The sequence below is a fragment of the Erwinia magellanica genome (assembly GCF_039023495.1).
Classification (GTDB): Bacteria; Pseudomonadota; Gammaproteobacteria; order Enterobacterales; family Enterobacteriaceae; genus Erwinia.
In genome coordinates this window covers 1089662-1205004 of sequence record NZ_JBCHVC010000001.1, presented here as the reverse complement: position 1 = coordinate 1205004, position 115343 = coordinate 1089662, and the positions used below count along the sequence as shown (strand labels likewise).

94 protein-coding genes and 1 pseudogene (2 of these 95 running past the window's edge) are annotated in these 115343 nt (G+C 52.8%); 48 read left to right on the top strand and 47 right to left on the bottom strand.

Going from position 1 to position 115343, the window contains the following annotated elements:
* On the top strand, window positions 1-1165 hold the 3' portion of the coding sequence (gene hglS, locus AAH450_RS05485) for a 2-oxoadipate dioxygenase/decarboxylase HglS (protein ID WP_342909278.1). 185 nt of this gene lie to the left of the window's left edge; the window shows 1165 of its 1350 coding nt (coding positions 186-1350); its start codon lies off the left edge, out of view; its stop codon occupies window positions 1163-1165.
* A gap of 30 nt (window positions 1166-1195) precedes the next feature.
* Here the strand turns inward: hglS and AAH450_RS05480 are convergent, their stop codons facing one another.
* Window positions 1196-1630, bottom strand: coding sequence for a DoxX family protein (locus AAH450_RS05480; protein WP_342909277.1), 435 nt, complete (start codon window positions 1628-1630; stop codon window positions 1196-1198).
* A 190-nt stretch (window positions 1631-1820) separates the two neighbouring features.
* Between AAH450_RS05480 and AAH450_RS05475 the strand changes: the two genes are divergently transcribed.
* Together AAH450_RS05475 and AAH450_RS05470 are read left to right on the top strand one after the other, a co-directional pair.
* Complete coding sequence (locus AAH450_RS05475) at window positions 1821-3353, top strand: carboxylesterase/lipase family protein (RefSeq protein ID WP_342909579.1); 1533 nt, start codon at window positions 1821-1823, stop codon at window positions 3351-3353.
* A 217-nt stretch (window positions 3354-3570) separates the two neighbouring features.
* Complete coding sequence (locus tag AAH450_RS05470) at window positions 3571-5232, top strand: methyl-accepting chemotaxis protein (protein WP_342909276.1); 1662 nt, start codon at window positions 3571-3573, stop codon at window positions 5230-5232.
* Here the strand turns inward: AAH450_RS05470 and AAH450_RS05465 are convergent.
* The gene (locus AAH450_RS05465; protein WP_342909275.1) at window positions 5229-6080 is read right to left on the bottom strand and encodes a LysR substrate-binding domain-containing protein; all 852 of its coding nucleotides are present in this window, start codon (window positions 6078-6080) and stop codon (window positions 5229-5231) included. The two genes, AAH450_RS05470 and AAH450_RS05465, sit on opposite strands and share 4 nt — an antisense overlap.
* A gap of 116 nt (window positions 6081-6196) precedes the next feature.
* Between AAH450_RS05465 and AAH450_RS05460 the strand changes: the two genes are divergently transcribed.
* A complete protein-coding gene (locus AAH450_RS05460) occupies window positions 6197-7366 on the top strand; it encodes a methionine aminotransferase (RefSeq protein ID WP_342909274.1) in 1170 nt (389 codons plus the stop codon).
* A 21-nt stretch (window positions 7367-7387) separates the two neighbouring features.
* Window positions 7388-8167, top strand: coding sequence for a transporter substrate-binding domain-containing protein (locus AAH450_RS05455; protein ID WP_342909273.1), 780 nt, complete (start codon window positions 7388-7390; stop codon window positions 8165-8167).
* Window positions 8168-8241: 74 nt separating this feature from the next.
* Here AAH450_RS05455 and pepT read toward each other — a convergent pair whose 3' ends face one another.
* Window positions 8242-9474, bottom strand: a complete 1233-nt coding sequence (gene pepT / locus AAH450_RS05450) for a peptidase T (protein WP_342909272.1) — start codon at window positions 9472-9474, stop codon at window positions 8242-8244.
* A gap of 200 nt (window positions 9475-9674) precedes the next feature.
* Between pepT and AAH450_RS05445 the strand changes: the two genes are divergently transcribed.
* Window positions 9675-10103 carry an OsmC family protein gene (locus AAH450_RS05445; RefSeq protein WP_342909271.1) on the top strand — a complete coding sequence of 143 codons (429 nt, stop codon included), beginning with the start codon at window positions 9675-9677 and terminating at the stop codon, window positions 10101-10103.
* A 217-nt stretch (window positions 10104-10320) separates the two neighbouring features.
* Window positions 10321-11919, top strand: coding sequence for an ABC transporter substrate-binding protein (locus tag AAH450_RS05440; RefSeq protein ID WP_463322698.1), 1599 nt, complete (start codon window positions 10321-10323; stop codon window positions 11917-11919).
* Window positions 11920-11946: 27 nt separating this feature from the next.
* Here AAH450_RS05440 and AAH450_RS05435 read toward each other — a convergent pair whose 3' ends face one another.
* Window positions 11947-12870, bottom strand: a complete 924-nt coding sequence (locus AAH450_RS05435) for a LysR family transcriptional regulator (RefSeq protein WP_342909269.1) — start codon at window positions 12868-12870, stop codon at window positions 11947-11949.
* A gap of 152 nt (window positions 12871-13022) precedes the next feature.
* Between AAH450_RS05435 and AAH450_RS05430 the strand changes: the two genes are divergently transcribed.
* Both AAH450_RS05430 and AAH450_RS05425 read left to right on the top strand, forming a co-directional pair.
* Window positions 13023-14450 (top strand): M20 family metallopeptidase, encoded by a 1428-nt coding sequence (locus AAH450_RS05430; RefSeq protein WP_342909268.1) that lies wholly within the window; start codon window positions 13023-13025, stop codon window positions 14448-14450.
* Window positions 14447-15724 (top strand): MFS transporter, encoded by a 1278-nt coding sequence (locus AAH450_RS05425; protein WP_342909267.1) that lies wholly within the window; start codon window positions 14447-14449, stop codon window positions 15722-15724. The genes AAH450_RS05430 and AAH450_RS05425 overlap by 4 nt, the downstream gene beginning before the upstream one ends.
* A gap of 112 nt (window positions 15725-15836) precedes the next feature.
* On the opposite strand, the gene AAH450_RS05420 is transcribed toward AAH450_RS05425, so the two are convergent.
* Window positions 15837-16880, bottom strand: coding sequence for an acyltransferase family protein (locus AAH450_RS05420; RefSeq protein WP_342909266.1), 1044 nt, complete (start codon window positions 16878-16880; stop codon window positions 15837-15839).
* A gap of 579 nt (window positions 16881-17459) precedes the next feature.
* Window positions 17460-18899, bottom strand: a complete 1440-nt coding sequence (gene aldA / locus AAH450_RS05415; RefSeq protein WP_342909265.1) for an aldehyde dehydrogenase — start codon at window positions 18897-18899, stop codon at window positions 17460-17462.
* A gap of 350 nt (window positions 18900-19249) precedes the next feature.
* Here aldA and rhaT point away from each other — a divergent pair, with 350 nt between their 5' ends.
* A complete protein-coding gene (gene rhaT / locus AAH450_RS05410) occupies window positions 19250-20284 on the top strand; it encodes an L-rhamnose/proton symporter RhaT (protein WP_342909264.1) in 1035 nt (344 codons plus the stop codon).
* Between the two features lie 136 nt (window positions 20285-20420).
* On the opposite strand, the gene rhaR is transcribed toward rhaT, so the two are convergent.
* Together rhaR and rhaS are read right to left on the bottom strand one after the other, a co-directional pair.
* Window positions 20421-21296 (bottom strand): HTH-type transcriptional activator RhaR, encoded by an 876-nt coding sequence (gene rhaR, locus AAH450_RS05405; protein ID WP_342909263.1) that lies wholly within the window; start codon window positions 21294-21296, stop codon window positions 20421-20423.
* A gap of 8 nt (window positions 21297-21304) precedes the next feature.
* On the bottom strand, window positions 21305-22132 hold the full coding sequence (gene rhaS / locus AAH450_RS05400; RefSeq protein WP_342909262.1) for an HTH-type transcriptional activator RhaS: 828 nt from the start codon (window positions 22130-22132) through the stop codon (window positions 21305-21307).
* Between the two features lie 299 nt (window positions 22133-22431).
* On the opposite strand from rhaS, the gene rhaB reads away from it, so the two are divergent.
* The 4 genes from rhaB to rhaM are packed head-to-tail and all read left to right on the top strand — an operon-like array spanning window position 22432 to window position 26313.
* On the top strand, window positions 22432-23904 hold the full coding sequence (rhaB, locus tag AAH450_RS05395; RefSeq protein WP_342909261.1) for a rhamnulokinase: 1473 nt from the start codon (window positions 22432-22434) through the stop codon (window positions 23902-23904).
* Window positions 23901-25157: an L-rhamnose isomerase gene (locus AAH450_RS05390; protein WP_342909260.1), complete on the top strand. Its 1257-nt coding sequence runs from the start codon at window positions 23901-23903 to the stop codon at window positions 25155-25157. Before rhaB ends, AAH450_RS05390 begins: the two co-directional genes overlap by 4 nt.
* Before the next feature lie 9 nt (window positions 25158-25166).
* Window positions 25167-26009: a rhamnulose-1-phosphate aldolase gene (gene rhaD / locus AAH450_RS05385; RefSeq protein ID WP_342909259.1), complete on the top strand. Its 843-nt coding sequence runs from the start codon at window positions 25167-25169 to the stop codon at window positions 26007-26009.
* Window positions 25999-26313, top strand: coding sequence for an L-rhamnose mutarotase (rhaM, locus tag AAH450_RS05380; protein ID WP_342909258.1), 315 nt, complete (start codon window positions 25999-26001; stop codon window positions 26311-26313). Before rhaD ends, rhaM begins: the two co-directional genes overlap by 11 nt.
* A gap of 169 nt (window positions 26314-26482) precedes the next feature.
* On the opposite strand, the gene AAH450_RS05375 is transcribed toward rhaM, so the two are convergent.
* Window positions 26483-27670, bottom strand: a complete 1188-nt coding sequence (locus AAH450_RS05375) for a sugar transporter (RefSeq protein WP_342909257.1) — start codon at window positions 27668-27670, stop codon at window positions 26483-26485.
* Window positions 27671-28551: 881 nt separating this feature from the next.
* Here AAH450_RS05375 and AAH450_RS05370 point away from each other — a divergent pair.
* The 3 genes from AAH450_RS05370 (at window position 28552) to AAH450_RS05360 (ending at window position 30750) form a co-directional block, all read left to right on the top strand.
* Window positions 28552-29418: an NAD(P)-dependent oxidoreductase gene (locus AAH450_RS05370; protein ID WP_342909256.1), complete on the top strand. Its 867-nt coding sequence runs from the start codon at window positions 28552-28554 to the stop codon at window positions 29416-29418.
* A gap of 51 nt (window positions 29419-29469) precedes the next feature.
* Complete coding sequence (locus AAH450_RS05365; protein WP_342909255.1) at window positions 29470-30084, top strand: glutathione S-transferase family protein; 615 nt, start codon at window positions 29470-29472, stop codon at window positions 30082-30084.
* A 183-nt stretch (window positions 30085-30267) separates the two neighbouring features.
* On the top strand, window positions 30268-30750 hold the full coding sequence (locus tag AAH450_RS05360; RefSeq protein WP_318790187.1) for an RrF2 family transcriptional regulator: 483 nt from the start codon (window positions 30268-30270) through the stop codon (window positions 30748-30750).
* A 182-nt stretch (window positions 30751-30932) separates the two neighbouring features.
* Here the strand turns inward: AAH450_RS05360 and AAH450_RS05355 are convergent, their stop codons facing one another.
* Both AAH450_RS05355 and AAH450_RS05350 read right to left on the bottom strand, forming a co-directional pair.
* A complete protein-coding gene (locus AAH450_RS05355) occupies window positions 30933-34094 on the bottom strand; it encodes an efflux RND transporter permease subunit (RefSeq protein WP_342909254.1) in 3162 nt (1053 codons plus the stop codon).
* A gap of 20 nt (window positions 34095-34114) precedes the next feature.
* Complete coding sequence (locus AAH450_RS05350) at window positions 34115-35278, bottom strand: efflux RND transporter periplasmic adaptor subunit (RefSeq protein WP_342909253.1); 1164 nt, start codon at window positions 35276-35278, stop codon at window positions 34115-34117.
* A 352-nt stretch (window positions 35279-35630) separates the two neighbouring features.
* Between AAH450_RS05350 and AAH450_RS05345 the strand changes: the two genes are divergently transcribed.
* From AAH450_RS05345 to AAH450_RS05320, 6 genes are all read left to right on the top strand, one after another.
* The gene (locus AAH450_RS05345; RefSeq protein WP_342909252.1) at window positions 35631-35975 is read left to right on the top strand and encodes a helix-turn-helix domain-containing protein; all 345 of its coding nucleotides are present in this window, start codon (window positions 35631-35633) and stop codon (window positions 35973-35975) included.
* Between the two features lie 130 nt (window positions 35976-36105).
* Window positions 36106-37125 (top strand): AI-2E family transporter, encoded by a 1020-nt coding sequence (locus AAH450_RS05340; protein ID WP_342909251.1) that lies wholly within the window; start codon window positions 36106-36108, stop codon window positions 37123-37125.
* Window positions 37126-37432: 307 nt separating this feature from the next.
* Window positions 37433-38386, top strand: coding sequence for an AEC family transporter (locus AAH450_RS05335; protein ID WP_342909250.1), 954 nt, complete (start codon window positions 37433-37435; stop codon window positions 38384-38386).
* Between the two features lie 140 nt (window positions 38387-38526).
* Window positions 38527-39447, top strand: coding sequence for a sugar ABC transporter substrate-binding protein (locus AAH450_RS05330; RefSeq protein ID WP_342909249.1), 921 nt, complete (start codon window positions 38527-38529; stop codon window positions 39445-39447).
* A 33-nt stretch (window positions 39448-39480) separates the two neighbouring features.
* On the top strand, window positions 39481-39933 hold the full coding sequence (locus tag AAH450_RS05325) for a ribonuclease domain-containing protein (protein WP_342909248.1): 453 nt from the start codon (window positions 39481-39483) through the stop codon (window positions 39931-39933).
* Between the two features lies 1 nt (window position 39934).
* Entirely contained in the window at window positions 39935-40204 is a 270-nt protein-coding gene (locus AAH450_RS05320; protein ID WP_342909247.1) for a barstar family protein, read from the top strand.
* 2 nt (window positions 40205-40206) lie between these two features.
* Here the strand turns inward: AAH450_RS05320 and AAH450_RS05315 are convergent, their stop codons facing one another.
* The 12 genes from AAH450_RS05315 to AAH450_RS05260 form a co-directional block, all read right to left on the bottom strand.
* Complete coding sequence (locus AAH450_RS05315) at window positions 40207-41055, bottom strand: VOC family protein (protein ID WP_342909246.1); 849 nt, start codon at window positions 41053-41055, stop codon at window positions 40207-40209.
* Window positions 41056-41070: 15 nt separating this feature from the next.
* Window positions 41071-42213, bottom strand: coding sequence for an amidohydrolase (locus tag AAH450_RS05310; RefSeq protein ID WP_342909245.1), 1143 nt, complete (start codon window positions 42211-42213; stop codon window positions 41071-41073).
* Between the two features lie 2 nt (window positions 42214-42215).
* Window positions 42216-43322, bottom strand: a complete 1107-nt coding sequence (locus AAH450_RS05305; RefSeq protein WP_342909244.1) for an alkylhydroperoxidase domain protein — start codon at window positions 43320-43322, stop codon at window positions 42216-42218.
* A gap of 1 nt (window position 43323) precedes the next feature.
* Window positions 43324-44343, bottom strand: a complete 1020-nt coding sequence (locus AAH450_RS05300) for a putative FMN-dependent luciferase-like monooxygenase (protein ID WP_342909243.1) — start codon at window positions 44341-44343, stop codon at window positions 43324-43326.
* Window positions 44340-45962 carry an ABC transporter ATP-binding protein gene (locus AAH450_RS05295; protein ID WP_342909242.1) on the bottom strand — a complete coding sequence of 541 codons (1623 nt, stop codon included), beginning with the start codon at window positions 45960-45962 and terminating at the stop codon, window positions 44340-44342. The genes AAH450_RS05300 and AAH450_RS05295 overlap by 4 nt, the downstream gene beginning before the upstream one ends.
* On the bottom strand, window positions 45959-46810 hold the full coding sequence (locus AAH450_RS05290) for an ABC transporter permease (RefSeq protein ID WP_342909241.1): 852 nt from the start codon (window positions 46808-46810) through the stop codon (window positions 45959-45961). The genes AAH450_RS05295 and AAH450_RS05290 overlap by 4 nt, the downstream gene beginning before the upstream one ends.
* Window positions 46807-47751 (bottom strand): ABC transporter permease, encoded by a 945-nt coding sequence (locus AAH450_RS05285; protein WP_342909240.1) that lies wholly within the window; start codon window positions 47749-47751, stop codon window positions 46807-46809. The genes AAH450_RS05290 and AAH450_RS05285 overlap by 4 nt, the downstream gene beginning before the upstream one ends.
* Before the next feature lie 10 nt (window positions 47752-47761).
* Complete coding sequence (locus tag AAH450_RS05280; protein ID WP_342909239.1) at window positions 47762-49402, bottom strand: TIGR04028 family ABC transporter substrate-binding protein; 1641 nt, start codon at window positions 49400-49402, stop codon at window positions 47762-47764.
* A gap of 267 nt (window positions 49403-49669) precedes the next feature.
* Window positions 49670-50617 carry a sulfonate ABC transporter substrate-binding protein gene (locus AAH450_RS05275; RefSeq protein WP_342909238.1) on the bottom strand — a complete coding sequence of 316 codons (948 nt, stop codon included), beginning with the start codon at window positions 50615-50617 and terminating at the stop codon, window positions 49670-49672.
* A gap of 261 nt (window positions 50618-50878) precedes the next feature.
* On the bottom strand, window positions 50879-53272 hold the full coding sequence (locus AAH450_RS05270; RefSeq protein WP_342909237.1) for a virulence factor SrfC family protein: 2394 nt from the start codon (window positions 53270-53272) through the stop codon (window positions 50879-50881).
* Complete coding sequence (locus AAH450_RS05265) at window positions 53269-56253, bottom strand: virulence factor SrfB (RefSeq protein WP_342909578.1); 2985 nt, start codon at window positions 56251-56253, stop codon at window positions 53269-53271. Before AAH450_RS05265 ends, AAH450_RS05270 begins: the two co-directional genes overlap by 4 nt.
* A 2-nt stretch (window positions 56254-56255) precedes the next feature.
* The gene (locus tag AAH450_RS05260) at window positions 56256-57716 is read right to left on the bottom strand and encodes an SrfA family protein (protein ID WP_342909236.1); all 1461 of its coding nucleotides are present in this window, start codon (window positions 57714-57716) and stop codon (window positions 56256-56258) included.
* Between the two features lie 580 nt (window positions 57717-58296).
* Between AAH450_RS05260 and AAH450_RS05255 the strand changes: the two genes are divergently transcribed.
* Both AAH450_RS05255 and ahr read left to right on the top strand, forming a co-directional pair.
* The gene (locus AAH450_RS05255) at window positions 58297-59616 is read left to right on the top strand and encodes a methyl-accepting chemotaxis protein (RefSeq protein WP_342909235.1); all 1320 of its coding nucleotides are present in this window, start codon (window positions 58297-58299) and stop codon (window positions 59614-59616) included.
* A 200-nt stretch (window positions 59617-59816) separates the two neighbouring features.
* The gene (ahr, locus tag AAH450_RS05250; RefSeq protein WP_342909234.1) at window positions 59817-60833 is read left to right on the top strand and encodes an NADPH-dependent aldehyde reductase Ahr; all 1017 of its coding nucleotides are present in this window, start codon (window positions 59817-59819) and stop codon (window positions 60831-60833) included.
* A gap of 268 nt (window positions 60834-61101) precedes the next feature.
* Here ahr and AAH450_RS05245 read toward each other — a convergent pair whose 3' ends face one another.
* Window positions 61102-61761, bottom strand: coding sequence for a DUF2931 family protein (locus AAH450_RS05245; RefSeq protein ID WP_342909233.1), 660 nt, complete (start codon window positions 61759-61761; stop codon window positions 61102-61104).
* Complete coding sequence (locus AAH450_RS05240; RefSeq protein ID WP_342909232.1) at window positions 61752-63626, bottom strand: phospholipase effector Tle1 domain-containing protein; 1875 nt, start codon at window positions 63624-63626, stop codon at window positions 61752-61754. Before AAH450_RS05240 ends, AAH450_RS05245 begins: the two co-directional genes overlap by 10 nt.
* A 345-nt stretch (window positions 63627-63971) precedes the next feature.
* Here AAH450_RS05240 and AAH450_RS05235 point away from each other — a divergent pair, with 345 nt between their 5' ends.
* From AAH450_RS05235 to fhuE, 3 genes and pseudogenes are all read left to right on the top strand, one after another.
* On the top strand, window positions 63972-66299 hold the full coding sequence (locus AAH450_RS05235) for an FdhF/YdeP family oxidoreductase (RefSeq protein ID WP_342909231.1): 2328 nt from the start codon (window positions 63972-63974) through the stop codon (window positions 66297-66299).
* Between the two features lie 145 nt (window positions 66300-66444).
* On the top strand, window positions 66445-66729 hold the full coding sequence (locus AAH450_RS05230; RefSeq protein WP_342909230.1) for a VF530 family protein: 285 nt from the start codon (window positions 66445-66447) through the stop codon (window positions 66727-66729).
* A 255-nt stretch (window positions 66730-66984) separates the two neighbouring features.
* Window positions 66985-69221, top strand: a pseudogene (gene fhuE, locus AAH450_RS05225) (ferric-rhodotorulic acid/ferric-coprogen receptor FhuE).
* 71 nt (window positions 69222-69292) lie between these two features.
* On the opposite strand, the gene AAH450_RS05220 reads toward fhuE, so the two are convergent.
* A complete protein-coding gene (locus AAH450_RS05220; RefSeq protein WP_342909229.1) occupies window positions 69293-70693 on the bottom strand; it encodes a M24 family metallopeptidase in 1401 nt (466 codons plus the stop codon).
* Between the two features lie 175 nt (window positions 70694-70868).
* Window positions 70869-71621, bottom strand: coding sequence for a PadR family transcriptional regulator (locus AAH450_RS05215; protein WP_342909228.1), 753 nt, complete (start codon window positions 71619-71621; stop codon window positions 70869-70871).
* A gap of 292 nt (window positions 71622-71913) precedes the next feature.
* On the opposite strand from AAH450_RS05215, the gene AAH450_RS05210 reads away from it, so the two are divergent.
* From AAH450_RS05210 to AAH450_RS05200, 3 genes are all read left to right on the top strand, one after another.
* Window positions 71914-73416, top strand: coding sequence for an MDR family MFS transporter (locus AAH450_RS05210; protein ID WP_342909227.1), 1503 nt, complete (start codon window positions 71914-71916; stop codon window positions 73414-73416).
* Between the two features lie 218 nt (window positions 73417-73634).
* Window positions 73635-74210: a C40 family peptidase gene (locus AAH450_RS05205; protein ID WP_342909226.1), complete on the top strand. Its 576-nt coding sequence runs from the start codon at window positions 73635-73637 to the stop codon at window positions 74208-74210.
* Between the two features lie 51 nt (window positions 74211-74261).
* Complete coding sequence (locus AAH450_RS05200) at window positions 74262-75224, top strand: UV damage endonuclease UvsE (protein ID WP_342909225.1); 963 nt, start codon at window positions 74262-74264, stop codon at window positions 75222-75224.
* Window positions 75225-75302: 78 nt separating this feature from the next.
* Here the strand turns inward: AAH450_RS05200 and AAH450_RS05195 are convergent, their stop codons facing one another.
* The gene (locus AAH450_RS05195; protein WP_342909577.1) at window positions 75303-76244 is read right to left on the bottom strand and encodes a sugar phosphate isomerase/epimerase family protein; all 942 of its coding nucleotides are present in this window, start codon (window positions 76242-76244) and stop codon (window positions 75303-75305) included.
* A 546-nt stretch (window positions 76245-76790) separates the two neighbouring features.
* On the opposite strand from AAH450_RS05195, the gene AAH450_RS05190 reads away from it, so the two are divergent.
* Window positions 76791-77660, top strand: coding sequence for a helix-turn-helix transcriptional regulator (locus tag AAH450_RS05190; RefSeq protein ID WP_342909224.1), 870 nt, complete (start codon window positions 76791-76793; stop codon window positions 77658-77660).
* Window positions 77661-77792: 132 nt separating this feature from the next.
* On the opposite strand, the gene AAH450_RS05185 is transcribed toward AAH450_RS05190, so the two are convergent.
* A complete protein-coding gene (locus tag AAH450_RS05185) occupies window positions 77793-79001 on the bottom strand; it encodes a diguanylate phosphodiesterase (RefSeq protein ID WP_342909223.1) in 1209 nt (402 codons plus the stop codon).
* 243 nt (window positions 79002-79244) lie between these two features.
* Between AAH450_RS05185 and AAH450_RS05180 the strand changes: the two genes are divergently transcribed.
* Window positions 79245-79448 carry a hypothetical protein gene (locus AAH450_RS05180; RefSeq protein ID WP_342909222.1) on the top strand — a complete coding sequence of 68 codons (204 nt, stop codon included), beginning with the start codon at window positions 79245-79247 and terminating at the stop codon, window positions 79446-79448.
* A 115-nt stretch (window positions 79449-79563) separates the two neighbouring features.
* Here AAH450_RS05180 and AAH450_RS05175 read toward each other — a convergent pair whose 3' ends face one another.
* Both AAH450_RS05175 and ycgZ read right to left on the bottom strand, forming a co-directional pair.
* On the bottom strand, window positions 79564-79857 hold the full coding sequence (locus tag AAH450_RS05175; protein WP_342909221.1) for a hypothetical protein: 294 nt from the start codon (window positions 79855-79857) through the stop codon (window positions 79564-79566).
* A 185-nt stretch (window positions 79858-80042) separates the two neighbouring features.
* Window positions 80043-80288 carry a regulatory protein YcgZ gene (gene ycgZ / locus AAH450_RS05170; RefSeq protein ID WP_342909220.1) on the bottom strand — a complete coding sequence of 82 codons (246 nt, stop codon included), beginning with the start codon at window positions 80286-80288 and terminating at the stop codon, window positions 80043-80045.
* Window positions 80289-81186: 898 nt separating this feature from the next.
* Between ycgZ and AAH450_RS05165 the strand changes: the two genes are divergently transcribed.
* The 3 genes from AAH450_RS05165 to AAH450_RS05155 all read left to right on the top strand — a co-directional run bounded on the left by AAH450_RS05165 (window position 81187) and on the right by AAH450_RS05155 (window position 83550).
* On the top strand, window positions 81187-81402 hold the full coding sequence (locus AAH450_RS05165) for a helix-turn-helix domain-containing protein (protein ID WP_342909219.1): 216 nt from the start codon (window positions 81187-81189) through the stop codon (window positions 81400-81402).
* 433 nt (window positions 81403-81835) lie between these two features.
* Window positions 81836-82240: a GFA family protein gene (locus AAH450_RS05160; protein ID WP_342909218.1), complete on the top strand. Its 405-nt coding sequence runs from the start codon at window positions 81836-81838 to the stop codon at window positions 82238-82240.
* Between the two features lie 470 nt (window positions 82241-82710).
* Window positions 82711-83550 (top strand): arginase family protein, encoded by an 840-nt coding sequence (locus tag AAH450_RS05155; protein WP_342909217.1) that lies wholly within the window; start codon window positions 82711-82713, stop codon window positions 83548-83550.
* Between the two features lie 70 nt (window positions 83551-83620).
* Here the strand turns inward: AAH450_RS05155 and AAH450_RS05150 are convergent, their stop codons facing one another.
* From AAH450_RS05150 to AAH450_RS05120, 7 genes are all read right to left on the bottom strand, one after another.
* The gene (locus tag AAH450_RS05150; RefSeq protein ID WP_342909216.1) at window positions 83621-83938 is read right to left on the bottom strand and encodes a hypothetical protein; all 318 of its coding nucleotides are present in this window, start codon (window positions 83936-83938) and stop codon (window positions 83621-83623) included.
* A gap of 455 nt (window positions 83939-84393) precedes the next feature.
* Window positions 84394-86301 (bottom strand): Ig-like domain-containing protein, encoded by a 1908-nt coding sequence (locus AAH450_RS05145; protein WP_342909215.1) that lies wholly within the window; start codon window positions 86299-86301, stop codon window positions 84394-84396.
* Window positions 86302-86718: 417 nt separating this feature from the next.
* Window positions 86719-87495 carry an SDR family oxidoreductase gene (locus AAH450_RS05140; RefSeq protein ID WP_342909214.1) on the bottom strand — a complete coding sequence of 259 codons (777 nt, stop codon included), beginning with the start codon at window positions 87493-87495 and terminating at the stop codon, window positions 86719-86721.
* A 16-nt stretch (window positions 87496-87511) separates the two neighbouring features.
* Window positions 87512-88594, bottom strand: a complete 1083-nt coding sequence (locus AAH450_RS05135) for a M24 family metallopeptidase (protein ID WP_342909213.1) — start codon at window positions 88592-88594, stop codon at window positions 87512-87514.
* Window positions 88591-90243 (bottom strand): GMC family oxidoreductase, encoded by a 1653-nt coding sequence (locus tag AAH450_RS05130; protein WP_342909212.1) that lies wholly within the window; start codon window positions 90241-90243, stop codon window positions 88591-88593. The genes AAH450_RS05135 and AAH450_RS05130 overlap by 4 nt, the downstream gene beginning before the upstream one ends.
* Window positions 90244-90253: 10 nt before the next feature.
* On the bottom strand, window positions 90254-91579 hold the full coding sequence (locus AAH450_RS05125) for an MFS transporter (RefSeq protein WP_342909211.1): 1326 nt from the start codon (window positions 91577-91579) through the stop codon (window positions 90254-90256).
* 30 nt (window positions 91580-91609) lie between these two features.
* Window positions 91610-92464, bottom strand: a complete 855-nt coding sequence (locus AAH450_RS05120) for an MBL fold metallo-hydrolase (protein ID WP_342909210.1) — start codon at window positions 92462-92464, stop codon at window positions 91610-91612.
* 140 nt (window positions 92465-92604) lie between these two features.
* On the opposite strand from AAH450_RS05120, the gene AAH450_RS05115 reads away from it, so the two are divergent.
* A complete protein-coding gene (locus AAH450_RS05115) occupies window positions 92605-93792 on the top strand; it encodes an ROK family protein (protein WP_342909576.1) in 1188 nt (395 codons plus the stop codon).
* Window positions 93793-93842: 50 nt separating this feature from the next.
* On the opposite strand, the gene AAH450_RS05110 is transcribed toward AAH450_RS05115, so the two are convergent.
* The gene (locus AAH450_RS05110; protein WP_342909209.1) at window positions 93843-94646 is read right to left on the bottom strand and encodes an SDR family NAD(P)-dependent oxidoreductase; all 804 of its coding nucleotides are present in this window, start codon (window positions 94644-94646) and stop codon (window positions 93843-93845) included.
* 636 nt (window positions 94647-95282) lie between these two features.
* Here AAH450_RS05110 and AAH450_RS05105 point away from each other — a divergent pair.
* On the top strand, window positions 95283-95990 hold the full coding sequence (locus AAH450_RS05105; protein ID WP_342909208.1) for a phage antirepressor KilAC domain-containing protein: 708 nt from the start codon (window positions 95283-95285) through the stop codon (window positions 95988-95990).
* Between the two features lie 172 nt (window positions 95991-96162).
* On the opposite strand, the gene AAH450_RS05100 is transcribed toward AAH450_RS05105, so the two are convergent.
* The 3 genes from AAH450_RS05100 to AAH450_RS05090 all read right to left on the bottom strand — a co-directional run bounded on the left by AAH450_RS05100 (window position 96163) and on the right by AAH450_RS05090 (window position 98974).
* Window positions 96163-97179, bottom strand: a complete 1017-nt coding sequence (locus AAH450_RS05100) for an EthD domain-containing protein (protein WP_342909207.1) — start codon at window positions 97177-97179, stop codon at window positions 96163-96165.
* A gap of 173 nt (window positions 97180-97352) precedes the next feature.
* On the bottom strand, window positions 97353-98354 hold the full coding sequence (locus AAH450_RS05095) for a LacI family DNA-binding transcriptional regulator (protein WP_342909206.1): 1002 nt from the start codon (window positions 98352-98354) through the stop codon (window positions 97353-97355).
* Window positions 98355-98437: 83 nt separating this feature from the next.
* Window positions 98438-98974 (bottom strand): D-lyxose/D-mannose family sugar isomerase, encoded by a 537-nt coding sequence (locus tag AAH450_RS05090; RefSeq protein WP_342909205.1) that lies wholly within the window; start codon window positions 98972-98974, stop codon window positions 98438-98440.
* Window positions 98975-99193: 219 nt separating this feature from the next.
* Here AAH450_RS05090 and AAH450_RS05085 point away from each other — a divergent pair, with 219 nt between their 5' ends.
* The 7 genes from AAH450_RS05085 (at window position 99194) to AAH450_RS05055 (ending at window position 107733) form a co-directional block, all read left to right on the top strand.
* Window positions 99194-100228 carry an NAD(P)-dependent alcohol dehydrogenase gene (locus AAH450_RS05085; RefSeq protein ID WP_342909204.1) on the top strand — a complete coding sequence of 345 codons (1035 nt, stop codon included), beginning with the start codon at window positions 99194-99196 and terminating at the stop codon, window positions 100226-100228.
* Window positions 100229-100231: 3 nt separating this feature from the next.
* Window positions 100232-101749, top strand: coding sequence for a xylulokinase (gene xylB, locus AAH450_RS05080; RefSeq protein WP_342909203.1), 1518 nt, complete (start codon window positions 100232-100234; stop codon window positions 101747-101749).
* Window positions 101746-103251 (top strand): sugar ABC transporter ATP-binding protein, encoded by a 1506-nt coding sequence (locus tag AAH450_RS05075; RefSeq protein WP_342909202.1) that lies wholly within the window; start codon window positions 101746-101748, stop codon window positions 103249-103251. Before xylB ends, AAH450_RS05075 begins: the two co-directional genes overlap by 4 nt.
* Window positions 103252-103284: 33 nt before the next feature.
* Window positions 103285-104304: an ABC transporter permease gene (locus tag AAH450_RS05070; protein WP_463322710.1), complete on the top strand. Its 1020-nt coding sequence runs from the start codon at window positions 103285-103287 to the stop codon at window positions 104302-104304.
* Between the two features lie 37 nt (window positions 104305-104341).
* The gene (locus AAH450_RS05065) at window positions 104342-105349 is read left to right on the top strand and encodes a substrate-binding domain-containing protein (protein ID WP_342909200.1); all 1008 of its coding nucleotides are present in this window, start codon (window positions 104342-104344) and stop codon (window positions 105347-105349) included.
* A gap of 347 nt (window positions 105350-105696) precedes the next feature.
* Entirely contained in the window at window positions 105697-106674 is a 978-nt protein-coding gene (locus tag AAH450_RS05060) for a DUF1852 domain-containing protein (protein ID WP_342909199.1), read from the top strand.
* A gap of 27 nt (window positions 106675-106701) precedes the next feature.
* Entirely contained in the window at window positions 106702-107733 is a 1032-nt protein-coding gene (locus tag AAH450_RS05055; protein WP_342909198.1) for a methionine synthase, read from the top strand.
* A 1529-nt stretch (window positions 107734-109262) separates the two neighbouring features.
* Here the strand turns inward: AAH450_RS05055 and AAH450_RS05050 are convergent.
* Complete coding sequence (locus AAH450_RS05050) at window positions 109263-109853, bottom strand: DUF1349 domain-containing protein (protein ID WP_342909197.1); 591 nt, start codon at window positions 109851-109853, stop codon at window positions 109263-109265.
* A gap of 74 nt (window positions 109854-109927) precedes the next feature.
* Window positions 109928-110617: an aspartate/glutamate racemase family protein gene (locus AAH450_RS05045; protein ID WP_342909196.1), complete on the bottom strand. Its 690-nt coding sequence runs from the start codon at window positions 110615-110617 to the stop codon at window positions 109928-109930.
* 36 nt (window positions 110618-110653) lie between these two features.
* Between AAH450_RS05045 and AAH450_RS05040 the strand changes: the two genes are divergently transcribed.
* Together AAH450_RS05040 and AAH450_RS05035 are read left to right on the top strand one after the other, a co-directional pair.
* Window positions 110654-110803 carry a hypothetical protein gene (locus tag AAH450_RS05040; protein ID WP_342909195.1) on the top strand — a complete coding sequence of 50 codons (150 nt, stop codon included), beginning with the start codon at window positions 110654-110656 and terminating at the stop codon, window positions 110801-110803.
* 312 nt (window positions 110804-111115) lie between these two features.
* A complete protein-coding gene (locus tag AAH450_RS05035; RefSeq protein WP_342909194.1) occupies window positions 111116-112402 on the top strand; it encodes a methyl-accepting chemotaxis protein in 1287 nt (428 codons plus the stop codon).
* A gap of 140 nt (window positions 112403-112542) precedes the next feature.
* On the opposite strand, the gene AAH450_RS05030 is transcribed toward AAH450_RS05035, so the two are convergent.
* Together AAH450_RS05030 and AAH450_RS05025 are read right to left on the bottom strand one after the other, a co-directional pair.
* Window positions 112543-113283 carry an NADPH-dependent oxidoreductase gene (locus AAH450_RS05030; RefSeq protein WP_342909193.1) on the bottom strand — a complete coding sequence of 247 codons (741 nt, stop codon included), beginning with the start codon at window positions 113281-113283 and terminating at the stop codon, window positions 112543-112545.
* Window positions 113284-113536: 253 nt separating this feature from the next.
* Window positions 113537-114142 (bottom strand): TetR/AcrR family transcriptional regulator, encoded by a 606-nt coding sequence (locus AAH450_RS05025; protein ID WP_342909192.1) that lies wholly within the window; start codon window positions 114140-114142, stop codon window positions 113537-113539.
* Between the two features lie 131 nt (window positions 114143-114273).
* On the opposite strand from AAH450_RS05025, the gene AAH450_RS05020 reads away from it, so the two are divergent.
* The gene (locus AAH450_RS05020; RefSeq protein WP_342909191.1) at window positions 114274-114645 is read left to right on the top strand and encodes a gamma-glutamylcyclotransferase family protein; all 372 of its coding nucleotides are present in this window, start codon (window positions 114274-114276) and stop codon (window positions 114643-114645) included.
* Between the two features lie 62 nt (window positions 114646-114707).
* Here AAH450_RS05020 and AAH450_RS05015 read toward each other — a convergent pair whose 3' ends face one another.
* Window positions 114708-115343 carry the 3' portion of a sugar phosphate isomerase/epimerase family protein gene (locus AAH450_RS05015; RefSeq protein ID WP_318791705.1) on the bottom strand. 363 nt of this gene lie beyond the right edge of the window, so the window shows 636 of its 999 coding nt (coding positions 364-999); its start codon lies beyond the right edge, outside the window — the gene reads right to left on this strand; its stop codon occupies window positions 114708-114710.

The following is a 115343-nucleotide window of genomic DNA, read 5'->3' as shown; positions in this document are numbered from 1 at the left end:
CCGGCTCGACGTCGAGCGCCACGGCGCTATTCGGGTGGGGACAGCAGCAGAGCTGGCAATGCTGAGACGGGTGTTTGCCATTATGGGCATGTATCCGGTGGGCTATTACGATCTCTCTCAGGCTGGTGTACCGGTTCACTCAACGGCATTTCGTCCGCTGGATGATGACGCGCTTAACGCCAATCCTTTCCGGCTGTTTACCTCGTTGCTGCGACTGGAGCTGATTGACGATCCGGCGCTGCGCCAGCAGGCGGCAGAGATTCTGGCGGCGCGCGATATCTTTACCCCGCGCTGTCGGGAGCTGGTCAGCCTCTGTGAACAGCAGGGCGGTCTTGACGCCCGGCAGGCAGAAAGCTTTATCCGGGAAGCGCTGGAAACCTTTCGCTGGCATCAGCAGACCACCGTGGATAGCAAAACTTATCAGGCGCTGCTGGCGCAACACAGACTGATAGCGGACGTGGTGTGCTTCCCCGGCTGTCACATCAACCACCTGACGCCGCGCACGCTGGATATCGATCGGGTTCAGGCGTTGATGCCTGAAGCGGGGATCACCCCCAAAGTGATTATTGAAGGGCCGCCGCGCCGCCTCGTGCCCATTTTGCTGCGGCAGACCAGCTTTAAAGCGCTGGATGAACCCGTCAGGTTCCAGGATGGTCCGGGCACGCATACGGCGCGCTTTGGTGAAATTGAGCAGCGTGGCATTGCGCTGACTGCTAAAGGACGTGCGCTCTACGATCGGCTTCTGGCACAGAGTGAAACCGGCGCGGATAATCTCACGCATCAGCAGCTTCTGAAGGCCACTTTTCAGGATTTCCCGGACGATGCTGACTTGTTACGCAAGCAGCAGCTGGCCTGGTTCACTTACCGGCTGACTGAAAAGGGCCGCACAGATCCTGAACGGCTCAGGCAGTCGCAGTCGGTTGAAGCCTTGCTGGCCGAAGGATTGATTGAAGCGACCCCGATGATATACGAAGATTTCCTGCCGGTCAGCGCCGCAGGTATTTTCCAGTCCAATCTTGGCAATGATGCCAGGCCGCGCAGCCAGGGGCAAAGCAGTCAGGCAGAGTTTGAAAAGGCGTTAGGGGCAAAAATCCAGGATGAAATCGCCTTATATGCACAGCGGCAGGCTGCAAGCCTGGCCCGTTGCGGCGTAAGCGTGCCGTAATTTAAGGGGCACAGGCTGTGCCCCTTAATTTTATTGCAGGCGGGGATTGCGGATTAAGGCATATTTTCCCGCCCCGCAAAACATAATTGCCAGCGCACCAAACAGATAAAGTGCTTCTCCCTCCAGTGCCCAGGCTCCCACGTTTGTGCGGTCCCAAAATACGCCGGTTTTGACCAGTAACGTAGCCACCACCAGGTTTACAGCAATCACAAAAGCCGCAGGGCGGGTAAGCAGACCAATAATGATCATCAGCGGGGCGATAACTTCCCCGATATAAGCCCCATAAGCTACAAAGCCCGGTATACCGTGCGCTTTCAACAGCGTGGCAATCCAGCCTGTGCCATGCATAACTTTAAACTCACCGTGAAACAGCAGCAAAATGCCAAAGGTCAGCCGCAGCAGCAGCTTACCCAGGTCCGGATGGTCAGTGAGGCGTGAAAAACCACTATTCAGGGCCGCAAACATGATCAAATCCTTAATAATAAATGGGTAACAAATAGCCGGCAAAAACTGACCGACCCGCCGGGGAGAAGAGAAATTTTCTCGCCAGCGCCTCTTTTCGCTGGCGATCAGCATAATCCGCAAATGGCCTGAATGATTGGACTTTCATCTCACTGCTGCAAATAATGATCGGCAGATACTTCAGGATGAAATGATGAAACACGTTCGTTTGTTAAGGACTGCTACTGCCGAAGGCGCTCTTCGCGGAAGTCTCGAAGAGGGTGTTTTTGTCTTCCGGGGCGTTCCTTATGCCGCGCCGCCCATTGGGAAATTACGCTGGCAACCGCCGAAACCGGTCAGGCCCTGGGAGGGAGAGCGTGATGCCACCGTCTGGGGAAGCGCAAGCTGGCAGAACCGTGACTATTGTATTGCGATAGGCGGCGGCGATCCCGGCGCATTCAGCGAGGATTGCCTCTATCTGAATGTCTGGACGCCCGATCTGGAACCCGCCCGCCCGATGCCGGTGATGGTTTGGATACACGGCGGTGGGTTTACCCTGGGGGCGGGCAGTCTGACACCCTATGTGGGTTTACCGCTGGCTTCGCGCGGCGTGGTGGTGGTCACCCTCAACTACCGTCTGGGACATCTGGGTTTCTTTGCTCATCCGGCACTGGATAAAGAGTATCGTGAGGGTGAGATCGTCAATAATTTTGCCCTGCTTGATCAGATAGCAGCCCTGCAATGGGTTCAGCGTAACATTGCCAACTTTGGCGGCGACAGCAGCAACGTCACCATTATGGGTGAGTCATCCGGCGCTCGCAGCGTGTTGTCCCTGTTTTCCTCTCCGCTGGCGGCCGGGCTTTTCCATAAAGGAATTGCGCAAAGCGCCTATACGCTGCCGGATATCCCCCGCGAGAAAGCGTCAGAGAAGGGCGTGCGGCTGGCCAGACATTTCAATCTGCACAACGCGACGGCAGAACAGCTCCGCGCGTTGCCAGCAGACGCCTTCTGGTCGCTTGATGCCTCCCTCTCTAACGGGCCGGTCGCTATCTCCGGCGACTGCGTACTGCCTGAGCCTGTGCTCAGCGTCTTTACCGGGGCGAAACAGCTCCGGCTCCCACTGCTCATCGGTAGCAACAGTGACGAAGCCAGCGTTCTGAGCTACTTCGGTGTGGATCCGGCGACAGTTATTGAGCAGGTCAGGAAAACGCAGCGAGTGGGATTCCGGCTGAAAATGATCCGTCTGCTCTATGATGGCGTTTACGACGATGCCGAGCTGGGCCGCCAGGTGGCCCGCGATATGACTTTTACAACAATGGGTTACATTGCAGCGCTGGCGCAGTACCGCAACGGTATGCCCGCCTGGCGCTATTACTTTGACTATGTTTCAGAGAATGCCCGAGACCTCTACGCAAATGGCACCTGGCATGGCAATGAGATCCCTTATGTACTGGACACGCTTGCTGCGCTGAATGCGGAGAACAATGCACGACCCTTCACGGAAAATGACCGTCGCTTTGCCAGAGTGGTCAGCGAATATTGGTTGAATTTCGCCCGCCACGCGAGTGAGTTTTCTCACGACCTGGAAGGGGAAGTCAGCTGGCCTGCGTGGCGGCCGTGGCAAGATAAGGTGATGCGGTTTGGCGAAAAGGGCCAGGCGGTGGTGAAGCTGGAAAAACGCTTTATGCGGCGACGTACGCAGCTGTTTCGTCTGCTAATGAAGGGAATGGTGCGCTTAAAAGAGTAATTGCTTAACAAAATAATTTCGCTGGTAAAAGAGATAGGGGCAGCGGGCCGCTGAAATCAGTAACGTAAGCAAGGAGTTAAGTACAATTTTCAGGTTGATAAGGTTTTGAATAGCAACCAATAACTACTCAGGGTTTATCACTTCGTGCCGATAACTCCGGATAAGCGCCCGATCCAAAAGGCGATGTTATCCGGTCCAATACCGTTACGGAGTAGTTATGAACTTGTTAAGAAATTTTACCATCCGCAGCGTGATGCTCTGGATCCTCGGGCTGTTTTGCCTGATGTGGTCCGCCGTAGGCATGTACAGCGTCTATTCCCTGAATGCCCTCGGCAAAGGCAATGAGGTCGATCGTGAACTGGTTAATCAGATGACCACCCTGAGTAAAGGGAACGATCAATATTTCCGCTTTATCACCCGCCTGACCCGCGCGGTGGAATCACGACAGGCTGGCAGCGCCTCGGCGGCGGCAGATATGGCTTCGGTGCAGAAAGCGCTTGATAACATGGCGAAGCTGCTCGACGACTTTAAAGCGCAGGCCCCAGGCCCGATGGACGCCAGCTATTCTGGCGACGTTATTGCCAGCTGGCAGAAACTGCTCGATCAGGGCGTACTGCCACAAATGCAGCTGGCCCAGCAGGGCAACATGGATAATTTCCGTCGCCATGCCACCACCGTAACGCCGCCGCTGAGCCGGGAATTTGGCTCCTCAGTTGACAAATTTAATCTGGCAGCGGGCGCAAAACTGGATGCCACCCGCGTCACCGTCGACCATCTCACCGATATGACTAAAATCGTCATCGTGGTGGCGGTGATTATTGGCCTGCTTATCCTGCTGTTTACCGACCGGTATCTGGTCAAAATGCTGGTGCGGCCGCTGGACAGCATGCGCGAACAGTTCCGCCTGATTGCGGAAGGCGACCTCAGCCATCCGTTGCAGGATATCGGCCGTAACTGCGTGGGTAAACTGGTTCCCCTGTTAAGCGCCATGCAGGACAGCCTGCGGGAAGCCGTAAGCGCCATTCGCAGCGGTACTGACAACATCTATCGCGGCGCGGCTGAAATCTCCTCAGGCAATAACGATCTGGCATCACGTACCGAAGAGCAGGCTGCGGCACTGGAACAAACGGCCGCCAGCATGGAGCAGCTCACCGCCACCGTGAAATTCAATGCCGATAATGCCCGTCAGGCCAGCGAGCTGGCGCAGTCCGCTTCCCTGACCGCCAGTAAAGGCGGCAAGCTGGTGGGCGATGTGGTCACCACGATGCAGGGGATTGCCGGCAGCTCGAACAAGATTGCCGAGATCACCAGCGTGATTAACAGCATTGCCTTCCAGACCAATATTCTGGCGCTGAACGCCGCGGTTGAAGCCGCACGGGCTGGCGAACAGGGTCGTGGGTTTGCGGTGGTAGCCAGCGAAGTGCGTAACCTTGCGCAGCGTAGCGCCGGTGCAGCGAAAGAGATTGAAACGCTGATAGCGGACTCCGTTACGCGCGCCAGCAACGGCTCGCGGCTGGTGGGCGAAGCGGGCAGCACGATGGATGAGATCCTGAAAGCGGTAGGCGAAGTGACGGAAATCATGAAACAGATCGCTTCCGCCTCTGAAGAGCAGAGCAAAGGGATCTCTCAGGTTGGCACCGCCATTACCGAAATGGATAGCGTGACGCAGCAGAACGCCTCGCTGGTAGAGCAGGTCTCCGCTGCGGCAAGTTCGCTTGAGCGCCAGACCGAAGAGCTGACGCTCTCCGTATCGAAGTTCCGCCTCTCGCCAACGGCCACGGCCACGCCAAAAGCGCCAGCGCGGTCACTACCCACGGCCGCCCGTCCGCCGATGGCTAAGCCTGCCGCCGCCTCTGCGGACGAGTGGGTTTCTTTCTAAGCGGGCTGACAGAGCCACGCCACCAAAGCAGCAAGCTGCGGTGGCGCTTCTTCAGGCGGGCGCTGGATCAGGCTGTAAACCGCGCCCGTTTTCACCGTCTCCTTAAAAGGGGCGATCAGCCGCTTCATAGCCAGATCCGCCTCAATCAGCGTTACATCCGCTACCGTCACGCCAAATCCCTGAATGGCGGCACTGATCGCTAAATCCATGGTATCAAAATGCTGGTTACGCTTCATGGTCACCTCTGCCTGCTGCTGCGCCAGCCAGAGCTGCCAGTCGCGACCATCCGCCGTAGGATGCAAAAAGGTAAACCCTGATAACTCCGCTGCCGTGATCAGTTTTCCATCCTGTGAAGTGGGCGCCATCACCGGCGTTAACGCTTCATCAAACAGATGCCGGCTACCGGATGGGGCGCTGCCGTATAAAATGGCCACGTCATGATTATCCAGCTGGCTGCTGTGGTCGACGGTGGTAGTGAGCGAAACGTGCAGATCGGGCTGAGCCTGTTCCAGCGCAACCAGCCTGGGCACCAGCCAGCGCATGGCGCAGGTGGGCGCCTTCAGGCGGATCGCCCCGTGCGTTTTGCTGGCCTGTTCGGCTGCCTGCATCATCTGTTCAAAAGCGGTTTTCATCGCCGGTAACAGCGCTGCGCCCTGGGCAGTCAGCGTGAGTCCTCTGGCATGACGATCGAAAAGTGCAAACCCCAGCCAGCTCTCCAGCGAGGCGATTTTACGGCTCACCGCGCCCTGAGTGATACAAAGCTCTCCCGCTGCACGGGTCAGGTTCAGGTGACGGGCAGTAACAATAAAGGCATGAATGGCATTAAGAGGAAGCGTACGCCGTGACATTGTTACCCTCTGAGCTATGTTTAAAAGTCATGGCTATTATGACAACAATTCGCTTGTCGGCTCAAGGTCGCTCACGTTGAATAGGCTAATCGCGCACCATTCTCACCGGAGAGAGCATGCCCATTAAATCCAGCGTACAACAACGCTCAAAATTACCGGACGTTGGCACCACCATCTTCTCTGTTATCGGGCAGCTGTCTGCTCAGCATAATGCCATCAACCTGTCGCAGGGAGCACCTAATTTTCCCTGTGATGCAGCGCTGATCAACGGCGTAACCCAGGCGATGGAGCAGGGCCACAACCAGTATGCCCCGATGACCGGTTTGGCCGCGCTGAAGGAAGTGCTCGCCAGCAAGGTAGAGACTCTTTATGGCCAGCACTACGATGCGGCAAGCGAAGTGCTGATTACCGGTAGCGCAAGCCAGGGCATCTATGCGGCGATTGGCGGCCTGGTTCATCCGGGAGATGAAGTGATCTTTTTTGAACCCGCCTTCGACAGCTATGCGCCGGTGGTGCGTCTGCAAGGTGGCGTGCCGGTGGGGCTGAAGCTTGCGGTACCCGACTTCGGCATCAACTGGGATGAAGTGCGGGCCGCAGTCACCTCCCGCACGCGCATGATCATTATTAACACACCCCATAACCCCAGCGCCCAGGTTCTCTCACGTGCCGATCTGGACGAGCTGGCAGCGATAACCCGCAATACCAATATCGTCGTGCTCTCCGACGAGGTCTATGAACATATCCTGTTTGACGGGCGGCAGCATCAGGGGATGGCGACCCATGCCGAGCTGGCGCAGCGCAGCGTTATCATCTCCTCCTTTGGCAAAACCTTCCACGTCACCGGCTGGCGAGTGGGCTACTGCCTGGCACCGGCTGAACTGATGGATGAGCTGGTTAAGGTACATCAGTTCATGATGTATTCTGCCGACACGCCGATGCAGGTCGCTTTTGCAGACTATCTGCGCAAGCCTGCAAATTATCTGGGCCTGGGGGAATTCTATCAGCGCAAGCGCGACAAGCTGGCGGAACTGCTGAAAGAGTCCCCGTTCCGCCTGCTGCCTTCAGCCGGATCGTTCTTTATGTTAGCCAGTTATGCAGATTTCAGTGACGAATCAGACAGCGAAATGGTAAAACGTCTGATTGTTGATCACGGTGTAGCAACTATCCCGCTTTCGGCGTTCTACACGGATGGAACCGACAATAAATTGATCCGTCTCTCTTTCGCAAAAGACGAAGCCACACTTGCGGCGGGCGCACGGGCGCTTTGCCAGGTGAAAGCTCGCTAAAATACTCCTGAGGGGAAGTTGATGAAGAAACTGAATGCACTGTTTGTGGCGGTTGGGCTGTTCTCATCCATGTCGGTAATGGCGCAGGAAACGCTGCGTTACGGACTGGAGTCTCAGTATCCACCTTTTGAAAGCCGCAATGCGTCAGGCGATCTGGAAGGTTTTGATATCGAACTGGGGAAAGCGATCTGCCAGGTGGGCAATTTTAAATGCAGTTGGGTAGAGAGCAGCTTTGATGCGCTGATCCCGGCGCTTGCTGCCAGGAAATTTGATGCCATTAACTCGGCGATGAACATCACCGAAGCGCGCATGAAAAGCATTGGCTTCACCAAGCCAGTCTATCGCATTCCAAGCCAGCTGATTGGCAAAACCGGTTCCGGCTTGCAGCCAACAATTGCATCTCTTAAGGGCAAAAACATCGGCGTGCTTCAGGGTTCCGTTCAGGAAACCTTTGCCAAAAAGCACTGGGAACCTCAGGGCGTGACGGTGACGCCTTACCAGGATCAGAATCAGGTCTATAACGACATGGTCGCAGGGCGTCTTGACGGTACGCTGGTCATGTCGGCAGCGGGCCAGTCCGGCTTCCTGGCGAAACCACAGGGTAAAGGGTTTTCCTTCGCGGGTGACCCGGTGGAAGATACCCAGGTACTGGGTGTAGGGATCGGTTTTGGTCTGCGTAAAGATGACACGAAGCTGAAAGAGGCGCTGGATGCCGCTATCACCCAAGTGCAGGCAGACGGCACCGTAACTAAGCTGGCAGCTAAATTCTTCCCTGGCATTGATGTTGCGGTGAAAGAGTAACAGGGTAAATCCCGGCGTGCAGAGAGGCCGGGCGTTAAAAAATGGGCGAATTTATTCGCCCATTTTTATTGCTTTTACTTCGCTGCCAGCAGGCAGAGCTTTTCCGCAACCAGGTAGGACTTCACAAACGAGGGGATCGGCAGGAATTCAAATTTCGAATGGAAGTTATGCGCACCAGTGAAGAAGTTTGGCGTCAGCAGGCCTTTCGCCGAGAGCGCGGCCCCGTCGGTTCCGCCACGCATCGGTGTGACTTTGGGCGTAATATCCAGCTCTTGCAGCGCCGCAAAAATCAGGTCAATTGCCCGCCGATCTTCACCAATCGCATTACTGATATTGCTGTAGATATCTGTGATGGTGAACTCAACCTTGCCCGTAGGATACTGCTCGCGGATTTTGGCAGCCACATCGGCAATTTTCTGCTTACGCTGCGCAAAAGAAGCCAGATCGAAATCGCGAATGGAAGCTTTCAGCCGTGCCTCGTTGGCGTTAGCGGTCATCTCATTAAACCAGACATACCCTTCGCGTCCTTCCGTATGCTCTGGGGTTTCCATGCGGTCAAAGTGGCTGACAAAATCGAATGCCATTAATAGCGGGTTAACCAGCACCCCTTTTCCCGACATCGGGTGGGCAGTGACGCCGGTCAGACGAATATCGGCTGAAGCTCCGTTAAAATTCTCATACACCACTTCGCCCAGCTCACAGCAGTCGATGGTGTAGGCAAAATCCACATCAAAGCGCGTTTTCAGATCCAGCGCTTTGGCGCCGCGCAGCCCAATCTCCTCATCCGGCACGAAAGCGACCACAATATCGCCGTGGGGCGTGTCATGGCTCAGGTTTTCCATCAGCGTCATCACGACGGTGACCGCCGCCTTGTTATCTGCTCCCAGCACGCTGGTGCCATCGCTGAAGATAATCTCCTGCCCGTGGTAGGCATTGATTTCAGGATGCTCTGCGGTACGCAGCCAGATATCTTCCTGCTGATTCAGGCAGAGATCCTGGCCTTCAAAACGCAAAGTTTGTGGATGGATATGGGGAGAGAGTCCAACGTCCACGGTATCGATATGGGTGATAAAACCGATGCGCGGTGCGGAAGGGCGATTGCCCGGTTTAACCGCAGTGACGGTGGCGAACTCATCAATCACCACATCCTGTAACCCCATTTCGCGCAGCTCTTCTGCCAGCATTTTCGCCATGGCGTGCTGCTCTGGCGTGCTCGGCAACACCTGAGAGGCGGCATCGCTCTGGCTGGTGACGGCAAGGTAGCGGTAAAAACGTCTGCTGAGCTGGCTGGCCAGTTCCTGGTTCATCCTGTCTTCCTGTGTCTGAGGGAAAGCGTACTGAATTATCATAATTATCAGAGTGGCGGAGCCAGGTCAAAGAGGGAAGTGTGATGACGTGCGGTGGCACAGGCAGTGGTCAGGGAGTAACCAGTCGGACGCCTCTCACCAGCGAACTGCTGAGAAGTCACTATACTGAATGTTCAAGATAAACAAACAGGAGGACAGTCATGACCATTCATAAGAAAGGGCAGGCGCATTGGGAAGGCGATATCAAGCAGGGTAAAGGCACAATCAGCACCGAAAGCGGCGCGCTGAAAGAGCAGCCCTACGGATTTAATACCCGTTTTGAAGGCAAACCAGGCACTAACCCGGAAGAGTTGATTGGCGCAGCTCACTCAGCCTGTTTTTCAATGGCGCTCTCTCTGATGTTAGGCAATGCAGGCTTTGTGCCTGAAAGCATCGATACCGTGGCCGATGTGTCGCTGGACAAAGCGGGTGAAGGTTTCAAAATCACCAAAATCGCTCTGCAAAGCGAAATCAAGCTGCCTGGCATCGACAGCAGCAAATTTGATGAAATCATCAATCAGGCCAAAGCTGGCTGCCCGGTCTCTCAGCTGATGAACGCTGAAATTACGCTGGACTATAAACTGAACTAATCTTCAGCTGGCGTATAAATATTTCCCTGCCGCCCGGCGGGGAAATCTCTCTGTTATTCCTCCCTGAAATGCGTCTGCTATTTTCCCTCCCATTAAACAACCCGCTGAAATATAACCAAAAGTTATGAATAAAAAAACAGCATAACGCTGGTTCTCGCTGCCGTTAGCGATTAGATTGTTGGAACCAGGAAAAACAATCAGCAACACTCTAGCGAGGATGGAAATGAAAAAAACATTTTTAAGGACGGCTATTGCTGCGTTAACGCTGACGGTAGCGACAGGTGCCGCAGCGAAAACATTGGTGTTCTGTTCGGAAGGGTCGCCGGAAAATTTTAACCCCCAGCTCTACACCTCTGGTACCAGTGTGGATGCCAGCGCTGTCCCTATTTATAACCGTCTGGTGGACTTCAAAGTGGGGACGACCGAACTGGTTCCCAGCCTTGCGGAAAGTTGGGAAATCAGTCCCGATGGCAAAACCTATACCTTCCATCTGCGTAAAGGGGTGAAGTTTCAGAGTAATAAGGCGTTTAAGCCCACGCGCGACTTTAATGCGGATGACGTCATTTTCTCCTTTATGCGGCAAAAAGATACCAAAAACCCTTACCACAACGTTTCCAATGGAACCTATGCCAATTTCGAAAGCCTGGAATTTGGCTCGCTGATCACCGATATCACTAAGGTTGACGAGAATACGGTACGCTTTACGCTGGCCCACGCTGAAGCACCGTTTCTCGCCGATTTAGGCTGGTACTTTGCTTCCATTCTCTCCGCTGAATATGCTGATGCCATGCTGAAAGCCGGTACGCCAGAGAAAGTTGATCAGGTTCCAATAGGTACAGGGCCTTTCGAACTGGCGCAGTATCAGAAAGACTCCCGTATTTTGTACAAGGCCTTCCCGCAATACTGGCAGGGAAAAGCGAAGCTGGACCGGCTGGTATTCTCCATTACGCCTGACGCTTCCGTGCGTTATGCCAAGCTGGAAAAGAATGAGTGTCAGGTCATGCCTTTCCCAAATCCTGCCGACTTGCCTCGTATGAAGGAAAATAAAGATCTGACGCTGATGCAGAAAGCGGGTCTGAATACCGGTTTCCTTGCCTTTAACACCCAGAAGCCGCCGCTGGATAACGTCAAGGTTCGCCAGGCGCTGACCATGGCTATCAACAAACCGGCAATTATCCAGGCTGTGTTTCAGGGCACCGGAACGGTAGCTAAAAACCTGCTGCCGCCTGGGGTCTGGAGCGCTGACAAGGATCTCAAAGATTATGATTACGACCCGGAAAAAGCGAAAACGTTGCTGAAAGAGGCGGGTCTGAAGCCGGGAACCGCTATCGATCTGTGGGCGATGCCGGTTCAGCGGCCCTATAATCCTAATGCGCGGCGTATGGCCGAAATGATTCAGGCGGACTGGGCCAAAGTGGGCATTAAAGCCAATATTGTCAGCTTCGAATGGGGTGAATACCTTAAGCGGGTGAAAAATGGCGAGCATCAGGCCGCCCTGATGGGCTGGACAACAGCCACAGGCGACCCTGATAACTTCTTTGGGCCTCTCTTCAGCTGCACCTCAGCCAATGGCGGCTCGAACTCATCGAAATGGTGCTACAAGCCATTCGATAATCTCATCACGCAGGCCCGTGCGGAGCAGGACCATAACAAACGCGTCGATATGTACCGCGAGGCTCAGCAAATCATGCACGATCAGGCGCCTGCGGTAATGATTGCGCATTCAACGATTTTCGAACCGGTGAGGAAAGAGGTCACAGGTTTTGAGATCGATCCGTTTGGTAAACACATCTTCTACCAGGTGGACATCAAGTAAGTTGCCGGCCCTCTTTCCCGGAGGGCCTCAAAATCCATACTCGCGGGAAAACCGTTGGTTTTCCTGCTGCAACTGCTCACTGACAAAGCTCAGGAACAGATTCAGTGCCGCCGAACGCTGGCGGCCATTCACCGTTTGTACCTGTAGCGTGCGTTGCGTAAGCTGATCAATGCCCATTGAGCGCAGCGTCAGCCCGTGCTCTCTGGCCTGATAGAGCACGGTGAACTGGCTACAAATGGTCACGGCCAGTGGATTTTGCTGCAAAAAGGTATAGAGCGTACTGAAGTTGTTGCAGGTAATGACCGGTTCAATAAAGGTCCCGCTCATCTGACAGGAAAGATCGAACAGCTGCCGCACGGTAGTGCCCTGGTCGGGCAGCGCAACAGGGAACGCCGACAGATCGCTTAGCGTAAATTCGCGCTCTGCCAGCGGATGCGTGTTGTGCATAACGATAAATACCGGCGCCGGAAAAGAAGCCACCACATCAACGCCCCGTTCCGGATGAAGGCTGAACTGGAAAGCGACGTCGCACTCTCCCTGCCGCAGGATCTCCGCCACCTCCAGTGCGCTGCATACTGTCAGCGTAAAGCTCACCGCGGGATTAAGCTGACGAAATTGTGAGAACAGGGTCGGTAACAGCCCAAAAGCCATGCCATCAGTACAGACAACCCGCAAAGCGGTTCGTCTGACCGCTTTTAATCCTTTGATCTCAGCCAGCGCGTGTTCCCTGTCCATAAGGGCACGGCGAACATGGTTTTCAAATATTTTCCCGGCATCGTTCAGCACCATTCCACGGGCGTGGCGATCGAATAAAGGCGCACCTATCTCATTCTCAAGACGCTGGATCTGGCGGCTGATAGCGGAGACAGCCACATAGAGCTGCTGGCTGGCGGCGCTTAATGAACCGGTGTTGGCTACCGCCAGAAAATAGCGGATTTCTGCGCTCTGCATAGGGTTGCCTCTTTCTGGTGCATGCTGCCTGGGTGTGCAATTTTGCTTTGCCCTGAAAGCAAGGCTTGTTTGATATTTTGATAATTGTGGCAAGGCGTGATTTTAGCTTAGATGGGTTGCATAACAAAACAGCAAACACTACGGGCAGGGTTATGACAGGACAACAGGCAGTGGCGCAGGCGACGGCATATTTTGACAGCGGGGAATTTAAACAGGTGCTGGCGCGGCGCGTGGCTATTCGCTCGGAAAGCCAGCGGGACGATCGCGACAACGAACTACAACGTTATTTTGCTGAAGAAATTTCTCCGGCAATGCGTGCAATGGGCTTCACTCTCACGGAGCTGGCTAACCCCAGGGCAGCGGCGCGTCCCTTTTTGCTGGCGACACGCATGGAAGATGCAGCGCTACCCACGCTGCTTTGTTATGGGCATGGCGATGTTGTCTTTGGCGATGATGAAAACTGGCGTGAAGGGCTGGATCCCTGGCAACTGAGCGAAGAGGGCGATCGCTGGTATGGGCGGGGAAGCGCCGATAACAAAGGACAACACTCGGTGAATATCGCCGCCCTGGAGCAGATTTTTGCCGTGCGCGGCGGGGCTTTGGGTTTCAACTGCAAATTCCTGTTTGAAATGGGCGAAGAGATCAGTTCGCCAGGGCTGGCGCAAATTTGTGAAGAGAACCGATCCCTGCTGAGCGCCGATATTTTTATCGCTTCTGATGGCCCGCGTCTGAATGCTGAACGTCCTACCCTGTTTTTAGGCTCTCGCGGCGCTGTTAACGTCAGGCTGAGCATTCATGCCCGCGATCGTGATTACCATTCCGGTAACTGGGGAGGATTACTGAGTAATCCGGGGACGCAGCTTGCCAGTGCGGTGGCCTGCCTGGTCAATCAGCACGGTCAGCTACAGGTGGCCGCCCTGAAGCCGCCAGCCATCTCTGCTCAGGTCCGTGAGATCCTCAGCGATATAAGTGTTGAGGAGAGCAGCGATGGGCCGCGAATTGATGCTGAATGGGGCGAAGCTGGCTTAACGCCAACGGAACGTTTATATGGCTGGAACACGCTGGAAGTGTTGTCGTTTTTAACCGGTAACCCTGAGCGCCCGATGAACGCTATTCCGGGCAAAGCCACGGCTGTCTGCCAACTGCGCTTCGTGGTGGAGACAGACTGGGAAAATATTGCGCAGCACCTGCGGGAGCATCTCGACAGCCACGGCTTTCAGCAGGTTGAAATTGAAGTTCTGCGCGGTTCGCCTGCTACACGACTCGACCCCTGCAATCCGTTGGTAAAATGGGCGCTTGCTACAATGGCGACCACCAGCGGTAAGAAACCCGCGCTGCTGCCCAATCTGGGCGGTTCGCTGCCCAACGATGTCTTTGCTCATATTCTCGGACTGCCCACTTTATGGATACCGCACTCCTATCCGGCCTGTGGTCAGCATGCTGTTGATGAGCACATGCTTAAATCTGTCGCCCGTGAAGGGCTACAGATGATGACGCAACTCTTCTGGGAGCTGGGTGAAAAAGGGGGCCAGCTCATCGCCAGCCATCAGCTTTACCAGCAGCAGAAGGAGCAGCAATGAGCACGTTAACTTCTGTACAAACGCCGGCGGCAGCTGCGCCAAATCTCTATAAAACGCTGTTTGCTACCTGCGTAGGCAATGCGCTTGAGTGGTTCGATATTGCCGTGTACGGCTTCTTTGCCACCTATATTGCACACGCTTTTTTCCCCACGCAGGATCCTGCTGTCTCCATGTTGCTGACCTTCGGCAGCTTTGGCGTTTCGTTTTTAATCAGGCCATTAGGGGCTGTCGTACTGGGTGATTATGCTGACCGCGCAGGCCGGAAAAAGGCACTGATGCTCTCAATCACGCTGATGATGGTGGGGGGATGCATGATTGTGGTGATGCCCTCCTATGGCACCATCGGACTGGTTGCTCCCGTACTGATCCTGCTGGCTCGTCTGATTCAGGGCTTTTCAGCGGGCGGTGAATTTGGCAGTTCCACCGCTTTTCTGGTCGAGCATTTCCCTCATCGTCGCGCCTTCATTGCCAGCTGGCAATTTGCAACGCAAGGGGCAAGTACGCTGCTGGCGTCGGCTTTTGGGCTGGGGCTGACACACTGGCTCAGTGAAACGCAAATTCAGGCGTGGGGATGGCGCATACCTTTTGCTTTTGGCCTGCTGATTGGCCCGGTTGGCCTCTATATCCGTCGCCATGTGCATGAGCCTGCCAGCTTTATCGCGCGGGAAAAATCGCACTCGCCGCTCAGACTGCTGGCTGGCAAGCAAAAAAGCCTGCTGCTGCTGGCGACAGGTCTGATGGTGATCTCCACCGGCATCAACTATATGCTGAATTATGTCCCTACCTATGCGACAAAAAGCCTGCATCTTTCGGGGACGGCGGCTTTCAGTGCGACATTACTGGCTGGCGTCATACTCACTGTGGTCACGCCATTGATGGGGTTGTGGGCGGAGAAAATAGGGCGCAGGCCGCTGATGTGGGCATCGCTGGGATTATTGATCCTGACTATCTATCCGGCATTCCTGCTGGTGGTAAACCATCCAACTTCCGGGATGCTGCTGCTGCTGGTAGGTTGGATGGCGCTGCTTAAATCGGTCTATTTTTCTACCGTGCCCTCAATGATGGCCGATCTGTTTCCGGTTGACACCCGCGCCAGCGGAATGGCTATCAGTTATAACGTAGCTGTGACTCTGTTTGGCGGATTCGCGCCGTTGATCTGTACGCTGTTAATTACCTCCACCGGTAGCAGTCTGGCCCCGAGTTACTATCTCATGGCATTAGCTCTGGTCAGCGGATGGGCATTATTTAAAAGTCAGTTCCGGTTGCAACACTGATTCTTGCAGAGTGATTGTCACGATCGGTTAATGTGACGGGTTCATTCAGTGAAGTCTCATCAATCCATTAAGCCCCTTCAGCGCGAGTAAAGGGGCTTTTTTTGTGTTTTTTTCAACCTGCTTTAACGCGCAGGAACATTGAAGCCCGTCGTTCTATCAGCCAGTAGATCAGGTAACCCACACTGAGCGAGGCCATAACTAACACCAGCAGCGCGACATAGAGTGTTATCTGGCCGTTTTCGCCAGGCAGCAGGTAATGCAATATTTTTTCCATCGCGCCCATTAACAGACGATGACATACAAAGATTGAATAAGAGGCTACTCCCACTGCGCTTAATACTTTGCTGACGGCAGAGTTACTGACATAACGGAAGCTGAAGAAGGTCAGAATAAAGAAGCTGAATGTCAAAACCATCAGCTGAGCGGTTCCGTGCATAAAGATCGTGGCTACGATCGTCAGGAAACTTATCACCAGTAAAGAATATCCGGTATGGTACCAGGGAGTGGAAAGCCGGGGCTGTAGCGCAAAGCAGAGAACGCCGCTGAGAAAATAAAGCATAACGGGATTGGTATAAAACTTGATCCAGAGATTATCACTCTGCACCGTGATACTTGCGGCGGCAAGCACAATGATACTGAGGAAGATAAATGTCAGCCCCGAGCGGCGGGCAAGAAGTAATCCTACGGAAAAAATCATATAAAACAGCATCTGATAGCAGAATATCCAGCCTGCGGAGATCACGGGCGTTAACGAATGAAGCTCTTTTATATAGACAGAGGGAATGAAAATAAGGGAGAGAAGATTATCTACAGGCTCCACTTTCGTCGAAGGGAACCAGGCTGGATAAATAACCCAAAACACGATCGTTATCAAAGTAAATAAATAATAGACGGGTAATATCTTCACCAGTCTGCCTTTAATAAAAGCCATGACTTTCCCTTCACCAAAGTCATTCCAGTGAAGGCTGGCGACCAGATAGCCACTGGTCATAAAAAAAAGGAAAACGCCCAGCTGGCCCAGCGAAGATGCGTAGCCGCCGAAAGCTGAAAATTTTACCGGACTTAATTGAGTGACAAAGCTTTCGGCATTACTGAGAACAATAAGCAGACAGGCGACAGCCTGCAACCATGTAGAGGCGAGTAAATTATTTTTCATGTAAATGACCCTGATGCTGTGTAGTAAACCCCTCACCGCCAGGCGGTGAGGGGGAGGGAGCATATCCATCTGATAATTTTTTATAAGAGTTTAATTATTGGGCCTGTTTAAGGCCTCTTTGTAATAAGGCTGCTGTGTGCGTCTTTCTTTCAACACATAAGCACAAGCGCGCTCTGTGTGAGGTAATACATTAACCCGGTTGATTCATTTATTTCCATATGTAAAATGCAACTTAAGAAAGATTCAGAATTTCCTGTACCTGTTGCTTTAATTAATTTTGGTTAAGGATGAAAAGTAATTAATGGCGCTAATAATTTACTTTTATGTGCCAGGCCATAATCCTATTATTATTCGCAAGTTAGTCTCTGAGCTGGTTTTTTTTCGCTGGGAATGATTAGTGATGAGTGCAAAGCTGGAAACTTTCACAACCGTAAATCAATATTGATAAGAAAGAGTGAACTATCGGCTTATTCCTGGAGTCCGGCATAAGAGGGCTGAATGTCTGCGGCATGGCGGTTAAGGGCCGTTACAGCCGGCAAAAAAAAGCCGGCTGCGTTTTGACTGGAAAGAGAACCTGAATTAGTGAGATTGCAAATAAGCCACATGGGTTTGCAAGTACTCTTCCAGCCCGTGACGCCCGTCAGCGCCTCCGATACCAGACTTGCGCCAGCCAGCATGGAAACCTTGCATAGCTTCAAAATTCTCCCGATTAACATAGGTTTCACCAAATTTAAGCTCTCTCAGCGCCTTCATGGTGGTGTTCAGATCGCGAGTGAAAAGTGATGAGGTAAGACCATATTCACTGTCATTCGCCAGGGCAATGGCTTCTTCAAGCGTGGTGAAGGGGATCACCGGCAGAACCGGACCAAAGGTTTCCTCCTGCACAATCGCCATATCCTGACTGACGTTGGTCAGCAGCGTTGGGGCAAAAAAGAATCCGCGCTCACCCAGTCGCTTACCGCCAGTCTCGATGCTGGCTCCCTGTTTAACCGCCAGCGCAACCTTCTGTTCCAGGCGAGCGAGGGCATCGGCGGAGATCAGGGGTCCCATATCAATGTCCGTTTTCATCGCCGGATCGCCACTGGTTACCTGCTCAAAGGCGGTTATCAGCCGGGCAACCACTTCCTGATAAACGTCCTGCTGGACATAGAGCCGCTCTGCGCAGTTACAGACCTGCCCGGTATTAATCATTCTCGAACTTACAATGGCTTTTACCGCCAGATCTAAATCAGCATCCTTCATCACTATGGCCGGCGCTTTGCCGCCCAACTCCAGAGAAACTTTAGTGATATGAGGCGCCGCAGCATTAAGAGTGGCAATACCAGCATTTACGCTTCCCGTCAGACTGACCAGACCGACTTTGGGATTAGCCGCCAGCGCCTGACCCACTTCGGGGCCGTAACCTGTTACCAGGTTAAAAACCCCTGGCGGTAAACCGATCTCATCAATAATTTCTGCGAAAATAATCGCATTATTCGGCGTTAATTCACTGGGTTTGATCACAATTGTATTGCCAGTAATTAATGCTGGTGCCGCTTTGCGGGCAATCAGGAAGAAAGGAAAGTTCCAGGGGAGAATACCGACGGTGACACCGATGGCTTTTTTAAACACCATAATGGTTTCGTTGACCCGATCGCTCTGAACGATCTCCCCCTCGTAACGCCGCGCCCATTCCGCCATGTAATCAAGATAATCCGCTGTGAACAGCACTTCGGTTTTTGCCAGCTGTTGGGTCTTGCCTCCTTCGGCAACGATTGTGGCGGTGATTTCCGCTTCACGCTGGCGAATGCCTTGCGAAATTTTTCGCAACCATACACCACGCTCTACGGCCGGTAACGCTTCCCATGCGGGCTGAGCCGCCTGTGCCGCATCCACAGCCCTGTCGGCATCTTCACGGCTCCCTTCCGGGATCTGAGAAAGTCTCTGTTCTGTGGCTGGATTGATCACATCAATCCAGCGGCCGCTGCGGTTTTCAACAAACTGACCATTGATATAAAAACGATGTTGTCGTGACGTCATAGTAGCTTCTCCGTAAAGAGTTTTTTAATGCTGGGTTAATAAAATGTTGCACTACAAAATAGTGCCGCAGCCGTGGCAAAATGTCCTTTCTGTGATTGCCAACGGATCGGGAGGAGATGGCAGAAATGAGAAGAACGCAGGGATTCGGGCCAGAAATGCGGGAAGGGATACGGCAGGAGGGGGCAGGACCCCCTTTTATCACAAATGGAAATTGTGATCGCGGTCAGTGTGAGGTGCATTATTTTGCCAGATTTGCTCCAGCCGGGGCAGCCAGCATAAGGTGCCACCTGTTCATTCCTTCGTAGACTGCCTCTACCGGGAACCTCACCCTCCTACGAAGGAATATAATAATGAGTCAGACAATCCTTTCAGGCATCCTGTGGCATCTGGTGGGCGCCGCCAGCGCCGCCTGCTTCTATGCTCCGTTTAAAAAAGTGCGAAACTGGTCATGGGAAACCATGTGGTCCGTGGGCGGTATCGCATCGTGGATCATCCTCCCCTGGGCGGTGAGTGCCGTGCTACTGCCAAATTTTTGGGGGTATTACAGCAGCTTTACGCTCTCTCAGCTGTTACCCGTGTTTCTCTTTGGCGCCATGTGGGGCATAGGGAACATCAACTACGGGCTGACCATGCGCTATCTGGGCATGTCGATGGGGATTGGTATCGCTATTGGCATCACCCTGGTGGTGGGAACGTTAATGACCCCGCTGCTACAGGGACGTTTTGTTGAACTGTTCAGTTCAGCGGGTGGCAGGTTAACGCTTCTCGGCGTCATGGTTGCGCTGGCAGGCGTAGCCATTGTTTCACGTGCAGGCTTGCTCAAAGAGCGTGCAATGGGCATTACCGCAGAAGAGTTCAATCTGAAAAAGGGATTAGTACTGGCGATAATGTGCGGCATCTTCTCGGCGGGAATGTCGTTCGCGATGAATGCTGCGAAGCCAATGCACGAGGCCGCCGCCGCGCTGGGTATTGATCCGCTCTATACGGCATTACCCAGCTATGTGGTAATTATGGGGGGCGGAGCGGTAATTAACCTGGGCTTCTGCTTTATCCGTCTGATGACCAAATCCTCCCTCTCTGTAAAAGCTGATTTCTCCGTTGCGAAGTCGCTGCTGGTCAGTAACGTGTTGCTCTCTGTGCTTGGGGGAACGATGTGGTACCTGCAATTTTTCTTCTACGCATGGGGGCATGCTCGTATTCCGGCACAGTACGACTTCATTAGCTGGATGCTGCATATGAGCTTCTATGTCTTGTGTGGCGGGCTGGTAGGGCTGGTATTAAAAGAGTGGAAAAACGTGGGCCGGCGGCCGGTCAGCGTTCTCTGTGGCGGCTGCTTTGTGATTATCATTGCGGCGAATATCGTTGGCATGGGCATGATGTCCTGACAAAAATATCCGTCAGGCTGAAAACGGCCAACAGAGAGGCACCACCCAAGGTGGTGCTTTTCAACGTTATGCGTCTCTCCCGGTTAAGAGCTTGCCTGCGGGTTCTGCGCCAGAGTTGTGTGAATGGGGTGGAACCTCACTCCCCGTCGCGCACAACCTGAAGTCTGCGTACGTTAACCGGTTCAAACTGTTGCCGGAAAGCACTGGGCGTCAAGCCTGTTTCCCTGGTAAAAACCACCGAGAAATAGTTACTGTCATCAAAGCCGCATCTGGCCGCAACTTCACTAATCAGAAGCTGGCTGCTGCGTAATAAGTATTTTGCCCGGCACAATTGCAGCTGGCGGATGTAATGGCCCGGCGTCATGCCGGTTTGCTGTCTGAAAAGCTGCTTCAGCGCCCGCTCAGACAACCGGTGCTGATGACAAAAGGCGCTCAGATCAAAACTCGTGGCAATCTGGCCCTGAATCGCTGACATCAAAAGATCCAGCTGCTCGCCTTCGGGAAGCTGATCCACGCTCTCCGGTGAATATCGGTGACGTTGTAACGTCAAAATGAGTTGAAGAAACAGCGTTTCGGTGAGCTGGCGAGAGAGTTGATCGTTTTTACGGCTCTCCAGCCTCAGCTGCTGAATTACGCCTCGCGCCAGCGCCATTCCCCTGGTGGTCAGCCGCCATTTGGTGTCCTGATTGTCAGGCAGAAAGAGCTTCCAGTTCAGACCCAGAGTGAATCGTTCGGGACAAAAAATAATGTTATCCAGGATCAGGTCATTAACGGATTCAAAGCTGTGGCAATCATCGGGGCGCAGATAGAAAAGATCGCCGCAGGTAATCAGCCAGGGTTTGTCATTCATGACATGGAGGCCGTTACCGCGCCAGACAATGACCAGCTCACTGAATTCATGAACATGCGGAGGAAAACAGAGTTGCGGCGCGCGGTCAGCCACCGCTATTGGCATCAATTCAGACGGGAAATAGTCGGCCTTCGCCAGGCGCAGGGGGACAGGTTCAGTCACGGTTCACCTCACAGGTCATTTTGCCTGATGGTACGCGGAGAGATACCAAATTCGCGCTTAAAGAGTGTAGAAAAGTGATTGCTGTCACCAAAACCGCACTGGAAAGCGATATCGGTTATGCGCATCTCGCTGTGTCGCAGCAGATGGCGGGCCTGAAGCAGCCGTAACCGGTTGAGGTAACGTTGCGGTGTGCTCCCGGTTTGCTGCTTCAACTGTCGGTGCAGCGTACGAAGCGAAAGTGAAAACCGCGCCGCCAGCACTTCCCAGTCAATTTCTTCATTAAAATGCTCTGAGAGCCAGTTAAGTAACCCTCGCATCCGCCCGTCCTGATCGTCTGCCGGCAGCTCGCTGCAACCACGGCGCAGCAGCACCAGCAGCTGCATAAAGCGCATCTCCTGTTCTGCCTGGCTTTCAAGGCAGGGGGGACAGGCAGGGAGTTGGATCTCATCAATCAGTTTTTTGGCCTGCGACAGCACTTTGCTGCCCACGCGCCAGTGAGAAGGGTAACCGCCTTCACGCTCCTGCGGCAGCAGATGCTGAAAACCGGTGACAAACCGAAAGGCCTCCGGCCCGCGATAGAGCACATTAGTCAGGATCAGTCCCTCAGTATTCTCATACATATGGCGGTCATGATCCCGGACAAAGCAGACGCAGCCGCCACAAAGCGGCCTTGGCTCACCGTTAAAGATATGAACGCCAGCTCCCTGTTCCACAATCACAATTTCATGAAAATCTTCATGATGATGTTCCGGAAACGCTCCCTGAGGTGCGCGAGGCTCAATGGCTATCGGCCGTCCGCCGCTGGGGAAAAAATCAACACTGTGTAAAACGGTCATGATCTGTCCTCATTGCCAGGTATCGACGGAGTCTACTGCCGGGTGAGGTGGGCGCACCTTGAATTTTCGACCCTATTTCGTGGCAATCAGGCTCATTTTTCAAGATGAGGCCAGAGGAATAGCAGAATTGCGCGGCATGTCACATCGGCGCCCGGCGAGAGCGATAACCGATTTTGTGAGCTGATTCACGTTCATCTTTGCCTTGTTGCCAGGGCTGAACGGCAGCTGGCAATTAGGGGAAGGTGTAGGATCCTCAGACTCTTAGACTATGGCTACCGAACTGACAGGAAGCCAATGCTATGAGCATGCGAAATTGTGTAGCCATCGACCTGGGAGCCTCCAGCGGCCGCGTAATGCTGGCACGTTTTAACAGTGAAACAGGCCATCTTCAGTTGGAAGAGATTGCCCGCTGCGTGAATCAATTAATCGCCGTGGAGGGCCGTCAGTGCTGGGATTTAGACGCACTGGAACACTTTATCCTCAGTTCGCTTAATAAGCTGGATCAGCAGGGTATTGTGCCGGACAGTATCGGGATTGATACGTGGGGCGTGGATTACGTACTGCTGGACAAGCAGGGGAAGCGGTTAGGTCTGCCCGTCTCCTATCGGGATGGCCGTACGCAGGGGATTATGCAGCAAGCCTGCGCGCAACTCTCGCGTGAATCCATTTATCAGCGCACGGGAATTCAGTTTCTGCCGTTTAATACGCTCTATCAGCTGCGCGCAATGACCAGCGCTGAACCTGAGTGGCTGGCTGAGGTCGGGCATGCGTTGCTGATCCCAGATTATTTCCATTATCGTCTGACCGGCAAACTGAACTGGGAATACACCAACGCCACCACCACCCAACTGCTGAATTTACGCAGCGGAGAGTGGGATGAAACGCTGCTGGCGTGGGCGGGCGCCAGGGCAAGCTGGTTTGGCCAACCTACGCAACCGGGACATCACGTGGGGGAATGGATATCCGCCAAAGGCGACCCGGTGCCGGTCATTGCCGTTGCCACCCATGATACGGCAAGTGCCGTGCTCGCCGCTCCGGTGGCCGGAACCAATGCAGCCTGGCTCAGCTCAGGAACCTGGTCACTGATGGGCTTCGAAAGTGCCGAACCCTTTGCTAACGACGCCGCGCTGGCAATGAATATCACCAATGAAGGCGGGGCTGAAGGGCGCTATCGCGTACTGAAAAATATCATGGGACTCTGGCTGCTCCAGCGGGTTTGCAAAGAACTCTCAATAGAAGATCTCTGTGGACTGGTTGAAGAAGCTGAAAAGCAGCCTGTCTGTCGCTCGTTGATCAACCCTAACGATGACCGTTTTATTAACCCGGTGAATATGGTGCGGGAAATTCAGGATGCCTGTGTCGGGCAGGGTATGCCTGCACCCGCCACGCCTGCTGCACTTGCCCGCTGCATATTTGACAGCCTTGCGCTCTTTTACCGTCAGGTCTTGCATGAGTTGCAGGATCTGCGGGGGGCAGCGTTTAGCTGGCTGCATATCGTCGGCGGCGGTTGCCAGAACCCTTTACTCAATCAACTTTGCGCTGATGCCTGCGGTATTCCGGTTATTGCCGGCCCGGTAGAGGCTTCCACGCTGGGTAATATTGGCAGTCAGTTGATAGCCAGCGGAGAGGTGCGGGATGTGGCGCACTTCAGGCAGCTGATTAAACAAAATTTCACTTTAAAAACCTATACCCCTCACGCCAGTGACGCGTATCGCCGCAGTTGGCCGCGCTTTCAGTCACTGACACACCAGGCTAAGGAGCTATGTATATGACCCGAGCAATCGAACAGGCATTTCAGCTGGCTAAGCAGCGCTTTGCTGATATCGGTATTGACGTCAACGCTGCAATGGCGCAGTTGGATAAGCTGCCCATTTCCATGCACTGCTGGCAGGGGGATGATGTTAAAGGGTTTGAGAACCCACAGGGCGCATTAACTGGCGGTATTCAGGCAACGGGCAATTACCCCGGAAAGGCGAGTACAGCCGCAGAACTGCGGGCCGATCTGGATCAGGCGATGGCGCTGATCCCTGGGCCGAAGCGCCTTAACCTTCACGCTATCTATCTGGAAAGCGACAGCCCCGTCGAGCGTACAGAGATCAAGCCTGCCCACTTCAGTCAGTGGGTCGAATGGGCCAAAAAGAATGGGCTGGGGCTGGATTTCAATCCTACCTGTTTCTCTCATCCACTGAGTGAGGACGGTTTTACCCTGGCGCATGCAGATGCGGAAGTCCGCCAGTTCTGGATTGAGCACTGTAAAGCGAGCCGCAAAATCTCCGCCTCGTTTGGTGAAGCCCTCGGCACCCCCTCAATCATGAATATCTGGGTTCCGGATGGCATGAAAGATCAGACCGTCGATCGTTTCGGCCCACGCCAGCGTCTGATGAATTCGCTGGATGAAATTATCAAAGAGAAACTCAACCCGGCCCACCATATTGATGCAGTAGAAAGCAAACTGTTTGGCATCGGTGCCGAGAGCTATACCGTAGGCTCTAATGAATTTTGTCTGGGCTATGCCAGCAGCCGCCAGACTGCACTGACCCTGGATGCAGGGCATTTCCATCCAACCGAAGTGATTTCAGACAAAATCTCCACGGCGATGCTTTACGTCCCGCGGCTGCTGCTGCATGTCAGTCGGCCGGTTCGCTGGGACAGCGATCACGTTGTGATTCTGGATGATGAGACGCAAGCCATCGCCAACGAAATCGTCCGTCAGAAGCTCTTTGACAAGGTGCACATTGGTCTGGACTTCTTTGATGCCTCCATCAACCGCATCGCGGCCTGGGTTATTGGCACCCGCAATGCGAAAAAAGCGCTGTTGCGTGCTCTGCTGGAACCGGTAGATCAGTTGAAAAAACTGGAGCTGGAAGGGGACTACACCAGCCGTCTGGCACTGCTTGAAGAGCAGAAATCTCTGCCGTGGCAGGCCGTCTGGGAAGCCTACTGCCTGCGTCACGATGTCCCGGCCGGAGCTGGCTGGTTAGACGCTGTCCGTCATTATGAACAACAAGTTCTCAGCAAACGTTAAGGACGTAACATGCAAAATATTCTGAATGCCTGGTTTGTACAGGGAATGGTCAAAGCGACCAGCGATATGTGGTTAAAAGGCTGGGATGAGCGCAATGGCGGCAATGTCAGCCTGCGTCTGCTGGATGAAGAGGTGCAACCCTTCGCACAAGACTTCTATTTTCAACCCCGTACGGTAGAGCTGACCCAACCCGCCCCGGCGCTCGCTAACTGCTGGTTCCTGGTGACAGGCTCAGGGAAATTTTTCCGTAACGTTCAGCTCGATCCTGCTGACAGTCTGGTGCTTCTGCGGGTCAGTGAGGATGGTCGGGCTTACAGCATTTACTGGGGCTTAACCAACGGCGGGCTGCCTACCTCTGAACTCGCCTCGCATTTTCAGTCTCACAGCGTGCGTATGCAGGTTACGCAGGGCGCCGACCGTGTGATTATGCACTGCCATGCGACCAATTTTATGTCCCTCAGCTATGTGGTTGATCTTGATTCAGCCTCCTTTACCCGCCTGCTGTGGGAAGGCAGCACAGAGTGTCTGGTCGTCTTCCCGGATGGCGTGGGGATTGTTCCCTGGATGGTGCCGGGCACCGACGGGATTGGCGAGAAAACCGCTGAACAGATGGCTTCGCACAGTCTGGTGATGTGGCCTTTCCACGGCATATTTGGTGCCGGGCCAACGCTGGATGAGACATTTGGTCTGATCGATACCGCTGAAAAGTCATCTGAGGTGGTGGTTAAAGTCCTGTCAATGGGCGGAATGAAGCAGAGCATCACTACTCAGGAGCTGATCGCCCTGGGTGAGCGCTTTGGTGTAAAACCGTGGCAGGCTGCACTGGAGGCAAGACATCCTCATGTTGCGTAAAGCTTTTGTTATGCAGGTTTATCCGGACAAACATCAGGAGTATCAGCAGCGGCACAATCCCATCTGGCCAGAACTGGCACAGACGCTGAAGGAGCACGGTGCGCACCATTATTCTATTTTTCTGGATGCGCCGCGTAACCTGCTGTTTGCCGTGGTTGAGATTGAGTCAGAAGAGCAATGGAATGCTGTGGCAAAAACGGAGGTCTGCCAGCGATGGTGGCAATCGATGAGCGCCCTGATGCCATCTAATCCCGATCACAGCCCGATCAGTGCTGAACTGCTCCCCGTTTTTTATCTGGAATAAAAATTCACAGGGGCTAATTGCTTAGCCCCTGTGCTGTTTTATCGAACACGATCTGTTATCTGTTTATCTGTTTATCTGTTTATCTGTTTATCTGTTTATCTGTTTATCTGTTTATCTGTTTATCTGCTATCTGCTATCTGCTATCTGCTATCTGCTATCTGCTATCTGCTTATCCATTAATCCGTAGCTGAGGATAACGACGCATGCTCCAGGCACACCAGGCAAGCGAGAGCAGGCCGATAGCCCCACCGGCATAACCTATATTCTGCATGCCCAGATGTATACTCACCTGATTACCCAGCAGCGCTCCGCCGCCAATACCCAGATTATAAATCCCCGAAAGCAGCGACATGGCTACGTCCGTAGCGTCTGGTGCCAGAGCCAGTACGCGAACCTGAACGGCCAGGCCGATAATCATCATCGACATGCCCCAGATAATACAGAGCGTAGAAATAGCCAGGGTCTGCGTAACGGCAACATACAAAGAGAGCATACAGATCGTAATTAATGCGATAGTTCCCAGCAAAAATGTTGCCGGGAATTTATTGCCTAACGTACTAAAGAGCACGCTACCCACAATTCCGGCAGCGCCAAATATCAGCAGCAGGAAGGTGGTGAAATTACCACCCATTGACGCGACACTCTGAATAAAGGGTTCAATATAGCTGTAGGCGGTATAATGTGCTGTTACCACCACCGCAATCAGTAAATAGAGCGAAACCAAAGCAGGGCGCTTGAATAACATCGGCACGCTTTTTAAAGAGCCGGTGTGTTCACTTGGCAACTTAGGCAGTAATTTCGCCAGGCAAAGCATGGTTATCAAAGCCACGCCGCCTATCACGCCAAAGGTTATTCTCCAGCCCAGATACTGACCAATCAGGCGCCCAATGGGTAAACCCAGCACCATGGCCAGGGCGGTGCCGGTGGCCAGCATGCTTAATGCCTGCGTTTTTTTACCGGCAGGAGCAACGCGAATGGCCAGGGAAGCGGTGATAGACCAGAAAATGGCATGAGAGAGCGCAATACCGATACGGGAGAGTACCAGGATATTGAAACTCCATGCAAAAGTTGACAGCACGTGGCTGCCCACAAACAGCGAGAAGATCGCAATCAGCAGGAACCGCCGCTCAACCTGACGCGTTAACAGCATCATTGGCAGAGAGAGCAGCGCCACAACCCAGGCATAAATAGTCAGCATCAGCCCAACCTGGGCAGTATGCATGGAAAAACTGGCCGCTATGTCTGACAGCAGACCTACCGGAGCGAATTCAGTAGTGTTAAAAATAAACGCAGCGATGGCTAACATGACAACGCGTAGCCATGCCGTTTTGCGTGAAACGGTATTAATTGATTGCATGGAAGTTAACGACTTGTTGGTAGAAAGTTAATTCCACCGCGGGCGGAATCCAGATTAAAGAGCGCATAGTGTGTTTTATTTAACGGAGAGAAGAAATCGAAAAAATGCTCTTTTTTGTAAATCAGACAAACTGAACATTTATCACCACTTCTTCCCCTTACTGACAGGTTATTTATGCTGAGATAAACCCATTTTTACAAGGTAACCTGCCGGCTGATGAGTATAGACAGATTTAATGAATGTTCCAGCCAATATAAAACTCAGCCGCTGGGAAGGTGAATGATTAAAGGCCGCCTTATGCCTGAAGTGCATGAGTCGCGCTTTTAAAACAGCCGCCAGAGAAGGTCGCCAGAAGTTGAGTGAGAAAATATTAAACAGAATGGGTTAACAGTCGGGTTGTATTGCCAACGATCTGTGGGTCATTACCGATCTGACGACCAGCAAAACTTCAGCATCCACTCTGTGGAAGGCGTGAAAATCAGAGCCACTTTATAACTTTCAGGGCTGGAACAGGGCAGAGCGATCTAAGCCTCCAGCAAAACCCGGACGGCCATCGCGCTTGCATTACTGTGTAACGAAGCGAGGTTAAGGCATCTTTTGGGGCTGGCAGGTCATCACACTCCTCTAAAGACAGCGGCGAAGGTTGCTGAATAGTCCCGAAGATGAAACATAAGCCAGACCACCGGCGCCAGCGTTCCCGCTGGACCAGTAAACCCGCAGAGCGAATCTCTCTTTGCCTTTGTGACGCAGTAATACCCCCTTACCAATTCATTGCAGATTTTTCACTGTAGCTAACTATTTCTTCGAAGATTGCGCTACCCTGGAAGGGTACAGGCTGCTGAAAAGTAGCCTCTCTTAGCTAACCATAAGGATGAGATGAGATGACTCAACGTCCCTCTGTTGCTGTATTGGGATTGGGCGCAATGGGCCATGCCTTTGCTGCTAATTTAGTTAAAAAAGGCTTTACGACTTCTGGCTGGAACCGCACCAAATCCCGCGGTGAAGATTTAATAAGCGCAGGTCTGAAGCTGGCCGACAGCCCTGAAGAAGCGGTGAAACAGGCCGATGTCGTGATAGCGATGCTGGCAGATGCTGAAACCACTGAAACGGTACTGGCTAACGCGCAAAGCGCTTTGAAGCAGGGCGCTATCGTGGTGCAGATGGGCACCATTGGTGTGGAAGCTACGGAGAAATTGATCGCCGCTTTTCAGCAGCAACGTCCGGACGTAGTGTTCCTTGATGCGCCGGTGTCAGGCACAAAAACACCCGCTGAAAATGCCCAGATTGTGATCCTCGCCAGTGGCGATCGTGAGCGTGCTGCTGATGCTGAAACTATCTTTGCGGCTATTTCAAAAGGAACAAAATGGCTGGGCGAAGCGGGTAAAGCTTCAAGGATGAAACTGGTGGTCAACGCCTGGCTGATCTCTATGGTTCAGGGCCTGTCAGAAAGCACCCAGATGGCAAAAGAATTTGGTTTCAGCCCTGACGATCTCTGGTCAGTCCTGGAGGGCGGGCCGCTGGCTGTTCCCTACGTGAAAGGTAAGCTGGAGATGATTAAAGAGGGAACATACGACCCACAAATGCATCTGACCTGGGCGTTAAAAGATGTCAATCTGGCGCTGGAGGCGGCTAAAAACAGCGAGCTTCCCGGTCTGAAGCTGATCTCTGATATCTGGCAACAAGCAGTTGAGGCCGGATATGGCGAAAAAGACCTCTCTGTAGTCTATCGTTACCTGAGCGAGAAGTGAGCTGAAACAAACATAGCCGGTCAGTGACCGGCCTTTCCCTCAGGAGGAACTATGCAAAAGCTCTATGGCGCGCCGGGCTTTGGCTCGGCCATTGTAGAAATCATGTTCGCTCTGGCTGGTGAATCTTATCAGTTGGTCAATGTTGAAGGTTTTGACCAGCCTGGCCCGTCACGAGACATACTGAAAAAAGTTAATCCCCTTTGTCAGGTTCCTACCCTGGTGAGAGAAGATGGCATCGTGCTGACAGAGAGCGCGGCAATTGCTTTAACCCTTCTCGATGAAAACCCGCAGCTCGCCCCTCTCTCTGGCACTCCGCAGCGGCAGGAGTTTTATCGACTGCTGATCTGGATGGTGGCCAATGTCTATGCAACCCTCACCTATGGTGACTACCCTGAGCGTTGGGTAAAGCAGGCGCCGGCAGAATTAACGCAGAGCACCGACCGCTATCGCGAATCGCTCTATCTCTGGCTGGAAACTCAGGCAGGAGAGGGGCCTTACTGGTTTGGCGAGCGGATCAGCCTGTTAGATGCTTATCTTCCGGTGATAGTGTGCTGGCGTCCCAGAGCGGCCTGGTTTCAACAACATACGCCAAAAATTGCCGCTATGGCGAATAACGTCCGCCAACGTGCGGAACTTACCCGCATCATCGCCGCCAACGACTTGTGACCATAATCCCATATTTTTCATAATGATAATGGGAATAGCAGTAATCGCTTAAGCCGATCCTTCTAAAAAGCAACAATATTTGTTATATTAATCGGGTACTCTTTTTATTAGTTGACTGATTTTTAATGCTTTTTAAGACCGCCGCTGAAACGGTGATGCACAGCTAAAAGCAAGGATCTGAACATGCTTGATATTCGTTTTCCTACAGCCTTACAAATGGTGCTCAGCGTAGCCCAGGCGGAGCGGGAAGGTAAACGCAGCACCAGCAAAATTCTGGCAATGGGCCTTGAGGCCAACCCCAGCTTCGTCCGCAAGATGATGGTGCCGCTGACCCGCGATGGCATTATTGTCTCCACGCTTGGCCGCACCGGCACTATTCGCCTGGGCCGTCCGGCTGAAGAGATCACATTGTGTGATATTTATCTTTCCGTACTGGAAGATAAGCCGCTGCTGGCAGGGCGTCCGGAAGTGCCGGCCCGCTGTCTGGTTAGCGCCAATACCTGCTGGTTCTTTAAAGAGCTGGCGCGTGAAGCAGAGCAGGCTTCGCTCGACGTGCTGGCCAAACGCACGGTAGCCGATGCGCTGACTGAGATCTATGAGCGAGATCGCCGTAATCCGGAAGGAAGCTGCGAGGCATTCCTGGCCCGCGAAGCAGCAGATACGTAAATCTGCTTATCCCCGCAAAAGGGCGGACAACGCAAAGTTGTCCGCCCTTTTTTGATCCTGAATAAGTGTGCGCAGCTGAGTCGGAATGGGGTTGCGACCAAAAAAAATGGGAAGCAAATTGCTTCCCATTTTCTGTCTGTTTCCAGCTTTGACGCGTTGACCAGCTTCAGGCTCTTTTATTCTCAGCCTTCGAAGGCGGGTTTGCTCTCTACCACAGGCTCCTCTTTCTTCACCAGTTTACGCAGGGCAACATAGAAGACCGGGGTCAGGAACAGCCCGAACAACGTCACACCCAGCATCCCGGCAAATACGGTGATCCCGGTCACGGTGCGAACTTCAGCCCCTGCGCCGTGACCCACCATTAGCGGAACAGTTCCGGCGATAAAGGCGATAGAGGTCATAACGATCGGACGCAGACGCAGACGGCAGGATTCCAGCGCAGCCTGCACAATGGTGCGGCCCTGCATCTCCAGCTCGCGGGCAAATTCCACAATCAGAATGGCATTCTTACAGGCCAGTCCCATCAACACCACCAGTCCAACCTGCACAAACACGTTGTTATCGCCCCCGGTCAGCCATACGCCAAACAGCGCAGAGAGCATGGTCATCGGCACAATCAGGATCACCGCCAGTGGCAGCGTCCAGCTTTCATAAAGCGCTGCGAGTACCAGGAACGCCAGCAGTACGGCCACCGGGAAGACGATGATCGCCGCGTTGCCCTGAGTTGACTGTTGGTAGCTCAGGTCAGTCCACTGAATATTCATGCCGTTTGGCAGGATCTGGTCAGCAATACCTTGCACTGCCTGCATCGCTTCAGCAGAGGAAAGCAGGCGCGGATCCGCATCGCCAATCAGGTCAGCTGCCGGAAAACCGTTGTAGCGGATCACCGGGTCCGGTCCATAAGTGGTGCCGATGTGCACCATGCTGCCAATGGGCACCATCTCCCCGGCTGCATTACGGGTACGCAAATTGGCGATATCTTCAATGCTGTCACGGAACTGACCGTCAGCCTGCGCATAGACTTTCCAGGTACGGCCAAAGCGGTTGAAGTCGTTGACGTAAGACGAGCCAAGATAGGTTTGTAAAGTACCAAACAGATCGGTTAACGCCACGCCCTGCGCCTTGGCTTTATCACGGTCTACCTGCGCGTCCAGCTGCGGCACGTTAGCCTGATAGGTCGAGATAGGGAAGTGTAAGCCCGGCGTTTGCATAATGGTGCCCGCCATCGCATTGGCGGCTTCCTGTAATGCGCCATATCCCAGACCAGCGCGATCCTGAATATAGAGTGAATAGCCTGCGCCCTGGCCCAGCCCTAAAATTGGCGGTGGCATAATGGAGAAAGTGAAACCTTCCTGAATCGTCGCCAGTTTAGCGTTGATCTCGGCATTAATTTCCGCCGCAGAACGTGTACGCTGATCCAGCGGCTTCAGCGCGAAGAACACCGTGCCGGTATTAGGCGTATTGGTGAACTGCAACGCGTTCAGCCCAGGGAAAGCTATCGCATCCGCCACGCCTTCGGTATGCAGTGCAATATCGCTCATCTGCCGGATCACTCTGTCGGTACGCTCCAGCGACGACCCTTCCGGCATCTTCACGCCACCGATCAGGTAGAGTTTGTCCTGGGTAGGAATAAACCCGGCTGGAACGGCTTTAAACATTACGCCTGCACCAATCAACAGCAGAACATAGACACCAAACACCGCACCGCGACGCTTAAGGATGCGCGAGACGCCACCCTGATAGCGCTCAGAATTTTTGTTAAAGAACCGGTTAAACGGACGGAACAACCAGCCAAACAGGGAGTCGATAATGCGTGTGGCACGATCTTTTGGCGCGCCGTGCGACTTCAACAGTAACGCCGCCAGTGCAGGCGAGAGCGTCAGCGAGTTAATTGCCGAAATCACGGTGGAAATAGCGATGGTGACGGCAAACTGCTTGTAGAACTGACCAGTCACACCAGAGAGGAAGGCCATCGGCACAAATACCGCACAAAGCACCAGCGCGATAGCGATAATCGGACCTGATACCTCGCGCATCGCCTGATGAGCCGCAGCGCGCGGTTCCAGCCCCTCTTCGATATTTCGTTCGACGTTTTCCACCACCACGATCGCATCATCCACCACGATACCTATCGCCAGCACCAGCCCGAACAGGCTTAATGTGTTAAGCGAGAAGCCCAGCAGGTAGAGCACTGAGAAGGTTCCTACCACAGATACGGGCACCGCCAGCAGTGGGATTACGGAAGCACGCCAGGTTTGCAGGAACAGGATCACAACCAGCACCACCAGCAGGATCGCTTCCAGCAGCGTATGCAGCACGGAACTTATCGAATCACGTACAAAAATGGTTGGATCGTAGGGTGCCTTCCACTCCACGCCATCGGGGAAGCGGGTCGCCAGCTCGGCCATTTTCGCCCGGACAGCATTGGAGAGGTCGATAGCGTTCGCGCCAGGTGCCTGGAAGATACCAATCCCCACCGCATCTTTGTTATTCAACTGGGAACGCAGCGCATAGCTTCCCGAACCCATCTCAATACGGGCCACGTCGCGCAGCCGGACAATTTGTCCATCTTCGCCGTTTTTAAGGATAATATTGCCAAATTCATCTTCACTGGTCAGGCGGCCCTGAGCATTGATCGACAGCAGGAAATCACTCTTGTTGGGCATAGGCTCTGCGCCCAGCTGTCCGGCAGAAACCTGAACGTTCTGCTCCTGAATGGCGGTTACCACATCGCCAGCCGTCATACCGCGTGCGGCCACTTTGGTCGGATCCAGCCAGATACGCATTGCGTACTCACCGGCACCAAAAATCTGCACCTGGCCCACACCCGGCAGACGCGCCAGCTCATCCTTCACCTTCAGCTGCGCATAGTTTCGCAGGTAGAGCGAATCATAACGGCCTGAAGGGGAGTCCAGATGCACAACCAGCGTCATGGTTGGAGACTGCTTCTGCGTGGTGACGCCCTGACGACGGACATCCTCCGGCAGACGAGCTTCAGCCTGAGCAACGCGGTTTTGCACCTGAACCTGCGCCTGATCCGGATCGGTACCCGGACGGAAGGTAACGGTGGTCACCAGCACGCCGTCTGAACCGGCAATCGATTTCATGTACATCATGTTCTCGACGCCGTTAATTGCTTCTTCCAGCGGCGTCGCCACGGTTTCTGCAATGACCTTCGGGTTAGCGCCGGGATATTCTGCCCGCACCTGCACGCTCGGCGGTACCACGTCCGGGTATTCGCTGATTGGCAGCAACGGAATAGCAATCAGCCCGGAGACGAAGATCAGAATCGACAGCACGGCCGCAAATATCGGTCGGTCGATGAAAAATCTGGAAAAATCCATATCAGTATCCGCAGCTTAAATTAAAGGGGGGCTGGTGCCATCGGCACCGTTTTGGCATTCACCGGCATCCCCGGCATAAACACTTTCTGGACGCCATCCACAATCACCCGGTCGCCAGAGTGCAACCCTTGCTGGACAATACGCAGGCCGTTGGCTATCTGACCAGGCTGGATATCACGACGCTGCGCTTTGTTCTGAGCATCAATCACCCACACATACTTACGGTCCTGATCGGTGAGCACCGCTTTGTCATTGATCAGCAGGGCAGGGAAGTCAGCCCGACCCGGCAGCTGCACACGGGCAAACAAACCTGGGGTATAGAGGCGCTGGCTGTTATCCAGTAACGCACGCATCCTGATGGTTCCGGTGCTGGCGGTCAGCTGGTTGTCGGTAAAGTCGACCTTGCCTTGATGCGGGTAGCCCTGTTCACCTACAAGACCAATTTTCACCGGTAAGGCATGATGGCTGTTCGCCGCACTCTCGCCCTGACGGCTCATTTGCTGATAACGCAGGAAGGTGGCTTCATCAACGTCGAAGTAAACGTAAACGGTATTCAGGGAAACCAGCGTGGTAAGGACACTGCTGCTGTCACCGGCGGTCACCAGATTGCCGGAGGTGATCATCGCCCGGCTGGCGCGGCCATCAATAGGCGCGGTAACGCGGGTAAAATCCAGGTTCAGCCGCGCCATATCTACCGCTGCCTGCGCTGAAAGCACGCTGGCCTGTGCCTGGGTAGAGGCGGAGCGCCGCTGTTCCCAGACCTCACGGGAAATGGCCTGGCTGCCAATGAGTTTCTCCGTCCTGCCCGATTCGCTACGCGCCAGCTGAGCCTGAGTACGTGCGCTGGCGAGATCGGCCTGCGCCCGCTCAAGCTCTGCCCGGTAAGTTCTGTCATCAATGGAGAACAGCACGTCGCCTTTTTTAACTTCCTGGCCTTCGGTGTAGTTCACTTTATCGATATAACCGGTTACGCGGGGCCGGAGCTGAACGCTCTGCACTGCCTCAATCCGTCCGTTGAAGTTATCCCACTGACTGACCGTTTGTTGCTGAACTTCAGCCACGCTCACCTGCGGGGCAGGTGGCGCGCTCTGTTCGGCCCCTTTGGAATCACATCCCATCAGCCAGAAAGCGGAGAGGAGCGGAAGCGCTATCGTGCGCAGGCGCATAGCGGTGAATGATCTCATGATGATTAATCCCTGTTACAGATGCTGGACGACGTGAAAGTGCACGGCATAATGCATAAAGTGCAACTATGTTAATTGCATTAAACAGGTTGGATTGTAAGAAGAGGGTCAATAAAGTGCAAGTATAATTGTTGCCTTTAGCATTTTTTTGTCAGTGAACGTAGCAAAATGTGAATAAAGGCGGAGAGGGCAGCGACAACAATGACAGCGAACCGCATTTAATGCAACAATAAAACTTGCATTAATGGGAAGGGTGCTTTAGCTTATATGCATTCATTAAAGTTACCTTTTACCCTGCTGCGGGCAAGAGGTCAAGTCAGGCTAATAACAAAAAGCGCAAAAGGGGAAAGTAATGAGCCATGATGATTTTATTAACGATCTGGTAATGTGGATCGATACTCACATTGAAGGGAAGATGGATCTGGATACCGTAGCTGACCGGGCTGGTTACTCCAAATGGCATCTGCAACGTATGTTTAAGCAGCATACGGGTTATGCATTGGGTGAGTATATTCGTGCACGCCGCCTGAAAAAATCCGCTGAACGCCTGGCGAAAGGGGGCGAGCCGATCCTGGATGTCGCAATCTCTTTTGGTTTTGACTCACAGCAGTCCTTTAACCGCAGCTTTAAACGCCAGTTCGGACAATCTCCGGGCGCATGGCGTCGTCAGGTGCAGGTTAGCGCCTGCGCACAATAGTCGGATCTCCTCTTCAATAGCGGGCGTTTAGCCCGCTGTGAATCTCAGCCTCTCTGCGTTTAATCCGCAAAACTCTGCCAACCCATTGTATACTGTCTGAATTGCGCTTACGTTTAAGACAGGAATTGTCATGCCGATGTGGAACCTGAACAAGCAGGGTATATGTGAAGCCGCCAGCTATCTGCTGGTTTTTGGTGCGCTGTTTCTGATTTTCCCCCTGCGTCTGCTGCCCTGTTTTCTGGCTGGGTTCATTGTTTATGAAACTATCCTGGCCTTAACGCCGTGGGTGGAGCGTCTGGTTAAAGGGCCGCTGGCTCGCTGGATCATCATTTTTTTCCTGACGATTATCATCCTGCTGGCGCTGGTTGGCGGCATCACCAAGCTGATTGGCTTCTTAATGCATGATTTTCAAAATCCGGCCGCCTTTCACGCCGCGGCGAGTAAACTGCTGGAAGATGCGCAGCGGACTCTCTCGCCCGTTGTCACCCACTATCTGCCTGCGGATATTGATGAGCTTCAGCACCAGGTAGTGACCTGGCTGCGGGAACATCTGGTCGTGGTACAAACCTTTGGACGCACAGCGGCGCACACCTTCGCCACCATGCTGATCGGCATGCTTTTAGGGGCCATTATCTCGCTGCGTATCAGTAGCCTGAATACGCAGGATGCTCCGTTGAAACATGCGCTATTGGACAGGCTGACGGTGCTGGCCGCCTCCTTCCATAACGTCGTTTTTGCGCAAATCAAAGTTTCGCTGGTTAATACTCTTCTCACCTGTGGCTTCCTTTTTGGCGTGTTACCGCTGTTTGGGCTGCATTTCCCTTTTGCCAAAACCGTGGTGGTGCTCACCTTTGTTGCCGGTCTGCTGCCGATCATTGGCAATTTGATCTCTAATACGGTCATTGTGCTGATTGGCCTCTCCATCTCTCTGGAAGCGGCGGTGATATCGCTGGTGTTTTTGATCCTGGTGCACAAGCTGGAGTATTTTATCAACGCGCAGATTTTTGGCACACGCATCAACGCCAAGACCTGGGAAATCCTGCTGGCGATGCTGGTATTTGAGTCCGCCTTTGGGCTGGCTGGCGTGGTGGCCGCGCCGGTTTATTACGCTTACCTGAAAAGTGAGCTGCGTCTTGCCAGACTGATTTAAAAGAAGCGGGACTAGAGAGGTCCCGCCTTATTTTGAATGTGCGTCCCGTAAAATTCCCACCATACAGCTCTGCAATGTCCATACCGGAACCTGATATCAAAGAGCAGGCAGAGCGTCACAGCCCTTTGCCATTGCCGCACAGTCACGTGAGGGGAGTGGCTGCAAAGCGTCACCCTCTTCAGGTTTGCGCCCCAGAGGTGAGAAACCACCGGCTATACCTGCTTTTCTTCCCCTTACTCTCTTCAAGGCTTTACGTTGAATCACATCGATCTTATGGTAGAGAAAATGACTGAGGAATAAGCCTTACATGCCTGCGCTTTTGGATACCTTGTTTCACCAAATCCTGCTCTCTATGCCACTTTTTATTCTTATCGCCCTGGGCTGGCTGCTGGTTCGCTGGCGTAAATGGCCAGAGAGCATCAGCGAAGCGTTAAACCTCGTGGTCTTTAAGATTGCGTTGCCAGCAATGCTGTTCAGGTTGATGAGCGATTTCAGCAAAAGCCCGCCAGTGGATGCCCGCCTGTTGATCGCTTTTTTTGGAGGCTGTCTGATAGTCTTTCTTGTTGGGCGCATTATTGCGGCGCGCGTTTTCCGGCTTGATGGGATATCCGGTTCAGTATTTGCACTTGGCGGGATTTTCTCTAATAACGTGATGCTGGGGCTGCCTATTGCTACCGTAATGCTGGGAGAAAAAGCGATCCCCTCTGTAGCGCTGGTGCTGGTCTTTAACGGTCTGATCCTGTGGACGCTTGCTACGGTCTCGGTGGAGTGGTTCAGACATGGCTCGCTCAGCCTGACAGGCTTTGGCAAAACTGCCCTCAGCGTTCTGAAAAATCCGCTGATTATCGCTATCCTCTCCGGCACCTTATTCAGCCTGACAGGGCTTTCCTTGCCGCAAATGGTCGATCAGCCCATCAGTATGCTGGGCAAAATTGCCGTACCCCTGGCGCTGGTGGCGCTGGGTATGAGCCTTGCCGCCTATAAAATAAAGGAGGGCCTGAAAGAGAGCTATGCAATCTGCCTGTTAAAGCTGATTGTACAACCGCTGGTGATCTGGGGGCTGGCCTGGCTGATTGGGCTGCCGCCGCTGGAGAGCAAAGTCGTGGTGCTGTTAGGCTCGATGTCGGTGGGGATCAACGTTTATCTGATGTCACAACAGTTTAACGCCTTAACCGGCCCGGCAGCCACCAGCATGCTGCTTTCGACAATTTTCTCTGCTGTCACAACCCCTTTACTGCTGATGTTGATGGATATCGCCTGAGAGGAAATGTGAGCCGCCCGGCGGAACGGAAGCACGGTGCTTGCGATAAAAGTATTTATTTCATTATCTTCTTCTATCGGTAATTCTGTTTCGTTTTAAGTGCGAAACGGCGCAGGCCGATCACCCTCTGGAGAATGATAATGAAAACCTGCAAAACTATACTGTTGTTAATGACCCTCGGCTGTTCTGCTTCTTCGCTGGCAGAAACTATCGGCGTCTCGATGGCTTATTTCGACCAAAACTTTCTTACGATTATTCGTCACTCTATCGACAAAGAGGCTAAGGCCAGAGGGCTAACCGTGCAGTTTGAAGATGCCCGTGGTGATGTAGGTAAACAGACCGATCAGGTGCAAAGTTTTATCAGCGCCGGCGTGGATGCGATCATTGTTGATCCGGTTAACTCGGCAGGCACGCCTGCCATCACCAAACTGGTTACCGCAGCCAAAATACCGCTGGTTTACGTCAACCGAACGCCAGGTGACATCAAGTTGCCTGCGGGCGTGGTTTTTGTCGGCTCAGATGAAAAGCAGTCCGGCACATTGCAGATGGAAGAGCTGGCCCGTCTGGCAAACTATCAGGGTAAAGTGGCGATCATGATAGGTAACCTGACCGACGCCGGGGCTATCCAGCGTACCAAAGATGTCGAGCAGGTTGTCGCCAAATACCCCAAAATGAGCGTGGTGCAGAAGCAGACGGCCAACTACTCCCGCAGTGAGGGGATGGATCTGATGCTGAACTGGCTGACCAACGGCGAGGAGATCGATATCGTGGCGGCCAACAACGATGAAATGGCGATTGGCGCGATCATGGGATTGCAGCAGGCGGGCAAAAAAGAGAGCAAAATCCTGATTGGCGGCATAGATGCCACGCCAGATGGCCTTAAAGCGATGTCGACAGGGAAAATGCAGGTTACCGTATTCCAGGATGCTATCGGGCAGGGCAAAGCTTCGGTAGATGTGGCGCAGCGGATGATCAAAGGCGAGAAGCTGGACCCCTATTACTGGATCCCCTTTGAGTTAGTAACCCCGGCGACATTGCAGAAATACGCAGAGAAGAAATAGACGCTAAATATTCTGCCGGGGTAAACTCTGCGCATGAATAAAAAACTCATTGTCGCGGCCATTCTGGCGCTGGTTGCTACCTTTGCTGGTTTGCGCCATCCCATCCATCAGCCTGCTCAGCAGCAGGCTTCTCAGAGCGCTTCTGCAACCGATATCGCCACGCTCACCCAGCAGCAGCGCGTGGCGGATTACCTTCATCAGCATCAGCGCCTGCCTGCTTATTACCTGACTAAAACTGCGGCGAGAAAGCTGGGCTGGGAGCCGGCCAGGGGCAATCTTTGCCAGGCGTTACCAGGCCGGGCGATAGGGGGTGACCGTTTCTCTAACCGTGAAAAAGTTCTGCCGGAAAAGGCGGGGCGGCGCTGGTTTGAGGCGGATGTGAATTATGATTGTGGGCGGCGGGGCAGCGACCGTATGCTCTATTCCAGCGACGGGATGATTTACGTGACCCGCGATCATTATCGTCACGTTGAGCAGGTGTACTGAGATGAACAGCATCAGTTTCGACTTTGACAATATTGCCGACGTCACGGACTTTTATCGCCAGTTTTGCCACAAATTCGCCATCGACATGGAGTTTGGCAATAATCTGGATGCGTTATGGGACGCGCTGACCGGCATGATTGATCTGCCGGTGCGTGTCACGCTTCGTCATCTTGAGATGCATGCCGACCCGCACCAATTTGACAGAGTGGTAGCGGTAATGCGGGAAGCAGAAGAGGCCACGGCAGGCAAATTCAGCCTGCGTAGCCGCTAACGTTATTGATGGAAGCGCAGGGCAACCTCAAAGCCCTGCTGTGGGGCAACGACAACGGCACCGGCAGCTTCCGTAAAACGCAGGTCGCCCTTTGTTAACGCTGCTTTTACTTTCGCCAGATCCTCAGTCTGAAAACTCAGGGCTGCCATGCGTGGCGTGCCGTCATAGTTGTCCGGCAAGGCGTGGAAAGCGTGGCGCACATACTCCTCGGTAGCAAACCGCACGCTGGTGACGCCAGCCACCAGCAGGAAGGCGCCTTCCCGACAGGCTTTCAGGCTGTCAGTACCGAACAGGCGGCTGTATAAGGTGGCGACAGCCGCCGGATCCTGCGCAACAATGACAAATTCGCTGATGTTCTTCACGCCGTTAGGATGCTGTTGCCACGCACTCTGCCAGACGGCTTCAGGGGTCAAATGCTGACAAAAAAAGCTGCGCCCGTCGGGGATCAGCGCCGGGCGGATCCTGACGGTACGAAACTGCGCTTCACTCACCGTGCCATCAGGCAGGGTGACCGGCCGGTTAAAGGAAGCTGGCTGGTCACCGTCTAAATCCTGCCGTAACAGGTGATTATATTCCCGGTCGGCATCCTCGGTTTTCCAGACCAGTCCGCTGAGACCAGGTGATGCCTGCCAGAGATCGGCACGGCTGTTTTTTTTGCCCTTTTCATAGCCCAGCAGCTCAAGATAATTTTCACCAAACACCGCCAGGTGATTACTTGAACCCAGGGAATGATGACCACGCTCAGTCAGCTGAAAGCCGAGCCTGCGGTACAGGGCGCTGGCGGCATCTAACTGGTCTGCAACGTTAATCACTACATGGTCGAGTACCGGTTTTGGGGTAGGGACAAGCATAATAAAATTCCTTTCTTATTTTTTAGCCGCAACCCGCTCTAAGGCGCGTGGGGCCAGCCGGGTAAAATAGTCGATGGCAGAAGGGATAATCTCTTCATCAGGATCAAAGCCAGGATGATGCAGCCCAAACTCACTGGCGCTGCCGATACTGACAAATACGCCCGGCACATGGTGCAGATAGAAAGCGAAATCCTCGCCGCCCATTTGCGGCGTAACGGCGGGTTCAGCCTGATAACCTGACAGCCTCGCCTGCTCAAGCGCAAACTCAGCCCACTCGGGTGTGTTGACTAAAGCTGGTGGCCCTTCAGTCCATTCCAGCGCTGCCTTAGCGCCGTACCCACCTGCGATACCGTTAATCAACGCCTCAATTTTTTGCGGAATTCGTGCCCGGATTTCAGCGTTGTGTGTCCGCACGGTTCCTTCAAGCTCCACGCTCTGCGGCAGTACGTTCCAGGTATTTCCGGCGGTGAAGCGGGTTACGCTGACCACAACGGACTCCAGCGAGCTGAAAATCCGGCTCGGCAGCGTTTGCAGCGCCGTGACAATCTGGCTGGCAATCACAATGGAATCGATCCCTTCATGGGGTCTGGCCGCGTGAGCGCCTTTACCCGTCACACGAATAACAAAACGATCGACGTTGGCATAGAACGGGCCAGCGCGCGTGGTGAATCTGTTCAGCGGCAGGTCTGGTGCATTGTGCATACCGAAAATGGCCTGCACGCCATTGAGTACGCCAGCATCAATCAGCTGTTGCGCACCGTTGAAGGTCTCTTCCGCCGGTTGAAACAGGATGCGAACCCGGCCTTTCAGCTCAGCTTCAGCCTGCTTAAGCTGATAAGCCACGCCAAGCATTACGGAAGTATGAATATCGTGCCCGCAGGCGTGCATGACGCCCGGATTATTCGACCGCCACGGATGGCTGACCGCTTCATCAATGGGCAGCGCATCAATATCGGCTCTCAGGGCAATCAGCGGCTCTCCCTGCCCAATTTCAGCCACTACGCCGGTTTTTAAGCCGAACGGCAAAATGCGGATATTGCCCTGCGTCAGCCACCGGCTTATCCGTTCAGTTGTAGCGAACTCATGGTTCGAGAGTTCCGGGAATTGATGCAGCTCACGGCGCCATTGCACCAGCTGGCTGGAAGATAACGAAGTCATACTTAACCTTGTGTGTCAGAGGGTAAAAAAGGTTCGCCCAGCGTCAGCATCAGGCGGTTAGCCCAGGCGAAAAAGGCGCTGGACTGGACAATATCCAGCAGCGAAAGGGTGTCCAGACCCTGTTTTTGCAGAGCAGCAACAGGGTCAGACGTGGCCTGCGGCGGCGTAACCGACAGAGCAGCGGAGAGATCGACTATCGCAGCCCAACGCCCGGACTGGCCTTCCGACAAATTTCCGCCAGGCGTAATGCTGATAAGTTTCTCAACCAGGTCTCTGTTTTTTGACAGTTGGCTGGCTTTACGGGCATGAACAGAAGCGCAGAAAATACAGCCATTCACCTTGCTCACCACGGCGGCAGCCAGTTCACGTTCGGCACGGGGCAAACCACCAGGCGTATAAAAGATGCCTTTGTCGGTCAGCGTGCGCTGTTCAAGCACCGGCAGGTTACGGGCCAGAAGACGGAAATAATCGGAATCGCTGTGACCAAACCGGGCCAGAACTTCTTTCTCTTCATCCGAAAATTCCGCAAGGGGCTGGGCCGCCAGCCAGGGTTCCCATCCCAGCTCCTGCTGGGTAAATTGCGTCAGCGCCGTTTTGCCGCTGGCCGTTTTAGTCGCACTATGCCATTTGCCAGCGACCACTGGCTGTGTTGCCGTGCCAGACTCTTTCCCCTGAAGCAGGTTTAAACCCGCCAGCAGGCGGCTTTGAAAATTAAGAAACGCCACTAATTGTGACAGTGTCACTATCCCGCGAGCGCTCCAGCCCGCATTTTGCAGGGCATGCAGATGTTCTGGTGCGGCAGTGACCGGTTCAAAAGTCAGAAGATGAGCAAAACGCGTTGCCACTTCAATCCGTTCAGAGTCGGGAAGAGGCGACGCCTGTTGCTGATAGTGAGCCTGCAACGCGGACTGTGCATTCCACTCTGCAACCAGAGCGGCTAAAGCAAAGCGTTCAGCCAGCGGAAAATCTTCATCCTGCTGAGAAAAGAGCACCTCGTAGCTGCCTTGCGCATGGCGCGTGGCCGCTTCCCGTATATGACGAGCCTGAGCCAAATCTGAATCGGGGGCAATATCAGCCAGCGAAGCCAGTAAATCTGTTGCAGTTGCCATTTTAGTCTCCGGTTAAAAGGGGGGATCCCAGTGCCCTGAGCAGCGGAGCAATATGCTCAGCAATCAGCTCAACAGAGCGCAGGGTTTCAGCATGAGGTGGCTCTACGGAGTGCACCTGGAAGGAAATATCGGTGACGCGGGGCAGAACGCTGTCCTGCAACAGTGAGGCTTTAACGCGTTCAACGCTGCCCACGTGCGCGTCCACCTGACCCAGAAGATCGTCAAAACTCTCTCCGCGAAGCTGATGCCCGGCCGCCTGATACTGTTTGATTTGGGCGCGGATACCAGGCTCAGCCAGTTTGCGGGCAAAGGTATCCGAATCTGCGACAAATGCGGTACGCGAAGCCAGAATTCTTGGCGCCACGCCAGCAGGCAGGGCAGCCAGATAGGCATCAACCAGCGGGTTCTGGAGTGCATCCAGCGGCAGTTCAGGCTGATTAACCGGACGAGGCTGAGTACGGGAAAGCATCAGACCGTGACCGCTTTTTCCTGCGCGTATTGCACCTTCCACAGAGAAAGTGGCAATCCAGATGCGCCTGGCAAGGTCAGGTGCCGGGGGATAAAGATGGTTATCGGGATGGGCAAGCGAATCGCCACGCCAGGCACCGATCAGGGTATGCAGATTTTCGGCGAAGACGGTTCCACGCTCCTCTGAGGTCAGCCCAAAAGGCAGAAAAGAGGCAGGCGTACCGCCGGAACCCAGCCCAATTTCCAGCCGGCCATCGGCCAGAAGATCCAGTACGGCGGCATCTTCAGCCACGCGCAGGGCATTCTCCATGGGCAGGGTAATGATTGCCGTTCCCAGCCGTATGCGCTGCGTATGGGCCGCAACATGGGCCAGAAACACCAGAGGCGAAGGCAACCCGCCTTCCTCTTCATGGAAATGATGTTGGGCAATCCACGCACTGTCGAACCCCAACCTTTCAGCGTGCTGGATCTGTTCCGTGGCAAGGCGGTAGCGCTCTTTGGCTGGAACCTTATCCAGCAGGCGGGTGAAAAAACCGATACGTTTTGTCGTCATGAGAACTCCTTTACCGGCGCAGAAGAGAGAGGGATGGCCGCCAGCAGCTCACGGGTGTATAAATGCTGCGGCGCCTCAAAAATAGTGACAACGTCACCTGATTCCACCACTTCACCCGCTTTCAGCACGGTAAGGGTGTCAGCTATCTGCCGGACCGTGGCCAAATCGTGGGTAATAAAAATGTAGGTCAGGCCCTGCTCATCCTGTAACTGTTGCAGCAAAGCCAGAATCTGCGCCTGAACGGTGACATCCAGCGCCGACGTTGCTTCGTCAAGCACCAGAATAGAGGGGTGTAAAATCAGCGCACGGGCCAGAGCCACGCGCTGACGTTGCCCGCCAGAAAGCTCTCTTGCGCTGCGTGATAAGATTTCCAGCGGCAGGGCGACTCGCTCAGTCACTGCCTGAACGCGCTGACGACGTTGATCACGGCTAAGACGTTCAAAATTCAACAGCGGCTCTTCAATGATTTGAAACAGCGACTGCCGGGGATCGAGCGAGGCGAACGGATTCTGATAGACAAACTGGATCCGACGGCGCAGCTGCCGCAACGGTTCGCCGCGCAGGCCGTTAACCACAATACCGTCCAGCTTCACGCTACCGCTGTCCGGCTGCTCAAAGCCCAGCAGGATCCGCGCCAGCGTGGTTTTACCGGAGCCGGATTCGCCAACAATCGCATGAGTGGTACCGCGCGCAACCGCAAAGCCGACGTCGTTCAGCGCCTGCAACCGCTGAGTTTTGCTCAGGGCAAAGCTCTTCCCAATTGCCGAGACCTGAACAGCAGCCGTTGAGAAATGCGGCTGGCCTGTTTTATCCCGCTGACGAGGACGGGGCAGAGAATCGGCAAGCAGCTGGCGCGTGTAGGCCTGCTTTGGTGCGCCGATCACCTCCTTTGTCCCGCCTTCTTCCTGAATCTCACCCTGGCGAAAAACGATAATGCGATCCGCACGTTCAGCGGCCAGCGCCAGATCGTGGGTGACAAACAGCACGGCAGTGCCCGATTCCTGGCGTAACCTGTCAAGCAGGTCGAGAATGCGTTTCTGCACGGTGACGTCCAGCGCGCTGGTCGGCTCATCCGCGATGATAATATCGGGTGCCAGCGCAAGGGCGATAGCAATCAGTACACGCTGTTTCATGCCGCCCGAAAGCTGATGAGGATATTGCTGTACGCGCTGCTCCGGATGGCTCAGGCCGACACGCGTTAACAGCTCAATCACCTGACGTTTACGCTCTTCGCTGTTCACAGCCCGGTGCAGCCGTAAAATTTCTCCAACCTGCTCACCAATTGTTTTGACCGGATTGAGTGAGTTGCCAGGATCCTGCGGCACCAGACTGATGCGCGCTCCGCGAAGAGTGTCCAGCCGCTTTGACGACCACTGACCAATATCTTCACCATTCAGCAGGATGTTTCCGCCATCACGGCGACCATTTTCGGGCAACAGGCCTATCACAGCCTGAGCGGTAGTGGTTTTACCAGAGCCAGATTCACCGACCAGCGCGACCATTTCCCCCTTGTTGAGCTGAAAACTCACGCGGTGCACCACCTCTTTCCAGATGTTGGCGCTGCGGTAACTCAGGCTCAGATTCTCTACTTGCAGTAAGGGGGCTGATTCAGAACTCATTTTCGTCCTCCAGAGAGTTGCTGGCTGATGCGGTTAGCGGAGAGCACCACCATCACCACCACCAGGCCGGGGAAGGTGGTCAGCCACCAGGCTGTCGCCAGATAGTTGCGGCCTTCGGCGATAAGTAATCCCCATTCCGGCGCGGGTGGCGGCGTGCCGTAACCCAGAAAGCTCAGGGTAGAGAGGGCCAGGATAGCCTGACCGAATTGCAGTGCGGCATAAGCGATAACCGACGTCATCGCATTGGGTAAAATATGTCGCCACAGCACCGGGAGAAAACGACCGCCGCTGCCAAACGCGGCTTCCACATAGTCGCTGTGACGAATACGGACGACTTCACCGCGCGATAAACGGGCGAAGCTCGCGATCGAGGCTATTCCCACCGCCACAGCCGCATTCAGGGTGCCAAAGCCCAGCAGGATCAACACGCTTAAAGAGAGCAGCAGGGAAGGAATTGAGAGCAAGACATCAACCGCCCGCATGGCTAACGACTCTGTTTTACCGCCAACCGCGCCAGCCAGCACGCCCAGCGCGGTGCCAGCCACCAGCCCCATGGCAACGGCCAGAAGGGCTGCCGACAGGGAGTGGGAAGCGCCGTAAACTATGCGGGCAAAGAGATCGCGACCAAGCTGGTCCGTCCCCAGCCAGTGTCCGGCCTGCGGCGCCAGTCGCTGGGCGCCGGCAACGCCTTCAACAGCGCTGTAGCTGGTGAGTAAGCCAGGGAAGAGCGCGGCCACCACGGCCAGCAGCATCACCAGCCACGCCAGCCACAGGCCGGGCTGGAGGTTCCAGGGCTGAGGCGCTGGTGCAGGCTTTTGCCGGTGAGTGGCAAAATCAACAAGACTCATGCGGCACCCCGGCTTTCAGTTTGCAGACGGGGATCCAACAGCGGCATCAGCAGGTCAACCAGCATATTGATCACCACGAAGCCGAAGGCCGAGACCATCACCACGGCCTGTAATACCGCCACATCCTGATTATTAACCGCCTGCTGAGTTAACTGACCCAGCCCGCCTAACCCAAACACGGTTTCGGTAATCAGCGCACCGGCAATCAGTTCGCCCAACAGCAGCCCTGCAACCGTCAGCACCGGCAGCATCGCGTTTCGCAGCACATGCCGCCATAACACGTAAGTTTCGCTTGCGCCTTTGGCGCGCACCACCGAAACAAAAGGCCTTGTTGCCACCTCATCAATGCTGCGTAACAGGATCTGGGCGAGCGGGGCGGATATCGGGATCGCGACGGTGATCACGGGCAGTATCAACCCCTGTACAGCGGAAGGATTAATCACCGGGATCCAGCGTAGCTGAAAGGAAAAGAGCTGAATCAGCGCAATACCCAGCCAGAAAGTGGGGATCGAAATAAACAGCACTGGCACCGATTGCAGCATATTGCGTAAGGCGCGAAGCGCCGGAAGGCGTGACAAGGCCGCCAGTAAAAAAGCCAGTACCACGGCCAGAGTAAACCCGCTGCCTGCCAGCCGTAGCGTATCTGGCAGATTGCTTTTCAGCTGCTCGCTAACCGCGACGCCCGCCTGCACTGAATAACCAAAATCGCCTTGCAGCATCGATCCCAGCGTGTGCAGATATTGTTGCCACAGGGAACCGTCGGCACCATAAGCCTGCCGCATTTCGGCTATCTGCTCTGGACTCAGGCCGAGATCCGGGTTCTGAAATTTAATCAGAATGGCGTCGCCGGGCAGCACTTGCAGCAGCACAAAAGAGAGCGTAAATGCCGCCCACAGCACCACTATTCCATGCCCAATCCGGTAGAGAAGATAGTGGCGCATGCCGATCTCCTTAATGCTTTTCAAGCCAGGCGCCATACAGCGAAGGACGACCCACCGCTTCAAACTTCACGCCTTTTAACCATGGGGCACCGGCAAAGACCTGAGGCTCTTCGAAGATCGGGATCACATAAGCCTGATCGAGCAGATATCGCTGAACGTCACCGGTTAACTGCAAACGCTTAGCCGGGTCGACCTCGGCGGAAATATTGACTAACAGCTGATTCAGCCTGTCATCACGGAAGCTTTTGACCTTATCGCTCGACCCGCCTTTCTGTAGCAGGGCATCACGGTTAGCCGGATAGAAACTACTTTTAATCACATCGGGATCGGCGCGACCAACTTCCGTTACGTTCAACGGCGTTTTCACTGGATCAAGACTGTCGAGCGTTTTGCTGCCCGCATCTCCGGCTTTGACTTTCAGCTCAACGCCCACCTGGCGCCACTGCTGAGCGATCAGCTGCAAAACTTCTTTGTTCTGCGGCTGCGGCAAAGACTCATAAACGGTCAGCGACAAAGGCTGCCCCTCTTTCTCACGAATGCCGTTTGTACCGGGTTTCCAGCCAGCCTCGTCCAGTAAGCTTTTTGCTTTCGCCTGATCGAAGGTCAGCTTGTCCGCCAGGTTCACATAGCCTGCGGCTGTGGCTGCCACCACCGAGGTGGCTTGCGGATAATTCGGGGAGAAGAGCGTATCAACCACCTGCTTCGCATTGGTGGCGTGAAGCAGCGCCTGGCGTACGCGCAGGTCACTGACCAGCGGGTTATCCGGGCGGAAACTCAGGCTGTCGTTGACGCCACGCGTTGGGGCGGCATAGAGAGGAAACTGTTGATCTTTGGCCTGCTTTTCATCATAAGCCTGAACCTGACGAATAAAATCGGCCTGGCCTGCCAGCAACGCACCGATGCGCACGCTGTCTTCAGGCGTGACGATGATTTTGATACCGTCGAGATTGGCCGGGCCTTGCTGTTTACTCTGCGCCGGCCCCCACTGATAATCTTTACGGGCGACCAGGTCGACCTCACGCCCCAGCTTCTCATCGCTGACCACAAACGGGCCGGAACCTATGATATGGCGGGCATCGCCAAGCCGATCAAAGCTGCGGGCCAGCGTGCTCAGAGAGACCAGCCCGGAACCGATAGTCGCGGTGCCTTGCAGGAAGCCCGGAGAAGGTTTTTTGAAATAAAATTTCACCGTCAGCGGATCGATAACTTCGCTCCGATCGTAATTATTGATCACTTCGGATACTGGCAGACGCAGGGCTTTATTTCCCAAACCGTAAGTGTCGAAGTTCTTAGCTACCGCATTGGCGTCCAGCGGCGTTCCGTCTGAGAAGGTCACGCCCGGATGGAGTTTAAAAGTGTATTCGGTGTTATCTGCGTTGGTTGTCCAGCTCTGTGCAATCCAGGGTTCAATCTTCAGCGTTTCCGGATTTTGCCAGGTCAGCTTGTCGGTAATCTGATTCAGAATGCCGCCATTCGGGTAAAAGCCGCCTGCCGGAGGATAGAGGTTGGTGTGTGCCTGCTGCTCCAGATAAACCAGCGTGCCTCCTTTAACCGGGGTGTCGGCGGCATAGGCGCTGCCGCCGCAGAGGGCAAAGGCAATACTTAAAGCCAGGGGTCGAGCCAGCGCCTCGGGGCGGAAAAGAGTCAGCATGGTGGATCCTTAAAAGTCAGTATTTACAGAGAGGTGACGTTAAATATCGGGCTTTTGCAGGGGGAAGGTGAACCAAGGAAATCAGCTAAGGTTAATCAGCAGATGAATAAAGAGAGGCGTTTTCACTGGCGGGGGAAAGCAATGCAGGTGCCAGGATCAATGAACAACCCAGGGCAGTCGCCCTGCATCGCATGCTGAAGCTTCTGCGTGCGACAGGGTGGCGTAATAAAGGGCAACCTTGCGATTGCCCTTTATCTGGTCTGCCAGCTACTTCTTATCCAGCGACCAGGTAGCGCTGCTGACGTTCACCTTCACGGGCAGCAGGCCAATCTGCGTAAACTTATCCGCCAGCGCCTGCTGTTCCTTAAATACTTCCGGCGTCATGCGCTCTGCACCAAAAGGCATTCTGGCAATAGCTCGCTGCCAGATTGGCTGTGGCAAGCCGGTGGAGGCGGATAATATTCTGGCGGCCTCATCCGGATTTTTATTGGCCCAGTCGCTTAACGTCCCTAACTGATCAATTACCCCTTTTGCCGTCTGCGGATAAGTTTCAGCAAATTTACGGCTTGCAAGATAGAAGGTGTAATGCGGCACCAGACCTTCGGCATTTTTTAACAGCCGCGCTTTAGCATTGGTTTCCACTTCTGCGTAGTAGGGATCCCAGATTACCCAGGCATCCACTGCGCCACGCTGGAAGGCCGCGCGCGCATCGGCGGGCGGGAGATAGACAGCTTTCACGTCTTTATAACTCAGCCCCGCTTTTTCCAGCGCGCTGACAAGCAGGTAGTTGACGTCCGAACCTTTATTCAGCGCTACGCGTTTGCCTTTTAAATCGGCAACGGTTTTGATGGCTGAATTTTCCGGCACCACAATGGCTTCGGTTTTGGGGTTGGCGGGCGAATGGGCCAGATAGACCAGATCGGCCTGCGCCGCCTGAGCAAAAGTCGGCGGGGCATCGCCCGTGGCAGCCAGATCGATACTGCCCACGTTCAGCCCTTCCAGCATCTGTGGCCCGGCGGGGAACTCAACCCACTTCACGGCAATACCCTGTTTTTTGAAATCACTGTCCAGCGTGCCGCGGTATTTCAGCAGCGCAAAAATATTCGCTTTCTGAAAGCCGATGGTGACCGTTTTCGGGGCGGTCTCAGCCAGTGCGTTGAAGGCAGAGGCGCTAAGTGCAGCGACAATCAGGCCGCTAAGCAAAATCTTTTTCATTGTTTTCCCGGATAGTTATTACTGTTTCAGCAACATAACAAACTGGCTTTAAACGGCTTAATGAATATAAGTGCTTTAGTTAGCTGAAAAGCGCATCTCTGTGGGACTCAGTGTCAGACTTTAATGGTGCGGGACGGGGTAGCCAAAAGGTCGGTTACGCCGTTGAGGTTCAGGGAAAGATAACGGCGGGAAGGGCACCGGCATTAACCGGTGACCCTGCCGTCCGTAAGTTCAGGGGAGAAATAAGCCGCAGAAACAAGACTAGCGGCCAATCTGCTTGAGAATTGCCGCCAGCTCTTCGCGATGTCCGGCATCGATTTCACGTGCTGCGGAATATCCCGCATTTTGCAAAATCATTTCATTCAGTCCAACCAGCCAGTCATAGATATAGTAGGCAGCATGATTATTGGGCTTGAGCGCCAGCCTGGTCAGGCGCTGACCCGGCCCCAGGCTGGCCGTTTGCGTTTCCGGCTTGGCGAAAATCTTCTGCCCGCGATTAATCTTGCTCTCCGGACGCTGCGCTTCCGGCAGATGCTGGAAACCGAGCCAGGCGACGAAATCGCCCAACACGCTGAGCGCGCGGGAAACCTGGCGATCGGCCATCATTTCAACGGGTGTGCCCGGCGCTTCGTGGTCGGTAAGCATTTTTACCAGCGCGGCTTCAATATCCAGCCGGATACTGGCTGTCACCAGCTCTTCTGTCAGCATTTCCAGCGTAGGTTTAGTGATGCCCAGCAGCTCCAGCAGCGCGCCCTGATCGGGAAGCTGACGCAGGGTATTGATCCAGTGGCGATAAACCTGCTGGGCAAATTCCGCCTCCGGCTCTTCAGATGCGGCGTGCGCTTCGGTGTTGATTAAACCCTGTACCGGCTCATCGCTGAGCAGGTCAATACTCATGCCGATGCCGAAAGGATCCTCTTCACTGAGGGCATACTCTTCAACCAGCGGACGCTCGCCAGGATTCTGACGCTGTAGGAAGAGATGGCGCAAGGTTTCGCGCGAGGGCAGCAGCCTTTCCAGCAGTTCACCATGCACGCCTGTACGAGCCTGAAGCGATTTCAGCAGCGTTTCCGCTATACGCAAACGGGCCTGTGGCTCTTCTTTTTCAGACGCCAGATACCAGCGGCCTAACAGATTATCGCGCAGCTCACGGCGGATCTCATCACTCTGCTCCTGCAAGCGTTCTGTCTTGGCTTCACGACGAATTTCTGTCATCAGCCAGCCAGCCATACGCTTAACGCCTTTCTCGTCCATCGCCAGCATTGAACCCCAGGCATCGCCAGGGTTGCCAACATAACGTTGAACGGCGGCATCAAAATTTTGTCCGTGCGTGATGCGCTGATCGAATGGCGTCAGCGCCCAAATCAGGCCCGGTTTACGTCGGCTGCGCACCTGGCTGTTTTCACCCTGGGTCTGCTTTACCCAGTTGTCCAGCACGCGGCCTACGGTACGGGTTTCTGAGCGATGCCCCACGGCGCTGCACACCATTAACAGATTCACATCCTGATGTTCCGCCGCGCGGGTTAACAGGAACGCGCGTTTGGCGGCCATAAACGCCAGCGCCAGGGCATGATGCTCGTCATCTGGCAGCACGGAAGGCGTTTCAAAACCGGGATAATCCAACAGATCAACCTGTTCAAACAGGCTTTCACGCGGGGCGCTGTAGAGCGGCATCAGCACTTCACGTCCTATCAGCGCCAGTTCGGCTAAAGCCAGGTTGACCGGCTGAAGGTTACGACCGCCATGCTGAGGCACAACCTGAATAACCCGATCTGAGGAGGCGTTAAAATAGCGTAGCCCGTGAGTGTTGAGCACGCTAAGCGAGGGATCGTCCACCACAGAGAGCGGAGCCAGTACGCGAGGTACACCCGATACATGGTGTAGAACGTGCGCCAGCTGGCGGTAGAGCGCGGTCAGCTCCTTGTCTTCACCCCAGAGCAGCGAGAACAACCGCGCACGGTCGTCCACGCCCAGCATCGGAGCCAGCTCAATAGCCAGCGGCCAGAAATGCGTCTCCAGCGCCTTGCTGACGCAAAGCTGAGAGGTCGTCAGGCGATCCCAGAGGGCAACCACATCGCCAGCTTTCATGCCATCAATCGCTTCGGACTGACGATACATGGAAACTGTCTTCAGGCGCTCAGAGATCTGCTGTTCATCCAGCATGATGGCACGACCCTCTGTGCGGCGAACCCAGACATCAGCCAGGATCGCCACCAGTTCCTCTTCACTCAGCAACGCTATCTGTACCGGCCATTCGTTATCGACACGAATCTGCTGACCGCTGTAACGGGTGACCATGGTGCTGGTCTGCTGTTGCGGGTTAATCTGGCTGTACTCCAGATTAGCGCTGCCCAGCGCGATCTCCATTCTGCCTTTATCGCTGGCGGCCAGCGCAGTAATCAGATAGGACTTTCCCGCCTGAGAGAGTCCAAAGAAGCCGATAGCGCACTCTTTACCTGCGGCTTCCAGCAGATTGCTCGCTTTATTCCGCTGGCGCTGAAGCCGGACGCTGAGGCGATCGGCCTCCATATCCAGACGTGGCGCGTTTTCGCGGGCGCTCTCCAGCCAGGCAAGGGCGTTAACGATAGTTTTGTTCAGCGTCTCGAGTTTTTTGCCGAACGTGCCCGACAGCTGTTTAGGCGTCAACGGTTTCATTTCTTGTATACGCTCCCACTGTCGATCCAGTAATGGGTTAATCCCGATCCGTTGCTGGCCAGGGTGTTGAGCTTGAGGCGCAGGTGCTCCAACGGAACCTGGCTGCCATCATCCAGTGTGGCCTCGGCAATTTCAAATCTTTCCGGGCCAAACTCACCAGCTTGTCTGGCTACAGCCAGTTTGATTTTAAGAACTTTATCTCCCGCCACGCTGCGCGCCAGCTGAGGATCGGCAATTTGCAGCGTGTAGAGCGGCGAGGCTGGCCAGCGATCGTTATCGAGCTGACGGAAGCCCAGCGTCAGCGCGCCACGCACCTGGAAACGGGACCGGGCATCCAGGGCGAACTTCTCATCATCAAGGTCGATATCGCTGTACCAGACGTTATCGCTGCTCAGCGCGCCGTTGCTGTCCAGCATCCCCAGATAACGAATGGTGGAGTAAGGCTGGAAATCTCCCGCTTTAAACCAGAAATTTGCCAGACGCAGATCCAGAGAGAGCAGGCAAAGCATCGCGCCGACGGCCGCGGTAGATTTCGGGTTCTCAATCCGCCCCTGTTTGTTAAACGGATACCAGTCGTTAGTGTGATAGCCATCAAGCGAAAGAATACGGCTCACCGGCAGCGGTTGCAGATGGCGGAACAGCGCCTGTACGCCGGGGAAGCGTGAGGGACGCCCGGTCAGCAGCAGCACGTCGCAGTCATAGACCGCTACCACTTCAGACATGGAGCGCAGGCTATGGGTAATGTTCATGCGTGGCGACAGGAATTCAGCGTGTAGCTTGCTCAATTTCACAATCAGCGGTACGCGCAGAATATCAAACTCTTCCGCATCCCCTGGCAGTTCCCGCTGGATCTCCCGGTTGATGTAATCCCGCAATTTTTTGGTTGGCGGCAGGGCCAGCAGCTCTTCAAAGCGGGCGTCCACTTCTGCGTTCAGCTCCAGCGGATCGAACTTCTCATAGGCTTCCAGAATTGCCTGACCAACCGGGATAAAGATTTGCAGAGTCACCTGCTGACGCAGGGTCGAGTGTCCGTCAATGCGGCCTTCATGACCGAACAGACGGGTCATGACCCCTTCAGGATTGACCATGCCAGCCTGTTTAAACGCCGCCTGCAAGGCAGGCAGAACGTACAGCTGGATCACATCCAGCAGAATGTCGTCACCGGCCAGCTTGAACCCTTCACGGAACAGCAGCCGCGGCATGATTTTAACGTTATTGCCTACGCCGTCGTCGAGGCGATACTGCGTGATCGCCAGGTCAGTGGTGCCGCCGCCGATATCAATAGAGGCAATGCGTAGCGTTTTACCTGGCAGCTCATCGGCAGCCCGTGCCCGATCCGGCCTTGCCATGCTGACAAAGAAAGCTTCTGCACGGCCACCAAAATTGACCTGGGTTTCATTGTAGAGATAGACCATCTGTCCGCAGGTCGCTTCGTCCCACTCCATCTGCACTTCCGGCACCGGCACCAGACTTTTGGCCTTATCTTTAGCGCTGGTGAAGTCCTCATCAGCGGGATGCCAGCCCATCGCTTTCCACACCAGGGCGATGGCTTCTTGCATTCTGCGACGGAAGATCTCCCGCTCTGGCTTTGGCATAGCGGAAGGCAGCGTCAGAATGATATTGCGCAGCTGGCGAGGCGAGCTGCTGTGCAACATTTTCTGGCGTTGTACCGCGCTGTTCATCTGCATCAGCGCCTGGGCCAGTAGCTCAGAGAGCATAAAGCTCATCACCGAACTGCGGCTGTAGTGCGGGGAAAACACCGGCAAACGTTCGTCCAGCGGCTGGTTATAGAGCGGCTGGCCTTCATCATTGACCAGGTTGGTCATTGGTGCAGCTGTCGCCAGCGGCTCCTGTGCGGCATTGCCCGGCGTGCGGCTGAAGCGCCAGCCCGGCGTATATGCCTCTTCATCCCAGAGATAGCGACGCGGGCTGGAGATGCCGGTTGCGCCTTCGGTGCCCAAGCGTTGTAATGCCAGATGGCTTGCTTCGCGGCCTACGCGGGTAATAGAAGGCCAGATAAAGGCGTCATCGCGGCCGCTCTCCACCGAGAAGTTTTGCTTGCCAAATGAAGCCTGAGCAAATTCCACGCGGCTTTCAAACAGTTCGTTAAACAGCTGATGCGGTTCGCTCAGGTTGCGAAGATGCAGTTCATAGGTGTGCTTCAGGCCATGATGATCGTCAACGTGATCTTCCACCATGATGCCGCAGGTGTGTGAGTTACCCACATCCAGAATCAGATCTACCGGAATGGCAGGGGACGAAAGCGTGGCGGCACTGATCTTCAGTTCCGGCAAAGCGAGCTGGTGGCCGAGCATATGCAGAATATTCAGGTAGTGTGCCTGATACTCAAATTCACGCAGCGCAGTGCGGATGTTTACCTGCGGGCGCTGTTCAACATGAGAAGCCTGCTGGCTGAAAACTTCCCGCAGCCAGCCATCAATCCAGGTATGGTCAAGAAATTCACCCAGCTCATTGCTGCGGTGCGCCAGCGCAAAGCTGACGCCGTTCTTCACGTCGCTCTCATTCAGCGCCAGCGACTCGTCTTCACCTTCAGCCCAGACGCGCGTTTCGAAAGCCAGACAGACGCGGTGGGAATTGCCGTTCTGGTCAGGCTTAGGCAGTTTGATAACCTGCACACGCGCCCAGTTATCCGGCCCACCAATAAAGGTGCGAGGCGGATTGAAGCGGAAAAAGGGCAGCGGCAGCCAGATGCCGTTAAGCAGATCAAGCGACTGCGCAAGCGGGAAACTGAACTCTGGCTTTACCACTTCAGGCGCGCTGCCAGCATTAACGGGCAGCAGATATTTGCCGTTCTGTTCGTTGAAATTCAGCCGCAGAAGAGGGCCGTTAGCGGTCTGACGAACAAATTTTCCCGGCTGGCTGTCGTCCAGTTCTGGCGTCAGCGCAAAGTCGAGGAACTGAATGCCACTGTTCTGAATCAGCGTCATATTAGGTTTAAAGTCAGCTATGGTCGCCAGCATCATTATTTACTCTCACGCTTCATCGTCATCGGTAACACCGTATTGGCATCATACTGGCCACTACACTCTGCGGCGCCGGTGGCGCCTTGCTTACATACCAGCTCAGGCATCTGATAGCGGGAGCCATCGCTGCATTTCGCTTTGGTACGGCTGTTGATCACCAGGTTGCCTGAACTCATCAGGCCCGCAAAGACCTCCACACGGCAGCTGATGCCGTCACCCTGGGTGATTTTGGCTACGCCTTTGCCATTTTTGATCTGGTAACGCAGGCTTGGCGGCTTGCCGGTAATCGGGTTTTTACCCCCGACAATAACGCGCCAGTTGCCATTCAGGAATTTGGTCGATCCCAGTTTGACGGCATCGGCGGGCATCACCAGATCTTCTTTGGTTACCGGAGCAGGTGCGGGAGCAGGCTCTTCTGGTGTGGGTTCGGCAACAGCAGGCACAGCTTCCGTTTGTGGTGGATTAACGCTGGCCGTTGCAACAGGTAATGCGGCATCACTTTTCTGCGCGGTGGCAACCGGTTCCGCTGGCTTAACCTCAGCAACCGGAGCGGGAGCGGTTACCTCTGGCACTGGTTCATTAACCGCAGGCGCAGCTGTTTTAGCGGGTTCTGGCAGTGCTGCTTTCTCTTCAGGTCTGTTTTGCGCCATCGGTTTTTCTGGCTGTGAAACGTAGCCTTTGAGCTGGATACCAAAAGCGATCAGCAGCGCCGCTGCTGGCAACATCCAGCCATAGCGAATCAGCTTATTTTTTGTTGCAGGCGAGGGAGCCGCAGCGGGTGGTTCAGGCGCTGGCGGGGTAGCTTCAGCAACTGGCTCTGGTGCGGCCACAGGTTGAGCTTCAACAACGACCGGCGCCTCCGGTTTCGGCTGAGTCGCGGCCTCGACCGGAGCCGGAGCAATAACCGGCGCGGCTGAGGAGAGAGCAGGAACAACCGGGGCGGCCAGCCTGGATAAATTCAGCGGCGGCTCATCCTCTTCCGTGGCTCGCAGGCAGTCCAGCGCGTCCTGGCGGGACTTTTTCTCCAGCGAGACAAAGCCCCAGAAGGTCAGGACAGGTTTACCACCCACCAGATAGACAAAGTTTTGATCGGGAAATTGCAGGGCTTTGGCAAGCAGGGCGCCAAACAGCTTCTGGCTGGTTTTCTCTGACTGTTGCGCCTTCTGGCACATATCCGCCACCGCCTGCTGACAGGCAATAAGCTGGTTTAACGCATGGCTGCGGGCGCTGTCGCTGGCCGCAGCCCATGAGGTGACTTTACCCGAAATGGGGGAATACCAGTCGAGCCGGTCGCCCGCATCATTGGGCTGAGGGATCGCCAGGCAGTCGGCAATTTGCTGCTGCTTTCTCAGGCGAAGGGTTTCGCGCAGTTGCAGAGCCGAAAGATACACGGGCTGACCGTTCTCGCCAAGAGGCAGAACCGCGTCCAAACTTCCGCTGCGTAAGAATGATTTTGCCACGCAAAAAAGACCTTTTAGTCAGAGTTCAGAAGTGGAAAGTAAATAATTCTCCAGATTGGCCGATACTTTAGCGCAATTTGACTTAAAGCAAAGGCGGAAATAAGGGGGTAAAGAGGCGATTACTTTGGCAATGAGTTTGCAGAAAGTCAGGGATAACGGTCGTGAGTAATTGTTAAAAAAGGGAAAAATGTGCTTATTGGCACGGCGGGCAAGAGAAGGCTCATCGTGATGAACCGCTGAAGAGAACCCGGAAAGTCGGAGGGAAGTAAACGTCTGTCTGAAAGCTGCCCTCAAGCTCAGGTTATCGCGGCACGAGCGAAAATAACTGGGCAGAGGCGATCCCAAAAGTACGTGAGAAATGGATAATTTTACCCTACTGGATGACGTCCTCATTGATTTTATTAGAGGTTATTGGGTGTGCAAAGTATCACCAGGAGGAGCAGAAGGGATTTAACGGATCTCCTTTTTTTATAAGCATTTTTTTTACAAATCTGCTTATCAAGTACAGCTGAATTTTTGCAGCAAAATGCCGATAGTGTATTTGTGACGAATACCATAAATATGACAAAAAGGTTACAACATGATCGGTACCATTACATCCGGGGTTTTATCTCGTGTTTTTTATCACCACTCCCGTCAGTCGCAGGCCACGCTCAGTTCGTTAAATGAAGCAATAGCCATGATTGAATTCAGCGCTGACGGCATAATATCAGGCGCTAATGCGCTTTTCCTTGAAAAAATGGGTTATGAACTGGCTGAAATTATTGGCCAGCACCACAGCCTTTTCTGTCCGCCTTCCCTGGTCAGCTCGCCAGAGTACAGCCATTTCTGGCAACGTCTGCGCCGTGGCGAAAGCTTCAGCAATAAATTCCTGCGCCTGGCAAAAAACAGCCGCCCCATCTGGCTGGAAGCGAACTATGTGCCGGTGCAGGACCGCAACGGCAGGGTAGTGAAAATTGTTAAGCTGGCGTCAGACATTACTGACCGTATTCTGGATGCTCAGGAGCAGCGCGCAATGACCAATGCAATTAACCGCTCAATGGCGGTGATTGCCTTTAACCTTAGCGGGCAGGTTCTTCGTGCTAATGATAACTTCCTGAAAACAACGGGCTACCAGGCAGCAGAAATTATTGGCCAACACCACAGCAAGTTCTGCGCGCCGGAACTGGCCGCCAGCAGAGAATACAGCGAATTCTGGAAGAAGCTCCGCCACGGCGATTTCGTTTCCGGTCAGTTTCCGCGCGTCAATAAACAGGGCAAAACCATCTGGCTCCGCGCCACCTACAACCCCGTATTTGATGAGAATAAACAGTTATATGAGGTGGTGAAATTTGCCACTGATGTCACGGCACAGGTGCAGAAAAATCAGCTGGAGCGGGAGGCTGCTGAGCAGGCTTTTCAGGCCGCGCTGGAGACCAGTGATAACACCCAAATTGGCGTCCGCGTGATTGAAAACAGCGTCAGGAAAATGAATGAAATAGCGGGCGAGCTGCGCAAAGTCTCGGATGATGTTAATGGGTTAAGCTCGCAGTCTGCCCAGATAGGCACAATCGTGGAGACGATACGCTCTATCGCCAGCCAGACGAATCTGCTGGCGCTTAATGCGGCGGTAGAAGCGGCTCGTGCGGGAACGCATGGCCGAAGTTTTGCCGTGGTGGCTAATGAAGTGCGTAGCCTTGCCGCCCATATCCATTCTGCCAGCCAGGAAATTACCAGCGTGGTGGAACGCAATCATGAACTGGCTGCTACGGCGCAAAAAAATATCACGGCGAACCTGGTACGGGCCGACGAAGGGGTACAACTGGTAAGAGAAGCCGGAAATGTCATTGTGAATATCCAGGCTAATTCGACGCAAGTTGTTGAAGCTATTGGGCATGTACAGCAAAACCTTACCAGTTAACGCGGCAGTCACCAACGAAACAGGCCACATGGAGGTGGCGTTTTCACAGATCTTTTCATGCTGAAGTGAATTGTGGGCGTAAAAAGAGCAATATTTACATGCAGATACAAAGCAATTCAGCCCTCCGGCTCGTTTCGCTTCATGGCAGAGTGTCAGGCTTTGCTAAACTCTCTCAGGTAAATTTTGCAACGAGGTGAAGAGTGAAAATCAAAAGCTACGCAGCGATGAAAGCGGGTCAGGCCCTGGAACTGTATGAATACGAAGCCGGGGAGCTGAGCACGGAAGAAGTGGAAGTTGAGGTTGAATACTGTGGTGTCTGCCATTCTGACCTGTCGATGATCGATAACGAATGGGGTATCTCCAGCTACCCAACTATCGCTGGCCATGAAGTTATTGGCCGCGTTTCTGCGCTTGGTGATGCTGCCCAGTCTAAAGGCCTGAAGGTTGGCCAGCGCGTCGGTATTGGCTGGACAGCCAAAAGCTGCCAGCACTGCGATGCCTGCATCAATGGCGAACAGGTAAACTGTCAGCAGGGTTCCACGCCGACCATTCTCAACAAAGGCGGCTTTGCCGAGAAACTGCGTGCTGACTGGCAATGGGTGATCCCACTGCCGGAAAACCTTGATGTTGCCAGCGCCGGGCCACTGCTGTGCGGCGGTATTACCGTATTCAAACCTCTGCTGATGAGCAACATTACGGCGATGAGCCGCGTAGGCGTTATCGGTATCGGCGGCCTGGGCCACATTGCTATCAAAATTTTGCGGGCAATGGGCGCAGAAGTGGTGGCGTTCAGCTCCACGCCGAACAAAAAGCAGTCGATCCTGGATATGGGTGCCGATGAAGTGGTTAACAGCCGTGATGCTGAGGCGTTAAAAGCGCAGGCAGGACGGTTTGATTTAATTATCAGCACTGTTGCCGTGGATCTTGACTGGAAACCTTACTTTGATGCGCTGGCCCCTCATGGCAAATTCCATACCGTGGGCGCGGTATTGAAGCCTATTGAGGTGAATGCCTTCGACCTGATTCTGGGTGACAAAGCGGTGACTGGCTCTTCTACCGGTTCACCGGGTCAGCTGCGCTCACTGCTGAAACTTGCATCGCGGGCCAATATTGCCCCGCAGGTGGAGTTCTTCCCGATGTCGAAAATCAATGAAGCACTGGATCATGTCCGTGCCGGTAAGGCGAATTTCCGCGTCGTATTGAAAGCCGATTTCTGATCCGGCTGCCAGCTCTGGCGCATTTGCGCCGGAGCTGTTTTCTGATGGCATCTCTTATCCTTCTGTTTATAAAAGATTTCAAATCACAAGCTTATGCTTATTAAAACCGCATAAAGATTACCTTTACCCTCCGCCCATTCCGTTACACTGTAACATTTTGCAGCGAAATAGCGGCCTGTTTGGGGCCAGTTTAAATTTTGAAAATTACTGTACTAGGCCATCAAGCTCCAAAGGATCACGGCAAGTTCCTTAGGGTTTAAGAGGTAGGTTACCAACTACCGTAAGGGTATTTTTTCCCTTTGATGAAATCTTTTATATCTTTGTCATATCCATAAGAAAAATCGCTCTTGGTTACCCCTTTGCAAATATCTAATTTATCCCCTGATAAGGTTTTCAGGACTGACGGCGTGACGCGATAATTAGGCTCAGTGCCACTTCCCTGTAACCAGACGGCCACTTTTCCCTCCGGCGCCAGACCGATTTGTAATCTGTCGTAATACGCTTTCCCCCCCCGGTAATCTCTGTACTCACTTACTCTGCGCATCTTTTCCACTACGGCTGCGGATAAAGTGAGATGCGTTTCATACACCTTTTTATCAATTATGGAATCCCAGCAAAAAATAATATGTTTTGGTGGGCTATCAACGTGATTCCAGTAGCCTCCGGGTGCGCGATCCCTGTCATTCCACCCACCAATAACACCGGGTAGCGCTGATGTACTGTTCAGCGTGTTAAACCGATAGTCCTTTCCATCAGCGTCAAGAATAGCAGCGAAAGTCACCAGTGATGGCAGCGCGTTTGGGGTGAAAAAATCAAATACCCACTCGGCGGGCACATCGTTTTTGACTGAAGTATTGGGCTGATCAGTACCGTGGCAGGCCGTCAGCACAAGCGCCGGGAGCAGGCCGGCCAGACGAATTATTTCCATATTTTATTCCCGTCCATATCGTAAATTGTACGCTGCCAGCGCTCGTCCGGCCGGTTAGTGAACGTCACCAGCTTCGCCGGTTTTACCGCTCCGCTGACCAGACCCCGACCATCCCGCACCACGCTGTTCCAGTTGGCCGAACAGTGAATATACTTTTCGGCCAGCATCAGGATTTCCGGCGTGGTAAAACCGGGGGCAGACTGACCGCTGCGGGCGGCACGGCCCATCACTATCGCTTTTTCACACAGGCTGTTCAGTTCCGGCCGAAGTTTTAATTCTGCATTTGTATCTCGAATAGGATCAAATACCGCGCCCGCATCCTGCGCCGCATCGAGCATCACCCGCAGCGCTACCTTCGACCAGTCGTTGCGCGTCGGCCGGTCAATCACCAGCGCGGCCCCGCTGCGCTTTTGCAGCGTGCCGTAACGGTCGGCGGGCAGCCTGTCGTCATGCCAGGTGTCCGCATTCACCGCCACCGCATTCAGCAATGGCGCTATCGCCGGACAGCCGTCCATCGCTTTAAGCTGCGTGCAGGTCTGCCGGTAAATCCGCGTTTCCGTATCCGGGGTGGAAAGAGGGACCGTTTCAAACTCTGGCCGGGTCAGGAAGCAGGCTTCGTGCTCGTCAGGGTTGTAGCCGCCGCCAATGTCGGAATGAACGCCTGGCAGGGCCAGCTCCGGCCACGCCGGTTTAACGCTGTTCAGTGCGAAGTTAAACCGGCACTCGTGCTGCGCGGTGATGTGGAACACCTTCTCCGCCACGCCCGGACGCAGCACCAGATTAACCTCGCCGGAGTCCGCGCTGTGCGGGTTGAGGCCGTTAACCGCCGTTCCGATGGCCGCCACGGTATCAAATATCCCCAGAAAGCGGGTTTTACCACCGGGCGTACCGGAAAATTCAGTGCCAGCCAGTCCGGTCTTAATCGCCGCAATAATCGCGCTGTCCTGAAGGAATACCCGGCTGGCAAAGTGTCGCGCCGCTGCTGCTCCCCGGCTGAAACCAAAAATATCAAACTGCAGCTCTCTGATGGCGCAGGAACCGGCATCTGCATGTCGGAGTAAATAACTCTGAATAGCGGCAGCCAGCGCCGCAACCGCCTTGTCGGTTTTTCTCACCACGCCGGTTTCGCCCCGGCCAGTCGCCATCCCGTAACCGCTGTCGCCCGCGCCGCCCTCCGTACCGATACCTTCGATATAAATCGCATGCTGACCGGCTCCCGTATCGGGCCTGATACCCTGACTGTACAGCGTTCTGAGCCAGTGCACGTTGGTGTAATAGCCGAGATAGCTTCCGGCTGCGGTGCCGCTGTAACCACGTTTTAGTCGCACACACTGGGAGTACGCAGATCCTGCTTCAGCATCATTCATCCCGTAATGTTCACCGGAGCAAGCGGCCTGACGGTCACCGCTGTTATTGGCATTATTGCCGGTGCCGTCAAAGAACACCCCGATTGTCAGCGTGATTTCCCGCTTCTTTTTCGCGGCCTGAGCATGCTGTTCAGGCTCTGACTGCTGCGCTTTTTTCCCCGCAGTCTCTGCCCGCCCGGCCAACTGACCGGCGTTACAGTCGCTCTCATAGGTGTGCGTCTGGACTGACGGAATAAACCGGGCGCGGCACGGGCAGGAGCTGTAGCTGTCCAGCGAACCCGCCCACTCTTTCAGTACTCCGCCCACGTCGTAGGTATCGCCCATGCCGCCGCACACGCGGAACCGTCCTTCATGCTTCCCGCAGGTCACCGGGTCGCCCTCTCTGACCTGCTGACGCTCGATGCCACCTGTTTCGTAGGTATCATCAGACGCACCGGAAAGAATGCGCCCCCCGCAGGTGGTTTTATCCAGGTGATAGAGAAAAAATCCTTTAGCCATAATCCCTCATGAATAAAGTGGTTATAAAACCAGTGCATGATACCTTATTCATGACTTAACCAATATCTTCAGTTTCTGACTGCCGGTACAACGCCTGTTTAGTTATTGCATTTATTCTGTCGCATAGAAGTTATGGCATTCATGGTGTGCCATCACATTTTGCTCAAGGTGGGAGGGTACTAATCTGGCGCTTATCAGTGCTCACTGTAAATCTATTGTTAAAAACAGCCTTAACGTATAATAATTTTCGATATCCAAACTCCCTCTGTTTACCGGGTTTTCCGCCCCGACCTCCAGCCAGATATTCTAAGCTTTGAGTTCAGTTAATTGCTATGCGAGGAACTCATGAAAAAAAATAACAGCACTACAGGCATCGCACCTTATGGCGGATCGGCAGGGGGCTGGGGAGCGCTGAAAGCGGTGGCCGATGCCATTCGTGGACAAATGTCCGTTAAACAGGATGTGATTGCGCTTTTCAGGGTTAACCAACCGCAGGGATTTGACTGTCCGGGTTGTGCATGGCCCGATCCCCGTCATGGATCCTCCTTTGAGTTTTGTGAAAATGGCGCGAAAGCCGTTTCCTGGGAAGCGACCAGTAAGCGCACTACTCCTGAGTTTTTTGCGGCGCATACCGTCACTGAACTCTGGCAACGGAATGCGTTTGAGCTTGAAGGAGAAGGGCGGCTCACCCACCCGATGAAATATGATGCTGATACGGACACCTACCAGCCCGTAGAGTGGGAGACCGCGTTTCGGGAAATTGGCGAACGGCTGCAAAGCTATGAAGATCCCAACAGTGTCGAATTTTATACTTCAGGACGGGCTTCCAACGAGGCTGCTTTCCTCTACCAGCTTTTCGCCCGCGAATATGGCACCAACAATTTCCCGGACTGCTCAAACATGTGCCATGAACCGACCAGCGTGGGATTGCCAGAATCTATCGGCATTGGCAAAGGAACGGTTGAGCTGGACGATTTTGACCAGTGCGATTTGGTGATCTGCATCGGCCATAATCCCGGAACCAATCATCCCCGCATGCTGGGCACCCTCAGAGAAGTGGCGAAACGGGGTGCGAAAATTGTGGCAATCAATCCGCTACGCGAGCGTGGTCTGGAGCGTTTTACTTCACCTCAAAGTCCGATTGAGATGCTCTCTCTGGGGTCAACCGAGCTGGCTTCAACCTACTATAAAGTTCGGGTAGGCGGAGACGCAGCACTGCTGAAAGGGGTGATGAAGTCACTGCTTAAGATGCATGAAACGGCGATTCAGGAAGGGCAGCCAGGGGTGATTGACCAGGCGTTTATTGATCAACATACCCAGGGCTTCGAAGAACTGAAAGCCGACCTTGATGCCACAGACTGGGCACATATTCTTAAAGTCTCTGGCCTGGATTATCAGGACATTCTGCATATTGCCCGGCTTTACGCCAGCGCGGATAAAACCATTATTTGCTACGGTATGGGAATTACTCAACACCAGTACGGCACGCAGAACGTGCAGCAGATTGCTAATTTACTGCTGATGCGCGGCAACATGGGGAAACCCGGCGCCGGCATCTGTCCGCTGCGTGGTCACTCGAATGTGCAGGGCGATCGTACCGTTGGCATCACGGAGATCCCTCCGCAGTCGCTGCTGGACAGCATTGAAAACGTCTTTGGCTTCAGGCCGCCACAGGAGCATGGCCACGGAGCCGTCGCGGCGATCCAGGCAATGCGTGACGGGCAGGCAAAAGCGTTGCTCTGCCTGGGCGGGAACCTGGCGGAAGCGATATCCGATCCGCAGGCGACTTTCGCTGCTATGCGCAAGCTCGATTTGGTCGTCCATATGGCCACCAAACTTAATCGTTCCCATCTGCTGCTGGGCAAGCATAACTACATCCTGCCGGTTATTGGCCGCACTGAAGAAGATATACAGGCCTCCGGTGCGCAAAGCATTACCGTGGAAGACTCAATGTCGATGGTTCACGCTTCCCGCGGTTCGCTGAAGCCTGCTTCGCCGTGGCTGAAGTCAGAACCAGCAATAGTTGCGGGTCTGGCGAAAGCTACGCTGCCAGCCACCCGCGTGGACTGGGATAAAATGATCCGCGACTACAGTTTTATCCGCGACAGTATCGAAGCGGTCTTTCCGGCTTTTAAAGATTACAACGAACGTATCCAGCAGCCCGGCGGTTTTCGTTTATATAACGGAGCCAGTGAACGCGTCTGGAATACGCCTTCTGGTCTGGCGCAGTTTAAGGTCATGGAGGGCATCAACGAAGATCCCCGCTCTCTGAAGTGCCATGACCTGGTGCTGACCACGCTGCGCAGTCACGATCAGTACAACACCACGCTGTATGGACTTAACGACCGCTATCGCGGCGTAACAGGCCGCAGAGATGTGCTCTTTATGAATGCGGAAGAAGCGGAGAAACGGGAGCTGCGCGTGGGGGATAAGGTGAATATCATCGCGCTTGATCCTGAAGGTAAGCGTACCGATCGCCGGATGGATAAGCTGACGATTGTGGTGCTGGACATGGCTCCCGGTTCACTTGGCGCTTACTACCCTGAGGCTAACGTGATGATCCCGCTCGACAGCTATGATACGCGGAGCGGTATTCCGGCTTACAAAAACATACCAGTAGATTTGGAAAAATGTGTAATGCCTGTTGCGGAGACGGATGGCGCACTGCGGTAACCCTTCTTGCTGACTCTACGGCGTCTTCTGATGCCGTAACAGGGTCGCGGCACAGGTGACGTTGTCACCTGTTGTCGCGCTAATTGCACTTTTACCGGGCATTCAGGTATCTTGTCGGCCATAAGTCTTGTTACCGGAAAGCATTATGACAAATCACACCTCGAAAGATCCTCTGCATGGGGTCACGCTTGAAGCACTGGTCATCGCACTTCAGGCGCGTTATGGTTGGGAAGAGCTGGGCAGACGCATCAATATCAACTGCTTCAAAAGCGATCCCAGCGTAAAATCGAGCCTGAAATTTCTCCGCCGCACGCCCTGGGCGCGTAAAGAGGTGGAAGAGCTTTATCTCGCTTCTCTGGAAGAGCCGCCAGCACCAGAGCCTGAGGTACCCGCTGAGGACCCCTGGGCTAACTGGAAAAAGAAAGAGTAGTTATCCTGAATTCAGCAACCCTGAAACCGCCAGGCAGAGTGGATCCCTCTGCCGCAAAGCCAGTCTCATCCCGCCCTGAAAATTTTTAGCCATCTCTGCCTCTCCCTGAAACACTTTCCCCCTGGTTTATAAAATCCTGAAAAGTTCCCTGATATTCTTTTACAGAAGAAATAAAAAAAATTATAGTTCTCATTCGCATTTGGGTTGCCAGCGAATCAGTGGCATAAAAATAAAATAATCTTCTGAGGTAGTACGATGTTTTTTGCACCAGGCCATACCAGAGAAAAGGGCTTCAGCCAGCAGGCTGGCTATGCTCAGGCTCCCCGTTATTCCGCGCTTGCCGTACTGGTGGCGGTTGCCCTCCAGGTCCCCCATACTTTTGCAGCGGAACAGACGGCAGCGGCAGTTTCTGATAGCAACAAAGATCAAACGCTGACGGTAGAAGCCTCCGCAGAGAGCGCAGGTGACACCGCCGCTACAGATTACAGCGTGCCGGTGAGCAGTGCCGGCACTAAAATGTTGATGATTTCACGCGACATTCCGCAATCGGTCAGCATTATCAGCAAGCAAAGGATGGAGGACCAGCAGTTACAGTCGCTTGGTCAGGTGCTCTATAACACCACCGCTATCCAGGAAGGGGTGGCGGATATGGATCGGCGTACCTACTATTCGCGCGGTTTTTTGATTGATAACTATATGGTAGATGGCATTCCTACCGTATTTGAAACACGCTGGAACCTGGGTGATTCACAGTCTGATACGGCAATGTTTGAGAGCATAGAAGTGGTGCGCGGCGCATCAGGACTGATGACCGGTACCGGCAATCCTTCCGCTTCGATCAACATGATCCATAAACATGCCGACAGCCGTGAATTTGCCGGGAATGTATCTGCCTCTTACGGGAGCTGGAATAAACAGCGCTACGTTGCTGACCTTTCTGCTCCGCTGAGCGAATCTGGCAATGTGCGTGGTCGTATTGTCGCCGGTTATCAGGATGGCAACAGTTTTGTAGAGCGCTACAGCGCAGAGAAAAAATTTCTCTATGGCGTTGTTGATGCCGACCTGACAGATTCCACTACGCTGACCCTGGGGTATGAATATCAGGAAACCAATGCCAACCGTCCAACCTGGGGTGGCGCTCCCCGCTGGTATACCGACGGCAGCAAAACAGATTATCGTCGCGGCTTTAACACCGCGCCGGAGTGGGCCTATAACGACAAGCAGAATAATAAAGTCTTTGCCAATCTGAAGCAGAGCTTTGATAACGGCTGGCAGGCGAATCTCACCGGCACCCATAACGAAACGCTAATCAACAGTAAGCAGATGTACATTGATGGCTATTTCGATAAAACCACGGGTTTGGGCGTCTCCCGGTATCAGGATTACGATGTGGTAGCTGGAACGGGTTACAACTCCGGCAAGCGCAAGGTTAATGCTGTTGATGCCTATGCCAGCGGCCCCTTTGAGCTGCTGGGCCGTCAGCATGAGCTGATGATGGGGCTGAGCTACACCAAACAGAAAAACACCTATTACAGTTCATTTGCCAATATCTCCTCGGCAGAACTGGGCAACTTCAACGACTTCAACAGCACTTCCCTGAAACTGAGTGGGGGCCACGCACCCTGGCTCAGGAAGATATCATTCGTAAGAAGTCCGCTTACATGGCGACACGCCTCTCGCTGGCCGACCCGCTGCACCTGATCCTGGGCGCACGCTATACCAACTACAACTCTCATTCCCTTACTCAGGAGTTTGAGAAAAATAACGTTTCACCTTATGCGGGCCTGGTATTTGATATCAATGAAAACTGGTCAACCTACGCCAGTTACACTTCTGTCTTTCAGCCGCAGACTCAGCGCGATATCAACCGTAGCTTCCTGTCACCGGTTATCGGAAAAAACTATGAGGCTGGGGTGAAATCAGACTGGTTTAACAGCCGACTCACCACCTCCGTCTCGGTTTTCCGTGCTGAGCTGGATAATGTCGCGCAGTCAACCAATCAGGTCATACCTGGCACCGCAGGGGAAACCGCTTATAAGGCCACGGACGGTACCGTCAGCCGCGGCGTGGAATTTGAAATCAACGGCGCTATTACCGATAACTGGCAGATGACCTTTGGCGGCACCCGCTATATTGCTGAAGAGCGTGATGGTACTGCGGTCAATCCTCAACTGCCTCGCACCCAGCTTAAGCTGTTTACCAGCTACCGTTTGCCGATGCTTCAGGAGGTCACTGTGGGGGGGGGCGTTAACTGGCAAACCCATGTCTGGGGTGATATCGATGGCCCGAATGGCAATGGTACGCTCCGTGCAGAGCAGGGCAGCTATGCGCTGGTCAACCTGTTCAGCCGTTATCAGGTCACCAAACAGCTCTCCTTGCAGGCTAACCTCAACAACCTGTTCGATAAGGAATATGACACCACGGTAGATAACATCTATACCGTTTACGGCGAGCCACGTAACTTCTCACTGACCGCCAGCTATCAGTTCTGATGACGTTAATGGCTCCTTTCAGGAGCCATTTTTCTTTCCCGGCTGCGCAGCACCTTTGGAACGGGGCTGACTTACCTGGCGGCGCGAACCAAAGCCCGTTGCTTGTCCAGCAGGAAAGGGCGCAGATAGCCAACCGTGTTGGAAAGCAGGATCAGATCCTCAGATACGCGCAGATTTAACCTGTCCCGCAGATAAGCTTTGCGGATTTCCATTCTCTGCCACACCTCCGGATAGCTGGCTGCCAGCTCCTTCCTTAACGCTTCATCAGCCAGCGCCACGGTATCCTCTGTGCTGCATCCGCCATATCCCGGCAGCGAAGGGATAATATCAATCTGGAAAATCATACCGCTCTGTAATCTGACGGTGGAATCGGGGTAGACGGGCGAACAGAGCCACTCTTCATCCGCCACCAGATGACCGGGGTTCAGATGCCAGTGCCACCGCTCTTTTGGCAAGACCGCCTCAATAGTTTGATAAAGTTCACCACCGGTCAGCCCCGGACGAAGCGCTTCAAGCCAGGTGGTGACTGCGCGATAGTAAGGGATAGCCAGCGCAGGCAGCCAATCGGCCACGGGCGCAGGCAACTCCTCTTCAGTGGCGACTACATAGGCTGCCCGGCTGGTCAGGCCCCCTTTGTAGCCAACGGTCAGCGAAAATTTATCGCCCCGCTGAATTTGCTTGTCGGTGGGGTAAAGCCCGGCATGGGCAAACCTCTCCCCGGTTGCCGCAATGGCCACTACGTTGCCAGGCTGCCCGTCACCCGCTAACAGCTGGCCAATTTCTTTTTCGCTTTTGCCAACGTCAATCGCCTCCAGCGCCCTGAGGATCCGGGTGGAGGCCAGGTTGGCGCCATACTCATAGCAGGCGATCTCACTGGCGCTGTTCAGAGATCGCACGCCATATTGCGGAGAGATAAACAAACCGGTGGCGTTAGTCACATACTGCCTGTCGCCAGCGGCTTTAATCACCTCATCCAGAATGAAAGCAGGAATATCAAACCGGTCAGCATTATTCTGCTGAGTGGTAAATAATTTCCAGCCGGCAATTCCGGTCATGCCTGCCTGCTTCACGCCTGCCTCAGCTAATAGCGTGGCGAGCGGGGCGTCGTTATCCATTGGCTGATTCGGCAATGAGAAAATGGGAGCATGGAGGCAGGCACCTGGGTTTCTGGCGTGCGGCACCAGCTTGAGGTTCTCATTGCCCATGATATAGGTAAGCTTGCCCTGCGCCGTCACCACCAGCAGCGCTTCTTCAAAACGGGGAATAAAGCCTGACAGGTATTCGAAATTTCCCCCATGCTCTTTATCGGCATAGATGACCAGCGTATCAAAATTGTGCTGCTGCATGGCGGTGAGAATATTTTGCAGACGAAGCGCCATCACCTCATCACTGATTAAGGTGCTTTTGACGTTGGGGAAGCTTTCTGGCGGCGGGATGGGGCTGAGTGTAAAACGGACAAGGGAGTCGTTCATTCTGTTCTCCTGTAAAACCCTCGGGATCAGGCAAAAAGCGCGTTCGCTTTTTATCCTACCTGAAAATTGTTTGATCGCTCACTCAATTCCCAGGTAAGAAGGTCACCTGAGGTTTAGCCATTCCCTGACGAACTCCATACTGTTACCGGGTGATAAGGCTCTTCTCAGGGCAAGACTACTCTTTTAAATCTCTGAGCTGTGCCAGCGCCTGCTGAATAATTTTGGCAGCTTTGCCCTGGCTCTCTTCATCACTGTTATGGAACTGGTGCAGCTCGCTTCTGAGTGAATGGATAGCTTCCATCAACACAGGTGCAAAAGCCTGGCGGTGCTCGGACATAGCCTGGTTTACCGAGTCACTCTGACTGGCAAACAGCGCCAGCTTCGCCATTAACGCCTGAGCCACTTCCTGATTCTGCGCCAGATAAGCCTCACCTTCGGCGTTGATCGCAAAACGCTTACGGTTACCTTCAGGCTGGACGGTTACATGGCCGACATCCTCAAGGTAAGTCAGTGCCGGATAGATCACGCCAGGGCTTGGGGTATAGAATCCGCCGCTTTTCTCGCTGAGGATTTTGATCAGCTCATAGCCATAGCTGGCCTGTTCCTTCAGCAGCGTCAGTAACAGCAGTTGCAGCTCATCTGCGCCAAATTTGCGGCCACGCAGGAAGGAGGGGCGATCGCGGTGTCCGGCATCATCACGGCCACCTCTGGACCCGCGATGGCCGTCAGAGCGACCACCATGGTGAGCGGAACAGTGATGGCGGCCTCGCGGGTTTTCCGCGTGATGGCGCATTGCTTCTCGCCACTGCTCATACAGCATCTCAAGCGCTTCCTCACGGCTTTCAGCCTGCTGGAAACAATGACGATGACTGTCGGTTCTGTGGTGATGGCGACCGCCACGGCGTTCATTGAACATTTCTTTAAACATACTCTTCTCCTGTAGGGTGTAAGTATCTTACGACAGTATCGTAAGATAATGCTATTTTTATATCTTACGATATTAAAAAGCAACAGGGAGAGCGAAATAAATAGCAAAAAAGAGGGGGTAAGCCTTTAGCACACCGCTTTTTGCCTCTGTACCATGAACTCCTGCGCACCGGTTTACAGAACTGCGTCAGTGCTTTCTGCCGGAACCGGACAAAGCAGCCATTGTGTTGCGCCGTTGCCGCTATCTCCTTACTATTCATAGCGTATTCTGATAATAACAAGCGAGTATTGGTATGGAGCCAGAACGTACTACTTCACAGCAGCCGCCGCAGGAAGCCCCTTCGCTGAAGCTGCTCTTCAGCGCCCTGTTATTGGTTATGCTGCTTGCGGCCCTTGACCAGACGATTGTCTCCACCGCGCTGCCCACCATTGTGGGTGAGTTGGGAGGGCTTAATCAGCTTTCATGGGTGGTGATTGCCTACACCTTAGCCTCTACTATCGTGGTGCCTTTATATGGCAAATTTGGCGATCTGTTTGGGCGCAAAAAGGTTCTGCAAATCTCGATTATGCTTTTCCTTCTTGGCTCTGCACTGTGTGGCGTCGCGCAGAATATGGATCAGCTTGTTCTGACCCGTGCGCTACAGGGGCTGGGCGGCGGGGGATTGATGGTGGTCAGCATGGCCGCGATTGCAGATGTGGTGCCGCCCGCCGACCGTGGCCGCTACCAGGGGCTGTTTGGTGGCGTGTTTGGCCTTGCAACGGTCATCGGCCCGCTCACAGGCGGCTTTATTGTGCAGCACGCATCGTGGCGCTGGATCTTCTACATCAACATTCCTCTCGGGCTATTTGCACTGTTAGTGATAGGCGCGGTACTGAGGCCGGGCGGGAAAAGAACGCAGCACGAGATTGATTATCTCGGCGCCTTTTATCTCTGTATGGCGCTGGTAGGTATCACGCTCTTTACCAGCGAAGGCGGCAGCGTAAAAGCGTGGTCAGATCCGCTGCTCTGGTGCATTCTCGCGTTTGGTGTGGTGGGCCTGATTGGTTTCATCCATGAGGAGCGTCTGGCTGCTGAGCCTGTTATTCCTCTGACGCTGTTTCGCGACCGGAGCTTTCTGTTAAGCAGCCTGATCGGTTTCATTATTGGCATGTCGCTGTTTGGTAGTGTTACTTTCCTGCCGCTCTATCTACAGGTCGTCAAGGCGGCCACGCCTACGCAGGCGGGGATGCAGCTGCTGCCGTTAATGGGGGGCTTACTGACCACTTCTGTTATCAGCGGACGGATAATCAGCAAGACAGGGCGCTATCGCCTTTTTCCCATAGCGGGCACTCTGTTCGCCAGCGTGGGAATGGCATTGCTGACCACAATTACCACCGAGTCGCCCACCTGGCATCTCTATATTTTCACCTGTGTGATGGGGATGGGCCTGGGTATGGTAATGCAGGTACTGGTGCTGGCGGTGCAGAACACGGTAGCGCCAAATCTGCTGGGTGTCGCCACGTCAGCGGTGACGCTGTTCCGTTCGATAGGCGGTTCAATTGGCGTGGCGTTATTTGGTGCGGTTTTCGGCCAGGTGCTTGAAAGAGGGCTGGAGCGGCTGATCCCAGCAGGAAGCGAACTGCCCCGCAGCCTGGATCCCGTGGCGATACAGAATCTGCCGCCAGCCCTGCACCATGACTACTTGCTGGCCTTTGGCGACGCGATCCATGCCGCATTTATCATGGCAACCAGCGTGATGGTGGTGGCTTTTGTTTTAGCCTGGTTTTTACCGGAAAGTCCTTTACGCAGGAAATAGCAGCGGGCAAGTCTGGTCATAAACAGATCGCCCTGCGGGGTAAAAACAGAGAATATTCTGGCGGGGAAAAAGAGTTTCAGACAAAAAATGTCACGCCAGAAATATTTCCGTTATTACATATCAAGTAAAGATAAGTAAGGGTAGCTTTACATGATTCAGACCCGCGAGTGAATAAGGTATAAGTTTCATCTCTTAAATTGACTACCTGGCTCTGTCCCATGAAGCAACATACCGTTCTGCAATCTCTGTTTCCGCTGATCTTTCTGGTTATTGCGGGGTGTGCTTCAAAACCGGATTCCGCAAGTCAGGATCTCCAGAATATTACGCAACCATCGGCAGATGGGGCTGCGCAACCCGACCTTATTCCGGTGCTGGCTGCACTGCACGATCAGATGCACGCCTGGCAGGGAACACCCTATCACTGGGGCGGCACCAATCTTGAAGGGGTTGACTGCTCTGGCTTTGTCTGGCGAACGCTGAAAGATCGTTTCAATCTTCCTGTGAGCCGGTTGACGACCACCGAGCTGGTAAAAATGGGCACGCCGGTAGAGAAAAAGCAGCTCAGAACCGGCGACCTGGTCTTTTTCCGCATCCATAATCAACTTCATGTTGGCTTTTATGATACCGAAGACCATTTTTTGCACGCCTCCTACAGTCAGGGAGTGATGCGTTCTTCTCTTGATAACCCCTACTGGAAATCAGTTTATTATCAGTCGCGCAGGCTGAATAAAGAGGTCGGTGCGGAGATCTCATTCAATGCGGAGAAGAGCAAAACAGAACTCGCCCGTCAGTGATTTTTGACCATCAGCTGTTAAACTCAGGGATTGAGCTTAACAGGAGGCGGTATGAAATTAGGCTTTGCCTGCAAATTTTTAAACGAAGCATTAGAGCAACCTCTGCCGTTCCGGGCTACAACACGTAAGAGATTTCTCAGCCTGAATAATGAAGATCAAACCAGACTGCTCTCTGAGATAGCCAGCCTCAACTTAACTCAGCTTGGAGCCACGTTAAAGCAGGTTGCGCAGATGCCAGCCGCGCTGAGGATGATGCGAATTGGCAGCGATCTGCTGCCTTTATATACTGTTCCTGAAGCCGGCCCTGTTTATGCAACGTTGTTGCCAGACCTTGTTCCCTTATTCAAATCCTGTGGCGAGTTTGCCAGAGAGAACGCTATCAGGCTTTCATTCCATCCTGGCCAATATACGGTGCTGGCTTCAGACAACCCTGGCGTTGTTGAGCGGGCAATCGAAGATGTTGAATACCATACGCTGTGCGCGACGTTGATGGGCTATGGTCAACAGTTTCAGGATTTCAAAATTAATATTCATATGAATGGTAAAGGTGGTTTCGAGGGGTTTAAGCACGCCTTTAACCGCCTCAGCCCTGAAGCAAAACGAATGTTAACCGTTGAGAATGATGAAGTATCCTGCTCTTTAGATGATGTTCTGCAAGCGGCTGAGCTGTGTCCGATCGTGCTGGATATTCACCACCACTGGGTGAAAGAGAATGAATTTATCAAACCTGACGATGCGAGGATTAAAGAGATCAAAGCCTCCTGGCGTGGCGTTCGTCCGGTTATGCACTACTCCATTTCTCAGGAAGGATTGATCCCGCAAGAGGGCTTTCCGGATCAGAATACGCTTGGTCTCTCTAAAATGAAATTACGCGGCCATTCGGACTTCTATTTTAACCCCACGCTGAATGACTGGGCTTTATCCTTTGAAGACTTTGACATCATGTGTGAAGTGAAAATGAAAAACATCGCCAGGGACAGGCTATATCACTACAGCCTTGACCGTCATCGCTGAACGCCGGAAGAGGGACTTGCTCAGCCCTGACAGAGAGTTTCCACCGGGGCGACGGGCATCGCCCCAGGGAAAATACCCTCAACGGCTGAGAGTGGCGTTCAGGGCATCGATTGAGGTTTGCAGTCCCGCTTCCACGCTCATGGTCAGGTCTTCCATCTCCAGCGACACGTAACCGTCATAACCGGTCATTCGCAGCACCGAGAAAAACTCTTTCCACCATTGCAGATCCTGTCCACAGCCCACGGCAACATAGTTCCAGGTCCGCGTTTTGGTGTGGGTCACGGGCTGAGACTCCAGCAGTCCATCAATATCTGCCAGACCGCGCTCAATACGGGCATCCTTACCGTGTACATGGTAGACGGCCCCTTCCAGTCTGCGCGCTGCGGCGACAGGATCTGCACCCATGGCAATCAGATGGGACGGATCCAGGTTCATGCCAATCATCTCACCAACCGCTTCGCGCAGGCGGAGCAGGGTGGAGGCGTTATAAACCAGCTGGCTGGGGAACGCTTCAAGCGCAATTTTCTCAACGCCGTGCTCCCTGGCATGTTCAGTGAACTTCTGCCACCAGGGGATTGCCACCTCGTTCCACTGATAGTCAATAACGCCGGGCATGTAATCGGGCCAGGAGACGGTGGAGGTTATCCAGTTAGGAATACGGTCTTCCGGGCAGCCGCCGGGCAATCCACTCATCATGACTATCTTTTTTACGCCAAGCTTGCCTGCAAGCTCAATGGCACGGTAGCTGCTCTGGCTGTGCTTTTCACCCAGCTCACCCGGTGCAAGAGGGTTGCCGGAACAGTTAAGCGCAACTATTTCCATTTCCCGAAGCGTCAGTTCGTGACGAAACTGCTCCAGCTTTTCAGAAGAACTAAGCAGCGTTTCTGTGGGGACATGGGGGCAGGGAGACCAGCCGCCGGCGGTCATTTCTACGCCGGTAATACCGTAAGCCTTCACTCTGTCCAGCATTTCGGGAAACGTAAGATCGGCCAGAACATCGGTGCATAATGCAAGTTTCATCATTTATCCTTGAAAGATTTCAGAACGGCGTAAGGCTATAAAATTTGGCAGAGATATTTCTGGCTTATTCATTCCCATTACTCATTTATTAAGCAGTCCGATTTTTTAATGAATAATAAAAAAGAGGAAAATGAAAACGCGCTGCCTGCTTTAGCGTTTTTCCGTGCGCTGTAAAAGTTATATCAGGATGAGGCTGGAAAACCATCATGGGCATAGAGTAAGAATAAGCACCGTGCGGAAGATCATAAAATTGAATAAATAAACCCCTGTATAAGCGCTCCTGGTCACACTTTATGATTTGCCAATTGACATAGCAAGAATGAAGATGTTTATGGAGCCGCTTGATTCAGAGGCAGTGAGACTTCACTACAATCAAGATCCCTTGTTCACCTCGCAGGCCTTATAAACCGTCGTTTCTCTTCAGGTTATCCTAAAGCAGCCAGCATCCTTCCAGAGTAAAAAAATAATTCTCTGCCTCTACTTTAATGATAATTTAGTTCAGGCCTGCGGTAAGGTGAAAGTGGTGGTAACTATACGGGAGGAATTATGATTACTCATTGCCTGAACGATCGATCTTCTTTCACCGGATTTGATGCGGCGGGCACGCCACGCCTGCTGTTTATCTGTAAAGCGGAAGGAAAGGAAGCCGCTATGCCACGCGTTATGCATAAACATGACGAGCGCTTTGAGCTGATGTTTATTCAGCAAGGAAGCGGGGTGTACAATATTGATGGCAGGGGATATCACGTCAAACGGGGGGATTTACTGCTCTTTAATGCAGGTATTCTGCATGATGAAAATCCCACTGCCTCTGATGACCTCCTTATCCTGAGCTGTGGCGTAGAGCAGCTGAAATTTACGGGATTGCCATTAAACCACTTGACCCCTCGTTCGCAGGTTGCCGTTATGCCCAGCGGTAAGTTGTGTGAGAATATTCAGCAACTCTTTCACCAGATATGGCATCATCTTAGCGAAAATAATAGCGGCAGCGGGGAAATTGCCTCTCATCTTCTCTGCGCATTGCTGCTTCTCTGTCGTAACCTGTGGAATGAAAGCCAACAGGAGTATGAAAGTGCCGGAGACTTACTGGGCCAGCGTATTAAAGATTATCTTGATCGCTATTATAAAAATGATATCGATTTGAAGTCGTTAACGGCGGCTCTTAATATGAACTCTTTTTATCTGGCCCACGTGTTCAAAGCGTTTTCAGGCTATTCCCCTAAACATTATCAAACCCGCAGAAGAATTGGGGAAGCCCAAACGTTACTGCTCGGGACGGCATTGGGCGTTGCGGACGTAGCGAAAGCGGTAGGTTATGATCACGTGAATAATTTCCACCGTATTTTTCATAATCTGGTGGGTATTCCGCCAGGCCAGTACAAAAGGTTCTGGCTGAGCGGGCAAAAGAGGGCCTGAATTCAGGCCGCGTGAGATCAATCAGGCTTCAGATAAAGTCTGATTGATCTCAGTTATACCGACGGATTAAGCTGAAAGCGGCCAGGTAAAATTATTCTGGCCGACAAACTCAGGGCTATCTTATCAACGGGATCAACGCAGTTCAGGCCATGCCACCGCAGGAATACCGTTCAGCAGCGGTCTGGCAAACAGGAATCCCTGGAAATTAAAGATCCCGGCAGACTCCAGCCACATCCACTCTTCCGCTTTTTCCACGCCTTCAGCGATAACCGCAATCTCCAGCGACGAGCAGCACTTAATGATCGCCTGAATAATAGCCTGTTTAGGCCCGCTTTTGTGGACGTCGGTAATAATGCTGCGGTCAATTTTGATTTTATCGGGCTGGATGCGTGAAAGCAGCAGCAGGCCGGCAGAGCCTGCGCCAAAATCATCAATAGCCAGACTGATACCCGCCGCTTTCAGCTGCCTGATGGCCAGTTCAAAATCATCGATTCTGGAGATAACTTCCGTCTCGGTTACCTCCACCACGATTTGTTCAGGGACCAGGCCATGATCGTGGATCAGGCCGAGCAGATAATTCACGGCGTCGGGTACTTCAACCAGTGCCATAGGCAGTAGATTAATAGAAAGCGTCAATCCCTGAATATTCAGCTCTTTCGCCAGGGAAAAAGCATGGGCCTTAGATTGCAAATCCACATGGTAAATTTCCTGCCGCGAAAGCTGGGAGAAATAGTCCAGGGGAGGAAGTCCCGATTCGCTGCGTATCAGCGCTTCCAGCGAAACAATTTTTCTGGCGAGCGGATCGATAATCGGCTGGAACGCAAAGCTAATCCCCTGAGAGGCGGGAAGGGTGGAGACTTCAGCCTCTGCGGCATCGATATCGGTAATAAAATCCCAGTGCTCTGCCGGAGGCACTTCGAAATAGTTTTCCGTTTCCATCGCTTCAACAAAGGTACGGAGAAATTGCAATGCCCGATCGTCGTAAGTGAGCTGATATTTGGACGTACCTTTATTCAGAATCGCCTGCAAAACGGTAGGTCTGTCGTGTTCCCTGAGATCAAAAAGCTCCATACCCACATTACCAAAACGGCGTGATGGTGCGTAATCACGCATCAGTTCTACCAGATTGTGATGGCGACGATCCTGACAAATATGGTCGTAAACCGAGCAGACGGCTTTTTCAGAGCCTTCAAGGATCTGAAAAAAATGGGTGCCGTTAAAAAGTAAAATACCGGTAATGCCCAGTGACTCATTCAGCAGATTGGCTTTTTTTACCAGTGCTGCCAGAGACTTAACCGGAACGTCATCAGCAATATGACTGCGGTAGATAATGGTAATCAAGTTCGGGGCCTTCCAGCTTTTTTATCCAGGGAGTCCTACTTTAACAGAAGGTAATAGAGTGTTGTCCAGTAGACCTTTAGAAATGATGATTGACGCGCCCTGAAAGCGAAAGGTTAAGTCAAACCAGTCAAAATTTGCAGACATCTTAAGGCAAATTATCGGAAAAGAATGTTCCGTTATTATGCACTATATGGAAAGTGGTGCTAAATTTTAGAGGTATACTCAGAAAGTAACGGGGGAAACGTGCACGGCAAAGACTGGAATTATCCTTCAGAAATTTGCGCGGTTATAGGCAGGGCCGTATCGGAGCTTATCAGAAGAGAACAACCTCTTGGTAAAAAGAATGTTCTTGCCATGTTGCAGCAGCACAGTAAGCAGACGGCTGATGAAAAAATGAAAGCAGTCTATCTTCAGGCGCTACGTCATATTCTGGAAAGTTTTCACTGATCGTTGTGCAATCGGGTCAGGACGCCTCCCGGCCTTCTCTCTTCAATCCTGGCTATTTTCTGCATTACACTACAGTGACGGACGCCTGAAACATCCCCGCATTCTACTCTACCTTTTAGTGCTTCTTGCTGCCGTCTGGCGATCCATCGCGGGGAAACAGATATGAAATATCTTCATGTTCCGGCTGCTCTGAACCCGCTCCCTCGGTTTCAAAAAAGGCGTAATTCCTCAACTCGGCTATTGCAGAGCGACAGGCTTGCTGTCTGAAGATATCTTTTTCGGAAGCCGACATAGCGTGAAGCAAGCGCAACAGATTGGTGCTGGTGATGCTGGCGTCATCTTTCAGCAAAACCATCACGGCTTCACCTAAAATAATGTCGGTTAATCTTTCTTCATCGTCTTTGTACATAACAACGTCTCTGGTTCAGTGATGTGGGCATAACGGCAATGACCACAGGTACTGGAAGCAAACCTTGTTTTGCAGCAGTCAGCAGGGTGGCAGCCTGGACTTTGGCTCAGACGGGACTGCCAGTCAGATTGTCGTGTTGATCATATTTTGCGGATAACTGAGAAGGACAAAAGATGTTGTAATCCTCAGTCATCACGCCCAAACAACAGGCCAATCAGCGCATAGTAGTGCTGCTTCTGCTCAGGTTCAGAAGCCAGTTCAAGCTTATTTAACAGCGTCACACAAAGCGTTTTACGGTTAAGTACTTTACCCGTACGCAGGATCTCAAATACGGCCTGACCAAGTATCTCTTGCTGCGAAGGAATAACGGTTTCGCTAAAAAAATGGCTGAGATCATTTTCAGTCTTAAGGTTTGTTTCGCCCTGACGCATAGAGGCCCCTCAGTCGTAAATTTTGTGGAATGATTCACTCCGTAGCCGATAAAGTTATACAAAACTTTGTTGCTTGTACAGTAACGAAATGCTTTTTACACGAACTGGTAATGTGAATTAATTTTTTATCCAATAATTTCAGTGGCATAAGAAAAAATTTGGCTTAACCGCTTATTCAGGTTGAAGAGGGTACCTTTTACCAGTCAGAGGGGTATCTTGATAAAATCCGGGTACTTAGCCTCATCGAGTGTAGAGGTTTACCCTCCGCATCCTGCTGCTTCAGTACCGAAGCGAGGGAAAGGATCCCTTTCTGTGTTGCAGCGCAATGCAGGAATAATTGTTTATCTGTGTTAAATTATGGCAAAAGGATTAGGGCGCCATAATTACCTGAAGAGAGTAAGTGATGTAAAAATCTGGGTGTCGTGACCTCACCAAATATAAACTGATATTAATATCAGGCTATTTTCCATCAAATATTGTTTAATTCTTAAATTTTAACTTAAAATAAAAGCCGCTATTCTGAACAGGCAAGCGCTGATAAAGAAGAATGCTATTATTCTTAATAAAAATGGAGAAAGCGCTTAATAATATGTAAGTCATTTTTTATCAATCGGTTACGCAAGGCAAGATTTAATTTCAACGGAATATCGGGAAATAAGCAACTATTCGGATTTAATCACTTTTTTTACCCTTTTTTTGTACTTTTGTGCTGAGAAAGGCTGGCAGAAAAGGGTGCCTGGCGAGAGTTAATCGTTTAATTACAAATGGTTATGCCAAATAAGCTGCCTCTTCCCGCTGCTTTTTATTCCACCAGGCACACTCATCCTTATTCGAATTAACATTGGTTTATCAGAACTTCTTTTGTAAAATTTATGCGGACTTTAATAGAGGAGAAAATGTGTACGACGATCATTCGCTCCATTTCGGAAAACAAGTCCGCAAATGGAGAAAGAAACACAAGCTCAGCCAGGAAGATTTATGTATTCAGGCTGAACTTGATCGAAGCACCTTAAGTGCTATCGAGAATGGAAAGCGTAACGCCAGCCTGACCACCATGCACAGTATTGCGCTCGCGTTAGGCGTCCCACTCAAGTTACTATTGAGTAAAGATTGAATTCGATGACAAACGATAAACAGGTCCGGTACAGATTTTAGTTAATCTGTCAGTGCCGAGTGATTTCCCCCTGGAGTATTTGCTCCTCACTCAGCACTGGTAATAATCCGACTAAGAATTCATTCTTTTTCATCCTGCGTCAGCACGATTTTTGACCCGCTAAACATCGCTGGTCTGGCATAGCCAAAAAAATCTTTGCTGACGCCTCTTATATTGATAACGCTCTGTGCAAATCACTTTTTCATTGCCGCTCTCTCATTTCTTCAATCCAGGCAAACTGGGTTGCTTACAGAAAACCCACTGTTTTTACAGCCGCGCGGACACTCTCCGGCACTGTTAACAGTAATGCCATAATTAACAGATAATCTCGCGCAGTTGTGCCCATTGCCGGGCTGGAATGCTGACAGACTTTATTCTCAAACAGGAGATTTTCATGGCTGATTACAGATCTGCACAATGTCATTGTGGCGCGGTACTCTTTAATGTTGAACTCACTGATGGACTTAACACGGCCACTCGCTGCAACTGTTCCTTCTGTAGTATGCGCGGTGCAGTAGTCGTCTCTGCCAACAAAATAGAGGTGGTGAAAGGGCAGCAGAAGCTCACACAGTACCGGTTTAACAGCGGTGAAGTAGCACATTACTTCTGCTCAGAATGTGGTATTTATACTTTTCATCAGCGGCGCTCTAATCCTGAGATTTTTGGCGTTAATGCCGCCTGTCTTGAAGGCGTTTCGCCTTTTGATTTTGCTTCAGTGGATGTCAGTAATGGCCTCAGTCATCCAAAGGATGGCGGCGTTGGTGGCATTGCGGGTAAAGTGAAGTATTTCCCCAATTAACTAAGGCAGTACCTGGTCGGGAGCCTTGAGCACCACTTCCGCTGCTTTACTGAAGTAAGAGTCAGCAGCGTCAGTGAGTGAAACAAGGGAACTATCCCGCCTTTTTGCCTCTTTCAGCGCCAGAACAGCTTTCCGGTGCGCTGAATTCTTTTCATCTTAATCAGCACGCTACCGCGCTGACCCCTTCAGCTACTCCACCAGCGCCACGCCCGAATTCTTCAGTTCTGTAACGGGGAAACCAGAGCTGTTTGCCGGACTGCAACCTGACGATACCCTGAAACAGGTTTTCCGCGATTATTATCCGGTACCTTATAGCAGTAAGGGGTTTACGCATCCCGTTTGACTCTTTCGTGGCAGCCAGGCCGCCGATAATGCCCGCTCTCAGGCGCAGTTTATTATCGTCAAGTTTTTGCAGCGCTATTCTCAATAAGCACCCTCTCAACAGCTGGCACTGAACAACAGGAGCAAGAATGTCTGTGAATGAAGTTGCCCACACCGTGTTTTATGGTCGGGCTGGCGACCCGAACGATCTTGCCATGCCTGGAGCGAAGGCCATTGGCGAGGCGCTGGCTCGCCAAAGCGGAATCAGCCCTGTGTTTATCGGCACACCGAAACCGGCGCTTAACGGCAGCTGGCAGCAGGAGCTGGATGCCGCCATGCCTGAACTCAGGGCGATGCAGCGCCGTTTTGAAGAGGTATTCCGTAGCAAAGCGCTCTCTGTTGCCGCAACCGGCCGCTGTGTCGTCTCGCTTGCAACCTTACCTGTGGTGGCAAAATACCATCCCGGCGTCTGTGTGGTCTGGTTTGATGCCCACGCCGATCTCAATACGCCAGATGTTTCGGCATCGGGTTACCTGGGAGGCATGGCGCTGGCGGGGCCGCTGGGGCTGTGGGATAGCGGACTGGGGAGCGGCCTCAGGCCTGAGCAGATTGTGTTAGTGGGGCAACGCGATATTGATCCCTCTGAATCGCTGCTTATTGCCCGGCATAACATAACATGCCTGCAACCTGGTGAAGGGCTGGCAGAGCGCCTTCAGCAAGCCATTGGCGGGCGCGCTGTCTATGTTCATCTGGACTGTGATGTGCTGGAGCCTGGAATCGTCCCCACAGATTATGTTATCGCCGGCGGGCTTACTCTGGCAGAGCTGAAGGGCTGCTGTGAAGTGCTGGCCTGCCAGCCTTTTGTGGGAATTGAAATAGCTGAGTTTCAGTATTGCCGGGAAGGGCAGGAGGATGTCGTTTCACCCGAACCTCTGCTGGAGGCGCTTTCTCCCCTTCTGAACAGAGAGAGTGAGCTGAGTCGCCGATGATCTGCGTCTGTCTTCAGCCAGAAAAGCTATCTGGCTGAAAACAGCGCTACTTTTCACTCCGGCTTCTCATTCAGGAACTCTGCTTTTTAGCGTCATTAGACGAGGGCAGATGATAAAAATCCTGCAACCTGCTTTGGTTCTCACGCAGACGCTGAGGTGAGGCGTATCCGCCATTACGTCCTGCCGTAAACTGCACAGAATGTTGAAGAAGCCATTTTCTGGCTTTCCATATTTCTATAACGCGCTGGTCATCATTTTCTTCTGCAGCCATCTGCTTAAGCTGAATTGACAAGCTTTCACTGCTTACCTCTTTTCGGCTGTCAATCAGGCTCATGGTAGCTTCGCCGAGAAGAATATGGATTTTATCGTAATCGTCAGAATCAGACATTTTCTCCTCCTGTTAAATAGTGTTTAAAGCTTAATACGCTTCCTGACATTTGTGAAATAAATACCACAAAAATAGTTCATTTCATTAATTTTAAGTTTAGAGAAGTGTAGTTAACTAATTGTTTTTAATGTCTTTTATCAAATGTAATTAATTTCTTCCTGATGAATATTTTCAGTCTCATTTCGTGATGAAAAATAACGGCAGAGGGTCGATTGTCCAGATTTATCTTAAATAATGAAATTATAAAGATATATTTGAATTAAACCTTTTAATAATTGCGTAAGAAAAATTTATTAAAAAAACGTAATAATGACCTCTGCATAACGGCTGACGCGAAATTCAATGATTAATTATATTTATGCATCTGGATAATATTCTTACTGTATGGCTAAGTTTACTTTATACCTGAGCCAGCCCGTTGCGGGCTGGCTTATCAGACGTATCAATCGCGCTGATTACACCAGAACGGGGTTATGCTGCATCAGGTGATCGGCCAGCGTATAGGGCGCTTCACTCACCAGGTTGCTGTCAATCGGAGCCGGCGCAACGTGTGAATCTGTTGCGACAACATCACCCTGAGCCAGGGAAACCGCTCCGGCTGAAGTCTCATCCTGTGCAGCAGAAGGCGCATAGAAATCCAGCAGTGCATCCATATTAAGGGCGTTCAGATGTGAAGCCACTGTGACAGTGTCACTGGCCGAGGCACTATTACCCGCACTGTCGTGTGCTGTTACCTTCAGTTCATAATCGCCATCGTCCAGCGGGGCAAGTGCCCCGGCAGGAATGGTCAAAGCCCAGTGGCCATCGGCTTTTATGGCCGCACTGTAGCTTTGATCGCCAAGCGTTAACGTGACCGTGCTGCCCTGATCAAGATGAGTCGATGTCCCCTGTAGCAGATGCCAGGTATTCACATCGTTCGCATCCACCACGTGATCATCAAAAGGGGTATTCAGCGTCAGCGTCGGCAAATTGTGGGTTGCCACGTTAAAGAAGTTCGTGAGCGTTTGCGTATCGCTGTTGCCGTACTCATCCCAACGGTGCGCGAGAGCCGTGACGGGACCCTCTGCCAGCGCCAGCAAATCTTCGCTGGGAAGCGTGACCTCTCCGTGATCCGGCAGGTAGGTTTTGCCATTTATCTCCAGCTCATTCACGCCCTCGATATAGAAGCTGAGACCCTGCTGCGCTTCCTGATAATTCAGCGTCATATCACCGCCAACAGACATTTCGTAATAGACCGGAATAAAGCCAGTAACGATATTCAGCTCATGGGTCATATCGGTGTAGTTTTTCGCCCCATCATGATACCAGGCATGAATTTCACCATTTTTGGTGAATCCCGGCATATCGGCAGCGGTCACCAGTAGCTGCCAGTGCCCCTGCGCATCGATCGTAGCAACGTGTTCTTTGCCATCGGCCCCTTGAAGAATCAGCTCCTGACCCACCGTAACGGTAGAGAGCGACCCGCTGAACAGCAGATCGTGCTGGCTTTCAACCAGGTTAATAACGTTGTCATCAGTCACTTTGTCAAAGCGGATGTCTGGCACGCTGCTCATATGCGTAATCAGCGTCAGGTCGTGCGTCACGGTACTGGTGTTACCATTGGGATCGACGGCGGTGACGCTCAGACTATGAACGCCATCCTGCAAAGACAATAACTGCTCCGAAGTGAAATGGCCGTTCCAGGTTCCGTTACTGGCCGCAGTAGCTATTACGCTGAAGGCACCCAGTTTCAGCGTGATTTTGCTGCCGCTGGCCATATGGGTTGAGGTGCCGCTGATATCCACCCCGTAAATACTCTCTGCATAATTAACCGCATTATCGCCGCTGACAGTGTCGATCGTCACCGTTGGTTTGATGGTCTTATCCACAAAGACGCCAAATTCAACCTGAGTATCTTTGCTGTTACCGGCGCTATCCGTAATGGTGAGCTTCAGGCTGTAGTAGCCATCAGGCAGATCCTTCAGCACCTCCGGCGGCATTGAGGCGTTCCAGTAACCCCACTTGTTGACTGTACTTACCCAGCTCTGGTCGTTGAAGGTCAGAGTCACGGTAGAGCCAGCTTCGCCAACTGCCTGACCACGCAGGTGGATTGGTTTGGCTGCTTCCCAGGCAGCAATCACGCCATCAGTAGCAACAGGCTCGTAAGGACGCAGGGCTTCTGGAGCCTCCGCAGCCACTGCGCTCACCGCTAAGGTATTATCAGCGGGCGCGCTGAGCGTGCTTTCACTCTCCTGGGCAGAAACCGGGATAACGACACGGTTAGTCTCTGCGGAAAGGGGTGCTTCTAAAACAGCATAATCACTGACTGCGGTCTGAAAAATAGAGTCCAGACGGAGGGAGCGGTAATCGTCGCGTTGAGACATAGATAACCTCGATTGATAATTTTGGCGTGCAAGTCATCAGCACCACTCAACATTGCCGGATGACGGATCGGTTTGCAGGCCGGACTAAACGGCCCGTTTCCACTAGTTGAAACGGTCTACCCACGGGTAAAAAAAACAAATAAGCGTTCTTTTATCGGAACGAACAGGAAACTTCTTTTTCTGGTTTTATTCTCAGGAAGGAGTCACTCTGCTTAAGATGAGCACACCCTAATCGTTCGCAGGATTTATGAATAGTGGCTTAAATCTGGAAAGCATGAGAATCACGCCGGAGTAGCAAAAATAATTAGCTAAACGGGTAAAAGAAATTTTTGAGACACCCGCGCAGAAGTTTATCTGGGCGGGTGTTAAAGAGCAGCGGTTGATCCCTCCAGAGTCGGGTAACCAGAGAAGACAGAGTTAGTCGTGGTAAACCTGGCTGCGTCCACCATCAATCAGAATATCAGTGGCATTGATAAACCTTGCTTCATCCGAGGCGAGGAACAGGGCGGTATAAGCCACTTCACCAGGTTCACCGATCCGTTTACCGGGTAACAACTCCTGCTGTTTCTGGCGTTCTGCTTGCGGGTCCGGGCAGCTGGCCAGCCACTCTTCTGCTGCCGGAGTCATAATAAGGCCGGGCGAGATACTGTTGATGCGGATCCCCTGGCTGGCATACTCCACGCCAAGCGAGCGGGTCAGGCCAATCAGCCCATGCTTCGCAACGGGATAGGGGAAGGCCCCCGGTATGATTTTGTGACCATGGACAGAAGCCACATTAACAATATTCCCGTACTGACGTTTCAACATGCCAGGCAACACGCTGCGTATCAGGTTCCAGGGGCCTTGAAGGTTAACGTTCATACAGTGCTGCCATTCCTCACCTGTAAGGGCTAAAGGATCACGAAAGACATTAAGTCCTGCACTGTTAACCAGAATATCTGTATGACCAAAAGTGGCTTCAATCTTTCGGACAGCCTTCTCAATCTGCTCAGGATGAGTGACATCTGCCGCACAGGCCAGAGAGCGTTGTCCTGTTTGCCTGAGGCTGGCTGCCAGATCTTCGGTTGTTTCCGTGGTTAAATCCAGCAGGGCAACATGCGCGCCTTCGCGGGCAAAAAGCGTGGCGATAGCCTGGCCAATGCCGCTTCCGGCACCGGTTATGATTGCGGTTTTATCTTTCAGACGTAGTGACATTTTCGCTTCCTTATGATCAAGACGGGAGAACCAGCCAGTCCGCAAGCTCCCAGCGCTGGCTGCCACGCGTTACTTCAATCAGTGGCCAGTTGCCACTGCGCGTCAGCCACTGCTGGCCCCCATCGGTGAGTAAAAGCGTATCTTCGCTTTTTACCCCTTTTAACGTAGGGTTCCAGGCCTGCGCAGTATCGGACTTCAGCTGACCGGGGGTCTGTGGGGTGACGATCCAGTCTCGGCAGCCATAGCCAGCCGGCCCTCCCTGATGATGCTCTCGCCAGCTTTCGGGCCAGCCTCGATCCCGGTATGCCCGTTCTGTATCCGCAAAGATCGCCTGCCAGCTGCGGTCGATTTGTAAGGCGGTAAGAATATCGGCATGAATTTCTGCCAGCATCCTGATGCGCTGCCGCAAAGCGGGGGCGGGTTGGCCAAAATGCACCATCCGGGTCAGGCTTACGTTAAGACCATCCCGTTCCGCCCCCAGCGTAATAAGCATCTTCTTTGACAGGCGCGTTTCGCCGGGCACAGGATGTTTGAAGGCGGCAATACGCTCATCAGCCGCTATTAACGTACAGACCGGCCGGATACCGCGCTCAAGGCATCTTTTCGCGATTTCCGCCTCTACTTCCCGTTCACTGAGGCCTGTTTCCAGCTGGCGTGCAATATCTTCAACCAGATCAGCCGCCTCTCTGCCCAGAGCGCGAAAGCGCTGCTTTTCATTACTGTTTAATCCCTGACGTAACTCAGGCATCTTATGGCTGATATTTATCGCCGGGGAGAGGGGAATATCACTGCCAATTTTCAGCGGCTCAAGGCTTTTAAGTGTGGCCTCCAGTGAGACGTACCACGGGTAAGCGCGTGTTTCGCAGGTAAATGGCAGCGGCTCTTCTGCAAGGATGCGCGGCATTTCATTATCCGGTGCCAGAAGAGTGACTGCATCAGCGGTGACAAGCAGACTGGCGACGCCGGTTTCGGCACGCTCTACCACATAATAGCTGGCACCCTCTGTCAGCCAGGCAACGTTATCCCGCCGGTTAAGCAGTAGCGCATCCAGCTGCCAGGCGGCAAGAGCAGCCCGAAGAACCTGTAGTTTCTCGCTCATATTGCGACCTCCGCTTGGGGATCGGGGAAGGCAGCCCGCTCATGATCCATAATTAACTCGGCAGCACGGTGGGCAATGGCCATCACCACAGCATTAGTATTGCCACTAATAATATTGGGCATAACAGAGGCATCCACGACGCGGAGTTTTCTGCATCCCCGCACCCGTAAGTCGGAACTCAGTACGGCCATCGGGTCGCTCTCATGCCCCATGCGGCATGTGCCTACCGGGTGATAACCTGTTTTCACCATCCTTTTGCAATGCTCAATCAGCGCTTCATCACTTTCTACTTCCGCCCCCGGAAAGATTTCCTTCTCTACCATCGAGTTCAAAGGGGCCGCCGCAATGACTTTGCGGGCAAAATGAAAACCAGCCAGTGTGCGTGCTAAGTCGTCCGGATGACCAAAAATTTGCGTATCCACCACCGGCATTGAAGCGGGATTGGCATCATGCAGGGTTACGCTGCCACAAGCTTTTGGTCGCAGTAAAAGGGAGTTTATGGTGACGCCATGTCCCGGATCGGCACCCATCACATCACGATCAAGATAGACTGTCGGTACGCAAAACATCTGAATAGTCGGGATGCCGTTGAAATCAAGCGGGTCGAAAAAGGCACAGGTTTCAACCCCCGTCGTGGTCACCGGGCCGGTTTTAAACAGCAGATACTCAATGCCGGCTTTGATCATCGGCCAGCCGCGATCCTGCCCATAATAGCCCCAGGCGCCACGGGTAGTAGCTACGACCGGCACCTCGTAGTGATCCTGTAAATTCTGTCCCACGCCCGGAAGGTGGTGACGTACAGGTATACCCCGTTCGGTAAGATGATCTTGCGGGCCAATTCCTGAGAGCATCAGGAGCTTAGGCGTCTGATAGGCGCCAGCTGCCAGGATAACCTCCTTATTTGCCTCAACATGATATTCCTGACCCTGACGACGATACCGGACGCCCCTGGCTTCATTACCTGCAAAGACGATTTCCTGCACCTCAGAGAGCGTTTCAATCACCAGCCGTTTGTTGCCACGCAGCGGAGTAATAAAGGCATCCACCACGCTACAGCGCTTGCGGGTTTGCCAGTCAATGGTGTGCTGCATAAACCCAACGCCAAAGGGATTACCGCTGTTAAAGTCTGCCGTATAGGGAATACCCAGCGTCTGCATCGTTTTCACATAGGCGCGGCTGAGAGGACTGAAGTGACCAAGATGAGATATTTTCAGCGGCCCGCCGGTGCCATGACTGGGTGCGCCAAGATGATCGTTATCTTCAACCGCCGTGTAGTGTGGCAACAGCGAATCCCACGACCAGTCATCACCCTCATGGTGCAATGCCTGGTTCCACTCCTCATAATCCTGGCGATGTCCGCGCATATAAACCATAGCGTTGACGGTAGAGCCGCCTCCCAGCACTTTTGCCTGCGGCACAATGACGCCGCGGCCATTCAGCTGCGGCTGTGGCAGGGTTTTATGGAGGGTCAGATATTTATCGCTGGCGAGATATTTCATATAGCCAGCCGGCATTTTCAGGACGGGGTGATAGTCATCACTGCCCGCCTCCAGCAGCAGAACGGTGGCATTGCTCTCTTTGACCAGCCGCGAGGCCACAATACAGCCAGCGCTGCCTCCTCCCACAATGATGTAGTCAAAACGTTTCATCTCTTTCCCTTTATTTCGAGGTCACCGGATCCAGTTTGCGTAAGCGTCTGGCCGCGGGGTTATTCTGCTCACCCGGATCAAGCGGGCTGAGCAGGAAGCACCATGAGGTCACTGCGCTAATGAGATAGAGCAGGGCATAACACCAGATAACGCCTTCTGTACCGAACAGCGCATTTAATCCGCTATACAGCGCCGGGCCGAAGAAAGTAGAGAGTCCCGCCGAGAAGCAGTAAATAGCCATCGCATTACCTTTGTCTTTAGGGGCGCAAAGTGAGGAGAAGAGCGCGGCAGCAGGAACATAACCGCAAAGCGTAATGCCATAAAGGCAGGCGCAGAGCACGCTGAGGAAGAAGCTTCCACCGCTCCACTGCGGCACGAAATACATCAGCAGCATCGCTATCCCTGACCCCAGGCCGCCAAAGAAAGTCAGCACTTTGCGCCAGCCGATGCGGTCACTTATCTTGCCAACAATGGGGTTAAAGCTCATGCCCACCAGGCCCATAATGGTGATCAGGCTCAGATATTCTGTCTGGGAAAACCCAATGCGCTCGGTGAAAAAACCAGGAAGAAAAATAAAGAAGCCAAAATAGGGCGTTGTATTGATGATGCGTACCACAGCAGCGGCCGCAATACGCGGCTCACGCCACAGAATATCAATACCGCCCATCAAGGTGCGCCACGTACCCTGGCTTCGCTGTTGATCGTCCAGCAGGGAGCTGTAGCCGCTTCGCTCTTTAACGGCCAGCAGCATGATCGCCATGCCCAGCACCACAAGAACCAGCGAGAGCCAGAAGGTGGCATACTCGCCGATCGCTCTGATAGAGAAAATGGCGACTAACGAGCCAAGCGTCGGCAAACCGCCGGTAAATGCCAGCCAGAACCAGCCCGTTGCCGAGCCGCGCATCTCCGTGGGAGCGGCCGACTGGATCCAGACCAGAAAGGCATAGGCAAACATCGGATAGGCAACACCGCGCAAACCATAGGTGAGAGCAATGCCGACAAAGCTCTGCGCCGGCAGAGCAAACGCCAGGAATAAAATCTCAAAGACTATCCAGATAGTGCCGCCCAGCAACATCACTTTACGCGGGCCTATCAGGGTAGAGAGCGAGCCGGCAAGCCAGGAGCCAAGCGTTACCGTGATGCCATAGAAAGCGATGACCGTGGCGGCAATATCCAGCGTAAAACCGTTATGACTTAAATAGGGGGCGAGGTAATTAGACTCGACGCCGTCGCCAATCATAAAAAGCAGGACGGCAATATAGCCCCATGCCAGCGCAGGCGGGATGCCGAGCCGGACAAGCAGAGAAGAGGCTGCCGGTGATGTAGTCGTTGTCATAGCAGGTGATTCCGTTTGTAGGGTTATGTATCAGGCCTGGTAAATAAAACGTTCGCCCGGCATCAGCAAATGAAATTTCTTTCCCGGATAACGGGTCAGCATGTCATCAACGAACCAGGCAGGATTGTCACTGTTACAGCTGAAGAGATCGTAATGGCAGGGCAGCAGGAGATCGCTGCCTATGGCATGATGCAGGTCAGCGGCGTCACGAAAACTCATGTTAGGCATGATGCCGCGAGCTTTGCGCGCCGAGTCGCCCCCATTAATGGGAAGCAGGGCAATGTCAGGTTTAAGAGAGTGCATCTGAGCCTGTAAGGCCGGTGTAACCAGCGTATCGCCGCTGTGCCAGAGACTGAGGTCATTACAGGTGATGTGGTAACCCAGATAACGATCGTTACCTTCCTCATCGCATTCATAATCGCTGTGCGCTGCCGCCACAGGCAAAATTTGAAATTCCCCTGCCTCAATAAGTTGCCCGGTTTTTGCAAGGTGTATCTGACCGGCCATGGCTGGCATTTCCCTTTGCAGGGCGCGACCATCAGGTGCCGGGATCCAGTACGGCAGCTCAGGTGAGCAGAGTGCAAGCGGCCCCAGCGTACCCCAGTCCATATGGTCATCATGATAATGGGTGATCAGGATAGCGTTGCAGACTGCCAGCGCTTCCGGCGGCAGTACGGGCGGGAAGCGGCGCACAAATTCTGTACCGGGATTATGCCGTTCGATGGCATCACTCAGGTAAGGATCGATGGCCAGCAAATCACCCGCATGATTTTTGATAATGATGCCCGCCTGTCCCAGGCTCCAGATAGCCAGCGCATTGGCGGCAACGCAGGTGTTAACCAGCTCCTTTGCCAGGCAGGCTGGATCTCTGAGTGTAAATGCCATAATCGCTCCTCATTGCTTGATGAAGAGGGACTTTAAAGCAATCACCGCGGGCTGGCTGAAGGTACAGTCACAGAAGTCAGTTAACACTGTTTACTGAAACGGGCATACTCAGAACAGGCCAAAGCAGACGGGCAGCAATGATGAACCAGCAGGGGTTGAATAATTCTCAGGTACGCAGGCACAACAAAGCGCTCTTTATGAGGCTGATGTGGCGATATAAAAGGCTGAGTAAATCACAGCTGGCCCAGCTAAGCGGGCTGACTATTCCGGCCACCAGTAAAATTCTTCAGGAGCTGATTGATGAAGCAAAAATCGATCGTACTGATCTGGCGCTGAGCCATCGTGGCCATAACGCTGGCAGTTTTCAGCTTCCTGTAAGCGGCCCCTGGACGCTCTGCATGTGTATCACGCCCACCCGCATTGAGTACCAGCTGGCGGATGCGCAGCTGGTGGCCAGGGGAGAATGTCAGCAGAAAACCATTGCTGTGGTTGCGCCTGAAGCCCTTCTGACAGAGACAGAGGCGCTATGGCGAAAGGTGTGCCAGCAATGGCCCGGCAAAAAAATAAACCTGGCGCTGGCGGTACATGGTCAGGTTGATCCCACTACCGGCGTTTCTCAACATATGCCCCAGGCGGCGTGGAAAGCGCCTGTTGAGCTGAAATATCTGCTGGAGGAGCGTTTAGGGATCGAAGTCAGAGTCGATAACGACTGCATCATGCTGGCGCTGGCAGAGAAGTGGCTTAACAGTAATCAGCAGCGTGAATTCTGCGTGATTAACGTTGATTACGGGATAGGGTCATCCTTTGTGATCAATGGCGAAATTTTTCGCGGCAATTTATACGGCAGCGGGCAGATAGGGCACACCATAGTCGATCCTCAGGGGGCACGCTGTAGCTGTGGCCGCCAGGGGTGCCTTGAAACGGTCGCCTCGCTCAGCGCGCTTAAACAGGCTGCAAGGTCAAAAAACAGTGAACTGCCGCCTCAGACAAACCGACAGCTTTTCGCCGCTTGGCAGAAAGGGGAACCCTGGATTGCGGCCTGGGTTAATCATGCAGCCGAAGCCATCGGCATGAGCCTGTATAATTTCCTGAATACGCTGAATATCAATCAGATATGGCTTTATGGCCGCAGCTGCGCCTTTGGTGAAAGCTGGCGGCAGACCATCATCAGACAAATTGATTTTAATCCTTTTGATCCGCGCGACAGCCTGAAAAGCCGCGCGACTAATATCCATTTTGGCGAACTAGACCGGGCGAGCCAGCTTTTAGGGATTGGTTACCTCTATGTAGAAAACCCCTCTTTACACTCGGCTGGTTCACCATCATGACAGAACCAGGTGCGGCATTCAGATAAGGTGTCTATCCCGCCCGGAACGATCTATTTTGACGCTGAACCCGGCTCTGAAAGCAGGCGGTGTCGCTGTGCTTTCTGCGCTTCACTCTGCATGCGGTTCAGGATATCCCCCTCATATTCAGCGTCATCGCTGCCATAAACATATTCGTGACCGCTCATCAGCGCATACCAGGCCCGCGCGGCGACTTCGCTGGGCCTGGTTGGCTGGCTGGCTCCCACTTTGGTATCACTCTGACCCGCGTTTTTAAAGAAGTTGGTTTCGGTTGCGCCCGGGAGCAGCAAAGTCATATTCAGACCAGACCCTTTCAGCTCGTTGCGTACAGCCCAAAAGAAAGAGTTCACAAAGGCTTTGGTGGCGCCATATACGGATTCAAACGGCACCGGGGTGGTGCCGGAAATGGATGAGGTCATCAGCACGTGACCGCTGCCGCGCCTGACCATCTCAGGCAAAAAGATTTTTGACAGATGAACAAAGGAATCGACATTAAGGCGAATAAGATCCAGCTCTTTTGCCAGTTCAGTGCCGTCCGGTTCCCCAATAAACCGCCCCCCAAGACCCTGACCAGCGTTAATCACCAGTGCATCAATGGCAAAAGCCGCTTCATCCACTTTCGCCTTCAACATCTCAATGTCATCATAGCGGCTTAAGTCTGCTGAAAAAGCGTGAACTGCGCCACCAAATGCCTTCAGCTCTGCACAGGCCTTTTCCAGTTTTTCTTCGCTACGTGCCACGGCAATGATGTCATAATTATTCTGGGCGAAAAGTTTAGCTATTTCAAAACCAATGCCGCCCGAAGATCCGGTAATCAATGCTGTTTTTTGATGCATACCCTATTTCCCTTCTGAATTTAAAATCACATTAACCTTAGCATTGAATATTTAAGCGTGCTCAGAGTGGATAATGAGATTAGGGTGGCTGGGTTCTTGCCAGGATGATGTGGCTTTTAAATCAATAAGTTAGTGATAACTCCCTGTATCATTTTTTAATAAATCTGATTAAGTTATTGCCGTGAAAATCATCATAATATAATGAAATGTGTTATCTACAGGCTCAGTGCCGTAATGAATTACACTGCTATTACCTGACTGATAAATAGTAGTTATATCGGCCCATGCTGGTTACTTATTAACTCCGGCTCTCTCCTGAAACAAAGAAACAGCGACAAAGGTTATCGTCTTTCTGGTTTGCCACGGTGAAGAGAGCACATGCCATTTTTGGTTTCCCTGGTAAGTCTGAGAGGGAATCAGGTCGTTATCTCTCAAGCAGAGGATCGTCAAAGTTGAGATTCGCAGAAGAGGGTGACCAACAACAGCCGGGCCATCATCATCCCTTATCCAGGCCTGTTCCCTTTACAGACCCCTGTTAACACATCGCTCAAAAAAAATACTGGATATCTGAACAGGTGTTTGTATAATAATCCTACTGCCCGCTGGGTATTGGTAAGGTTAGTGAGGGGTAAACCCATGATGATTTCGACTGAAAGCCTTAAATCGTTGGAACAATCGGTCACAATGAGCAGCCGTGAACTGGCTGAGATGACCGGCATCACGCATGGAGAAGTTAAGCGGTTATTTAAAAGTCTGGAAACTGCCCAGCGTCTGTCGCAACCCATTATCGTTAATGACTATGAGCGGGAAGGGGAAGTGCGTCAGGAATATCGCCTGAATAAACGGGATTCGCTGTTGGCGGTTGCCCGTTTATCGCCAGGCTTTACGGCTGAGGTGCTGGACCGCTGGCAGGATCGCGAAAAAACCACCCATTTGCCTGACTTCACCAATCCGGCCGAAGCGGCGCGCGCCTGGGCTGAGCAGTTTGAACAGCGTCAGGCTGCCGAGCAGCAGCTGGCGCTGTCTGCCCCAAAGGCGGCGTTCTTTGACAGTTTTATGGAGGTCCAGGATTCCCTCGGCTTTCGTCAGATTTGCAAACTGCTCAAAGTGAAAGAGCCGGAGTTCCGCCAGTTCCTGCTGGAACGCAATATTATGTATCGTGCTAAAGGCACCCTGACGCCGCAGCATCACCATCTTCAGGCCGGTTACTTTACGCTGCACTCAGGCGTGGGAGAAAACCAACACGCCTTTTCCCAGGCGCGTTTCACCTCCAAAGGGGTGAAATGGGTTGCCAGCCTCTGGGCAGGACATCTTGCCGCCCAGCCTAAAGGCGCTGCGGCCTAGGCCTGGTGTGGTCACGCCCTTAGCTGTTCGCGGCCAGAGAGTTATTCCTGGCAGGCAACAGGTGTGAGAAGAAAGCATGAACATAAAAGGCCGCAGCGGAGTGCGGCCTTTTTAATTCTTAAGCTACCCATGCGCCCGTAAGCCAGGGCAGAAATGAGGCCCTGGCTCTCACTTATTTTTCTGTAGCCTGTTCCGGCATCAGGCGGTTGATGATGCTGTAGTTTACGGAGGTCCAGAATTCAGAGGCTTTGGCATCGGCAATGCTATGTTCAGACTGCTCGATTTCGGCCCACGCTTCCGTACAGAGGTAATCTTCCAGATCATTCAGGGAGTCAAAAGAGAATACGCTGATCCCATCTATTTTCTCTCCTTCCGGATCTTCCTGAGTCATTTTGAAAGAGTGAAGTTGAGCATAGCGGCGGACATACTCCCTGGTCGCAGCCTTAGAAACCACCAGATCGGCATGTTCATGCAACCATTGACGTTGAAAATCTTCGCGGGAAAGTGAATCCTGGCGGTAGTGGATTTTAACCAGACTGAAGGGATCACGATGGCGGATGCTGGGAATAATGATGTACTCACGGGCCAGCTGCCGCGTGACTTTGCGGAAAACCGTTTGCTCATCGGCGACTATCCGCTTTGCATACTGCTCCTGAGCAAGCGTCTGTTCTACATCCTCTTCACTTTGATAAGCAATATAGGCAAATCCATCCCAGGAAGGACGGCGATAGGGCGGCACCTGGGCGGCGGGGTTCGCTACTAACCGCCCCCCGGCATCAACCATAGCGCGATAGGGTGGAAAAAAAGAAGAGGAGGGGCCGGATGGCAGTCGGTGAACCTGATCGTAACGCAGCACCGTCTCATTCTGGGTATCCGGGCCGGCCCAGGCGAACTTGGGGCCGTGAACTTTACGCCAGTACTCATCGTAATGCTCAAACGCGAGGTTTGGCTCAGACTCCAGCGCAAGTTGGTCACTGTGATGTTCCGGATCTTTGACCTCATTCCCCTGAGAATCAACCCCGGAGCCACTATCCTGCGGGCGTAAGTTTTCAGGCGTATTATCGCTTCGACGGAGAAGCGTTGGGGTCACTATAAGGGGCTTCGTTGTTGAGAATGATGATTGCAAAAGCGGCGGCCGTTGTAGCATGTCTGAACGAGCGGGATCGCTGAACCTGATTTTATCGTTCATATTTTCTCCTGATAACTGCACTTCTCATTTTCAAAACTCTTCTGGCAAGCCTTATCGTCGGGATAATGCTCGCTGAATTTTTCGTTAATGTTTAAATATAGCTTTCTGGCAGCCATCAGGATGAGGCTTTAAATTTTTCAGAACATATTTACCGCTTCAGTCCCTTTGCTCACTTATGACACCACCTTACCGCGTACAATCACTTTCCCAGGTTTGCTGTCACTGTCTGTAATACGACGGAGAGCCAGATTGAGAGCCTGCCAGGCAATCTCCTGTAGATCGTGCGTGACGCAGGGGAAATGGAAACCGTAAATTTCGGCGTGCGACACGGCGTCAATACTGAACAATTTAACCTGATTCATCAGTTTCAGCTTATGCTCAATACAGGCTTTGACAATACCCAGGGAAATCTGGTTATTACAGCCAACAAAGTAGTCCGGTGCCTCATTGCTGTTCAGCCAGCGGCTGGTTTCCTGCCAGGCGACATCCATAAAAAAATCGGCATACAATACTTCAAACGACGCGACTTTACCCTGCAAAGCCGCCTGTAAACCTGTCACCCTTTCTCGCGCCACATTAGAGTTCTCTGGCCCGGACACCACCACTACGCGCCCGGCTTTTTGTTCAAGCAGCCAGCGTCCGGTTTGCAACCCGCAGTCCAGGTTATCGATATAGACCCCGCTACAATGTGCAGCCTGTAGTTCGCGATCCACCAGCACAACCGGAATATTAAGAATTTCCAGCCGCTTCATATAGGCGGGATGATAGTTAAGATCGTTGGAAATCACTGACAGAATAATGGCATCAACGTTATAGCCAATCAGCTTGTCGATAATGCGGTCTTCCGCCTCCTGTGATTCATAAGAATCAAACACCAGCGTGTCATAACCCATTTTTTGCGCTTCCAGCGTCATCAGCCGTGTCAGGCCGCCAAAAAAAGGATTAGCCATATCGGGATTGACGATACCGATAGTTTTACTGGCTTTTGCCCGCAGGTTGCGGGCAGCCGTATTCATTACATAGCCAAGCTGTTCAGCCGTATCGCGAATGCGTTGCAGCGTTTCAGGATGCACTTTCTCCGGCTGTGAAAAAGCCCGCGAAGCGGTAATTTTACTGACGTTCGCCTGCGCAGCGACGCTTGCCAGCGTCGCCTTTCGTCCCCGACCTGCTGCCAATTTCGGCTCCTTGGTTTAAGCACATCATTTTGTATCATTTTTGAATCATGACAGATCTTCACTTATGAAGCGAACGCTGATTTTCACGCCAGCCGGTTAACGCGGGGATCGGTAAAAATATCCAGCTCATCACGGCTTTCGGAAGAGAACTCGGAGACGACCGCTCCTGACTCTCCCGCCTGGAACCAGTGACGCGTACCAGGCGCAATGGTGTACTGCTCGCCGGGACGCAGTAAAACGTAGTGTGTGCAGGTGTACCACGCTTCACTCCCTTCAGGTACCCGACAGGCCATGTCGGCCTCTTTCTGCGTCAGAGTGGTGTCATCGACAAACAGATATACCTCGCCCCAGCGGCAGCGGAAGGTTTCCTGTTTTCCTGGCGTTCCCTCGAACGGCGGATGCAGATGCTCCGGACAGGTCTGTCCGGGAAACAGCACCAGCTCCTTGGCGCAGTAGCGTGGAGAGTTCACATAGGTCAGCAGTTGCAGACCGGAAGCGGGGTAATCCGGCAAACCAAAGGTGGCGATTTCAATGCGCTGCTGCTCATCTTCAGTGAGCAGAATAGCAGCCTGTTGCAGGATATTCAGCGTGCGTTGCAGATAATCATTGGTGTGGCTCATCGTTTTCTCACTCAGGATAATGGTATCGGTATCATTAAACACGGGCCTGGCAGCGATAATCTGTGATCTCCATCGATGTTCTCTCTTCACGGGCATTGTTGCTGATAACCTATTTGACGAATATTTAACAAGCATCACAGATTTGCAGCATTTTTTCCGCCAGTATCGCCGCAGTTGAATGATACCGATACCATTAAAATGACTTTACCGGGGGCGAATATGAAAGCGTTAGTTCTGGCAGAAGCGGGCAAAATTGCTATTGAAGATCGTGAATTTGATGAAACGCTGGGCGACAACGATGTGGAGATTAAAATCCATTCCGTAGGCATCTGCGGCAGCGACGTTCACTACTATCAGCATGGTCGTATCGGTCCTTTCGTGGTGGAAGCGCCGATGGTGCTGGGTCATGAAGCGGCGGGCGTGGTACTGGCAACGGGCAAAAATGTTACTCACGTTAAACCCGGAGATCGCGTTTGCATGGAGCCAGGTATTCCGGATCCGAATTCAGCCCAGTCTCGCGCTGGTATCTACAATCTTGATCCCGCCGTACGTTTCTGGGCTACGCCGCCAGTGCATGGTTGCCTGCGGGAAACCGTCATTCATCCCGGCGCGTTCACTTTCAAGCTTCCGGATAACGTCAGTTTTGCTGAAGGCGCCATGGTGGAACCCCTGGCCATCGGTATGCATGCTGCCACCAAAGCGGGTATCAAGCCGGGCGACATTGCGCTGGTTATTGGCGCAGGCCCCATAGGCGTGGTTACGGCGCTGGCTGCGCTGGCAGGGGGCTGTTCAGACGTTATCATCTGCGATCTGTTTGATGAGAAGCTGGCAGTTGCCGCTGAATATGATGGCCTGCACGCGGTAAACATTAAGACCGGTGACCTGGCAGCCAAAATAGCCGAACTGACCAGCGGCAACGGCGCAGACCTGGTGTTTGAATGCAGTGGTGCCAAACCAGCCATCGCCACATTGGCGCAACATGCTGCGCCAGGCGCCACAGCAGTGCTGGTCGGCATGCCCATTGATGCGGCTCCGATGGATATTGTGGCGGCTCAGGCGAAGGAGATCACCTTCAAAACTATTTTCCGCTACGCCAACATGTACCCACGAACTTTGCGTCTGTTAAGCAGCGGCAAACTTCGTGTTCAGCCGCTGATCAGTCAGACCTATAAATTCTCAGAAAGCGTTGCCGCCTTTGAACGCGCCGCTGCGGGGAACGCCTCTGATATCAAAATCATGCTGGAAATGGAGTAACACATGTCGCTCTATGCTGGCATTGACTGTGGTACACAAGGCACCAAAGTGGTGATTGTCGACAGCAAGCAGGGTGCAATCCTCGGTGAGGGCAGCGCTGCTCACCGGCTCATCAGCGACCAGAACGGTCGCCGGGAGCAGGAAGCTGGCTGGTGGATTGAGGCACTTATTGCCGCATTTCATCAGGCAGTTTCGCAGGCGGGAGTGGATCCGCATCAGATCGTCGCGCTTGGTGTTTCCGGTCAGCAGCACGGTTTTGTTCCACTGGATGAACAGGGCAACGTGCTTCACAGCGTCAAGCTGTGGTGCGACACCGAAACTGCCGCAGAAAACGAAGCGCTGCTTGAGCAGTTGGGCGGCGTGCAAGGTTCACTGGCGCAGCTTGGTGTCATGGTGGCGACAGGCTATACCGCCTCGAAAATCATCTGGTTTAAACAACAGCATCCCGAGCTTTGGGCACGTTTGCACACGGTGCTGCTCCCGCACGATTATCTTAACTTCTGGCTTACCGGCGAACGCGTGGCGGAATATGGCGACGCTTCCGGTACCGGGTTGCTGAACGTTCGTACCCGTGAGTGGGATCGTCATACCGTAGATTTGATCGACAGTAGCGGTCGGCTGTGGAATGCGTTGCCGCCGCTAAAAAGCGCTGAAAGCTGCATTGGCCGGCTGCGTCCGGAAGCGGCGCAGAGGTTGGGGCTGTCTACTGCCACACGCGTGGCCACCGGCGGTGGCGACAATATGATGGCGGCTATCGGTTCCGGGAACATCGCTACCGGCACGGTGACCATGAGTCTGGGCACCTCGGGCACGCTTTTCGCCTGGTCTGATACGCCAGTAGTAGCGGAATCAGAAATGATTGCCGGTTTCTGTTCCAGCACCAACGGCTGGCTACCTCTGATTTGCACCATGAATGTCACCTCGGCAACCACTTCAGTGCAGTCGCTGCTGGAAGAAGATGTCGCAGGCTTTAACCAACTGCTGGCTCAGGCAGCGCCTGGTGCTGGCGGGGTTGAGATGCTGCCTTTCTTTAACGGCGAGCGTGTGCCGCAATTACCTGCTGCCCGCGCCAGCCTGCATAACCTGAACAGCGACAACTTTACCCGTGCCAACCTCTGCATGGCGGTAGTGGAGAGCGCTACCTACGGTCTGCGCTACGGTATTGAGCTGTTTCGTCGCCAGGGCATTGAGGCACAAGAAATTCGTCTGACCGGCGGCGGCGCTCGCAGCCCGCTCTGGCGACAGATTGTGGCGGATGTTATGGGCACGCCGGTGGTATGCCTTAACGTCAAGGAGACGGCGGCGCTGGGCGGCGCTATTCAGGCAATGTGGGCTACGGCGCTGGCGGAAGATCCCGGCCAGCAAGCAGAGAGTGTGCTCAGTCATCTTTGCCAGCGCTTCGTCTCGCTTGATGAAGCAACCCGAACAGCACCCAATGCTGAACGTCAGGCGCAGTATGACCAACGTTATCAGCGTTATCTGCAACGTTTGCAGCAGGCTTACCCGGAGGTTCAACTGTGACGCGCGATCCGCAAACAAAACAACCCGCTTATCTGCTGGAAGTGACAGGCGTAAAAAAAGCGTTTGGTCCGGTGGTGGCGCTGAAAAATGCCGAGTTCGCCCTGCGGCGTGGTTCTATCCATGCGCTGTGCGGTGGCAATGGTGCCGGGAAATCCACCTTCCTGAGTATTTTGATGGGTTTTATCCAGCCTGACGGCGGCAGCATTTTCATTAACGGCGAACGCTGCGAGTTTCATCACCCAAAAGATGCGCTGGCCGCAGGCGTGGCGATTGTCCAGCAGGAGCTGAGCGCCATTCCCGATCTGACTGTAGCGGAGAATATCTGGCTGGGACGCGAGCCGCGCCGTCTGGGCTTTGTGGATTTCACCACCCTGAATCAACGCACCCGAGAGCTGTTAAAGGAGCTGGATTTTCATATCTCTGCCACCGAGAAGATGCGCAATCTTAGCGTCGCCGAGCAGCAGCTGGTTGAGATTGCCAAGGCGCTCTCCCATGCCAATGCTGACATCATCATTATGGATGAACCGACTTCAGCTATCGGTGAAGAGGACGCGCAGAAGATCTTCCAGACCATTACCCGGCTGGCAGAGAAAGGTAAGGGGATTATTTACGTCTCGCACCGACTCTCGGAAATATTCCAGATTGCCGACAGCTATACCATCTTCCGTGACGGTGCCTATGTCCATGAGGGGTTTATCGCCGATATCACCCGTGAGCAGCTGATTGAACATATCATCGGCGGAGAGTATGACAGCGAATTCGCCAAGTTCAATCAGCCGGGCGAAGAGGTGATGATGGAGGTGAAAAACCTCTGCTGGCGTAACAAAATCAAGGATATCAGCCTGCATCTGAAGCGCGGCGAGATCCTGGGTATCTATGGCCTTGTCGGCTCGGGGCGCAGCGAGTTTCTCGACCTGGTATTTGGCATCAACCATGCCGACAGCGGCACCATTCAGTTAGGGAATACCACCCTGGGTCGCCACTCGCCAAAAGAGGCGATCAAATGCGGTATCGCCTATGTCACCGAAGATCGCAAACAGACAGGCCTGGTGCTGTGTCGGTCGGTCAGCGAGAACATCAATATCTCCTCTTTTGGCGCCATCAGCCGTTCGGGCTTTATCAATGAAAAGCAGGAGAGGGAGCGTGCCAGTGAGATGATTAAGCGCTTTAACGTCAAAACACCGGACGGGGATCAGATAGTGGGCAATCTCAGCGGCGGTAATCAGCAGAAGGTAGTGCTGGGACGCTGGGCGTTGCTCGATCCGGAAGTTCTTCTGCTGGATGAGCCAACCCGCGGAATCGACGTTGGCGCCAAGAAAGAGATCTATCGCTTTATGTCGGAATTTGCCCTCAGAAACAAAGGGATCATCATGGTTTCTTCCGAACTGTCGGAAATTATCGGTATGAGCGACCGCATTCTGGTGTTTCGCGACGGAGAATTAGCCGGAGAACTCACTGCGGCGCAGGCTACCCAGACCGGGCTGATGAAGCTGGCGGTATAACAGAGAGATAATAAGATGAACAGTACACATTCAATGACACCCGGGATTTCGTTTTTCACGCGTAATAAACGCCGTATGCATAAGTACGGCATCATTATCGCCTTCTTTGTGCTCTGCCTGATTGTTGCGGCAATTGGCGAGGTGCAGGTGGCGAAGGGCGCCTGGAGTAGCAACTACTTTATCAGCCATGAAAATATGCTGATCGTACTGCGTCAGGTGTCAATCAACGGCATTCTTGCCATCGGCATGACTTTCGTGATTATCACCGCCGGTGTGGATCTCTCTGTGGGTTCGGTACTGGCGTTAAGCGGCATTGTCGCCGCGCGCTTCGCCACCAATAACAGTGGGCTGGCAATTGGCGATACCGCGCATGCGGTCATGATGCCGCTGATAATCGCGCTGGGGATAGGCATTGTCTGCGGTCTGATTAACGGCACGGTTCTGGCTCGCTATCGTCTGCAACCCTTTATCGTCACTATGGGCATGCTTTCGGCAGCCCGCGGTCTGGCGATGCTCACTACCGATGGCAACCCGGTTTCACAGCTGAACAGCGATTTCCGCTGGTTGGGGAATGGCTATATCGCCGCTATTCCGGTACCGGTAATCATCTTCGTGGTGCTGTTTGCCCTTGCCTGGCTGCTGCTGAACAAAACCATCTTTGGTCGCTACGTCTACGCAGTGGGCGGTAACCCCAAAAGCGCCCGCACCTCCGGCATCAGCGTAGTGCGCATCAAAGTACTGGTCTATACGCTGTGTGCCGCCCTGGCTGGTATTGCTGGTTTGATCCTCACTGCCCGCACCGGCTCTGCACAGACCAGCGCTGGCGCCGGTTATGAGCTGGATGCCATTGCCGCGGTGGTTATTGGCGGCACCAGTATGGCTGGTGGCGTCGGGACGCTGGTGGGCACCTTGTTCGGCGTGCTGATTATTGGGGTAATGAATAATGGCCTCGACCTGCTGGGCGTACAGTCCTATTACCAACAGATTATTAAAGGCGGCCTGATTGTTGTGGCTGTATTGCTCGACCCTTCGCGTAAACAACAACGCGATTAACCCTGCTTAAATAATAAAACCCTACCAGGAGATAAGAATGAAACTGACCAAAATTGCGTTGCTTACCTCGGCAATGATGATGGGGGGCATGGCGATTGCTCAGGCCGCGCCGGTAAAGATTGCCGTGCTGATGTACGGCAACAAAGCGGAATTCGTCCAGCTGATGGAGCGCTACGGTAAAGAGCATCCGGCAGTAAAAAGCGGCGAAGCGGTGCTGACGTTTTATGATGGCCGTTACGACGCTTCGGTGCAAAATGATCAGGCTTCTACCGCCATTCAAACCCGCGCTGATGCGATCATCGTTAACCCAATGGACTTTGAAGCCAACATTGACATCGTGACCAATGCTAATGAAGCAAAAATTCCGGTGGTAGTGACTAATGCCCGCCTTAATACTGAAGAGATGACGTCGGAAGTGGTATCCAACGACGAGCTGGGTGGCTACCTGGAAGCGAAAGCGGTGCTGGATAAGTTGCAGTGTAAAACCAAAAAGGTCAACGTGGTGATCATCGAAGGGCCGAAGGGTGGCAGCGGCGAAATTCAGCGTGGAAAGGGCAACGACAAAGCGATAGCCGAATGTGGCGCAGGTCAGGTAACCGTGCTGGAGCGTAAGACCGCCAACTGGTCACGCGCTGAAGCTCAGCCGCTGATGGAAAACTGGCTGCAAAAGCATCGTGGGAAGATCAATGGTGTGATTGGCCAAAATGACGAGATGGCACTTGGTGCAATCGAGGCGATTAAAGGTGCAGGCCTGAACGTGAAAGATTTTGCCATTGCTGGCGTGGACGGCGTTTCTGATGCCATCCATGCGGTGCAGGCAGGTGAAATGGTTTCCATCCTACAGGATGCAAAAGGGCAGATGCAGGGGGCGATTGACGTTGCCATGCGTGCCGCGAAGGGCGAAAGCTATAAGCCTCAATCTGATATCTGGAAACAGTACGCTAAGGAACTGGCATGGGATGGCGGCACCAAAAAACACTATTACATTCCCTGGACGACTGTAACCTCAGAGAATGCGCAGCAGTTGCTGGATGCGCGTAAATAAATAAGCCTGATAACACCCCATTCTGGTCGGTGTTGATTGACGGCACATCATTGCTATCTTTATTCGCAATAGCGGGGAGTGAGAAATCACTCCCCGCTTGTCTTTGGCTACTCGGCACCCTTTACCCGATATGGATCCTGTGGGTAGGGGGCTTGCGCCGCAACATCTACCCGCCCCGGACCACATCATGAATATGTCTCATATTGGGTGAAATTATATCACTTTTACTCAATCCATGACTCTGGCATAAAGTATGCAACACATTTGAAAACAGAAAAATCTGAACATGCTAAAAAAGTAAGAAATAACTTCAGGTTTTAGTTAAAAAATCAGGGCATCCGATTACCATGAATAAAGAATTTGCATTTTCAATTAAAAGCATTTCCTTCGATGAAAATTATAATCCATCCGGGAATACGCGCATCACGACCAATTTTGCTAATCTCGCCAGGGGAGAAAAACGCCAGGAAAACTTGCGCAACGCCTTAACGATGATTGACGATCGTTTCAACTCCCTGGCTCAGTGGGATAACCCAGAAGGCAATCGTTACGCTGTTGAACTGGAAATCATCTCCGTTGAGATGGATGTTGAAGGCAAAGGCCACACCTTTCCCGTGATTGAAATATTGAAAACCAATATTGTTGACCACAAAACCAACGAACGCATTGAAGGCATAGTGGGGAATAATTTTTCTTCTTATGTACGCGATTATGATTTCAGCGTAGTCCTGTTAGAGCACAACAAGAGTCACGCCAGATTTAGCACACCAGATAATTTTGGTGATTTGCATGGCAAGCTGTTCAAACACTTTATTCATTCCAAAGCTTATAAAGAACACTTTACTAAATCGCCGGTTATCTGCCTGAGCGTTTCAAGTAAAAACACTTATCATCGCACTGAATATGTTCACCCTGTATTAGGTATTGAATACGAGCAAAACGAACCTTCAATGACCGACCATTACTTCAATAAAATGGGGTTACAGGCTCGTTATTTTATGCCGAAAGATAGCGTTGCACCTTTAGCATTTTATTTTACGGGTGATTTAATCAACGATTACACAAATCTTGAGCTTATCAGCACCATCAGCACGATGGAGGCTTTTCAAAAAATTTATCGCCCTGAGATTTATAACGCTAACTCTGTAGCAGGAAAACTTTATCAGCCAGATTTACATCACCAGGATTATTCGTTAACTCAAATTGTTTATGATCGGGAAGAGCGTAGCCACCTGGCGGTAGAGCAGGGTAAATTTACAGAAGAGCACTTTATCAAACCCTATAGGACTATTCTTGAGCAATGGTCTGCTGATTACGTTCTTTGATTAACTAAAAATATAAGGTCACCTGTTATGAAAATTTTGTTACCCACGTCGACGGCGGGCAGCTTACCTAAACCGTCCTGGCTTGCACAACCAGAGACACTTTGGTCCCCATGGAAATTGCAGGATGAGGAGCTGATTGAGGGCAAACAGGATGCGCTACGTTTATGTCTGGAAGATCAGCTTCAGGCAGGTATCGATATTGTCAGTGATGGCGAACAAACGCGCCAACATTTTGTCACCACCTTTATTGAGCACCTTAACGGCGTTGATTTTGAAAAACGCGAGATCGTCAGAATCCGTAATCGTTATGATGCCAGTGTACCAACCGTGGTTGGTGCGGTGAGTCGCCAAAAGCCTGTTTTTGTTGAAGATGCCCGATATTTACGTCAACAAACCACGCAACCGATTAAATGGGCATTACCTGGCCCCATGACGATGATAGATACGCTCTATGACAGTCACTATAAAAGTCGCGAAAAGCTCGCCTGGGAATTCGCCACCATACTTAATCAGGAAGCCAGAGAATTAGAGGCTGCGGGTGTGGATATCATTCAGTTTGATGAACCCGCATTTAATGTATTTTTTGATGAAGTAAATGATTGGGGCATTGCCGCTTTAGAAAGGGCCATTGAAGGGCTTAAATGCGAGACTGCTGTGCATATTTGCTATGGTTATGGCATCAAAGCCAATACCGACTGGAAAAAGACGCTGGGTTCAGAATGGCGGCAATATGAGGAAATCTTCCCGAAACTGCAAAAATCGGATATCGATATAATCTCGCTGGAATGTCATAACTCTCGCGTTCCAATGGATCTTATTGAACTCATTCGGGGTAAAAAAGTGATGGTAGGGGCCATTGACGTGGCAACCAATACCATTGAGACGCCGGAAGAAGTCGCCACCACGCTACGTAAAGCACTTCAGTTTGTTGATGCCGACAAGCTTTATCCATCTACTAACTGTGGTATGACTCCGTTATCCCGTAGCGTAGCAAGGGGCAAGCTCAATGCTTTGAGTGCAGGCGCAGAGATCGTCAGGAAAGAACTCCTGGCTAAATAATCTCGCCAAAATTTCAAGTGAAAGGAACTCAGTCCGGATAAGACGATCTGATCTCTTGTCAATATCTCTGCGAACAACCGGACTGAGCGATAAGCATGTTGGTATACACGGCAACCGCAGTGATAAGCATGTATTACATTTCAGCGTGACGCGTTTTAGTTACAACACACAGTGTAAAATCACATCATTCCGTGCCAGTGGCCCGGAGAAAGACAGGCTGTTTAGGGTGTTTTTGGGGATGGATACAGTCAAAACACCTATTTTCAGAAAGCTACCAGGCGCCGCCGCACGGTCAGTTATGGAAGAGAAAAGGGCGGTAAAGTCATCTTTTCTGGATTGGCACGCTCGCCTGGCTGACTTTAAACACCGCTGCTTGTCGCTGTAAACCGCTACAAATTTGCCGTGTTTATCCACGTACTCGCGCGTAGCCAGTTTGTAATCGGAGGCTGGTTCGCTCTGACAAAATCGCCGATGCATCAGGCAACCGGTGGCGTCAGCGGTATAAGCCAGGGCAGCACCTGGAGGCACGTCTTTAAACCAGTCGTAGTGTGAACCGTCAATCTGAATAAGCTCACCCAAAAAGTCGCAGCGGTAACTGGGCTGACTGATTAGCGGTCTCCGATGGGCATGCGGTATCCTGAGACCGTTGGCAGCCATCCAGCAACGTAGCGAGAAATCCCGCGTCCCCGGTGATTTCTGGATTAGGGCAACGCCGAAAATAATGTTGTCCGCATCCAGTATTCAACGGCTGGGCAGACCTGGCAGCTGTTCGCTCCTGAGCTTTTCTGCGGCAGTGTGGCCGAAACCGACGTAATATTCACGTAGCAGCGTCAGTATCCGATGGTGTCGATGAGTACCGGCGTAACGTGACGGCGTTCTCCAGCGCGGCGGCACCTGATTCCCGGAAGCGGTTCATCAGACGCTGTGCCTGATGTTCGGTGAGATCCTACGAGGGGTTGTATCACGACGCAGGCACTTTGCATCAACGGCCTGGATTACCGACAAGCGGTGAAGTTCTTCAGTGGGCAGGGTTATCAGCATCAGAAAAGATCTCCCAGAAAGGTGATAAATGGGCCGTATCAGGATGACATGATAAATCAGCTAAAAGAGTGACATTATCAAATAGGACTCACAACTTATGTCACGGCTAAGTTCAGATGTCTGCCTGACAGCAAAGTTGAGATGTCCAACTATTGGCATCAAGGTTGGCACCAGGCCTGACAGTTGCTTATCAACGCATCCAGCTGGAAATGGGTGAAGTAACTCAGAAACATCATTAGCAGCCAGTTGGCGGCCAGAGTGAACGTAAACCGCCAGATTTCCTCTAGACTCACCTCGGTTCGCATAATGTATATTATGTTAAATGAGATATCAGGATACCTGTCTGGCTAACTCTCGGGCCTTTCCGCGCTTTTTGAAGCACGCCTTCTCACTCCCACCACTGTGGCACAACCCAAAATGTTTATGCGGGCTGGTTTACCGCATTGGTTTACTTGTCTGCTATTCCAAACCTCTACCCGTTTACAGGCTCAGCTCAGATCGTGCAGATCCTTATTTAATGCAGGCGTGAGTGAAAACTCAGTGAACTCTACGTTCAGCTCTTTACTGGTTGGTGAACAGCACATGACACCAATAAAGGTTTGATAACCGCCCGGCCAGGGAATCAATCGTAACAGCGGCCAGGTCTGCCCGTCCGTTGAATACTGGATGCGGACAACATTATTTTTCAGCGTTGCCCTAATCCAGAAATCACCAGGATTTCCAGGGAAAATGCCTGTAGACCAGTCCGAGAATTCAGACGTTACCACACAGCCAATAGCTGGCTGCCCGTCGTTGAATTCTATGCCTGCTTTAATCCAGTGGCTTTCATCCCTGCGGATAAGAACGCCAGCCTGGTCGTATAAAAACCGGAAATCTGCTCTGATCCTTACCTGAAAAGTGAAGTCACTCGCTGTCTCTGTTCCTAAAGCGTGGCCGTTATGATGCTGAAAACCGTAATGGGTTTTCTCCCAGAAATCAGTGTTTTCATCAGAAATCATAAAGATACGATCTTCACTTACCTCAGCATAATGAGGTTTGTTCAACCATATTTGGCGATCCGGAAACGAGGTTTTATGCATGTCAGCTGCCTTCTGTTGCAGAACAGGTAAAGTACTTTCGTGATGTCATCATGCGGCTGAATTATAAGTGATTATTAACTTAACGCCCTGTCAATCGCTGCCTGACAATGAATTAACGTGGTATCGAAAACAGGTACGGAAACGTTATCCTGATTAAGTAACATGCCAACTTCTGTACAACCGAGGATCACGCAATCTGCGCCCTTTTCAACTAAACGCTGCGCTATAGCTTCAAAAACCTTGCGACTCTCTGAGGTGATAATCTCCCGGCATAGCTCGTCATAGATGATGCGATGCACCGCCGCCCGATCGGCCTCATCTGGCACCAGGGGTTGTAATGCAGCAGCCTGGAGGCGATCGAGGTAGAAAGATTGTTCCATCGTAAAAGCTGTTGCCAGCAAACCTGGTGTTTTGAGGCCCGCTTTAACAATCTGGCCAGCCGTGGCATCCGCAATGTGCAGCAGCGGAATGGTGACGCCATTCATCATCCGATCTGCCAGTTTATGCATGGTGTTTGTAGCCAGCACGATAAAATCTGCGCCGCCGCGTTCCAGCGCCCTCGCCTCATCATTCAGGATGGTTCCCGCTTCATCCCATTGACCTTTAGCCTGTAAATGTTCGATACGGGCAAAGTTAAGTGAGCGGATCAGCAGTTCAGGTGAGTGTAGCCCGCCTTTTCGCTGACGAACCAGTTCACACATCTGTCGGTAATAAATCTGCGTAGAGGCTGCGGACATGCCTCCCAGGATCCCAATCGTCTGCATGGCTATTCCTTCTGTTATCAGGGCATAATCCGGAAGATGAATCTCAAAGAGTTCTTCAGGCAGCTTATCAACTATCCACGTTTCTGGTACAAGTTCAAATGCTTCCTGCTGGCGTTAGCGGGCAGCCCCCTTTTCTTCCCGCAAGCCTGGGGGATACAGACGCAACAACCCGCCATTATTGTGTAGCCACACTCATCTTTTGCACTTACCCCTCAAACTTTCTGTGGCGCTGCCGATATCAATTTGAGAAGAGACTTTAACGAGTCTGCCGTTTCACAATTTATACACCAGGCCAGTTACAGAGCCAACATCTCAGCCTGCGTACTTCAGTACGCGAAGAGGCGCGGTCTTTCAGCCATCAGGGTGAATGATAAAGCGCCCCGCCGGGAAAAATTATGCGGCCCGCAGCCGTGAAGAACTCGTTGGTGACAGAGGTGACCATTACGCGTGCCCCCCACACGAGTCATTGAGATAAATAAAAACTTCCTGAGGTTTACTATGTTTGGTGTGAAAAAATCGGGTATTTCTCTGCCCTTATCTAAAGGTAACGGCATTGTTAAGGACATCAATGCGATAAAACAGCATGTGGCATGGATTGAGTTTTTGCCCGATGGAGAAATTCTCAGCGCCAATCAGCAGTTTCTTGAGATGACCGGATATTCACTCAGTGAGATCCAGGGAAAACATCACCGGATATTCTGCAAACCAGATTATTGCCGCTCAACAGGTTACAGCACTTTCTGGCAGACTTTAGCATCGGGCGAGTCGATCACCGGGATATTCGAACGCTTCAGCAAACAGCAACAGCGCTTCTATCTCAGCGCTACCTATTTTCCGGTCAGCGATGATAAAGGCAACGTCTACAAGATAATCAAAGTGGCGACGGATATTACCGCGCGTCATCAGCAGCTGGAGCAGAAAGAAGCTGTGATCACCGCGCTGGATCGTTCTATGGCGGTGATTGAATTTACCACTGACGGCAAGATTATTACGGCAAACAGCAACTTCCTTACCCATATGGGATATGCATTATCTGATCTGGAGGGGCAGCATCACCGAATTTTCTGCTTCGACAGTTTTTATAAGGAAAACCCCGATTTCTGGCAGAAAATGGCCAGGGGGCAGCACTCTGTTGGCCGCTTTGAGCGTAAAACGGCAAGCGGCGAACGCATCTGGCTTGAGGCGAGTTACAACCCGGTCTATGACGCCGACGGCAAAGTCTGCAAGGTCATCAAAATCGCCTCGGATATTACTGCCAGGGTTGAGGCGGCAAAACGGGTGGCGGATATCGCCGTAACAACTTCGGAAGAAACGTCGCAAATAACGCATAACGCCAACGAAGTGCTGGATGAGACGGTGCGTAATTCCGGCCTGGTTGCCTTGCAGGTGAAAGCGGCTACCGAAATCGGTGCGCAGCTGAATGCGTCGGCAAAAAGCATCAGCGAGGTGGTCGACACCATCAACGTCATTGCTGCACAAACCAACATTCTGGCACTGAACGCCGCCATCGAGTCAGCCAGAGCGGGCGAAGCGGGACGTGGTTTTAGCGTGGTGGCCGCTGAAGTTCGCCGTCTGGCAGCCTCAACCGCAAGCGCCACGCAAAAAATTACGGCTGTGGTGGAGGTTAACAGCACGCTGATCCAGCAGATGTACCAACAGCTGGATGCGGTAGAAAAATTTGTGGTGACAGAGCAGGATAAAATCAGCGATCTCTCGCGCAGCCTGCGGGAAATTAACAGCGGCGTGCATCAGTTCGTAAGTGTAATTCATCGGCTGGATGTCTGAGCATCCTCTGAGGCGAAAGCAACAGCGGCCGGCAAATCCTGAAAAAGCGCCTTCAGAAAGGCGCTGCTACGTAAATTCTGGGGGGTAACTCCCCTGCCTTTTGCGCAGAATTCACGTAGCGACGTTTCAGGTTTTGGTGGTTACTTATCGGTACCGAAGCCCTGTTTTTTCAGCGCGGGCAGGACTTCAGGGAAATAGATGTTCTTGTAGTAACCGCTGACGCTTTCACTCCAGCTTTCGCCATCGCTGCGCCCTGTTTCTTTCCAGTGCTGAACCATCACATCATTATATCGGGCAATTTGCTCTTCCATGCCTGCGCTGCGGTAGGCTTCTTCATGGCGGAAAGTCTCCATGGGCAGACGTGGTTTCATATGGGAAGGTTGATCAACATGACCAATCACCACGCCCGCAACCGGGAAGGTGAGTTCCGGCAATTCAAGCAGAGAAATTAAAGCCTGAGGATCGCGGCGAATACCGCCAATTGGCACAATGCCTAATCCTTCTGCGCGGGCTGCCGCCATCACAGAACCTAAAGCGATACCCACATCTGTTGATCCGGAAACAATGCTCTCAATACTCTGATGCGCAATCTGAGTTTGATTGACAGCGGCCATGCCAGTATAAGATTTATGCATATCCAGAACAAAAGTAATAAAGACAGGCGCTTTAGCAATCCATGGCTGGCCCCCGGCAATTTCAGCAATTTTTGCCCGTTTCTCTGCATTTCGCGTCACGATAACCGAAACCTGCTGCGAGTTAACAGAGGTTGGCGCGTGGTAAGCCGTGCTGATAATACGGTTTAAAACCTCATCATCTACTGGCTGTTCTTTAAAGCTGCGTTCACTTTTATGGCTGGTGAAATTTTTAATAATGGAATTCATACTATCTCCTGAGTTGAAAAAGCAACATTAACAAAAGCGTCGCCGCTAAACTTAACCGTATTTGCCCTGCAAAAGAGCTTAATGTACGCAGATGAAAGAAGGTGAATATCGCTGTATTTAAACCGCGTTGCTGCTAATTAAGAAAGGAAACATGTGTCGCCCGAAAAAGCTTTTCTGCGCATCATTGCCATCCAGAGTTCATCTGACCCGGGCATAAAAAAAGCACCTTCCGGTGCTTTAATTTTCGCCCGGTTTAAGGGGCCAGGTGGAGACTCTGTCTGGTCAGCTGCATCGCTGACTCAAAGGGTTTTTTATTGCGCACAATCTTCACCATCACGCTGGCACCCAGCCAGAGCTGATAAAGGCTCTCTGCTACTACTGCCGGCTTGTCGTCAATGCTGAGTGAGCCTTCTTCCTGACCCAATTCAATCGCCCTGCCAAGACGCTGAACAATGCCGGTGGTCCCGGTTTTAAGCGTCATCCGCATATTTTCAGAGAGGTCGGCCACTTCCGCACCCAGCTTTACTGCCAGGCATTTGCCCTGACAATCCAGAAAAGATTGCGTCTCCTGCCACTGCTGCCAGTAATGCATCAGCCGCTGCGCCATCGTACGGTCGGGCAGGCTCAGCGTTGCGTCAAGCCCGGCCAGATAGTCATCGAAATAACTCTCCAGCATCGCCACGCCAAAAGCATCTTTGGAACCGAAGTAATGATAAAACGAGCCTTTTGGCACGCCGGCATCACTCAAAATTTCATTGAGGCCGACCGCTGAATATCCCTTGCTGGCCATAATACGCTGGCCTGTCGCCAGGATATGCTCGCGGACATCATTTCTGTGAGAGTGCGTTGAAGTTGTCATAAGGTTATGATAAGCCCAATTAGACCGACCGTCTATATCTTTTTACGATAGCAGGCATAATTTGATTAACGCATTGAAAGTTTTTAGCTAATTTAGCTGCTGCCTGTTTCTGCGCTGAATAAAGGAAAAAAATGAAACGTCTGTTTGTCTATGGCACGCTTTGCCCTGGCCGCTCTAATGCACATATTCTGGAGGCGATAGGCGGGGAATGGCACCCTGGCTCTGTCGCGGGGTTCTATTACCAGCGTGGTTGGGGTGCCGCCGCAGACTTTCCGGGAATTGTGCTCGACGAGCACGCGCCAGCGGTGAATGGCTTTCTGTTTATCTCGGAGAAACTGGATGCTCACTGGCCTCTGCTGGATGAGTTTGAAGAGGGCTATGACCGCGTGCCGGTTGAAGTGACTACCAACGATAAGCAAAAAATAACGGCATGGATTTACCAGTTACAGCCGCAGGTTAAAGAGCGCCCTGCTGGTGCAGCCATCGTTGAAAAATCGTTGTAATCCTCTCAGATGGCAAAGAAAAAAAGGATCCTGAGATCCTTTTTTTACAGGTTATTGCCGGTTTATGACTCATCCTCAATAGAAGAGAGCAGCGCGTTCTGAATGATCCGCTGCGCCTGCATAGCATCCTGGCGCTCCTGCGCAGCCTGCAAGGCCGGGATATCCAGCTTATCCAGGGCGCGATAGATATGCTTGAGGAAGCGAATCGACAGCCGTGCCGCCTCGACGTTATCTTCACGGAACGGGAACTGATCCAGCTGCCAGACGCCATCCCAGTTGTTAATCTTCAGCACATAGAAGAACTCAAAGATTTCGGTCATATGCACGGTACCGACCACCAGATCGTCATCCCAGCTGCGAAGGTTGTCGTTGACGTCCATGCCGAACAGGCGGCCACGATCGATAATCAGCTGAGCGGAATCCGCCGGGGATTCGCCGCCAAACAGCGCATGACCAAAGTCGAGCAGTACGCCGACATTTTCCAGGCCAATATCCTCAATGCCCAGCAGCGTTCGGGCTGCTGAATCCCAGGTCATTTTCACCCTGGGTTCACGCGGCTTGTACTCAATAGCAAATTTCACGTCCGGGTTAGCGGCTGCCAGCTCACGCATACCGTCAACTGCCAGTTTCCACAGCTGCTTATGATCCACCTGGAAGGGATAATCCCAGCCATCCTGACCCGGCCACACTTTTACATA

Bases quoted from the DNA above. Each gene is read 5' to 3' on its own strand.
- AAH450_RS05480 (WP_342909277.1), bottom strand. From the start codon at position 1,630: ATGTTTGCGGCCCTGAATAGTGGTTTTTCACGCCTCACTGACCATCCG.
- AAH450_RS05475 (WP_342909579.1), top strand. From the start codon at position 1,821: ATGAAACACGTTCGTTTGTTAAGGACTGCTACTGCCGAAGGCGCTCTT.
- AAH450_RS05470 (WP_342909276.1), top strand. From the start codon at position 3,571: ATGAACTTGTTAAGAAATTTTACCATCCGCAGCGTGATGCTCTGGATC.
- AAH450_RS05465 (WP_342909275.1), bottom strand. From the start codon at position 6,080: ATGTCACGGCGTACGCTTCCTCTTAATGCCATTCATGCCTTTATTGTT.
- AAH450_RS05460 (WP_342909274.1), top strand. From the start codon at position 6,197: ATGCCCATTAAATCCAGCGTACAACAACGCTCAAAATTACCGGACGTT.
- AAH450_RS05455 (WP_342909273.1), top strand. From the start codon at position 7,388: ATGAAGAAACTGAATGCACTGTTTGTGGCGGTTGGGCTGTTCTCATCC.
- pepT (WP_342909272.1), bottom strand. From the start codon at position 9,474: ATGAACCAGGAACTGGCCAGCCAGCTCAGCAGACGTTTTTACCGCTAC.
- AAH450_RS05445 (WP_342909271.1), top strand. From the start codon at position 9,675: ATGACCATTCATAAGAAAGGGCAGGCGCATTGGGAAGGCGATATCAAG.
- AAH450_RS05440 (WP_463322698.1), top strand. From the start codon at position 10,321: ATGGAAATGAAAAAAACATTTTTAAGGACGGCTATTGCTGCGTTAACG.
- AAH450_RS05435 (WP_342909269.1), bottom strand. From the start codon at position 12,870: ATGCAGAGCGCAGAAATCCGCTATTTTCTGGCGGTAGCCAACACCGGT.
- AAH450_RS05430 (WP_342909268.1), top strand. From the start codon at position 13,023: ATGACAGGACAACAGGCAGTGGCGCAGGCGACGGCATATTTTGACAGC.
- AAH450_RS05425 (WP_342909267.1), top strand. From the start codon at position 14,447: ATGAGCACGTTAACTTCTGTACAAACGCCGGCGGCAGCTGCGCCAAAT.
- AAH450_RS05420 (WP_342909266.1), bottom strand. From the start codon at position 16,880: ATGAAAAATAATTTACTCGCCTCTACATGGTTGCAGGCTGTCGCCTGT.
- aldA (WP_342909265.1), bottom strand. From the start codon at position 18,899: ATGACGTCACGACAACATCGTTTTTATATCAATGGTCAGTTTGTTGAA.
- rhaT (WP_342909264.1), top strand. From the start codon at position 19,250: ATGAGTCAGACAATCCTTTCAGGCATCCTGTGGCATCTGGTGGGCGCC.
- rhaS (WP_342909262.1), bottom strand. From the start codon at position 22,132: ATGACCGTTTTACACAGTGTTGATTTTTTCCCCAGCGGCGGACGGCCG.
- rhaB (WP_342909261.1), top strand. From the start codon at position 22,432: ATGAGCATGCGAAATTGTGTAGCCATCGACCTGGGAGCCTCCAGCGGC.
- AAH450_RS05390 (WP_342909260.1), top strand. From the start codon at position 23,901: ATGACCCGAGCAATCGAACAGGCATTTCAGCTGGCTAAGCAGCGCTTT.
- rhaD (WP_342909259.1), top strand. From the start codon at position 25,167: ATGCAAAATATTCTGAATGCCTGGTTTGTACAGGGAATGGTCAAAGCG.
- rhaM (WP_342909258.1), top strand. From the start codon at position 25,999: ATGTTGCGTAAAGCTTTTGTTATGCAGGTTTATCCGGACAAACATCAG.
- AAH450_RS05375 (WP_342909257.1), bottom strand. From the start codon at position 27,670: ATGCAATCAATTAATACCGTTTCACGCAAAACGGCATGGCTACGCGTT.
- AAH450_RS05370 (WP_342909256.1), top strand. From the start codon at position 28,552: ATGACTCAACGTCCCTCTGTTGCTGTATTGGGATTGGGCGCAATGGGC.
- AAH450_RS05365 (WP_342909255.1), top strand. From the start codon at position 29,470: ATGCAAAAGCTCTATGGCGCGCCGGGCTTTGGCTCGGCCATTGTAGAA.
- AAH450_RS05360 (WP_318790187.1), top strand. From the start codon at position 30,268: ATGCTTGATATTCGTTTTCCTACAGCCTTACAAATGGTGCTCAGCGTA.
- AAH450_RS05355 (WP_342909254.1), bottom strand. From the start codon at position 34,094: ATGGATTTTTCCAGATTTTTCATCGACCGACCGATATTTGCGGCCGTG.
- AAH450_RS05350 (WP_342909253.1), bottom strand. From the start codon at position 35,278: ATGAGATCATTCACCGCTATGCGCCTGCGCACGATAGCGCTTCCGCTC.
- AAH450_RS05345 (WP_342909252.1), top strand. From the start codon at position 35,631: ATGAGCCATGATGATTTTATTAACGATCTGGTAATGTGGATCGATACT.
- AAH450_RS05340 (WP_342909251.1), top strand. From the start codon at position 36,106: ATGCCGATGTGGAACCTGAACAAGCAGGGTATATGTGAAGCCGCCAGC.
- AAH450_RS05335 (WP_342909250.1), top strand. From the start codon at position 37,433: ATGCCTGCGCTTTTGGATACCTTGTTTCACCAAATCCTGCTCTCTATG.
- AAH450_RS05330 (WP_342909249.1), top strand. From the start codon at position 38,527: ATGAAAACCTGCAAAACTATACTGTTGTTAATGACCCTCGGCTGTTCT.
- AAH450_RS05325 (WP_342909248.1), top strand. From the start codon at position 39,481: ATGAATAAAAAACTCATTGTCGCGGCCATTCTGGCGCTGGTTGCTACC.
- AAH450_RS05320 (WP_342909247.1), top strand. From the start codon at position 39,935: ATGAACAGCATCAGTTTCGACTTTGACAATATTGCCGACGTCACGGAC.
- AAH450_RS05315 (WP_342909246.1), bottom strand. From the start codon at position 41,055: ATGCTTGTCCCTACCCCAAAACCGGTACTCGACCATGTAGTGATTAAC.
- AAH450_RS05310 (WP_342909245.1), bottom strand. From the start codon at position 42,213: ATGACTTCGTTATCTTCCAGCCAGCTGGTGCAATGGCGCCGTGAGCTG.
- AAH450_RS05305 (WP_342909244.1), bottom strand. From the start codon at position 43,322: ATGGCAACTGCAACAGATTTACTGGCTTCGCTGGCTGATATTGCCCCC.
- AAH450_RS05300 (WP_342909243.1), bottom strand. From the start codon at position 44,343: ATGACGACAAAACGTATCGGTTTTTTCACCCGCCTGCTGGATAAGGTT.
- AAH450_RS05295 (WP_342909242.1), bottom strand. From the start codon at position 45,962: ATGAGTTCTGAATCAGCCCCCTTACTGCAAGTAGAGAATCTGAGCCTG.
- AAH450_RS05290 (WP_342909241.1), bottom strand. From the start codon at position 46,810: ATGAGTCTTGTTGATTTTGCCACTCACCGGCAAAAGCCTGCACCAGCG.
- AAH450_RS05285 (WP_342909240.1), bottom strand. From the start codon at position 47,751: ATGCGCCACTATCTTCTCTACCGGATTGGGCATGGAATAGTGGTGCTG.
- AAH450_RS05280 (WP_342909239.1), bottom strand. From the start codon at position 49,402: ATGCTGACTCTTTTCCGCCCCGAGGCGCTGGCTCGACCCCTGGCTTTA.
- AAH450_RS05275 (WP_342909238.1), bottom strand. From the start codon at position 50,617: ATGAAAAAGATTTTGCTTAGCGGCCTGATTGTCGCTGCACTTAGCGCC.
- AAH450_RS05270 (WP_342909237.1), bottom strand. From the start codon at position 53,272: ATGAAACCGTTGACGCCTAAACAGCTGTCGGGCACGTTCGGCAAAAAA.
- AAH450_RS05265 (WP_342909578.1), bottom strand. From the start codon at position 56,253: ATGCTGGCGACCATAGCTGACTTTAAACCTAATATGACGCTGATTCAG.
- AAH450_RS05255 (WP_342909235.1), top strand. From the start codon at position 58,297: ATGATCGGTACCATTACATCCGGGGTTTTATCTCGTGTTTTTTATCAC.
- AAH450_RS05245 (WP_342909233.1), bottom strand. From the start codon at position 61,761: ATGGAAATAATTCGTCTGGCCGGCCTGCTCCCGGCGCTTGTGCTGACG.
- AAH450_RS05240 (WP_342909232.1), bottom strand. From the start codon at position 63,626: ATGGCTAAAGGATTTTTTCTCTATCACCTGGATAAAACCACCTGCGGG.
- AAH450_RS05235 (WP_342909231.1), top strand. From the start codon at position 63,972: ATGAAAAAAAATAACAGCACTACAGGCATCGCACCTTATGGCGGATCG.
- AAH450_RS05230 (WP_342909230.1), top strand. From the start codon at position 66,445: ATGACAAATCACACCTCGAAAGATCCTCTGCATGGGGTCACGCTTGAA.
- AAH450_RS05220 (WP_342909229.1), bottom strand. From the start codon at position 70,693: ATGAACGACTCCCTTGTCCGTTTTACACTCAGCCCCATCCCGCCGCCA.
- AAH450_RS05215 (WP_342909228.1), bottom strand. From the start codon at position 71,621: ATGTTTAAAGAAATGTTCAATGAACGCCGTGGCGGTCGCCATCACCAC.
- AAH450_RS05210 (WP_342909227.1), top strand. From the start codon at position 71,914: ATGGAGCCAGAACGTACTACTTCACAGCAGCCGCCGCAGGAAGCCCCT.
- AAH450_RS05205 (WP_342909226.1), top strand. From the start codon at position 73,635: ATGAAGCAACATACCGTTCTGCAATCTCTGTTTCCGCTGATCTTTCTG.
- AAH450_RS05200 (WP_342909225.1), top strand. From the start codon at position 74,262: ATGAAATTAGGCTTTGCCTGCAAATTTTTAAACGAAGCATTAGAGCAA.
- AAH450_RS05195 (WP_342909577.1), bottom strand. From the start codon at position 76,244: ATGAAACTTGCATTATGCACCGATGTTCTGGCCGATCTTACGTTTCCC.
- AAH450_RS05190 (WP_342909224.1), top strand. From the start codon at position 76,791: ATGATTACTCATTGCCTGAACGATCGATCTTCTTTCACCGGATTTGAT.
- AAH450_RS05175 (WP_342909221.1), bottom strand. From the start codon at position 79,857: ATGTACAAAGACGATGAAGAAAGATTAACCGACATTATTTTAGGTGAA.
- ycgZ (WP_342909220.1), bottom strand. From the start codon at position 80,288: ATGCGTCAGGGCGAAACAAACCTTAAGACTGAAAATGATCTCAGCCAT.
- AAH450_RS05160 (WP_342909218.1), top strand. From the start codon at position 81,836: ATGGCTGATTACAGATCTGCACAATGTCATTGTGGCGCGGTACTCTTT.
- AAH450_RS05155 (WP_342909217.1), top strand. From the start codon at position 82,711: ATGTCTGTGAATGAAGTTGCCCACACCGTGTTTTATGGTCGGGCTGGC.
- AAH450_RS05150 (WP_342909216.1), bottom strand. From the start codon at position 83,938: ATGTCTGATTCTGACGATTACGATAAAATCCATATTCTTCTCGGCGAA.
- AAH450_RS05145 (WP_342909215.1), bottom strand. From the start codon at position 86,301: ATGTCTCAACGCGACGATTACCGCTCCCTCCGTCTGGACTCTATTTTT.
- AAH450_RS05140 (WP_342909214.1), bottom strand. From the start codon at position 87,495: ATGTCACTACGTCTGAAAGATAAAACCGCAATCATAACCGGTGCCGGA.
- AAH450_RS05135 (WP_342909213.1), bottom strand. From the start codon at position 88,594: ATGAGCGAGAAACTACAGGTTCTTCGGGCTGCTCTTGCCGCCTGGCAG.
- AAH450_RS05130 (WP_342909212.1), bottom strand. From the start codon at position 90,243: ATGAAACGTTTTGACTACATCATTGTGGGAGGAGGCAGCGCTGGCTGT.
- AAH450_RS05125 (WP_342909211.1), bottom strand. From the start codon at position 91,579: ATGACAACGACTACATCACCGGCAGCCTCTTCTCTGCTTGTCCGGCTC.
- AAH450_RS05120 (WP_342909210.1), bottom strand. From the start codon at position 92,464: ATGGCATTTACACTCAGAGATCCAGCCTGCCTGGCAAAGGAGCTGGTT.
- AAH450_RS05115 (WP_342909576.1), top strand. From the start codon at position 92,605: ATGAACCAGCAGGGGTTGAATAATTCTCAGGTACGCAGGCACAACAAA.
- AAH450_RS05110 (WP_342909209.1), bottom strand. From the start codon at position 94,646: ATGCATCAAAAAACAGCATTGATTACCGGATCTTCGGGCGGCATTGGT.
- AAH450_RS05105 (WP_342909208.1), top strand. From the start codon at position 95,283: ATGATGATTTCGACTGAAAGCCTTAAATCGTTGGAACAATCGGTCACA.
- AAH450_RS05100 (WP_342909207.1), bottom strand. From the start codon at position 97,179: ATGAACGATAAAATCAGGTTCAGCGATCCCGCTCGTTCAGACATGCTA.
- AAH450_RS05090 (WP_342909205.1), bottom strand. From the start codon at position 98,974: ATGAGCCACACCAATGATTATCTGCAACGCACGCTGAATATCCTGCAA.
- AAH450_RS05085 (WP_342909204.1), top strand. From the start codon at position 99,194: ATGAAAGCGTTAGTTCTGGCAGAAGCGGGCAAAATTGCTATTGAAGAT.
- xylB (WP_342909203.1), top strand. From the start codon at position 100,232: ATGTCGCTCTATGCTGGCATTGACTGTGGTACACAAGGCACCAAAGTG.
- AAH450_RS05070 (WP_463322710.1), top strand. From the start codon at position 103,285: ATGACACCCGGGATTTCGTTTTTCACGCGTAATAAACGCCGTATGCAT.
- AAH450_RS05065 (WP_342909200.1), top strand. From the start codon at position 104,342: ATGAAACTGACCAAAATTGCGTTGCTTACCTCGGCAATGATGATGGGG.
- AAH450_RS05060 (WP_342909199.1), top strand. From the start codon at position 105,697: ATGAATAAAGAATTTGCATTTTCAATTAAAAGCATTTCCTTCGATGAA.
- AAH450_RS05055 (WP_342909198.1), top strand. From the start codon at position 106,702: ATGAAAATTTTGTTACCCACGTCGACGGCGGGCAGCTTACCTAAACCG.
- AAH450_RS05050 (WP_342909197.1), bottom strand. From the start codon at position 109,853: ATGCATAAAACCTCGTTTCCGGATCGCCAAATATGGTTGAACAAACCT.
- AAH450_RS05045 (WP_342909196.1), bottom strand. From the start codon at position 110,617: ATGCAGACGATTGGGATCCTGGGAGGCATGTCCGCAGCCTCTACGCAG.
- AAH450_RS05040 (WP_342909195.1), top strand. From the start codon at position 110,654: ATGAATCTCAAAGAGTTCTTCAGGCAGCTTATCAACTATCCACGTTTC.
- AAH450_RS05035 (WP_342909194.1), top strand. From the start codon at position 111,116: ATGTTTGGTGTGAAAAAATCGGGTATTTCTCTGCCCTTATCTAAAGGT.
- AAH450_RS05030 (WP_342909193.1), bottom strand. From the start codon at position 113,283: ATGAATTCCATTATTAAAAATTTCACCAGCCATAAAAGTGAACGCAGC.
- AAH450_RS05025 (WP_342909192.1), bottom strand. From the start codon at position 114,142: ATGACAACTTCAACGCACTCTCACAGAAATGATGTCCGCGAGCATATC.
- AAH450_RS05020 (WP_342909191.1), top strand. From the start codon at position 114,274: ATGAAACGTCTGTTTGTCTATGGCACGCTTTGCCCTGGCCGCTCTAAT.